The following is a 113,718-nucleotide window of genomic DNA, read 5'->3' as shown; positions in this document are numbered from 1 at the left end:
ACCTTCGAGGCGCAGGAGCTCCTCGGTGGGGGACTCTCGCTCCTGGCGGTGGCGATGGTGACGTGGATGATCTTCTGGATGCAGAAGGCCGGCCGCACGCTCAAGACGGGTCTCGAGGGCGGTGTCGACAGGGCGCTCCGCGGCGGTGTGTGGGCACTCGTCGCCATCGGCTTCGTCTCGGTCGCGCGGGAAGGCGTGGAGACGACGCTCCTGCTGTGGTCGATGGTGCAGTCGTTCGGCGATTCTCCGAGCGCACTGCTCGGCGCGTTGGGGGGCCTAATGACCGCCGTCGTGCTCGGCTGGTTCATCGCGCGCGGCATGCTGCGGCTGAACCTCGGCCGCTTCTTCACCTGGACCGGGGGATTCCTCGTCGTCGTCGCGGCGGGGGTGCTCGCGTACGCCCTGCACGACCTGCAGGAGGCCGGCGCCCTCCCCGGGCCCTTCGGTGCGGGGGCGCCGATCGACCCGACCACGGGTGCGGTCGCGATCGGGTGGGCGGGCTTCCCGTTCGGCTGGGCCTTCGACGTCTCGTCGACCATCGCCCCCGACAGTGCGCTCGCCGCTCTGCTGCAGGCCGGCGTCGGCTTCATGCCCGCGATGACGTGGCTCCAGGTCATCGCGTGGGCCGTCTACATCGCCGTCGTGGTGCTGCTGTTCGTCCGCGGCGTGCGCGCCACTCGTCGACCGCGCGCGGCGCTGCCGGTGGATTCCCCGGCATCCGCGTTCGGAGGGGCGTCGTCGCCCGCGGCCACCACGGCCTCCGCGTCCGGAGCGTCGTCGCCCACGGTCGCCGCATCGACTCCTTCCTCCGCGGGGTCGATCTCTTCTCCTGCCTCGGCTGCCACCGCCCCGGCGGCCCCGCACCCCTCCGGCGCCACGGCCGCCCCGTAGACCCCCGGCTCCCGCGCGCACCCGACGCCGCGGCATCCACCCTCCATCCGAACGGAGCATCATGACACCGACTCGCCTCCTCGCGGCCACGGCCGTGGCCGGCGTCGCCGCCCTCGTCCTCTCGGGATGCGTCGCGAAGACCGACGCCGCAGCCTCGGGAGCCCTTTCCGTCACCTCGACCGCCGACGGGTGCGCCGTCTCGTCGGCGTCGGCGCCGAGCGGCACGCTCGCCTTCGACGTGAGCAACAAGAGCGACCAGACCACGGAGTTCTACCTGCTGGCATCCGATGGTCTGCGCATCGTCGGCGAGGTCGAGAACATCGCCCCCGGCGCGTCGCGCAGCCTCACCGTCGTCGCGCAGCCGGGCGAGTACTACACGCTCTGCAAGCCCGGCATGGTGGGCGACGGTGTCGGCCGCGCGACCTTCTCGGTCACGGGCGAGGCGGTCGCGGTCGACGGTCCGGATGCCGAGCTGAAGCAGCAGGCCGTCGACCTTTACGCGGCGTTCGTGAAAGACCAGGTCGGCCGGCTCATCCCCGCGGTGCAGACCTTCGCCGACGCGTACGAGACCGGGGATGATGCGGCCGCGCGCGAGCAGTTCCCGCGTGCGCGCGCGTACTACGAGCGGATCGAGCCCATCGCCGAGGCGCTCGGCGACCTCGACCCCCGCATCGACTACCGCGAGGTCGACGCCGTCGCCGAGCAGTTGGACTGGACCGGGTTCCACCGCGTCGAGAAAGACCTGTGGGTCCCGGCGCAGGATGCGCTGAACGCCGACGGCGAAACGCCGGCGTGGACCGACTGGGTACCCTCCACGCCCGCCGAGCGGGCGACGTACGGCGACAAGCTCATCGCCGACACGCAGGAGCTGTACGAATACGTGCACTCCGACGCGTTCACCCAGGCGCTGGACGCGCAGGGCGTCGCGGGCATCTCGAACGGGGCGATCGCGCTGCTCGACGAGGTGGCCACCGGCAAGATCAGCGGCGAGGAGGACTGGTGGTCGGGCACCGACCTCTACGACTTCGCCGCCAACGTCGAGGGTTCCAAGATGGCGTTCTCGCTCGTACGCGACTTCGTCGAGTCGAAGGGAGACAAGGGCGCCGAGCTCGTCTCCCGCATCGATGCCGGGTACGCCGATCTCGAGGCCAGTCTCGCCGCCCACGGCTCGGCCGAGGCCGGGTTCGTCCCGTACGCGCAGCTCACCGAGGCCGACAAGCGGCAGTTCACCGACCTGATCAACGCCCTCGCCGAGCCGCTGTCGCAGCTGACGGTCACGATCCTGGAGTGAGCGTGAGCAACGAGAAACAGTCCACCGCTGCCGCCGGACCCTCGGGTTCGGCGGCAGCCGTGGGTTCGGATGCTTCGGGTCCGGACGCCGAACCCGAATCGGGCGTGTCGCGCCGCGGTCTCATCGGCCTCGCGCTCGGAGCAAGTGCGACGAGCCTCGTCGTGGGTGCGGGTGCAGGCGTCATCGGCGGTGCCGCGTACGGCCAAGAGCAGGCGAGGCGTGTCATGGATGCCGTGGCCCCGGCATCCGGAATCCACCAGGTCGGAATCACCACCCCGGTGCAGGAACACCTGCACTTCGCGGCGTACGACATGATGGCGCGGACGACGCGCGACGACCTCGCCGAACTGCTGGCGGACTGGACGTACGCGGCCACACGGATGATGCAGGGCCTCGACGTCAGTGCGACCGGGGCGGTGGGCGGCTCGCCCGAGGCGCCGCCGGACGACACCGGCGAGGCGCTCGGCCTTCCGGCCAGCAACCTCACCATCACGTTCGGGTTCGGTCCGTCGCTGTTCGACGCGCGCTTCGCCTTGGAGGGGCAGCGCCCCGCAGGGCTCGAGCGTCTGCCGTCGTTCCTGGGCGACGACCTCGATCCGCTGCGATCCGACGGAGACCTGTGCATCCAGGCCTGCGCCGACGACCCGCAGGTGGCGGTGCACGCGATCCGCAATCTGAGCCGCATCGCCTTCAGTCGCGCGACGATCCGGTGGTCGCAGCTCGGCTTCGGACGAACGTCGAAGACCACGTCCGCGCAGGCGACGCCCCGCAACCTCTTCGGGTTCAAGGACGGAACGGCCAACATCCTCGCCGACGACACGGCGGCGCTCGACGAGAACGTCTGGGTCTCGGCATCCGAGGGTCCGGCGTGGCTCGCGGGCGGGTCGTACCTCGTCGCGCGGCGCATCGCGATGCTCATCGAGACGTGGGACCGCACGCGCCTCGCCGAGCAGGACCGCGTGGTCGGACGCGACAAGGCGAACGGTGCGCCGCTGTCGGGCGGCGACGAGTTCACGGCGCCGGATTTCGCGGCGGCCGGTTCCGCCGGTGCGCCCGCGATCGACGCGCGCAGTCATGTGCGCCTCGCGCACCCCGACAGCAACGGGGGTATTCGTCTGCTGCGACGCGGGTACAACTTCGTCGACGGCACGACCGACCTCGGGCGGTTGAACGCCGGGCTGTTCTTCCTCTCCTTCCAGAAGAGTCCCGACCGCTTCATCACGGTGCAGCGGTCGTTGTCGTCGGATGCCATGGGCGAATACCTCCGCCATGTGGGGTCGGGGCTGTGGGCCGTGCCTCCCGCGCCCGCGGCGGGCGCGTCGGTGGGCGCGGGACTGCTCGGCGCCTGACGGGTCGCCGAGGCGACGTGCGGTCGTCCTCTCGCTCGCGCCGTGCCGCGCGAGGTCACACGATCCGCGCGAGATCACGTCGTGTCGTGGGTGGCGAACGTGCGATCTCGGACCGATCGTGTGACGTTGGGGGGCGATCCGGCGGGCGGGGAGGGGCGGTGCGGAATAAAGCTCGGCCGCACGCGTTCTCCCATGTATATTCAGATGCATACAAAACGGAGGCGCATCATGATGAGCGAGACGAACACCTGGCCGGGCATGCAGTTCGGCGTCATGACGGTGAGCGACATCACCCAGGATCCGACCACGGGCAAGACCCCCAGCGAAGCGCAGCGCATCGCGGACACGCTCACGATCGCCAAGCACACCGAAGAGGTGGGGCTCGACGTCTTCGCCCTGGGCGAGCACCACAACCCGCCGTTCTGGTCGTCGTCGCCCACGACGACGCTGGCGTACATCGCCGCTCAGACCGAGCGGCTCATCCTCACCACCTCGACCACCCTGATCACCACGAACGACCCGGTGAAGATCGCGGAAGACTTCGCGATGCTGCAGCACGTGTCGGGCGGCCGCGCCGACCTCATGCTCGGCCGTGGCAACACCGGACCGGTCTACCCCTGGTTCGGCAAGGACATCCGCCAGGGCCTGCCCCTGACCATCGAGAACTACGACCTGCTGCACAAGCTGTGGCGGGAAGACGTCGTCGACTGGGAGGGGAAGTTCCGCACCCCGCTGCAGGGCTTCACCTCGACCCCGCGTCCGCTCGACGGGGTTCCCCCGTTCGTCTGGCACGGCTCGATCCGCACTCCCGAGATCGCCGAGCAGGCCGCTTACTACGGCAACGGCTTCTTCGCCAACAACATCTTCTGGCCGAAAGAGCACTACCAGCGCCTCATCACGCTGTACCGCGAGCGCTTCGCCCACTACGGTCACGGCACGCCTCAGCAGGCGATCGTCGGCCTCGGCGGCCAGGTGTTCATGCGCGCCAAGTCCCAGGACGCGGTGCGGGAGTTCCGCCCCTACTTCGACAACGCGCCCGTGTACGGCCACGGTCCCAGCCTCGAGGACTTCAGCGAGATGACCCCGCTGACCGTCGGCTCGCCGCAGCAGGTCATCGACCGCTACGCCGCGATGCGCGAGACGTTCGGCGATTACCAGCGTCAGCTCTTCCTCATCGACCACGCGGGTCTTCCCACCAAGACCGTGCTCGAGCAGCTCGACATCCTGGGCGCCGAGGTGGTGCCGGTGCTGCGCAAGGAGCTGCAGAAGAACCGCCCGGCCGAGGTGCCCGACGCGCCCACGCACGCCAACCAGGTCGAGAAGATCTACGCCGGAGCCGCCCCGCGTCAGGCCGTTCCCGGTGCGAACCGTGGCGACAACCTCACCGCGGGCAGCCCGTACCAGGACGCCTCGCGTGCGGGCAGCGCCTTCGGGTCGGCCGCGACCAAGGTGGGTGCCTGACATGGCCGGCCGCCGTATCGCGGTCATCACCGCGGGGCTGTCGACCCCGTCGTCCACGCGGATGCTCGGCGACCGTCTCGCGCATGCCGTTCTCGCCGAACTGCGTGAGCGCGGGATCGACGCGACCAGCGACGTGTTCGAGCTGCGCGACTATGCGCACGAGATCACCGACAACCTGCTCACCGGCTTCGCGCCGCCCGCTCTCGAGCAGATGATCAACACGGTCGTCTCGGCCGACGGCATCATCGCGGTCACGCCGATCTTCTCCACCAGCTACTCGGGCCTGTTCAAGTCGTTCATCGACGTGCTCGACCCCCAGGCGCTGAACGGAACTCCCGTGCTGATCGGCGCGAACGCGGGCACGGCCCGGCACTCGCTCGCGATCGACTACGCCATCCGCCCGCTCTTCACCTACCTGCACGCCAACCCCGTGCCGACCGGTGTGTTCGCGGCATCCAGTGACTGGGGATCCAACGCCGACGAGGTCGCCCCGCTCGGTGCGCGCGTCGACCGCGGCGCCCGCGAGCTGGCCGACGCCATCGCCGCGCGCGAGCCCGTGCGCGACGCCGACCCGTTCGACCCGTCGTCGTATCTCGGCGAGGGGCGCTCGTTCGGCCACCTGCTGGGCGGTCTGTCGGGGGAGTGACCCCGCCGAAGAGCCCCGTCGCCATTGCAGGGTGGCGGGGCTTCGCCGTGCCGGCCGGGTGCGTGGGCCGACGACGTTCATTCGGGTCGGACCGCCGCAACGCAAGCGGGGCGACGCGACCGTGGCATTCGATTGCGTCGCATCGATGCGGTGCCGGGCGAGGCGACGCCTCTCGCATCGGCGCGGCGCGACGGTTCTAGGGTGGGGGCGACGAGAAGGAGACCGAATGGATGCCGCGCAGTGGGACGAGCGATACCGCGCCTCGGCCGGGGGAGTGTGGGCCGCCGAGCCCCCAGCCGTCGTCCGCGAGATCACCGCGTCGCTGCACCCGGGAACCGCGATCGATGTCGCGACCGGTGACGGACGCACCGCGCTCTGGCTTGCGGCCCGCGGCTGGACGACGACGGGCGTGGACTTCTCCGCAGAGGCGCTCGCGCTCGCCGTTGCGCGCCCGGGCGGGGACGCCGTGACCTGGGTGCGCGGCGATGTGACGACGTGGGAGCCGCCGGCATCCGCTGATCTCGTCGTCTCGTGCTACCTGCACCTGTCCGACAGCGCGGCCGCCGTGGCGCGGATGGCGGAGTGGGTCGCTCCGGGCGGTGTGCTCGTGGTCGTCGGCCACGACGTCGACAACATCGCTGCCGGAGGCCACGGGCCCTCGGATCCCGCGATCCTGTACACGCCGGCGCTGCTGCGCGGCGCAGTGGATGAGCGGTTCCACGTCGCACGCTGCGGGCAGCTCGTGCGTACGAGCGCGGACGCGGAGCTGCGCGGCGGTCATGCCGCGCATGCGGTCGACACGCTGCTGCACGCGGTGCGGGTGCGCTGACCGGAGCCGCGGAGGGCATGCAGCGTCTGCGCGGACATGGTGCGGGCCTGGCGATCAGCCCCCGTGCTCGGGCTGGTGAATCGCTGACGTACGGTGCCCCCGGGGTCCTACGTGCCCCGGGAGGCAACCGTCAGCCGCGCTCGCTTCGACGGAACGGTTTGCGTCGATCGGCGAACACATAGCCGATTCCGACGACGAGCAGCAAGACGAAGACGAACGCGATCGACCCGAGAATCTCAGCGGGGGGCGCTTCGGTCGGGTCGAGGAACGGGTACGGGTAGTTGCTGGGCTTCGGCGCGAAACCGGTGAAGCGCGGGTCGAAGAACGCGCCCCGCACCATCGTGTAGACCAGCCATAGTGCCGGCCAGCCGAGGAAAGCGAGGTCGCGGGGAAGAAAGCCCTGCCGCGGTTCTACGACGAGAAAACCGACCAACGTGAGCAGCGGGGCGGCGTGATGGAACACCTGGTTGTACACCGCCGCGAGGCCGGTCAGGTGCACGGACCGCGAGAGGAACAGCACGTAGACGATGCCCGTGACGGTGATTCCGACCAGCGCCGCCAACCGGAGGATCCTCCACCAGGTCGCCCCCGACGGCCGGGGCCGCAGACAGAGGATAGCGGAGGTGACGAGCACCAACACGTTCGACTGGATCGTGAAGTAGCTGAAGGTGTTGGTCAGGCTGCGCCCCTCGGATGCCGTGAGGATGCACTGCGCGACAAGGGTGACGGTGAGTCCCACCGCCAGGATGCCGTAGAAGGCACGGACCGCCCGCCGTCGACGCACGCTCATCGGCGGCAGGGACACGTCGGCACCGATGAAGCGGCTCACGCCCTCATGCTAGGGCGCGGTCCCCGCGCCGTCACGTGCCTGCGTGTGGCGGACGGCCGGTGCGGCCGCCCGGTGCAGGAAGCCAGGGCGCTCACGAGTGTCGCCGGCATCGCGTGACCGCGCCGGCCGCCCCATGCCGATGGGGCCCGGCCCTTCTCACAGCACGATGTCGTCCGGGCCCTCCAGCTCGCGGGCGACCACCGGACGCAGCCCGCGCCGCACGAAGATGTCAGCGTCCGCGAGCGGACCGACGTCGAGCCCCGCCTCTGCCGCGATGTCGGTGATCGGCACCTGGAACGTGCGGAAGGCACCGAGCGGCGTCACCGTCAGCCCCTGACGCGTGTCGACGAGCTCCGTCTGATCGAGCACGAAGCCGGCCGCCGCGAGTCCCTCGCCGCTGCGCCAGGCGGCGATCTTCCAGAACCGCAAGGGCACGCGGATGCCGCGGTAGGGCGGGTCGGCCTCGTCGAGCACAGGGGCGGTGAACACGGCGATGCGCTGGTCTGTCGTCTCGGCGTAGGCGAGGACGTGGTCTTCGAGCCCGAGCCACAGCTCTTTCGACTGGTTGAACCCGGCCGCCTGGGGAGCGGCGTTCGTATAGAAGAACGTCGCCTCGGTGGCATCGCGAGCCTCGGACGCCGAGCCCCAGCCGGGATCGCGACGACGCACGAGGTGACCGCGGTCGAGGTCGTTGCGACTGTAGACCTCGGGTCCGGCCTGCGCGTCGTCGTCCACCCGGGGGTCGAGGCGCCACTCGCCCGTGCGGGGCTGGTCGCGCAGCGTCGCGCCGTCGATGACGACGCCGGTGACGGCGGCGAATCGGCGCTCCTCGTCCAGCAGCACCGAGAACCGCGGGTAATCGAGCCGCGTGGCGGGTCGAGTGGGCGCGGGAAGGGGGAGGGGGATGCCGAGGAAGTCGGAGTCGTAGCCGTCGCTCATTCCTCCATCGTGCCGGGGACCTCCGACATCGCGACAGACTGGCGAAATGGAACATCACGTGAAGACGAGGTCGGACGCGCCCGCCGGGTTCTTCGCCATCGAGGCCGCGGGCCTGCGGTGGCTGGCGGAAGCCGACGGGGCGCGCGTCGTGAGGGTCGCCGACGTCGCGCACGACCGGATCGTCCTCGAGCGCATCGCCGAGGCGCGTCCGACCGCGGATGCCGCCGCCGCCTTCGGTGCCGCGCTCGCCGCGACCCACGCCGCCGGTGCCGACGCGTTCGGCTCCCCGCCGCCCGGACACCACGGCGACATCTTCATCGGCCGCCGCACGCAGCCCGCTCGGCCCGCCGCGACGTGGGGCGCGTTCTATGCGGCCCAGCGCGTCGAACCGTTCGTGCCGGTCGCGGTGGCGGCGGGGAACCTGTCGGCATCCGGAGCCGAGGTCGTCCGGCGCGCCTGCGGGATCGTCGCGGCCGGTGCGTTCGACGACGACGAGCCGCCCGCGCGCCTCCACGGCGATCTGTGGGCGGGGAACGTGCTGTGGTCGCCCGAGGGAGTGGTGCTGATCGACCCGGCGGCCCACGGCGGCCACCGCGAGACCGATCTGGCGATGCTGACGCTGTTCGGCTGTCCGTTCCTGGAGCAGATTCTCGCGGCCTACGACCGTGCCCGGCCGCTGCGCATCGGGTGGCGCGAGCGAACGCCGCTGCACCAGTTGCACCCTCTCGCCGTGCACGCCGCCGGTCATGGCCCCTCGTACGGCCGGGCGCTCGTCGACGCCGCGGAGCGGACGCTCGCCCTGGTGTGACACGGCGCCGCGTCAGCCCCTCGCCGCTGCCCGCCGCTTCGCCCGCCGCGCGAGTACGAGGTCGATCCCCACGCCGACCCCCACCGCCACCACGATCGAGACAATTACGGCCACCACGGGCCCGCCGGGCACCACGGCCGCGACGACCGCCCCGATGACGGCCTGGTACGCCGCCCATGCCAGAGCGGCCAGCGCCGCCACCGGGAGGTAGCGCACCGGATTCACCCGCGCCGCCCCGGCCGCGAGGTTGACGGCGAGACGGGCGAACGGCACGAAGCGCGCCGTGAAGAGCACGACCGCGGCGTTGCGTTCGAGACGCGCCCGCGCCCACTCGAGCGCGCCGCGCACGCGGGGTCCGCGCATCCACGCCCAGCGCTGCACACCGACCGTGCGTCCGACCACGTAGCAGCAGGTGTCGCCCGCGAAGGCCGCCGCCGCCGCCACGAGGATCACGGATGCCAGGGGAAAGGTCTCGTGCGACACCGCCAGGGCCCCGAAGGCGGTCACCGCCGCCTCGCCGGGGACGACGACCAGGAACGCATCGGCGAAGACGAGCGTCGCCATGCCGACGAGCGCCCAGGGGCTCGCGGCGATCGTCTGCAGCCACGCGTCGACACCGTCCATCCGGTCACTCTCCGCCGCCGATCGAGACGCCCGGCCGACCGGGCGGTGACGCCCCGCGGAGCATCGGGTGAACATCGCGAACGTCGCGCACGGAGCCGGCGTCCGGCCCCCACCCTGGTGTCGTGAGAGTCGCGCTGCTGGCCGAATCCTTCCTCCCGCACATGAACGGGGTCACCGGTTCCGTTCTCCACGTTCTGCGTCACCTCGCCGAGGCAGGACACGAGACGCTGGTCATCGCGCCCCGGTCGGGTGATGTGACCGCCGATCTGCACGGCGCTCGCACGGAGCTGCTGCGCTCCGTGCCGCTGCCGTCGTACCCCGAGGTGCGCGTGGTCTTCGCCCGTGCGGCGCGCCTGGGGGCACTGCTGCGCGACTTCGACCCCGACGTCGTGCACCTGGCATCCCCGTTCGTGCTCGGATGGCAGGGACTCGCCGCCGCCGACGCGTTGAAGATCCCCTCGGTCGCGATCTACCAGACCGACGTCGTCGCCTACGCCCAGAAGTACGGGGTGCCCCACGCCACCGCCCTCGTCGCCGGTCACGTCGCGCGCCTCCACCGTCGTGCGACCCTTACCCTCGCGCCCTCGTCGGCCTCGACCCGCCAGCTATCCGACCTCGGTGTCGACCGCGTCCGCCGCTGGGGCAGGGGAGTGGATGCCGTGCGCTTCGCCCCCGAGCACCGCGATGCGGCATGGCGGGCCGAGGTCGCCCCGCGCGGCGAGCGCGTCGTCGGATACGTCGGACGCCTCGCGCCCGAGAAGCAGGTCGACGATCTGCGGGCCCTCGCCGATCTCCCCGGCACCCGGTTGGTCATCGTGGGCGACGGGCCCTCGCGCCCCGCGCTCGAGCGGGCGATCCCGGATGCCGTCTTCACCGGCCACCTGTCGGGCGACGCCCTCGCGCGGGCCATGGCGAGCTTCGACGTCTTCGTGCACCCGGGCGAGAGCGAGACGTTCGGGCAGACCATCCAGGAAGCCCTCGCCAGCGGAGTCCCCGTCGTTGCGACGGGCGTCGGCGGGCCACTGGACCTCGTGCGATCGAGCGTCGACGGGTGGCTGTACAAGCCGGGCGACCTCGATGATCTGCGCGGCCGCGTCGCCGACCTCGTGGGCGACGAGTCGAAGCGGCGTGCGTTCGGCCGCGCCGCCCGCGAGGCCGTGCAGGGGCGCACGTGGGAGGCCCTGACGCGCGACCTCGTCGGTCATTATGAGGATGCCGTCGCCCTGCGCCGTATCGACGACAGCCTGCTGCTGCGCGGGGGTCCGCGACCTGCCGCCCCCGCGGCATCCCGCACCCGCGGGCGCTGGACGCGCTACGTCGCGCTGGGCGACTCGCTCACCGAAGGGCTGTGCGACACCTCGCGCATGCCGGCGGGGCAGTTCCGCGGATGGGCGGACCGCCTGGCAGAGCTGCTCGCGCACACGAGCGAGGCCGGCCCGTTCCGCTACGCCAATCTCGCCGTGCGCAGCCGCCGGGTACGCCACCTCATCGACGAGCAGGTTCCCGACGCCCTCCTGCTCCAGCCCGATCTGGTGTCGATCCTCATCGGCGCGAACGACCTGCTCTCCCCGGCTCTGGTCATGCCCGCCCTCGTCGCCGAGGTCGACTCCGCCGTGCGCGCCGTCCGGCGCACCGGGGCCGACGTGCTGCTGGTCACGACGTTTCTGCCGCGCCGGCCCGCCGCCCGCCTCTTCGCGCGACGCTTCGCCGCCTACAACGTCGAGCTGCGCCGGATCGCGCAGGAGCAGGGGGCGATCCTGCTCGATCTGGAGGCCGTCGCCGAGCTCGGCGAGCTGCCGCTGTGGGCGGACGACCTCGTGCACCTGCGATCGTCGGGGCACCGCCTGGTCGCCTATCGCGCCGCGGAGGCGCTGGGAGTCCCCGACGCCCGCGCGCTCCTCGACCTCGACGAGGCGCTGCACGCCGACACCGACGACGCGCCGCGCGGCACGTGGCTGACGCGTGACGCGCTGCCCTGGGTGTGGCGCCGCGTGCGCGGTCGCACCGCCGGCGACGGCATCCGGGCGAAGCACGCCGGTTACGTCGAGCTGCCGACGCGCGGCGATCGAGAGCGCGCCGACGCGGTGTGAGGCCGGGGTCTCGGAGCGTGCAGGGGGGTGCGGTGGTCTCTACGGGCTCAGCCATCGTCGGAGGGTGAGCTCCGCTCAGTACCAGCCGTTCCGTTCGGAGTGGTCCCACGCGCCGCAGGGGCTCCCGTACCGCGCGTCGATGTACGACAGGCCCCACGAGATCTGCGTGGCTCCGTTGGTACGCCAGTCGAGTCCGGCGGAGGCCATCTTCTCGCCCGGCAGTGCTTGCGGAATGCCGTAGGCGCCGCTCCACGGGTTCTCGGCCTGCACGCGCCATCCGGACTCACGGTTCCACAGCAGGTTCAGGCACGAGAACTGATCGTCGCCCCAGCCGTAGCCGCCGATCTGCCCGCGAGCGTTCGCGCGGGCCTCGTCGGGGGTCATGATCGAGGTCGAGGGCGGGGGTGTCGACCCGCCGCCCGATCCTCCGCCGGAGCTCGAGCCTCCCCCCGAACTCGAGCCTCCGCCGCCTCCCGACCCGCCGGAGCCCGACCCGCCGGAACCTGAGGACCCGCCGGAGCCCGACCCGCCGGAACCCGAGGACCCGCCGGAGCCCGACCCGCCGGAACCCGAGGACCCGCCGGAGCCAGAGGACCCGCCGGAGCTCGAAGACCCGCCGGAGCTCGAACCTCCACCCGTGGAGACCGCCCCGCCGCCGGTCGCTCCACCGGGTGCCGAGGCGTCCTGCTGCGCTTTCTCGCGCGCCCGGGCGGCCTTCTCGGCCGCAGCGGTCGACGCCCGTAGCGCCGCGAGCTGCGCGTAGAGGTCGTCGAGGCGCGCCTGCGCCGCGGCGACGCTGGCCGACTCGGCGTCCGCCTCGACCTGTGCCGCGTCGGCGGTGGCGCGGGCTTCGTCGGCGAGCCGCGCCGCCTCCGCGCGCGCCTGGTCGGCTTGATCGCTCAGCGACGCGGAGACGTCGGCCGCGCTGCGCGCCTGCCCGGCGATGCGCGCGGTCGCCGTAGCCACCCGGTCCAGGATGCCCAGACGCGCGAGCAGGGAGTCGGGATCGGCGTCGGTCAGCAGCTGTGCGACGAGCGGCCCGCCGCCGACCGTGCGGTACAAACGCGCGGCGGTCGCTCCCGCCTTCTCGCTCTTATCCGACAGGTCCGTCGCGGCCTCGGTGCTGCGGGCGGCGAGGGCGTCGGCCCGCGCCGCCGTGGAGTCGGCCAGAGCCCGCGTGCGCTCCGCGGCGGTCGACGCGTCGAGGGCGCGTCGCGAGGCCTCGACGGCCGTGGCCTCCGCGGCATCCAACTGCTGCTTCACCTGGGCGACGGCCGCTTCGTCGACCGCGGCGAGCGGGGGAGTCGTCCGTGTCGCCAGGGCCGTGGCGCTCGCCGGAGCGGTGAGGAGGGCTCCCGCCAGCACGGCGCACGCGAGCAGCGTGTGACCTCTGCGACGGATGGGACCCATGAGGTCACGGTAGAGCACGCGGACCCTCCGCGCCCAGCTTCGAAGCGCGGTCGCTGGTAGGGTGGACCCGAATGCCGTCTTGGCATCCGCTCAATTGCATATGAGCTCACGGAGCAGGCCGGCAGACGCTGGTCCCCTGTGGTGGACTCCCCGTCGCTTGCCGGGTGGTCGTCTACTGGTGGCCAGTCGCCGGGATTTCCGGGCCGACACGTCGGCGCGCCCTTTCTGCCTGTTCCTGCTCCTTCGCATGTCAGCTCGTCGCCCACACGGGGCGGCGAGCCTAAACAAAGAAGGAGGGACCTCTTGGAAGGTCCAGAAATCACCGCCGCTGAAGCCGTTCTCGACAACGGCCGTTTCGGCACCCGCACCATCCGTTTCGAGACCGGCCGCCTCGCCCAGCAGGCGCAGGGCGCCGTCGCCGCCTACCTCGACGAAGAGACGATGCTCCTGTCGGCCACCAGCGCCGGCAAGCACCCGCGTGAAGGCTTCGACTTCTTCCCGCTGACCGTCGACGTCGAAGAGCGTTCGTACGCCGCCGGCAAGATCCCCGGCTCGTTCTTCCGCCGCGAGGGTCGCCCCTCCACCGAGGCCATCCTCGTGTGCCGCCTCATCGACCGCCCGCTGCGCCCGTCGTTCGTCGACGGCCTGCGCAACGAGGTGCAGATCGTCGTCACGGTGCTGTCGATCGCCCCCGGCGAGTTCTACGACGCCCTCGCGATCAACGCAGCGTCCCTGTCGACCCAGATCTCGGGTCTGCCCTTCTCCGGTCCCATCGCGGGTGTGCGCCTCGCGCTCATCCCCGGTCACGGCGAGACGTCCGACCAGTGGGTCGCGTTCCCCACCGTCACCCAGCTCGAAGACGCCGTCTTCGATCTCATCGTCGCGGGCCGCGTGCTCGACGACGGCGACGTCGCCATCATGATGGTGGAGGCCGAAGCCACCGAGGGCAGCTGGAACATGATCAAGGGCGGTGCGACCAAGCCCAACGAGCAGGTCGTCGCCGAGGGTCTCGAGGCTGCGAAGCCGTTCCTGCGTCAGCTCGTCGACGCACAGAACGAGGTCGCCCGCACGGCGGCCAAGGAGATCCAGTCGTTCCCCGTCTTCCCGGCCTACAGCCAGCAGACCTACGACTTCGTCGCCGGTCGCGCCTACGACCGTCTGGTGCCCGTGTACCAGATCGCCGACAAGCAGGAGCGTCAGAACGCCGACGACGAGGTCAAGACCTCGGTCAAGGAGCAGCTGCTCTCCGCCGTCGAGTCGGGCGAACTGCCCGCGGTCGCGACGCTGGAGTTCAACGCCGCCTACAAGTCGGTCACCAAGACGATCGTCCGCGGTCGCATCCTCGCCGAGGGTGTCCGCATGGACGGCCGTGGGCTCGCCGACATCCGTCCGCTCGACGCCGAGGTGCAGGTCATCCCGCGCGTCCACGGCTCGGCGATCTTCCAGCGCGGCGAGACGCAGATCCTGGGCGTCACCACGCTGAACATGCTCAAGATGGAGCAGCAGATCGACTCGCTCTCGCCCATCACGAGCAAGCGCTACCTGCACCACTACAACTTCCCGCCGTACTCGACCGGTGAGACCGGCCGTGTCGGCAGCCCGAAGCGTCGCGAGATCGGCCACGGCTTCCTGGCCGAGCGCGCGCTCGTGCCGGTGCTGCCCAGCCGCGAGGAGTTCCCCTACGCGATCCGTCAGGTGTCCGAAGCCCTCGGCTCCAACGGGTCCACCTCGATGGGTTCTGTCTGCGCCTCGACCCTGTCGCTGCTGAACGCGGGTGTGCCGCTGCGCGCCCCCGTCGCCGGTATCGCCATGGGCCTGGTCACCGACCAGGTCGACGGACAGACGCGCTACGCCGCCCTGACCGACATCCTCGGCGCCGAAGACGCCCTCGGTGACATGGACTTCAAGGTCGCGGGTACGTCGGAGTTCATCACGGCGATCCAGCTCGACACCAAGCTCGACGGCATCCCGTCGTCGGTGCTGGCTGCCGCTCTCACCCAGGCGAAGGAGGCTCGTCTGACGATCCTCAACGTCCTGAACGCCGCGATCGACGCCCCCGACGAGATGGCGGCCACCGCGCCTCGCGTCATCAGCGTGCAGATCCCGGTCGACAAGATCGGTGAGCTCATCGGACCCAAGGGCAAGACGATCAACTCCATCCAGGACGAGACCGGCGCCCAGATCTCGATCGAAGACGACGGCACCGTGTACATCGGCGCGACCGACGGCCCCTCGGCCGAGGCCGCCCGTGCGCAGGTGAACGCGATCGCCAACCCCACCAACCCCGAGGTCGGCGAGCAGTTCCTGGGCACGGTCGTCAAGATCGCGACCTTCGGCGCGTTCGTCTCGCTGCTGCCCGGCAAGGATGGACTGCTGCACGTCAGCGAGGTCCGCAAGCTCGCCGGCGGAAAGCGCGTCGAGAACGTCGAAGACGTCCTGTCGGTCGGTCGCAAGATCCTCGTGCGCATCACGAAGATCGACGACCGCGGCAAGCTGTCGCTCGAGCCCGTCGTCGACGAGGAGGCCACCACCCCCGAGCCCGCCGACACGCAGGGTTCGGCTGCCGCGAGCGAAGGCCCCGAGGCTCCCGCCGAAGGCTGATCCTCACCTCTTCGGATGCCCGTCCCGCCTCGTGCGGGGCGGGCATCCGTCATGTGACGGATGAGACGGATGGGAACGGTGTGACGACGCCGCGCGCAAGCGTTACGCAATGTTTATCGGCGGGCCGGGCGAAAGGCGAGTGCCTTTCGGGTGAACGCCTAATCTCGAAGTACGTCGGGGGGGCGTGCTGATACGGCGTCGGCCGTACCGTCGCCCGGGCGCTGGGAGGACCCCATGAGCGGCTCGGGCGTCGGAGAGACGGCCACTCCGCGCCTGCGGCGCGATCGTGCACCTCACCCCTCCGCGCCCGTCACGCTCCAGGGGCCGGGTCTCGGTTCGCACGTGCGGGTGCCGCTCGGCGAGACCGGTTTCTCGGTCTTCCCGCTCTTCCTCGGCGGCGGCGAATTCGGCTGGAACGTCGACGCCCGCGAGAGTCACGAGATCCTCGACGCCTACGCCGAGCTCGGCGGTAACGCCCTGCACACGGCCGACAGCTACGCGGCGGGTCGCAGCGAGTTCATCATCGGTGAGTGGCTGCGCACCCGTCGCATGCGCGACGACGTGGTGTTGAACGTCCGCGTCGGCGGGCATCCCGATCATCCGGGCCTCGACTCGGTCAACCTCGTACGCGCTGTCGAAGCCTCGCTCACCCGTTTCGGCACCGACCGCATCGACGTGCTGTCGCTCGATGCCGCGCGCGGCGGGAGGGGGCTGCTCGAAGACACCCTCGCCACCAGCGAGTGGCTGGTCGAGTCGGGCAAGGTCCGCGCGATCGGCGCCCACGGCTACACGGCGGCGCAGCTCGTCGAGGCGCGCATCCTGTCGTCCGCGGGGTACCCGCGCATCACGGTGCTCGACGTGCCGTACAACGTGCTGCACCGGACGGAGTTCGACGGCGACGTGCGACTGATCGCCTCGGCGCAGAACATGGCCGTCACCCCGTCGCACCCCCTCGCGCACGGCTTCCTGGCGGGCGAGACGCGCACGCGCGGCCAGTCGCCGAAGTCGGTACGCGGTACCCAGGTCGCGGCGAACCTGAATCGCCGGGGATCGCGGGTGCTTCGCGCGCTCGACGCCGTCGGCATGGAGCTCGGACTCCCGGATGCCGCGGTGGCGGTGGCGTGGCTCCTCGCCCAGAAGATCGTCACGGCACCGATCGTGAATGCCTTCGCGCCGCGCCACGTCGTGGAATGCATGCGCGCCGTCGGCGTGCGACTGAGCCGGGCTCAGCTGTCGGATATCGCGCGCGCCGCCGAGTGACGGTCTCCTCCTCGGGGGCGTGACGTAGGCTGGGGGGACCGGCCGGGGGACGGCAGATCGACAACGGGGTGGGCTTGACGTGACGCATTACATCTACCTGGTGCGCCATGGCGAGCATCAGGATGCCGAGCACGGGCTCACCGACGGCCCCCTCTCTCCGCGGGGTCACCGTCAGGCCGCCCTGCTCGCCGATCGCCTCTCCGGGCTTCCCCTCGACTCCGTCTGGCACTCGCCGCTCGAGCGTGCGGCCCAGACGGCGCGTGCCGTGGCCGATCGGCTGCCCGCGGTCTCGCCCGTGTCGTCGGCTCTGCTGTTCGACTGCGTGCCCACGGGCATGACCCCCGAGACGCCCGCCGCCTACGAGCCGTTCTTCGGATCGGTCACCGAAGCCGAGATCGACGCCGGGCGTGCCCAGATGGCCGACGCCACCGCGGAATTCCTCGCTCGCAAGGCCGGCGAGGTGCACGAGCTCCTCATCACCCACAACTTCGTCATCTCGTGGTTCGTGCGCGAGGTGCTGCAGGCGCCCGACTGGCGGTGGATGACGATCAACCAGGCCTTCTGCGGTCTCACGGTCATCGCGCAGAAGAAGGGTCGCCCCTGGACGCTGCTCTCGCACAACGACCTCGCGCACCTGCCCGTCGAACTGCGCACGGGGTTGGTCGACCCGCTGCCCGTCTGACCCCGCCGGGTCGTCCGTGCCGAGGCTCAGGGCGGTCGCCGGGGCCGGTCTGGGCGCAGTGTCCGCGGCGAGTCTGTGGACAGAGCCCGGCCACCGCGCGCGGCGCCGCCTAGGCTGGAACGCATGACGACACGCGTGGCCATCGTGGGCGGAACCGGCAAGCTGGGCGGGGTGATCCGCGAGGTCATCGAAGGCGAAGACGGGTACGAGGTCGTCGCGGTGCTGGGCTCGCGGTCCGATCTCGCCGAGCTCGCCGGGGCCGATCTCGTCGTCGATGCGTCGACGCCCGCCGTCTCGATCGACGTCGTGCGCGCCGCGATCGAAGGCGGGATCAACGTGCTGGTCGGCACGTCGGGGTGGTCGAACGAGCGGATCGCGCTCGTGCGGCCCCTGGTCGAAGCGAGCGGCACCGGTGCGGTGTTCATCCCCAACTTCTCTCTCGGGTCCGTCATCGGCAGTGCTCTCGCGGCGGCTGCGGCACCGTTCTTCCCCTCGATCGAGATCATCGAGGCGCACCGCGAGACGAAGGTCGATTCGCCGAGCGGCACGGCCGTCCGAACGGCCGAACTGATCGCTGCGGCCCGCGCCGACGTGGGGCCCGTCGAGTCGCCGCACGTCGACCAGCGCGCGCGGGGCCAGCGCGTGGCATCCGTGCCCATCCACTCCCTGCGACGCCCGGGCGTGGTCGCACGGCAGGAGACGGTCCTCTCCGGCGCGGGGGAGTCGCTGACCCTCGTCCACGACACCGTCGACCCCGCCACGGCGTACGCCCCCGGCATCCGTATCGCCTTGGCCGCCGCCCGTGAGGCGCGAGGCGTCGTGATCGGCCTCGACAGCTTCATCGACATCGGGGTGCGCACGCGTCCCGAGGCACCGGAGGCACCCGTCGCCGACGGAGATGTGTCGGGCCAGGTCGCCGGCGCCACCAGCGCATGAGGGTCCGTGTCGCCGTCGCCCTGATGACGGTGTTGCTGCTGCTGTACGTCGTGCTGGCGGGGCAACGCGCACTCATCCTGGTCACGAGCGGCGAGCCCGTCGCCCTCGCCATGGGAGTCGCCCTCCTTGTGCTGCCGCTGCTCGCGCTGTGGGCGATCGGGCGCGAATTGTGGTTCGGTGTCCGCGCCCAGCAGCTCGGCGAACGATTGGATGCCGAGGGGGGCCTTCCCGACGAAGACCTGCCGGTGCGGCCGAGCGGGCGCATCGAACGCGAAGACGGAGACGCGCTGTTTCCGCGGTACCGCGCCGATGTCGAAGCGAACCCCGACGACTGGCGCGCACGGTATCGCCTCGCGCTGGCCTACGACGCGGCGGGAGACCGTCGGCGAGCACGCTCGGCGGTACGCACGGCGATCCGGCTCGAGAGCGCGGAGCGCCGCGCGGGCTGAGGCCGCCGCGTCACCGCATCGAGACGAGCGTGTGCCCGCGAGACCGAGGCGTCACGCTCGGCGCGAGTCGCCCTCGTCCGCGTCGTGAGCGGGAACCGCGGATGCCACAGCCTCCTCGACCGTGCGGTGCGTGAAGGTGAAGCCGCTGTCTTCCAGCGCCGCCGGACGCACGTCGGCGTCCGAGGTGAGCAGAGCCTGGGTCGCGTCCTTCCCGAGGGCGAGTTCGATGCCCCATACGGGTGCCCTCAGGACATACGGCCGGTTCATGCGCCGTGCGAGCGCGAAGCCGAGGTCGTTCGCCGTCGCCCGAGTGGGACCGGTCAGGTTCACGGGCCCGGTCAGGTCGGAGTCGATGACGTGGCGGATGGCTCGCACCTCGTCGTCGAGGGTGATCCACGGCCATACCTGGGTGCCGCGTCCGATGGGACCGGAGACGCCGAGCTTCGTCAGGAGGAGGAGGGGCTTGAGGACACCCCGTTCATGCACGACGGGAGCGGTGCGCAGCAGGGCGACCCGCGCCCGATCGCCGGCCCCGCGCGCCGCCTCTTCCCAGTCGACGCAGATGTCGACCAGGAAGCCGTCGCCGCGCGGGGAGGTCTCGGTGAGGACCGTACCGGGTTGAGAGCCGTAGAAGCCCGTCGCGCTCGCATTGACGAGCGCGGGCGCGTCCTCGCCGAGCGCACGCACAGCGGCGGCCAGGGTGCGCGTGGGCGTGATGCGCGACCACAACAGGGTGCTCTTGTACGACGGGGTCCACGGGAAGCGCCCGATCGACGCACCGTTGAGGCAGACCACCGCGTCGGCGCCCGCGATCACGTCGGGATCCAGGGGCGTGGCGTCTTGCAGCCACTGCACCTCGTCCGGGCTTCGGGGAGCGTGGCGCACCAGAGACGTGACCTCGACGCCGTCGCCGCGCAGCGAGTCGATGAGGGCGGAGCCGATGAGACCCGACGCGCCGGCGATGACGACGCGTCGGGCGGGGGTCTCAGGCAAGCGTCGCCTCGAGGGTGATGTCGATGCCCGAGAGCGCCTGCGAGACCGGGCAGTTGGCCTTGGCGTCGGCGGCGATCTTCTGGAACGTCTCGTCGTCGAGGCCGGGCACGACCGCGTTGACGTTGAGGTGGCTGCCGGTGATGCCGGTGCCGGGCTTGAAGGTGACGGATGCGGTCGTGTCGACGGACTGCGGCGGTGTGCCGTTGTCGGCGAGGGCATTGGACAACGCCATGCTGAAGCACGCCGAGTGCGCACCGGCGAGCAGTTCTTCGGGCGTCGTGACCGAGCTGGAGCCTTCGCTACGGGCCTTCCAGTTGACGTCGAACGTGCCGATGCCCGACGAGGTGAACGTGACCTCACCCGATCCCTCGAACAGGCTGCCCTTCCAGGCGGTGGCTGCTTCGCTCGTGACGGCCATGGGAACCTCCGTGATGTCTGCGCGGCCGAGGTGACCGCGGCGCGGTGCGCACGGTCTCAGCGACCGTGACGCGGCCAGCCTAGTGAGCGCATACGCCGCCGCCCGGGTCTTGACAGCCCTTCGCACGCGCGCGTTAGGCGATGGCCGAACCGCGTCGCCCCACGAGTCCGATGCGCTGCAGGAGAAGGTAGAGCTGGCATCCGAGGCACAGCCCGAACACCGCGTTGAGGAAAGCGGCGACGAAGGCCATCGCGGCGGCGATCGGCAGCGCCCAGGGAACCCCGGCCAGGTGCAGCAGCAGGCCGACCGCGGTCACGAACAGGCCGACGCCCTGCGCGAAGCGCGGGGGACGCGGGTCTTCGAACTCCGTCGGCGGTGACAGGCGCGGCTGGATCACCCGGCGGTACAGGACGCCCCAGGGCGCGGTGCGGGGTGCGGTGACGCCCCAGACGAAGAGCAGGGCGACGACGAGGAGCAGGAGGAAACCGGGGTCGGTGACACGAACGGTGACGGACGAGGCAGGAAGAGCCCATCCACCGGGGGACACCACCGCGCCGCCCGACGCGGGAAACGCGACAGACCCGCGCTGCGTCGAGATGCCGACGAGGCTGAGCACGGTCGCGACCAGCAGCAGCACGGCGGTGACGGAGGCCGCGAACCGCGGGCCGCGGGCGTCGATGCGCGAGACGTCAGGCATGGGTGTTCTCCTTCAGCAGTCGGTCCAGCTCGAGTTCGATGGCGGCGCGGCCGGGGGTCCCGCCGAATCGCGTGCGGATCGCCCCTTGCCGGTCGAGGACGAGGGTGGTCGGTGTCTGCAGCACGCGGAAGTGCTGCGCGAGGTCAGGACGGTGGGTGAGGTCCACGTCGAGATGGCGGACGCCGCCGCGCGCGTCGGCGATCTCGGAGAGCATGCGATGCACACCCGGGCAGCGCGAGCACATCTCCGTGCTGAACTGCAGCAGGGTCGCCTCCTCGCCGAGCCGGTCGGCACCGAGGCGCCGCGGGTCGACGACCTCGGCCGAATCGACCTGACGGGCGCGGCCCTGCCGGCGGCGCAGGGCGAGGCCGGCGACGGCCGTCAGGGCGACGAGCGCGCCGACCGTGATGAGCGCGAAAGTCAGATCCACGACACGCAACGCTAGTGCGCGTCGACGCGCCGGGGGCCGATGAGTCGCCGCATGACGACGCGCGAGGGGGCCCTCGCAGCGGCGTACCGGCATCCCTCCTCCCCAGCCCTGGTCCGTCCTCCGCGCCGTGCACGCACCCTCCTCCCGGCGCTCGCGCGGGTATCGTGAACCGCGTGACAGCCGACATCCCCACCCCGTACGAAGACCTGCTCCGCGACGTGCTCGCGACGGGTGTGCACAAGTCCGATCGCACGGGCACCGGCACCACCAGCGTCTTCGGGCGGCAGATCCGTTTCGATCTGGCAGGGGGGTTCCCCCTCGTCACCACGAAGCGCGTGCACCTCAAATCGATCGTGTACGAACTGCTGTGGTTCCTCCGCGGCGAGTCCAACGTCGCCTGGCTGCAGCAGAACGGCGTCTCGATCTGGGACGAGTGGGCGGATGCCGACGGAGAGCTCGGCCCCGTCTACGGAGTGCAGTGGCGGTCATGGCCCACCGCCGACGGCGGAACCATCGACCAGATCACGCAGGTCATCGAGCAGATCCGCCGCGACCCCGACTCGCGCCGGCTGATCGTGTCGGCGTGGAATCCCGCCGACATCCCCGACATGGCGCTCGCGCCGTGCCACGCGCTGTTCCAGTTCTACGTCGCCGACGGCAAGCTGTCGTGTCAGCTCTACCAGCGCAGCGCCGACATGTTCCTCGGCGTCCCGTTCAACATCGCCTCGTACGCGTTGCTCACCCTCATGGTCGCCCAGCAGACGGGCTTGGAGCCGGGCGAGTTCGTCTGGACGGGTGGCGACTGCCACGTGTACGACAACCATCGCGAGCAGGTGGCCGAGCAACTCACGCGCGAGCCGTACCCGTATCCCACCCTGCGCTTCGCCCGGACGCCGGAGTCGATCTTCGACTACACCTACGACGACATCGTCACCGAGAACTACCAGCACCACCCCGCCATCCGCGCGGCCGTCGCGGTATGACCGCGCTCGGGCTCGTCTGGGCGCAGGCACACGACGGCGTCATCGGCGCCGACGGGGGGATGCCGTGGCACGTGCCCGAAGACATGGCGCACTTCCGCGCGGTCACGGGATCATCCGACGTCATCATGGGTCGGCGCACGTGGGAGTCGCTCCCCCCGCGGTTCCGGCCGCTCCCGGGTCGCCGCAACATCGTGGTCACCCGTTCCGCGGACTGGGCGGCCGACGGGGCGCAACGCGCCGCTTCGCTCGACGACGCGCTCGCGCTGGCCACGGGCGACGAGGTCTGGGTCATCGGCGGCGGTCGCCTCTATGCCGAGGCCATCCTTCGCGCCGACGTCATCGAACTCACGCGACTCGATCTCGCCGTCGAGGGCGACACCTTCGCCCCGTCGCTCGACGGGTGGAGCACCGTGTCCGGCGACCCTGCCGACGGCTGGCACACGTCGACGAGCGGCATCCGGTACCGTTTCGACACCCTCCGGCCGTCGGGGCGCTGACGTGGCGACCGCGGTGATCACCGGCGCCAGCTCGGGGCTGGGCGCCGAGTTCGCGCGCCAGCTCGCCGCCCGCGGGGCCGACGTCGTGATCGTCGCCCGCGATCGCGTCGCGCTCGAGGCCCTCGCGACCGACCTGCGCGGCCGCCACCGGGTGCGGGTAGAGGTGATCGTCGCCGACCTGCTCGACGACGACGCGCGCGGTGTGGTCGAGACGCGCCTCGCGGACGGCGTCGACGTGCTCGTCAACAACGCCGGATTCGGGCTCGATCTCGCCTTCGCCGACAACCCGGTCGACGACGAGGTGCGGCACCTGCGGCTGCACGTGGAGGCCTCCATGCGCCTCACCCATGCCGCGCTCGGGCCCATGCTCGCGCGGCGGCGCGGCCGCATCGTCAACGTCGCTTCGGTCGCCGGCTTCGTCCCGCGCGGCACCTACGGCGCGGCGAAGGGCTGGCTCATCTCGTTCAGCCGGTGGGCGAATGCGGTCTACCGGCCCCGGGGCGTCACCGTCACCGCGGTATGCCCCGGCTTCGTGCACACGAACTTCCACGAGCGTCTCGGTCTCGCCCCGGGTCACGAGGGGGTCGCGCCCGGTCTGTGGCTCGACGCGACGACCGTCGTGCGGCAGGGACTCCGCGCCGCCGCCCGCGGGCGAGCGGTGAGCGTACCGTCGTGGCGCTACAAGATGCTCGTGGCCGTTTCGCGCCTGCTTCCCGACGGAGTCGTCATCCGAGCGGCCTCTCGCGGACGGTGAACCCACCGCGGCGTTCTGCGCGAAGAGTCCGACGCCGGGGCTCCGGGCCTGAGACGCGTCGCACGGGCGCCGACTTCGCGCCCCGATGCACGGCGACGCCGTCGCGTCGCGACGCCTCGTCCCGACCTTCCGCGGCGAGGCGCGGCGCCGGGGCCGTGTGCGGCTCGTCTAGCGGAACCGTCTCAGCCGGATGCCCGCGAAAGCCAGCGCCGCGATCGTCTCGCCGTCGGTGATCTCCCCGTCGGCGATGAGGCGCAGCGCGTCGGCGAACGGCACCCACCGCACGGCGTCGATTCCCTCTTCGCGCTGCGAGGTCGTCGCATCCGCCATCGTCAACCCCCGCGCGAGGAAGACGTGCTCGGGGGCGTCGGCGATGCCGTTCAGGGCGTTCATGCGTCCGAGGGACTCCCAGTCGGATGCCGTGACGCCGGTCTCCTCGAGCAGTTCGCGCTGGGCCGCCACCAGCGGATCCTCCCCGTCCGAGCCGCCCGCCGGAACCTCGACGGAGCGCCCGGTGGTGTAGCGGTCCAACTCGATCAGGCAGACGCGGTCCGCCTCGTCGAGGGCGATCACGAACACCGCGGGGTGCTGCATCCGGACGACCCCGTAGATGCCGTCGCCGTGCGGTCCGGTCACCTCGTCTTCACGGACGTGGATCCAGCGGTTCTCGTACACGGTTCGCGTCGCGCGGGTGTTCCAGGCCATGGCGCCACCCTAGGCCGCGTCATCGTCGGCGATTGTTCACCCCCGACCGGCACCCTCCGCCGGGGGAGGCGTCCGCCGAACCGATAACCTGGACGTATGACGCACTCCGGCAATCCCTTCGGTCAGGTGCTCGTCGCGCTCATCACCCCGATGACCGCCGACGGCGAAGTCGATTGGCCCGCCACCGAGAAGCACATCGACGACGTCATCACCGCCGGTGCCGACGGCATCGTCGTCACGGGGACGACGGGTGAGACCTCCACGCTCACCGACCCTGAGAAGCTGCGTTTGGTCGAGGTCGGCAAAGACGTCTCGGCCGGGCGCGCCAAGATCATCACCGGTGGCGGATCGAACGAGACCGCGCACGCGATCGAGCTGTACAAGGCCAGCGAGAAGGCCGGCGCCGACGGCATCATGATCGTCACGCCGTACTACAACAAGCCCACGCAGGCCGGCATCCTGACGCACTTCCGCCTCGTCGCCGACGCCACAGACCTTCCGGTCATCCTGTACGACATCCCCGGTCGGACCGGCGTGCCCATCAAATACGAGACGATCCTGCGCCTCGCCAAGCACCCCAACATCCTCGCGATCAAAGACGCCAAGGGCGACTTCAGCGAGGTGAGCCGGGTGCTCAACCAGACCGACCTGATGTACTTCTCGGGCGACGACGCCAACGTGCTCCCGCACCTCTCGATCGGGGCGTCGGGCCTCATCGGGGTCACGGCCAACATCGCCGCGGCTCCGTACCGCACGATCGTCGATGCCGTGAACGCCGGCGACCTGGCATCCGCCACCGCCGCCCACAAGGGCCTCGAGCCGCTCGTGCGTGCGGTCATGACGCACGTGCCGGGGACGGTCGCGGCGAAGTACATCCTGCACGGGCTCGGCCGCATCGGCAGCCCGCGCGTGCGTCTGCCCCTGGTCGGTCCCGAAGAGTGGGAGGCCGCCGTGATCGAAGACGAGCTGGCCCTCGTGAAGAACGTGGCCGGCGCCGACTTCTCCAACTTCCGCCCCGACCGCAATGCGGCCGCCGGCGGTGCCCTGCCGAAGGTGCACGGCACCACGCGATAAGAACATCGGCGTCCGCCGATCCGCGGCCAGGGACGCCACACGAAGGGATGCCACGCGGTGGCATCCGAGGAGGCAATATGCCCACGACCGTCTACGATCCCCCCGTCCTCGCCCCCGGCACGCTGCGCGTCATCCCGCTCGGCGGCCTCGGCGAGGTCGGTCGCAACATGACCGTGTTCGAGTACGAGGGCAAGCTCCTCGTCGTCGACTGCGGTGTGCTGTTCCCCGAGGAGCACCAGCCCGGGGTCGACCTGATCCTGCCCGACTTCGAGCCCATCAAGCACCGCCTCGACGACATCGTCGGCGTCGTGCTCACCCACGGCCACGAAGACCACATCGGCGCTGTTCCCTACCTGCTGAAGCTCAAGGGCGACATCCCCCTCATCGGCTCGGGCCTCACGCTCGCGCTCATCGAGGCGAAGCTGAAAGAGCACCGGATCCGCCCCTACACGCTGACCGTGAAAGAGGGCCAGCGTGAACAGGTCGGTCCGTTCGACCTCGAGTTCATCGCTGTCAACCACTCCATCCCCGATGCGCTCGCCGTCGCCATCCGCACGCCCGCGGGCCTCGTGCTGGCCACCGGCGACTTCAAGATGGATCAGCTGCCGCTCGACGGCCGCATCACCGACCTCCGCGCCTTCGCGCGACTGGGCGAGGAGGGCGTCGACCTGTTCCTGGTGGACTCCACCAACGCCGACGTTCCGGGCTTCACCCCCGCCGAGAAGGCGATCGGACCCGTGCTCGACCAGGTGATCGCGCGCGCTCCGCGCCGCGTCGTCGTGGCGAGCTTCTCCAGCCACGTGCACCGCGTGCAGCAGGTGCTCGACGCCGCGCACGCGAACGGGCGCCGCGTGGCGCTGCTCGGGCGAAGCATGGTGCGCAACATGGGCATCGCCGCCGACCTCGGCTACCTCAACGTCCCCGACGGCGTCCTGATCGACTACAAGAAGGCCCGCGACCTACCCGACGACAAGATCGTCTACATGTCGACCGGGTCGCAGGGCGAGCCGATGGCGGTGCTCAGCCGCATGGCCAACCTCGATCACGCGATCGAGCCGGGTGAGGGCGACACGATCATCCTGGCATCCAGCCAGATCCCCGGGAATGAGAACGCGATCTACCGCGTGATCGACGGGCTCACCAAGCTCGGCGCGACCGTCGTGCACAAGGGCAACGCCAAGGTGCACGTGTCGGGTCACGCCGCCGCGGGCGAGCTGCTGTACTGCTACAACATCCTCAAGCCCAAGAACGTCCTCCCCGTGCACGGCGAGTACCGCCACCTCATGGCGAACGCGAAGCTGGCGCGCGAGACGGGGATCCCGGAAGAGAACACGATCCTCGGCGAGAACGGCACCGTGGTGGATCTCCGCGATGGCGTCGCCCGCGTCGTCGGCCAGGTCGACATCGGATTCGTCTACGTCGACGGTTCGTCGGTGGGCGAGATCACGGATGCCGACCTGAAGGACCGTCGCATCCTGGGCGAGGAGGGCTTCATCTCGGTGATCGTCGTCGTCGACTCGGCGACCGGGAAGATCATCTCGGGTCCCGAGATCCACGCCCGCGGTTTCGCCGAGGACGACAAGGTCTTCGACAGCGTCAAGCCGAAGATCGCCGCCGCCCTGGCCGAGGCGGCGAAGTCGGGTGTGCGCGACAACCACGCGCTCCAGCAGGTCGTGCGCCGCACCATCGGTCGCTGGGTCAACCAGTCGCTTCGTCGTCGACCGATGATCGTCCCGATGGTCATCGAGGCCTGATCATCACGAAGCGCCGCGGGTTCGCCCGCGGCGCTTCGTCGTCTCCGTGGCCGTGGTCGGTGTGGTGACGGCCCCGTTCCGAGCCGGGCGATCCGACGGTACGGCTGCCGTGCGGACCGCGCCGTTGCCTCGGCAGCGCCGCTTGTCGCTATCATGCGGGCATGCCCGCTCTCCCGATCCGCGCGGCGCTCCGGTCCGACGGCGTGTTCCTGGCCGACATGGCCGTCGAGGCCGCCAATTGGCGTGCCGGCGCCGCGCGTCCGCGCCACGAGATCATCAGCAGCCCGGAGTACAGCAGATACATCGCGGGCTGGCTCCGTCCCGGTGACGCCGGGTTCGTGGCCGAGTCGCCCGGTGGTGAGCCGGTGGGTGCCGCGTGGTATCGCATGCTGCCCCGTGACGAGCCCGGTTTCGGGTGGGTGGGCACCGGCGTCCCCGAACTGATCATTGGCGTTCGACCGATGTGGCGGGCCCACGGGATCGGTCGCGCCCTGCTGCGGCGGCTCGCCGACCACGCCCGCAGCGAGGGATACGCGCGCATCAGCCTCAGCGTCGAGCGCGACAACTACGCGGTCTCGCTGTACCGGTCGGAGGGTTTCGCGGTCGTCCGCGGCGGGATGGGACGCGACGCCATGGTCAAGCGGCTGGGCTGAACCCCGCGTCGGTGCGAGCGAATGTCGGAGGTGCCGCCTACCGTGGAGGAATGGCTCGTACCTCGTCCCCGTCCGGCGGCCGCGCCCCCGCGAAAGGGTCAGCGCGGTCCAAGGCCCCCGCTCCCGCGCCCAAGCGCTACGTCGACGAGCCCGAGAAGCCCGCGGTAGCGGTTCGCGCCTGGATGGCGGTCGCCCACGGCGTGGGCGGAATGTTCCGCGCCTTCGGTCCCGAGACCCTCGAGCGCGATCAGCGTCGCGACGGGTTCCCGTTCTTCCTCGTCGTGCTGGCTGTCATCGGCGCCATCGTGGAGTGGTTCTTCATCGGGACGGATGCCGCTGCGCTCATCAGCGCCTACAGCTTCGGGGCCCTCGTCGGTCGCGTCGCATTCGTGCTGCCGGTGCTGCTTCTCCTGCTGGCGGGCTGGCTCTTCCGCCACCCGGCCTCCGTGCACGACAACGGGCGGGTGGGGATCGGCTTCGGCTTGTTCGTCGTGACACTCGCCGGCTTCCTCCACGTCGCGGGCGGTCGTCCCGTCCCCAATCAGGGTGGCCTGCCCGCCCTGAGCCCGGCCGGCGGCATCGCCGGGTGGATCGTCGGCGAGCCCCTCGCGCTCGTCCTCACCGACGTCGGCGCGTACATCGCGCTGTCGTTGCTCGCCGTGCTGAGCGTCCTGATCCTCACGAAGACGCCGCCCAACCGCATCGGTCGTCGTCTGGGCGACCTCTACGCATGGATGTTCGGGGTCGAACGCACCGAGCGGCCCGATCCGGCCACCAAGGCGCTCCCCGTCGACGATGACGATGACGCGCCCGCCGAGAAGTCGCTGCCGTGGTGGCGACGCAACCGTTCCGGTCGCGAAGAAGACACCGACGGCGCCCTCGGATCCGACGACCTCACCACGCTGCTGTCCCCGGGGACGCCGCAGGGCGGCTTCGAGTCGGCCGTCGTCGCACCCGAGCCGGTCGCACCGCGCGTGTCGAAGCCGTCCGTGACGCCCCCGCCGCGGCCCCCGGCTCCCGATGCGGTGACCGAGATCTTCGACCCTCGCGTTCTCCAGGCGGCGGCGTCCGGTCGAGGCCTCCACGACGACTCGCCCGTCGATGACAGCGTCGACGACGACGATCTGCCCGGCATCTCCGGACTCGGCGGAGACAGCGCCGGTGCGCCGCCGGCGGCCAACTACCGCCTCCCTGCCGTCACCGCGCTGGCCACCGGCACGCCGCCGAAGGCGCGATCGGCCGCGAACGACGCGGTCGTCGCGGCGATCGAGAGCGTGATGCAGCAGTTCAAGGTCGACGCGCGCGTCACCGGGTTCTCGCGCGGTCCGACCGTCACGCAGTACGAGATCGAGGTGGGGCACGGCGTCAAGGTCGAGCGCATCACCGCCTTGACGAACAACATCGCGTACGCCGTCGCCTCGAACGAGGTGCGCATCCTCGCCCCCATCCCGGGCAAGAGCGCGATCGGTGTCGAGATCCCCAACGCCGACCGCGAGATCGTCACGCTCGGCGACATCCTGCGATCGGATGCCGCCACGACCTCGACCCACCCCATGACCATCGGCGTCGGCAAAGACGTCGGCGGTGGGTTCGTCGTAGCCAACCTCGCCAAGATGCCCCACCTGCTGGTCGCCGGCTCCACCGGCTCCGGTAAGTCGAGCTTCGTGAACTCGATGATCACGAGCCTGCTCATGCGGGCCAAACCGTCCGACGTGCGCATGGTGCTCATCGACCCCAAGCGCGTCGAGTTGACCTCGTACGCGGGTGTCCCGCACCTCATCACGCCCATCATCACCAACCCGAAGAAGGCCGCCGAGGCGCTGCAGTGGGTCGTGAAAGAGATGGACATGCGCTACGACGACCTCGCGTCATTCGGCTTCCGCCACATCGACGACTTCAACCGGGCCGTCGTCGCCGGTGAGCTGAAGCTGCCGGTGGGCAGTGAGCGCGTGCTCAAGCCCTACCCCTACCTCCTCGTGGTCGTCGACGAGCTCGCCGACCTCATGATGGTCGCTCCACGCGACGTGGAAGACTCCATCGTGCGCATCACGCAGCTCGCCCGCGCCAGCGGCATCCACCTGGTCCTGGCGACGCAGCGACCATCGGTCGACGTCGTGACGGGACTCATCAAAGCCAACGTCCCCTCGCGGCTCGCGTTCGCGGTGACGAGCGTGACGGACTCCCGCGTCATCCTCGACCAGCCGGGCGCCGATCGTCTGATCGGTCAGGGCGACGGGCTGTTCCTCCCGATGGGCGCTTCCAAGGCGCTCCGCGTGCAGGGCGCGTGGGTGAGCGAACAGGAGATCGAGAAGGTCGTCGCGCACGTCACACAGCAGGCGCGGCCCGAATACCGCTCCGATGTGCAGGTCGCCGCAGAGAAGAAAGAGATCGACGCCGACATCGGAGACGACCTCGAGCTGCTCCTCGCTGCCGCCGAGCTCGTCGTGTCGACCCAGTTCGGGTCGACCTCGATGCTGCAGCGCAAGCTGCGCGTCGGCTTCGCGAAGGCCGGACGTCTGATGGACCTCCTGGAGTCGCGCGAGATCGTCGGCCCCTCTGAGGGGTCGAAGGCCCGCGATGTGCTCGTGACCAATGAGCAACTGCCGGCGGTGATGGCCCGCCTGCGCGGCGACGACACGCCGTCCGCCCCCGCGACCCCGCCGTCCGACGACCGCTACGACGACGACCCCATCGAGGCGCAGTTCGAGGGCCTCCCGGTCGTCAACGACGACGATGACGAGGGTTCGGAAGACGCCTGGCAGCTGACGGGACGCGACTGATGGCCGTGCATCCCCAGCTGCCCAACGCGATCACGATCGCCCGCATCCTCTGTGCGCCGATCTTCCTGTGGATGCTGTTGGCCGACGGTGGCGCGGGCGGCGGGTTGCGGTGGGCGGCGGCGGTGCTCTTCATCGTCGCCATCGCCACCGACGGTGTCGACGGTTACATCGCGCGTCGGTACAAGATCGTGAGCGATCTCGGCAAGCTCCTCGATCCCATCGCCGACAAGGTGCTGACGGGTGTCGCCTTCGTCGGCCTCTCGATCCTGGGCGAGCTTCCCTGGTGGGTCACGATCGTCGTGCTCGTGCGCGAGATCGGCATCACCGTCTACCGTTTCATCGTCGTCAGCGATCACGTGCTGGCTGCGGCCTGGATGGGCAAGCTCAAGACCGTCTTCCAGTCCATCGCGCTGTCCCTCGCGCTTCTGCCCCTGGCGAGCCTGTCGGATGCGGCGGTCTGGCAGAGCGCCGTGTGGTGGGCGAGCGTGGTGACGATGACGATCGCGGTGGTCCTCACCATCGCGTCGGGCATCGACTACATCGTGACCGAGGTGCGCGCCTCGCGGAAGCGCGGGAGCCGGTGATCGACGGCATCCCCGACGACTTCGACGAAACCGTTGTGCGAACGCCCCGGGAAAGCGCCGGGCTCCTCCTCGAGCGGCTCGAAGAGCTCGGCTGGACGATCGCGGTCGCCGAGTCCCTCACCGGGGGGCTCGTCGTCTCGTCCCTGGTCGACGTTCCGGGTGCCTCGCGTGCGGTACGCGGGGGAGTGGTCGCGTACGCGACCGACCTGAAGCACGGTGTGTTGGGCGTCGATCAAGCGCTCCTCGACGCCCACGGCGCCGTACACCCCCGCGTCGCCCGACAGATGGCGCGCGGTGTACGCGACGTGCTCGGCCGCGACGGGGTCGCCGCCGATGTCGGAATCGCCACGACCGGTGTCGCGGGCCCCGACGAGCAAGACGGCCAGCCCGTCGGAACCGTGCACATCGCCGTATCCACGCCGCTGGGCACCCGCGTCGACTCGCTCGTCATCGCGGGCGACCGGGACCGCATCCGTCGCGAGACCGCCCATCTGGCGATCCGACGCGCGTTGGCTGCGTTGTGACGCGCTGGCTGCGCGGGGATCGGCGGCCGCTCATATCGGGCCGAGTCGGAACGCGGGAACAAATGATCGCACATCCTCGTTTCGTCCAGCGATTCCCATCCGGTGCACAGCGCGCGGCATTAGGGTGACCACAGACGGTGTTTCACAGTTGTCCACTCGGTCAACGACGGAATCAGCAGTGAGGAGGGCCCCCAAGTGATCCTGGTTCGTCAAGAGATCGGCGAAGTCCTGCGTGACCTCCGCCAGCAGAAGGGGCGCACCCTCCGCCAGGTGGCCAGCCGCGCGAGCGTCGCTCTCGGTTATCTCAGTGAGGTGGAGCGCGGTCAGAAAGAGGCGTCCAGCGAGATCCTGGCCTCCGTGGCCGAGGCCCTCGATGTCCCGATCTCGACCATCATGCGCCAGGTCGGCGACCGCCTCTCCGTGCTCGAAGGCCTGCAGACCTTCCCCGACGTGGTCCCCGACGAGCTCGTGGCGTCCGTCGAGCCCGAGCTGTCGCTGCGCTGATTCTTCTCGCGCATGCGTCGTAGCGAGTTCGATCGCGCCGTGGCCGATGAATTCGGTGCGCGCGGTGGGTCGCTGCTGACCGATCTCGTCCTTTCCGCGGTGGGCGGGCGCACCAGCGTCGACGCTCTGGCTGCGGGCGTCGATCCGCGTGAGGTCTGGCTGGCGCTCTGCGAAGAAACCGACGTGCCCGATGACCGCCGATACGGCGTCGGCAGGTTGGAGCCGCGTCGTTCCTGACGCGCTCCCGCGCCTCATCTCGTTCCGGGGCGCTGCACGCAGTACGGGTGAGCCTGCGGCGCAGGCTCCTGCGGAGGTTCGCCCCCGGGGCTCTCAGTCCGTAGCGGGTGCGAATACGAGCACCTGCCAGGTGCGCCGGTGGCAGAGCCCTGTAGCCGCGGTGTCGTGCCCGTGGGCTGACGCCGCAGCGGGGTGCGTTCCTGGCGCGGGCTCCGCCGTCGGCGCGCGTCGATGCGCATGCCCGTCCAAGTCGGGATGCCGGCGGACGCGGCCGGGCTCGAGACATTCGTACATAGTTCCCGGCGTGTCCTCGAAACTACGTTCGAGCGAGGCGTAGTGTTCTTCACAGCAGGCCAAGTGACGTGTTCCTCCCCGATCGGGCCACGCTCAGACACCAATGTCGGAGCCCCTCCCTAACGTGGGGAAACGTCGAACGACACCTGAACGCCTTGTCGGGCTGACCCACCGTCGGTGGGAGGCGCGACAGCCTATAGGCGACCGGAACGCGAGCAGAAAGAAGATGTCATGCCCTCACCCGCAGAGCGCGAGAAGGCCCTCGAGTCGGCCCTCGCCCAGATCGACCGTCAATTCGGAAAAGGCTCGGTCATGCGACTGGGCAGCGACGATCGGGCCCCGATCGAGACCATCCCGACGGGATCCATCGCCCTCGATGCCGCACTGGGGATCGGTGGACTGCCGCGCGGTCGAATCATCGAGATCTACGGCCCGGAGTCCTCGGGTAAGACCACGCTCACCCTGCACGCGATCGCCAACGCCCAGCGCGCCGGCGGTATCGCCGCCTTCATCGACGCGGAGCACGCGCTCGACCCCGAGTACGCGAAGAAGCTCGGCGTCGACATCGACGCCCTCCTCGTGTCGCAGCCCGATACGGGTGAGCAGGCGCTCGAGATCGCCGACATGCTGATTCGTTCGGGAGCCATCGACCTCGTCGTCATCGACTCCGTGGCCGCCCTCGTTCCCGAGGCCGAGATCAAGGGCGAGATGGGAGACTCCCACGTCGGTCTCCAGGCGCGTCTGATGTCGCAGGCGTTGCGCAAGCTCACCGGCGGCCTCAACACCACCAAGACCACGGCCATCTTCATCAACCAGCTCCGCGAGAAGATCGGCGTGTTCTTCGGCTCGCCCGAGACCACTGCCGGCGGAAAGGCGCTCAAGTTCTACGCGTCGGTGCGTCTCGACATCCGCCGTATCGAGACTCTGAAGGACGGCACCGAGGCAGTGGGCAACCGCACCCGTGTCAAGGTCGTCAAGAACAAGATGGCCCCGCCCTTCAAGCAGGCCGAGTTCGACATCATCTACGGAGTCGGCATCTCCCGAGAAGGCAGCCTGATCGACTTCGGCGTCGAACACGGCATCGTCAAGAAGTCCGGCGCGTGGTACACCTACGACGGCGAGCAGCTCGGCCAGGGCAAAGAGAACGCCCGCAACTTCCTCATCAAGAACCCTGACATCGCCGCCGAGATCGAGACGAAGATCAAGACCAAGCTGGGTATCGGCGTGGCTCCCGTCGCTGCTGTCGAGGCCGCTCCCGCGGACGATGAGCTGGCCGCACGTCGCCCGGCGTGATGACTGACGACGGTAGTGGTTCGGGTCGTCGCCCGTTCGATGGAGTGGGCGACGACCACGGGACCGACGGAGTGCGCGACGACCACGGGATCGACGGAGTGTCGGGTGAGCACCGCCAGGACGAGCGAGTTCTCCATGGACTTCCGCGTACGGCCGAAGATGACGCCCTCGCGCCGGTCATCCCCCTCTTCGGTTCCCGGGGGCGGTCGTCTTCCGCGCACCCGTCGCTCGGGCGGGACGCCGGCGACGCCTCCGTGGACGCGGCAGCCGCCGCAGGCCCCGGTGGGCAGGTCGGGAGGCGTCCCCGCCTGCGGCCCCTCCGAGATCTCGGAGCGGCGGACAGCGAGGTCGGGTCGGATGCTGCTCGGGCAGAGTCACATCCGTCGCACAGTGATCGCGTCCGCGATGACGTCGTAACGGCGGAAGAGATTCGACAGCACGCCGAAGCGGTGCTCCTGCGCAAGCTGCGGTCTCGGTCGTTGTCGCTCTCCGAAGCTCGAGGCGTGGTGCGTGGCACGGAGGGCGCCGACGACGTCCTTGCCGAGGAGATCGTCGACCACTTCGTCGACCTCGGGTATCTCGACGACACGACATTCGCCGAGCAGCTGGCGATGTCGGCCGTTGAGAAGCGGGGTGAGGGTCGCCGCGCCGTGGCCGAGACGCTGCGCAAGCGCGGCATCCCGCGCGACGTGGCCGAGGCGGCGCTCGCGGCGCTGCCCGATGACGACGCCGAGCGCGCGCTCGAGTTCGCCCGGTCGAAGCTGCGCGCCGTCGAGGGCGTGGAGTACGAGGCGGCGCTCCGCCGCCTGGCAGGACAACTCGGGCGTCGGGGCTATCCCTCTTCGGTCGCTCTGACGGCGGCTCGCTCGGCCCTCGCGGAAGCGGGCGTCGGCCGGTCGCGTCCGTTCGCCCGTCCTTCCTCCGGGGTGCGTTTCACTCCCGACGAGTGAGGTGTGTCGCCCCCGGCGGGCGGGGGAGCGACGTCGTCCGCTCGCCCGCGTGGGGCGTGGGCCGCTGGTCGCCGCCGTCGTCCGCCGCGGCTGTCGACCGCGTCGCCGCCCGCCCGCGCTCGGCCCCCGCGGCCACCATGCGCCCCAGTTCCTTGCGGGAGGCGGCCCCGACCTTCGAGCGTGCCTGATAGATGTGAGACTCCACCGTCCGCACCGACAGGAACAGCCGTGTCGCGATCTCGCGGTTCGTGAGCCCCTCGTCAGCCATCAACGCGATCTCGTGCTCGCGCGCGGTGAGTTCTCCCGTCGCGACGCCCAGTGCCGGCGGGCGGGCGAACTCGATCACGGCGTCGGGATTCTCTCGGCGCGCGTCGCTCGTCGACCACAGCGCGTGCAGGCGGAGCTCATCGACGGGGAGTTCCTCTTCGGCGGTCGATCGCGCCGACGCGCGACGAACCGCTTCGACCGCCAGGGGCAGGTCTGTCGTCGCGGCGAGTTGCACCAGCTCGTCGACCTCGTCTTCGCTCGCGGCCCCCAAGGCGGTCAGCCGGAACAGGTCGCGAATGCGCAGGGCCGCCGCGGAGCGTCCGCGCGTCAGTTCGGCCGCACCGCGTGCCGCGACGCGGGCGGCATCGTGGCGTCCCTCCGCCGCGAGGATGGTCGTCTGCACGTACAGGCTGCTCCGACGCAGCAGGGGGATGTCGCGGTCGTCCAGACGGACGAGGATCGCGCGAGCGTCGTCGAACCTGCCGGCCAACGCGAGTTCCTCGGCAACGCTCAATTCGATCATGGTCGTATCGAGATCTGCCACGGCCGACGGCGTGCGCGACATCGCCGACGCCAGCTCGCGGCGTGACTCGACGGCTCGTCCTGCCCCGGCGAAGGCGATCGCGGCCGCCGCCCCCGCCAGGGTCAGCTCCGCCCCGTCGCCCTCACGCGCGATCCTCGCCAGCTCGCGCTCGAGGCGGGCGTGCACGGCGGCCCCATCGGCTCCGGCGACCTGGTGGCCCGCCAACATCGAGATGAGAGCCGTGAGGCGGTCGCGTGCGAGGAGCCCATCGGCGACGTATCGCGCGTCGAGCATGCGCTCAGCGGCGCGATAGCACACCCGTGCCCGGCGCCAGCAGCCGGCCACGGCCTCCGCCGTACCCGCCGCCACGAGAGCGCGGAGGCGTGCCGCCGGTGCCGCTGAGACTTCCGTGACAGCGCGTCCCGCGGCCTCGGCCGCTGCGGCCCACTCCAGTCGCGCTCCTGCGCGTGACGCCTGGGCGAGCAGCTCGTCGACGCGGGAGTCCGCGAGGGCCCGGTCGTGGGTGACTTCTCGACGAGGATCGTGCACGTCGTCGTCGGCGATGTCCCGTGCCATCCGACGGCGTATCTCGACGTCGCCACCGTCGTCGGTCTCGCCCGCGCTGAACGGGGCATGAGCGCGCGCGGCGAGCTCGGCTTCGAGGCGGAGCGCGGGGACGTCCGCCGACCTCAGCCCCCGCGCCGCGTAAGCGGCGGCGTGTGCGGCGTCGCCACGATCGTTGGCCTCGCGTGCGGCATCGAGGGCGATGCGCGCCCGGATCGCCGGGGGATGGGCGGCCTCGCCGGAGAGATCCGGACCGAGACGGTGCCAGCGCTGGGCGACCGTGACGGCGACGGCCGAACTCCACCACTCATCCGACTCGGCGAGCATCCGTCGACCCACCGCATCGACGAGGGAGTCGACGCGCGTGACGCCCAGTCGACGCTGCGCCTCCTGCGCGATCAGGTCGTTCGCGGTGAGGCGGCGCTCGGGCGAAGAGTCCGCGTGCAGGAGTCCACGCGCGATCAGCGCGTGGAGGCTGTCGACCTCGAAGAACCGGGTGGCGACGGCCATCTCGAGATGGGCGAGACGTCGGATGCCGGCGAGGCTCTCGAGATCGTCGGTGGGCATCCCGGACATGTGCCGTTCGAGCGCGACGGCGAGTCGGCTGTGAGGGGCGATCGTGCGGAACGCCTCCAGCGGATCACGACCGGCCCGAGCGTCCGCGATGGCGTGGAGGACGAGTCGTCGCAGGAGTGACCTCGAGCGGTCGGCGCGCCACACGAGCGCCGCGCGCGTGGGGCTGTCGAGGAGTCCCGCGTCGGGGAAGACGTCGATGAGTCGGAACGCATCCTCGTCGGCGAGTTCGGTGAGATCGACGCGTCGCGCCAACCCTTCGGCCCAGAGGTTCCGCAGGCCGCGACGCGCGTCGTCGGCGTCGTCGGGCGGCTCGACATCCCGCGGGCGGGCGGTGCGGTGCGCAAGGACTGCGGTGAGACTCCGGGATGCCACCCCTCGGGCGATCGCCCGCGCCGACTCCGCATCGATGAGTTCGATGTCGTCGATGATGAGCACGCCGTCCATGATCGCGTGGTCGTCCGAGGGGGTCCGCAGCCTCGCGAGCGCGGGCTCGGCGGCGGCGTCGACCGCGCCGAACGGCTGCTGCGACAGAGCTGATGCGGTGTGCAGGACGATGGTCCGACCACCGAGGCGCTCGATCTCGGCGGTGATCCCGCGCAGCAGGTGGCTCCGGCCGCTTCCACGGGGACCTGCCACGACCAGTGAGGCCCCCTCCAGGACGCGCGCCGCCCACGCCGCTGCATCCCGATCCGCGCCGATCGCTTCCACCGAGCGCAGCTTCCTTCGGTCGCTGTCCATGCTTCCCCCCGGCACCCGTCGGTCCACGCTATCTTCGTGAACGCCTGGGGAACGTCCGGTGCACGCAGGCTTATGCCCGGATCGCGCCAGAAGGCGACCGGGCAGGGATCCGGACACCTGCGCGGGCCCGGAGAGGGCCGCTTAGACTTGCACGCATCATGACCACCGCCGCCTCCTCCCCGACGCTGATCGCGCTCTCCTCCGCCGCGCAGGGCGCGCAGGGTCCGCGCACCTACGAAGTCCGCACCTTCGGATGCCAGATGAACGTGCACGATTCCGAGCGTCTCTCCGGCTCGCTGGAGAGTGCGGGATACGTGCCCGCCGATGCCGGCGTCGAGGCCGACGTCGTCGTCATCAACACGTGCGCCGTCCGCGACAACGCGGCGGGCAAGCTGTACGGCACCCTCGGTCACCTCAAGTCGCGTAAGGACGCGCACGCGGGAATGCAGATCGCCGTCGGCGGGTGCCTCGCCCAGATGGACAAGGATGCCGTGCAGAAGAAGGCCCCCTGGGTCGACGTCGTCTTCGGCACGCACAACATGGGGTCGCTGCCCGGAATGCTCGAGCGTGCTCGACACAACGGCGAGGCCGAACTCGAGATCCTCGAGTCTCTGGAGATCTTCCCCTCCACCCTCCCCACCAAGCGCGATTCGATCCACAGCGGCTGGGTCTCGATCTCGGTGGGATGCAACAACACCTGCACCTTCTGCATCGTGCCGAGCCTGCGCGGCAAAGAGAAGGACCGTCGCCCGGGCGACATCCTCAACGAGATCCGGCTGCTCGTCGACGATGGCGCGATCGAGGTCACGCTGCTGGGCCAGAACGTGAACTCGTACGGCGTGGAGTTCGGCGATCGTCTCGCGTTCGGCAAGCTGCTGCGCGCCGCGGGCGAGATCGAGGGCCTCGAGCGCATCCGATTCACGAGCCCCCACCCCGCGGCCTTCACCGATGACGTCATCGCCGCGATGGCCGAGACCCCGGCCGTCATGCCGCAGCTCCACATGCCGCTGCAGTCCGGCTCCGACCGCATCCTCAAGGCGATGCGCCGGTCGTACCGCAGCGAGAGATTCCTCGGCATCCTCGACCGCGTGCGCGAGCGCATCCCGTACGCCGCGATCACGACCGACATCATCGTCGGCTTCCCGGGCGAGACCGAGGAGGACTTCCAGGAGACCCTGCGCGTGGTGGAAGCCTCGCGCTTCTCGAGCGCCTTCACCTTCCAGTACTCCATCCGCGAGGGCACCCCGGCGGCGACGATGGCCGACCAGGTGCCGAAGGCCGTCGTCCAGGAACGTTACGAGCGCCTCACCGCACTGCAGGACCGGATCGCCGCCGAAGAGAACCGGAAGCAGCTCGGTCGCACCCTCGACGTGCTCATCTCCGCTGGCGAGGGCAAGAAGGACGCCGAGACGCACCGCCTCACGGGCCGTGCCGAAGACAACCGACTCGTGCACGTCGAGGTACCCGCCGGCTCGCCGGTGCCGCGACCCGGCGACGTGGTCTCGGCGACCGTCACGCACGCGGCACCCTTCCACCTGCTCGCCGACTCACCCGACGGCGCAGCCCTGCGGATCCGGCGCACGCGCGCGGGGGACGCCTGGGACCGCTCACAGGCCGAGTCGTGCGGCGTTCCCGCGCCGGCGGGCCAGAGCGACGCGCCGCGCGCGGTGTCACTGGGTCTTCCCACTCTCCGCGTCGGCGTGTGACCGCGCCGGTCCTCTGGGCGGTCGTCGGAGCGACGGGGACCGGCAAGACCGGCCTCTCGCTCGACCTCGCCGATGCGCTGGATGCCCGCGGGCGCCGCGCCGAGATCATCAACGCCGATGCGATGCAGCTGTATCGCGGCATGGACATCGGCACCGCCAAGATCCCTCTCGCGGAGCGCCGCGGCATCCCGCACCACCTCTTCGACGCGCTCGCGGTCACCGATGAGGCCGCGGTCGCCTGGTATCAGGATGCCGCCCGCACGGCCATCCGCGGCATCCACGGTCGCGGCGCGGACGCCATCCTCGTCGGGGGGTCGGGTCTGTACGTCTCGAGTGTGCTGTGGGACTTCCGCTTCCCCCCGCGCGATGAGGCTCTGCGTGCGCGGCTGGAGGCGGAGTTGGAGGCCGCGGGGGCGGGTGCGCTGTATGCGCGTCTGCGCGAGGCCGACCCGGTCGCGGCCGGTCGCATCGACCCGCGCAACGGGCGCCGCGTGGTGCGGGCACTGGAGGTCCTGGCGCAGGGCGGCGAGACGCACGGCGGTGCGCTTCCGGACGCGCCGGAGTTCTGGCATCCGCACACGCGCATCGTCGCCACCGCGATAGATCGAGACGAGCTCGTACCGATGCTCGACGCCCGCGTCGAGCGCATGTGGGAGCAGGGGCTGATCGATGAGGTGCGGGCGCTGCGCGCGGACGGCCTCGAGTGGAGCGCGACCGCCGGGCGGGCGATCGGCTACGCGCAGGCTCTCGGGCAGCTGCGCGGCGCGCTCACCCGTGATGAGGCCGTCGGCGAGACGCAGGCGCTCACGCGGCGCTATGCGCGCCGCCAGGTGTCGTGGTTCCGACGCTACGCCGACGCCGTGTGGGTCGACGCGCGCAGCGTGGATGCCGAGAGCCTCACCTCAGACGCGGGGGAGCGTGCGTGACGGGCGAGCGGGTCCGTCGATGGGGGACTCCTGGTCGACCTTCCGGGGGTGCGTGAGCGCCGGAGGGGTGCAGCCCGCTCCCTAGACTGGAGGCATGGCGACTCTCCCGTTCACCAAGGGCCACGGCACCGGCAACGACTTCGTGGTGGTGGCCGATCCCGACGGAGAACTCGACCTCTCCGACGCGCAGGTCGCGGCGTTGTGCGACCGTCACTTCGGCATCGGCGCCGACGGACTGCTGCGCGTCGTGCGCACGACGTCGATCGTCGAAGGCGCGGATGCCGCGGCATCCGGTGCCGAATGGTTCATGGACTACCGCAACGCCGACGGCTCGAAGGCCGAGATGTGCGGTAACGGTACCCGCGTCTTCGCGCGTTATCTCACCGACACCGGTCTCGCATCGATCGACGACGGGCTGCGCATCGGCACCCGCGCGGGGGTCAAGACGCTCACGCGCAGTGACCGCGGCTTCGAGGTGGACCTCGGGGTCTTCGAGGTGGATGCCGACGAAACACTCGTCCGCGCGAAGGGTCTGTCGGTGGCGCGCCCCGGCGTCGGTATCGACGTGGGCAACCCGCACGTGGTCGTCGCCTTGTCGTCCGACGCCGAACTCGACGGTCTCGATCTTGCGTACCAGCCGGTGCTCGATCCCCCTCCGCGGCACGGCGCGAACGTGGAGTTCGTCGTCCCGGCCGATCCGCTCGTGCGCGACGGTGTCGGTGCGATCCGCCTGCGGGTGTTCGAGCGCGGTGTCGGCGAAACGCTGAGCTGCGGCACCGGCGTGGCTGCTGCCGCGCTCGCCGTTCGGCACTGGGCGGGTCCGGCGGCCCCCGACCACTGGGTCGTCGACACCCCGGGCGGTACCCTCGGCGTGCGCGTGTCCGGCGAGCGGGTGTTCCTGTCGGGTCCCGCGTCGCTCGTCTTCACCGGCGAGGTCGCGCTCGCTTGACGGCGTACGGGCGGCTCGCCTGAAGATCTGCGGGCGGCTGGTATCGCGCTCGCCTGACGGCGTACGGGCGGTGCGCGCGGACCCGAACCGTCCGTTTCGACGGCGCAACCCGCGGGGATGCGCGGCTGGGGGCGCGCACGGCGCGCCGGCATCCGGATCAGGCGACGATGTCGATGGGCTCGCTCCGCGGCGAGCCGTGGCGGCGCACGCGGATCACGCGGAACCCGCGACCGGTCGCGGCCCGCTGCACGCTGTAGCCGTCGACGAAGGTGGCGGCGAGCCAGCGCTGCAGGGAGTCCGAACCCAGGTTGCGCTGCACGACGAACCATCCGTCCGAACGCTCCACCATGCGGGGGATCCACTGCTGCAGCATGCCGTGCAACTCGCTCTTGCCCACGCGGATCGGCGGGTTCGAGCGAATGGTGCGGAACGAGACCTCGCCGGGAACATCCTCGGGGCGCACGGCGTTGATGTTCGTGAGGCCGAGCGACTGCGCGTTGCGCCTCACGAGATCGAGAGCACGCTCGTTGACGTCGACCGCCCACACGGTCGCGTGCGGTGAGGCGAGCGCGAGCGACAGCGAGATCGGACCCCACCCGCACCCCAGGTCGAGGAAGTGCCCGCCGGCGGGAGGGGGCGGGGTGTTGGCGAGCAGCACCGAGGTACCGGCATCCACATGATCGGGACTGAAGACCCCGCCGGCTGTGACCACCTCGAGCTCACGACCGGCGAGCGTCACGCGGATGCGGCGGAGCTGCTCGGGACTCGACGGCGACGCGCTGAAGTAGTGCTCGCTCCCCATCACGCCAGGATATCCGACCGGCCCCTCGGGCGTCGGGACGGATAAAGTGCCAGAACACCGAAATTGCCGCCGCGGCAGGGTCCGCGGCCGAAAGGAACACATGACCGAACAGACCACACCCCCGAGCATCGACGCGTCGCCGGTCGACCCGGTGGACCGCGTGCTCTCGCGCGCCGAAGCGCATCGCGGGGTCCGGGTCTTCGGTGCAGCGCAAGCGCTCCAGGATGCCACCACCGCCTACGGCGGCGATGCCGACGGCGACCAGTGGGACCGCGAGGAGCGCGCTGCGCTCCGCCGCGTGGCCGGACTCTCCACCGAGCTCGAAGACGTCACCGAGGTCGAGTACCGCCAGCTGCGCCTCGAGAACGTCGTCCTCGTCGGCGTGCACCCGCAGGGTGAGCAGGCGGATGCCGAGAACTCGCTGCGCGAGCTGTCGGCGCTGGCCGAGACCGCCGGTGCCGTCGTGCTCGACGGCGTGCTGCAGCGCCGCCCGCATCCGGATCCCGCGACCTACGTCGGACGCGGGAAGGCGGCGGAGCTGCGCGACATCGTCGCCGCCGTGGGCGCGGACACCGTCATCGCCGACACCGAACTGGCACCCAGCCAGCGTCGCGCGCTCGAAGACGTCGTGAAGGTGAAGGTGATCGACCGCACGACGGTGATCCTCGACATCTTCAGCCAGCACGCCAAGAGCCGAGAGGGCAAGGCCCAGGTCGAGCTCGCTCAGCTCGAGTACCTCCTCCCGCGCCTGCGCGGCTGGGGTGATTCGATGTCGCGTCAGGCCGGTGGACAGGTCGGCGCGGGCGGCGCGGGTATGGGCTCGCGTGGCCCCGGTGAGACCAAGATCGAGCTGGACCGTCGGCGCATCCGCACCAAGATGGCTCTGTTGCGCAAGCAGTTGCGCGATTTCGCCCCCGCCCGTGAGGCGAAGCGCGCCGAACGCAAGCGTCACACCATCCCCTCGGTCGCGATCGCCGGCTACACCAACGCCGGTAAGTCGAGTCTGCTGAACCGCCTCACCAGCGCCGGTGTCCTGGTCGAGAACGCCCTGTTCGCGACCCTGGATGCCACGGTCCGCCGTTCGGAGACGAGCGACGGCCGCGTCTACACGTTGACCGACACGGTCGGCTTCGTGCGAAACCTTCCGCACCAGCTGGTCGAGGCCTTCCGCTCGACCCTCGAGGAGGTCGGCGACGCCGACGTCATCCTGCACGTCGTCGACGCCTCGCACCCCGACCCGGCCGCGCAGTTGATGACGGTGCGCGACGTGATGGGCGATGTCGATGCGAACTTCGGACAGGAGATCGTCGTCTTCAACAAGGCCGACCTGGTCACGGATGACGACCGGCTCGTGCTGCGCGGGCTCGCGCCGAACGCGAAGTTCGTCTCCTCGCGCACCGGCGAGGGCATCGACGAGCTGCGCGCCGCCATCGAAGAGGCTTTGCCCCTGCCGGCGGTCGAGGTGCAGGCGGTCGTTCCGTACGACCGCGGCGACCTGGTGTCGGCCGTGCACGAGAGCGGACTGATCCTGGCGCAGGAGCACCGCGAGACCGGAACGTTCCTGCACGCCCACGTGGGCGCCCGCCTCGCGGCGGAGCTGGAGCCGTTCGCGGCCTGACGTGAGACGAAAGAGCCCCGCCGAGTCTTGTTCGGCGGGGCTCTTCGCGTCTGGTTCAGCGGTGACCGGCGATTCTGGCCTATTCGGGCTGTGTCATCCCGGACGGTCGCGGTGGATCCCCTCATCCGGCCCGCGGCGCGGTCGGGGGAGATCAGTCGAGGGGGAGAGCGGGTACACCCGGGGTCTCGAAGCCGAAGACCGCACCGAGGAACCCGAGCTCTCGCTGCAGGGAGTCGACGACCGTCTCGGCACGGCGGAAACCGTGACCCTCTCCCTCGTACAGCACGTAGGCGTGGGGGACCCCGTGCGCAGCGAGGGCGTCGCGGATCGCCTCGGCCTGCGATGGCGGAACGACCCGGTCTTCGGCGCCCTGCAGGATCAGCAGCGGCACGCGGAACCGCTCAGGACGACTGAGCGGCGACCGCTCGATGTACACCTGCTCCGCCTCGGGGAGCGGTCCGATGAGACCGTCGAGATATCGTGCCTCGAAGTCGTGGGTGTCTTCGGCCAGGGCGCGGGCGTCGCCGACGCCGTAGCGGGAGATGCCCGCCGAGAAGACGTCGGTGCGGGTGACGGCGGCGAGCACGGTCCATCCACCCGCGGAGCCGCCCGCGATGGCGAGGCGCTCCGGGTCGGCGAGCCCCGCCGCGGCGAGGGCCGACGCCGCCGCGGCGACGTCATCGACGTCGACCACGCCCCACTGGCCCTTCAGCCGGTCGCGGTAGGCGCGCCCGTACCCGGTGGAGCCCCCGTAGTTGACGTCGAGAACGCCGATGCCGCGACTGGTGAAGAACGCCGTCTTCGCGGACGGCGCGGGGCCGACGTGGGAGGTCGGGCCGCCGTGCACGAGCACGACGTAGGGCGGGCGCTCGCCCGCGGGGGCCGTGACCTCGGGATGCGTGGGTGCGTAGGCGAAGGCGTGCACCGGGCCGTGCGGCCCCTCCGTCTCGAGGGCACGCGCCGACGGCATCCACTCGTCACCCCAGGAGCCGGATCCCCCCGTCACGAGGTCGACGACGCCGGAGTCGAGGTCGACCAGCCACAGGCCGGATCGGCCCGCGCTATCGGCTCCGGAGATCAGCACCCGGGCGTCGCGCGCATCGTCGACGGTGGCGCCGGCCACCACGGGGACGTCGAGCGGCCGGACGCCCGACGGGGCGATCTCGACGATCTGGTCGGCACCGTCCGTTCGCACCGCGACGATGCGGCCGTCGCCCGCCGCACCGAACCATCGCGTGCCGAGCACCCACAACCCGCCGCCGGTGTCGGCGTCCGCCGGCGCGACGGGCTGCGCGTCACCGTCGAGGGGACGACGGAAGAGGTTCCACCGGCCGCCCGGGTCGTCGGCGTACAGCAGTTCGTCGTCTGCGAGCCAGACGGGCTGCAGGGGCGCACGGTCGTCGCCACCCGCGAGGTCGTGCACTTCTTCGGATGCGAGGTCGGCGACGCGCAGGATCGTGGCGTCCCAAGGCATGTCGGGGTGGTTCCACGCGATCCACGCGAGCCGACCGCCGTCGGGGCTCAGCGCCGGCTGAGCGAGGAAGTGGCTGCCCTCGGCGAGCACGTCGACGGTTCCGGAATCGTCGGTGGCGACGCGCACGATGGCTCGCACCGGGACGCGCTCGGCGCCGTGCGTCTCGCGGACCGCCAGGAGGGCGCCGTGCTCGAAGCGCAGACCGCCGTGGCGCACGGTGTCGTCGGCCGGGGTGAGGGCGCGCGCTCCACCGCCGGGCCGAAGGGCGTACACCCGCTGGTCGGTCCTCTCGACGTAATAGAGCTCGCCTTCGTCGGAGGCGGTCCAGGCGCCGCCCCCGTACTCGTGGACCGCGGAGCGGGCGTTGGCGGGAGCGGGAAGGACGGTCTCGACGGAGCCGTCGGCGCGACGACGCTTCACTGCGACGCGGCCGGCCTCGGAGGGGACGGATTCGCCCCACCACACCTCGTCGCCGACGATCCGCGCACCGTCGACGCGCGGGGTCGACTGCGCCACCGACTCGGGGGTGATGGGTGAGGGCCAGGAACCGTAGGGGAGGGTGTCTGCCATCCTCCCAGCCTAGGGAGGGCCTGCGACATCCGCCTCGGCACCCGCGGCTCGCCCGCGGTGGAGCGCTGGTCGGCGCATCTCAGACGGCGCGCAGCACCGCCACGATGCGACCCAGCACGACGGCCTCGTCGCCGAGGATGGGCTCGAACGCGCTGTTGCGGGGGAGGAGCCAGGTGTGTCCATCGCGGCGGCGGAACGTCTTCACCGTGGCCTCACCATCGAGCATCGCCGCGACGATCTCGCCGTTCTCGGCGGTGGCCTGCGAGCGGACGACGACCCAGTCGCCGTCGCAGATCGCCGCGTCGATCATCGACTCGCCCGAGACCTTGAGCATGAACAACTCACCCTTGCCGACGAGCTGGCGCGGGAGGGGGAAGATCTCCTCGACCTGCTGGTCGGCGGTGATGGGCACGCCCGCCGCGATCCGGCCCACCAGGGGCACGAGGGCGGCATCGCCCACCGAGGGTGCGGTGTCGGCCGGGTTCTCGGCGGCGGTGCCGGGAAGGTCGATCAGCACCTCCATGGCGCGGGTCTTGCCCGGGTCGCGGCGCAGGTAGCCGCTGAGTTCGAGCTGGTTCAGCTGGTGGGTGACGCTCGAGAGGGACTTCAGGCCGACCGCGTCGCCGATCTCGCGCATGCTCGGCGGGTACCCGTGCCGCGCGATCGATCGCTGGATGACCTCGAGGATCGCGAGCTGCTTGTCGCTGAGGCTCTTCCGCCGACGCGTCTGCGGTCGTTCGCGGCCGGCGGTCGTCGCGTCGGTCATCTGATGCTCCCCTCGCGCCGCGGGAAGGGCGGCGGAAATTCGAATGTCGGAGGTTGATGGTGAGGTCTCCGTGTCGAAACCGTATCCGGTCGACGAGGCGAATCACACGGAACCTGACGCGTGTCGCGTTCGATTCGTCTCCGAGATCCGCCGTCTTGACACCCTCGCAGTATCGAAGATAGATTCGGAATACAGATTCGCACTCCCGCCCTCCCGGCCGAGGGTGGGGTGCGAATCTCTCCCCACTGAGGAGCACACCATGACCAGCATCGCCATCTCCGCCCCCACCACCCGCCTGCGCATCACGCCGCGCGGTCGCCGCGTCGTCACCTTCCTGGTGTCACTGCCGCTCGTCGTGGGTCTCGGTGTCGCGATCGTCGGCGGCGGTGCCGCGCTGGCCTCGAACGACACCGGTGCCCCCGTCGGTTCCTTCGCCGAGGTCACCGTCATGAGCGGCGAGACCCTGTGGTCGATCGCCGAAGAGCTGGCGCCCGCGGCCGATCCCCGCGACGTCGTCGCCCAGATCTCCCGTCTCAACGCCCTGTCCGGTGGCTCGGTGGCGGCCGGTCAGCGCATCGCGATCCCGGCCGAGTACGCCCCCACGAACTGACGTCCGCTCCGCGTCGGCTATGCCGCGTGAGTCGCCACGGCGCCCGCCGCCTACGATGGGTGGGGTGACCGTACGCCTCGACGACCTCCCTCTTCGCGACGATCTGCGGGGGATGACCCCCTATGGGGCACCGCAGGCGCCGCTGCCCGTGGCGCTGAATGTGAACGAGAACACGCATCCCGTTCCGTCGGAGGTCGCGGACGACATCCTGGATGCCGTCGCCCGGGCCCTCCGTGACGTCAACCGCTATCCCGACCGGGAGTTCACCGCGCTGCGGGAGGCGTTCGCTCAGTACGTGGGCCACGGCCTGGGTGCCGAGCAGATCTGGGCGGCCAACGGCTCGAACGAGGTGCTGCAGCACATCCTCCAGGCGTTCGGTGGTCCCGGTCGCACCGCGATGGGTTTCGCACCCACCTACTCGATGTACCCGATTCTCACGCGCGCGACCGGTGCGCGATGGATCGCCGGGCACCGCGAGCACGATTTCTCCTTGACGGCGGAGTCGGCGGCCGCACAGGTCCGTGAGCAGCGACCCGACATCGTCTTCCTCTGCGCCCCCAACAACCCCACGGGTACCCCGCTCCGACGCGACGTCATCGAAGCGGTCTACGACGCGACCGACGGTGTCGTCATCGTCGACGAGGCGTACGAGGAGTTCGCCCCTCGCGACGAGCCCTCTGCCGTGGCGCTCCTTCCCGGCCGTCCTCGGTTGGTCGTCTCGCGCACGATGAGCAAGGCCTTCGCGTTCGCCGGCGCGCGGGTGGGCTATCTCGCAGCCGACCCGGCCTTCGTCGACGCCCTGCGCCTGGTGCGTCTGCCGTACCACCTGAGCGCCTTGACCCAGGCGGCGGCGACCGCCGCGCTGGGCCACGCCGAGACGATGCTGGGGATGGTCGACGAGATCGTCGCCCAGCGTGACCGCATCTCGGCGACGGTGTCGGCCTTGGGCTACACGGCGCACGAGTCGTGGACGAACTTCGTGCTGTTCGGCGGAGTCGATGACCCGGCCGCGACCTGGAAGGCCCTGTACGACCGCGGTGTGCTCATCCGCGACGTCGGCATCCCCCACCACCTGCGCGTCTCGGCCGGAACGGCCGACGAGACCACCGCGTTCCTCGACGCCCTCGCCTCGATAGGATCCCGATCATGACCGGCCCCGCCACGCCCCGCACCGCCTCGATCACGCGCGAAACGAGCGAGTCGCACATCGAGCTCGAGGTGGATCTCGACGGACGCGGTGCGAGCGACATCCAGACGACGGTGCCGTTCTTCGACCACATGCTCACGGCGTTCGCGAAGCACTCGCTCACCGACCTGCGCGTGCGCGCCAGCGGCGACACCCACATCGACGCCCACCACACCGTGGAAGACACCTCGATCGTGCTCGGCCAGGCGATCCGGCAGGCACTCGGCGACAAGTCCGGCATCGCGCGCTACGGCGACGCCCTCGTGCCGCTCGACGAGGCTCTGGCGCAGGCGGTGGTCGACATCAGCGGTCGTCCGTACCTCGTGCACACGGGCGAGCCGGTCGGCTTCGAGCACCACCTCATCGGGGGCCACTTCACCGGCTCGCTCGTACGCCACTCCTTCGAGGCCATCTCGATCCACGCGGGGCTCACCGTGCACGTGCGCGTCCTCGGCGGACGCGATCCGCACCATATCGCCGAGGCGGAGTACAAGGCGCTCGCCCGCGCCTTCCGTCACGCCAAGGCGCTCGATCCCCTCGTCGACGGCATCCCGAGCACCAAGGGTGCGCTGTGACGGCCAAACCCGTCGTCGCGGTCCTCGATTACGGGTCGGGCAACGTCCACTCCGCGGTCAAGGCGCTCGTCGAGGCCGGCGCCGACGCGCGCCTGACCTCCGACCGATCTCTGCTCCTCGACGCCGACGGTCTCCTGGTGCCCGGTGTCGGCGCGTTCCGCGCCGTCATGGAGTCGCTGATTGCCAGTCGCGGGGGCGAGATCATCGACCGCCGCCTCGCCGGTGGGCGACCGGTCCTCGGCATCTGCGTCGGCATGCAGGTCATGTTCGATCGCGGGATCGAGCGTGGCGCCGACACGTCGGGGCTGGGGGAGTGGCCGGGCACGGTCGCCGAGCTCAAGGCCCCCGTACTGCCGCATATGGGCTGGAACACCGTCGCCGCGGGCGAGGGGTCGCGCCTGTTCGAGGGGATAGAGCGCGAGCGGTTCTATTTCGTGCACTCCTACGCCGCGCAAGAGTGGTTGCTGGACGTCACCCCGCCGTTTCCGCAGCCCTCCGTGACCTGGTGCACCTACGGTGCGCCCTTCATCGCGGCGGTCGAGAACGGTCCGCTGGCGGCGACCCAGTTCCACCCCGAGAAGTCGGGCGAGGCCGGCATCCGCCTTCTCGCCAATTGGATCGACGGGCTGCGCGCGACTACTGTGTGACCTCGTGCCCCGGCTCGGCGAGATGCGCCGAAGGGTGCGAGGAGCCATGAACGATTTCGCGTCCACGCCCGAACTTGTGCTGCTTCCGGCGGTCGATGTCGCCGACGGCAAAGCCGTCCGCTTGACCCAGGGTGAGGCCGGCACCGAGACCAGCTACGGCGACCCCGTCGATGCGGCCGCCGACTTCGCCCGCCAGGGCGCGCAGTGGATCCACCTCGTCGACCTCGACGCCGCCTTCGGCCGTGGCAGCAATGCCAACGTCATGCGCAAGGTCATCAAGCAGGTCAAGGGCGTGCAGGTGGAGCTGTCGGGCGGCATCCGCGACGACCGCACGCTCGAGGCGGCGCTCGAGAGCGGCGCGAGCCGCATCAACCTCGGCACCGCGGCGCTCGAGAACCCCGAGTGGGCGGCCGACGTCATCAACCGCTACGGCGAGGCCATCGCGGTCGGTCTCGACGTGCGCGGCACGACCCTCGCCGCGCGCGGCTGGACGCGCGACGGTGGCGACCTGTGGACGGTGCTCGAGCGTCTCGAGGACGCAGGATGCAGCCGCTACGTCGTCACCGACGTCACCAAGGACGGCACGCTCCGTGGCCCGAACATCGAACTGCTGCGCGAGATGACCCAGCGCACCCCCAAGCCGATCGTCGCCTCCGGCGGCGTGTCGAGCCTCGACGACATTGCGGCGCTGCGCGACCTCGTGCCCCTCGGCGTCGAGGGCGCGATCGTCGGCAAGGCGCTCTACGCGGGGCAGTTCACGCTCGCTGAGGCACTGGATGTCGCCGGACACTGACGGTCCGGTCGGAGACGGGTCGCACGGTCACGGCCCACACGGCGCCGGTGCCGACTCGGCGGGCCTCCCCTGGGAGGGCCGCAGTTTTTCGCCCAATCCGCACTCGGGCGATGATGGGTCGGCTGACCCCGCGTTGCTCGCGGCGCTGCTCGCGTTCCAGGCAGCGGAGGGTGATGCGCGTGCGGTGGTCGACGCCTACCGCGAGGCGCGCCTGCTGATCCCGCTCGTCGCCGAGAAGGGCGATCACGGCATCGGCGCGCACGGGCTCGAGGTCGACAAGACGCAGGAGCTCTCGATCGTCACGGTCGCCGCCCCGGACGGGCGCAAGGTCCTCCCGGTTTTCACCTCCGTCGCGGCACTTCAGACATGGGATGCCACGGCGCGCCCCGTCCCCGCCGATGGTCGACGCACCGCGCTGGCCGCGGCGTCCGAGGACACCGAGCTCATCGTGATCGACCCGGGATCCGAGACGGAGTTCGTCATCCGCCGCCCCGCCGTCTGGGCGATCGCCCAGGGCGAGTCGTGGGAGCCCGCCCACACCTCGCCGACGATCTTCACGGGCCTGCAGCAGAGCATCTCGGGTGAACTGGCGGTGCTCGACCTCGCGGTGGAGTCGGGGGACCCCACGGGTCGTCTGCGCGGGCCGGAGCTCGTCGTGCACCTGCAGCTGATGTCGGGGCTGGAGCAGGAGGAGTTGGATGCGGTTCTCGCGCGCATCGCCCGCCGGTGGGCTTCCGACGACCGCATCGCCGTCCTGGTCGACTCGCTCACGGTGAAGCTGCATCGCAGCAACGAATCCTGACCCCGTCCCCGCGCTGCGCGGGAGCGGCACGTGCGATCGCGCCGCGACAGGCGGTCGTTCGAGAACAGGGGGCGGGGCTGCCGGTGCGTCGGCCCGCGGCACAGGGCGCAGGGATGTCCCCTTCCCCAGTCGATCGGCGGAAGGCGGACGCCTCATACCCCTACGGGTGCCACGGAGGAGTCGGCCGCGGAGGGAGAGGGCGCAGGAATGGCCCCTCCCCGGGGCAATCGGGGTAGGGGCCCTGCTCTTGCCCCGGGGAGGGGCTATTCCGGAGCCCGGTACCCCCCGGAACGAACGACCTACGTGACGGGACCCGTCCACTTCTCTCCCGGCCCCTTACCGATCGGGTCCTGGATCGTCGATGCCTCGCGGAACGCCAGCTGAAGCGAGCGCAGCCCGTCGCGCAGCGACCGCGCGTGCATGTCGCTGATCTCGGGGGCGCCGGCGGTGATGAGTCCGGCGAGGGCGTTGATGAGCTTGCGTGCCTCGTCGAGGTCGAGCTGGTGGGTGGGATCGTCGGCGAGCCCCGTCTTGACGGCCGCCGCGCTCATGAGGTGCACGGCCGCGGTGGTGATGACCTCGACGGCGGGGACGTCGGCGATGTCGCGGGTGGCGGAGGATGCCGCACGTTCCTGCTCTTCCCAGCGCGCGAGGCGCTCGTCCTCGCCTCCGTGACGGTGCGCGGAGTGGTCGTCGGCGGGCTGGTCGGAGGGGATCGTGTCCACGTGAATCTCTCTGCTAGACTGTGGCGGGCTTCGGAGCTTTCCGCTCCGTACGAAAGAGGATCACATCCCACCCGCGCTTGCCGCTCCAGGCTACCGGGTTCCCGCACTCCGCTCCGTTTCGCACGGGGTCGCCTGGGTGCAGAAGCCGGTGCTGATAGCACCGTGCCGGGTGGCGTGTTTCTCCTCTTCGCCCGCGATTCGATCGAATCGCGGCGGCCGTCGTCCGCATACAAGAGGAGTTCCGCATCAGCGATCCCCGCACCAACGAGCGCATCCGAGTCCCGGAGGTCCGTCTCGTCGGACCCAACGGCGAGCAGGTCGGCATCGTCCGCATCGAAGCTGCGCTGCGCCTGGCCCAGGAAGCGGACCTCGACCTGGTCGAGGTTGCGCCGAGCTCGAAGCCGCCCGTGGTCAAGATCATGGATTACGGCAAGTTCAAGTACGAGGCCGCACAGAAGGCCAAAGAGACGCGTCGTAACCAGGCGAACACCGTCCTCAAAGAGGTCCGGTTCCGTCTGAAGATCGAGGCCCACGACTACATCACCAAGCTCAAGCGCGCCGAGGGCTTCCTTCAGGCGGGCGACAAGGTGAAGGCCATGATCCTGTTCCGCGGTCGCGAGCAGTCGCGTCCCGAGCAGGGTGTGCGTCTGCTCCGCAAGTTCGCGGAAGACGTCGCCGAGTTCGGCACCGTCGAGTCGAACCCCACGATCGACGGCCGAAACATGGTGATGGTGGTCGCACCTCACAAGAACAAGTCCGAGGTCAAGACCGAGCAGAACGCCCAGCGCGCGGCGAACCGTGAAGCGGCGCGCAGCGCCGCTCGCGGCGACTCGGACTCGGAAGAAACCCCCTCCTCGGCCCCCGCCGAGTAGAGCTCCCCAGACTCCCGCTCCGCCGGGAAGACCAACGAAGGAAGACAGATGCCGAAGCAGAAGACCCACTCGGGCGCCAAGAAGCGCTTCAAGCTCACCGGTAGCGGCAAGCTCATGAAGCAGCAGGCCGGCATGCGCCACAACCTCGAAGGCAAAGCCTCGAAGCGCACCCGCCGCCTGAACCAGGAGCAGGTCCTGGCCAAGGGCGACTCGAAGGTCGCCAAGAAGCTCCTCGGTCTCTGAGCGCCGACGCACGTTAGGAAGAAACAGAAATGGCTAGAGTCAAGCGGGCAGTAAACGCCCACAAGAAGCGTCGCGTCATCCTGGAGCGCGCCTCCGGTTACCGCGGTCAGCGTTCGCGCCTGTACCGCAAGGCCAAGGAGCAGGTCACCCACTCCCTGGTCTACGCGTACCGCGACCGTCGCAAGCGCAAGGGCGACTTCCGTCGTCTGTGGATCCAGCGCATCAACGCGGCATCCCGTCAGAACGGCCTCACGTACAACCGCTTCATCCAGGGCCTCGGCCTCGCGGGTGTGCAGGTCGACCGTCGCATGCTCGCTGAGCTCGCGGTGAACGAGCCCGCCGTGTTCGCCTCGCTCGTGCAGACCGCCAAGGCGGCCCTGCCCAGCGACGTCAACGCGCCGAAGTCCGCGTAACCCGCGTCTTCTTCCCGGAACGGGCGCCCTCCTCGCGAGGGCGCCCGTTCTGCTGTGTGCGCGCCCGGGCGGGTCCGCGTCGCCATCGTGCTGCGCACGGCGCGGCATCCTGGCGCGGCGTCCGCGCGGCACCCGGTGTGCATACCGGGGGAGCCATACACTGAGGGCGTGCTGGAGAACCCCCGTTCGCCGCGGGTACGCGCCGTGGCCAAACTGAGCAAGCGCGCCGCCCGTCAGGAGACCGGACTCTTCCTGCTCGAGGGCCCCCAGGCGGCACGGGAGGCCCTCGCGTGGGCCCCCGAGACGGTCCTCGAGGTGTACGCCACCCCCACGGCCCTCGAGAAGCACGTCGATGTGCGCGACGCCGCCGAGCAGGCCGGTGTCGATCTGCAGTACACGACGGAGGCCGTGCTGGATGCCATGGCCGACACCGTGACGCCGCAGGGCATCGTCGCGGTGGCGCGGCAGGCGCCCACGGCGCTGAAGGACGTGCTCGCGGCAGGCCCGCGGCTCATCGCGATCTGCGAGGAGGTCCGCGACCCGGGCAACCTCGGCACCATCATCCGCGCCGCGGACGCGGCGGGGGCGGATGCCGTCATCCTCACCGGACGCACCGTCGACCCCTACAACCCGAAGGTCGTCCGCTCGACGACGGGGTCGCTGTTCCACCTCCCGGTGGCCGTCGATCTGGAACTCGCCGACGTGGTGGAGCGCGTACACGAGGCGGGTCTTCGCGTCGTCGCCGCCGATGTCGGCGGGGACGACTTCCTCGCGTCGCGCGAGGTGCTCGCCGAGCCGACCGCGTGGTTGTTCGGCAACGAGGCGCGGGGTCTCGATGACGAAGCCCTCGCTCGTGCCGACCTGGCGCTGCGGCTTCCGATCTACGGTCGCGCCGAGTCGCTCAACCTCGCCACGGCAGCCAGCGTGTGCCTCTACGAGACGGCATTCGCCCAGCGGGCGCGCTGACAGCGGCTGTTACAGAACGGTTAAGGCGCGCGTCGGAAGGTGGTCGGCGGCGCGTCGCCCTCATAGTGTGGGGGCATGGCATCCGTTCCCCCGACGACCTCCGAGCCGCTTGTCGTCGTCTCCGACGTCCAGAAGCACTACGGGCAGTTCCAGGCGCTCAAAGACATCGACCTCACCGTCGACCGCGGCGAGGTCGTCGTGGTCATCGGCCCCTCGGGGTCGGGAAAGTCCACTCTCTGCCGCACGATCAACCGTCTCGAGACGATCACGAGCGGCACCATCAGCATCGACGGCAAGGAGCTTCCCAAAGAGGGGAAGGGTCTGGCCGAGCTGCGCGCCGACGTGGGCATGGTCTTCCAGTCGTTCAACCTCTTCGCGCACCTGACGATCCTCGAGAACGTCACCCTCGGCCCCCTCAAGGTCCGCAAGATGAAGAAGGCGGATGCCGAGAAAGAGGCGCGTGCGCTCCTCGATCGCGTGGGCGTCGGGCACCAGGCCGACAAGCTCCCCGCACAGCTCTCGGGTGGGCAGCAGCAGCGCGTCGCGATCGCGCGCGCACTGGCGATGAAGCCGAAGGTCATGCTCTTCGACGAGCCCACCTCGGCCCTCGACCCCGAGATGATCAACGAGGTGCTCGACGTCATGGTCGGTCTCGCCAAGGACGGCATGACGATGATCGTCGTCACGCACGAGATGGGCTTCGCCCGCAAGGCCGCCAATCGCGTCGTGTTCATGGCCGACGGGCAGATCGTCGAGCAAGCCGCGCCCGAGCAGTTCTTCACAAACCCCCAGTCCGACCGGGCCAAAGACTTCCTGTCGAAGCTCATCACGCACTGACGGCACCCATCATGACGGCGACGAACGAGGAGGTTCTTCGCCGAGGCGCGAGCGTCCCCACCCCCGAGGGTTTCGCCGCGCCGTCCCCCGAGACCCATCTATCCGCACAGCACACGTAACTAAGGAGACATCACATGCGTAAGACACGTTTTCTCGCCGGCGCGAGCATCGTCGCCGCCGGCCTGCTGGCCCTGACGGCCTGCAACAGCGGCACCCCCGGCGCGGCTCCCGGCGCCGAAGGCGGCGCCGGCGACGAGCCCGTCTACGGTGCGGTCGCCACCGACGTGACCATCGAGGGCAGCCCCACGTTCGACAAGATCACCTCTGCCGGCAAGGTCGTCGTCGGTGTGAAGGAAGACCAGCCCGGCCTCGGCTACCTTGACCCCGTCACGGGTGAGCGCAAGGGCTTCGACGTCGACGTGGCACGGTGGATCGCCGCCTCGCTCGGATTCGACCCCGCCGACTCCTCGAAGGTGGAGTACAAGGCGATCGCCTCCGCGAACCGCGAGCAGGCCATCATCAACGGCGACATCGACTACTACGTCGGTACGTACTCCATCACCGACAAGCGCAAAGAGCAGATTGCTTTCGCCGGACCCTACTTCCTCACGGGCCAGGGACTTCTCGTCGCCGCCGACAACGACACCATCACGGGCAAGGACTCGCTGACCGCCGAGACGACCGTGTGCTCGGTGACGGGTTCGACTCCTATCCAGCGCATCCGCGAGCAGACTCCCGCGCAGGTCGTCGAGTTCGACACCTACTCGCAGTGCGTCGAGAAGCTGAAGAACGGTGAAGTGGATGCCGTGACCACCGACGAGGCCATCCTGCTCGGATACGCAGCGCAGGACCCCGACAACCTGAAGATCGCAGGTGAGCCCTTCAGTGAGGAGCGCTACGGCGTCGGTATCGCCAAGGGCGACGCTGCGTTCCAGGAGTTCGTGAACACGATGTTCACCGACGGTGGCACCACGTGGCAGGCCATCTTCGAAGCGAACCTCGGCGCCTCGGGCGTCTCCGGCGAACAGCCCACGGTCGACCCCGTCAGCTGATCCCCGGGTGCGGGCGGCGCCTCGCGCGCCGCCCGCACCACCCGCGAAAGACGACGACAGAGAACGGACAGCGTGCGGTGAATCAGATCTTCGACTACCCCGACCTGTGGGCGCAGGCGTTATGGGGGACGGTCGTGCTCTTCTTCGGCGGAGCACTCATCGCCCTGGTGCTCGGCTTCATCGTCGCGGCGATGCGCGTCTCACCGGTGCCGATCGCCCGCGCCGTCGGTGCCGTCTACGTCAACTGGATCCGCAACACCCCGCTGACGCTGGTGCTGTTCTTCTTCGCGTTCTGTGTGCCGCTGCTGATCGACGTGCCGCGCGGAAGCTTCCTGTGGCTGGCCGTCTGCGGTCTCGGCATCTACACGGCGACGTATGTCGCCGAAACGCTGCGCTCTGGGATCAACACCGTCCCCGTCGGTCAGGCGGAGGCTGCCCGAGCCCTCGGTCTCGGCTTCGGCCAAGTCATGACCCTCGTGGTGCTGCCGCAGGCCACGCGCTCGGTGATCCCCCCGATGATGAGCGTCTTCATCGCCCTGTTGAAGAACACGACCGTCGCCGCGGGATTCTCGGTGGTGAACCTCGGCAACATCCGCGCAACGATGAGCGAGAACGGTGAGAATCAGCTCGTGACCATCGTCCTGGTGATGGCGGTCTTCGTCGCTCTCGTGCTGCTGCTGGCGGCACTGCAGAACGCGGCCGAGAAGAAGTGGAAGGTGGCCCGATGAGCTCCTCCGTCCTTTACGACGTCCCCGGCCCCCGCGCCCGGGTGCGCAACCGCATCCTCGGCGCCGCGACGCTCGCCGTCGTGGCGGCGATCATCGGCTTCGTGGTCTGGCGTTTCATCGACACGGGTCAGTTCTCCGCGGCCAAGTGGAACGTATTCAGCTACAGCGCGATCTGGGAGCGTTTCGGTCAGGCGACCCTGGCGACCCTCGCAGCCTTCGCCGTCGCGGCCGTCGGCGCCCTCGTCCTCGGCTTCATCCTGGCCATCGGCCGACTGTCCGACCACCGGTGGGTACGCCTGCCGGTCGGCTGGGCCGTCGAGCTCCTCCGCGCCGTCCCCGTCCTCGTCTTCATGCTGCTGCTGTACTACGGCCTCCCCGTCATCGGCATCAGGATGTCGTCGTACTGGGCTGTCGTGATCGCGCTGGTCCTCTACAACGGGTCGGTGTTGTCCGAGGTCATCCGCGCCGGTGTCGAAGCCCTGCCCCGAGGACAGAGCGAGGCCGGGTACGCCGTAGGTCTGCGGAAGGCCGGTGTGATGCGGCTCATCTTGCTGCCGCAGGCGATCCGCGCGATGCTGCCGGTCATTATCGCCCAGCTCGTCGTGACGCTGAAGGACACCGCGCTCGGCTTCATCATCACCTACCCCGAACTGCTCTACTTCGCACGACTTCTCGGCTCGAACGGCGAGTACGGCTCACCGCTGATCCAGGCCGCGCTGGTCGCGAGCGTCATCTACGTCGCGATGTGCCTCCTCCTGTCGTATCTGGCGCACCGCGTCGAGATCGGCCTGCGCCGCTCGCCCAAGGCCAGCAAGGTCGCTGGCGCCGAGCCTGCCGGGCAGACCGGCACGGACACCGAGCTCATCGTGGCGCAGCGTGGTTTCGGAAAGAACGACCCCGGTTCAGCGTCGTGACCTGACATCGCGCGTCGGTCTCGTCGACGGGCGGGGGAGTGCCCCCGCCCGTCGGTAGACTCTCATCTCGTGTCCGACGCACCCGAGATCACCCCCGAGGCCGTCGCCTCCGCCGTCGATGCCGCCCTCGCGGCCATCGCGGCGGCCGCGACCACGGCCGAGTTGAAAGCCGCCCGCTCCGCGCACACCGGTGAGCAGTCCGCCCTCGCGCGGCTGAACGCTCAGATGCGCCAGGTCGCCCCCGACCAGAAGGCCGCCGTCGGCAAGCTCGTCGGTCAGGCCCGAGGCCGGGTGAATCAGGCGCTCGCGGCCCGCGAGGCCGAGCTGGCCGAGGCCGAGACGGCCGCCCAGCTCGAGGCCGAGCGCGTCGACGTCACGGCGTTGCCGCAGCGCGCGCGTGTGGGCGCGCGGCATCCGATCTCGCTCCTGCAGGAGCAGGTGTCCGACATCTTCGTCGGCATGGGATGGGAGATCGCCGAAGGCCCCGAGCTCGAACACGAGTGGTTCAACTTCGACGCGCTCAACTTCGACGTCGACCACCCCGCCCGCCAGATGCAGGACACCTTCTTCGTCGACCCGGTCGCCCGCCACCTCGTACTGCGCACGCACACGAGCCCCGTGCAGGTGCGGTCGATGCTCGAGCGCGACCTGCCCATCTACGTGCTGTGCCCGGGCCGGGTGTACCGCACCGACGAGTTCGACGCGACGCACCTGCCGGTGTTCACGCAGTTCGAGGGTCTGGTCATCGACAAGAACATCACGATGGCGCACCTCAAGGGCACCCTCGACCACGCCGCGCGCGTGCTGTTCGGACCCGAGGCCAAGACACGCTTCCGTGCCAACTTCTTCCCCTTCACCGAGCCCAGCGCCGAACTCGACCTGTGGCACCCCACCTTCAAGGGCGGGGCGCGTTGGATCGAGTGGGGCGGCTGCGGCATGGTGAACCCCAACGTCTTGCGAGCCGCCGGCATCGACCCCGAGGAGTACTCGGGCTTCGCGTTCGGCATGGGCATCGAGCGCACGCTCATGTTCCGTAGCGACGTGCAAGACATGCGCGACATGGCCGAGGGCGATGTGCGCTTCAGCGAGCAGTTCGGAATGGTGGTCTGATGCGCGTCCCGCTCTCCTGGTTGCGCGAGTACGTCGACGTACCCGCCGAAGCCACGCCCGACGACGTCCTCGCCGCCCTCGTGTCGGTCGGCTTCGAAGAAGAGGACGTGCACCGCTTCGAGCTGTCCGGCCCCATCGTCGTCGGCGAGGTGAAGGAGTTCACCCCCGAGCCGCAGTCCAACGGCAAGACCATCCGTTGGTGCCAGGTCGACGTCGGTGCCGAGAACGGGGGCGTGCGCGGCGTCGTCTGCGGCGCCGGCAACTTCTTCGAGGGCGACAAGGTCGTGGTGACGCTGCCCGGCTCCGTGCTCCCCGGGCCGTTCCCGATCGCCGCCCGCAAGACCTACGGCCACGTGTCCGACGGCATGATCGCCTCGGCGAAAGAGCTCGGGCTCGGCAGCGAGCACTCCGGCATCCTGCGTCTGATCGACCTCGGGATCGACGCGCCGGTGGGAACGGATGCCATCGCGCTGCTGGGCCTCGACGACCTCGCCGTCGAGATCAACGTCACACCCGACCGCGGCTACGCCCTGTCGTTGCGCGGTGTCGCCCGCGAGTACTCGCACGCGACGGGTGCCGCCTTCCGTGATCCCGGCATCGGCCACGACGAGGCCGTCTCGCGCACGCCGTCGGGCTTCTCGATCGCCGTCGCCGACGAGGCTCCCATCCGGGGCCGTGACGGCGCCACGGAGTTCGTCGCCCGCATCGTGCGTGACGTCGATCCGTCGCGCCCGACGCCGCCGTGGATGATCACGCGGCTGTCGCTGGCCGGCATCCGCTCGCTCGGGGTGCTCATCGACATCACCAACTACGTCATGCTCGAGCTCGGGCAGCCCATCCACGGCTACGACCTCGACCGCCTGCAGGGCGGCATCACCGTGCGCCGCGCGGCGCAGGGCGAGAAGCTCGAGACCCTCGACGGTCAGGTCCGCACGCTTCACGCCGAGGATCTTCTGATCACCGACGAGTCCGGCCCGATCGGTCTCGCCGGCGTCATGGGGGGCGGTCCCACCGAGATGGGCGCTGCGACGCGCAACGTGCTCATCGAGGCGGCGACCTTCGACCAGGTGTCGATCGCCCGTACCGCCCGTCGGCACAGGCTTCCGTCGGAGGCCTCGCGCCGCTTCGAGCGCGGCGTCGACCCGCTCGTGCCCTACGTCGCCGCGGAACGCGTCGCGTCGCTGATGGTCGAACTCGCTGGCGGCACGCTCGACACCGAGCTCGGTGGGTCGCTGTCGTCGACCTACCGACGCGAGCCGATCACGCTCCCCACGGGCTTCGTGTCGGGGCTGATCGGCGTCGACTACACCGACGACGAGACCGTTTCGGCGCTGCGCCTCATCGGCTGCTCCGTCGAGCAGCACGACGGAGGCTGGGCCGTGACCGCGCCGTCCTGGCGCCACGACCTGACCGACAAGTGGACACTCGCCGAAGAGGTGGCCCGGATCGAGGGCTACGACCGCATCCCGTCGGTGCTCCCCACCCCGCCCTCCGGCCGCGGCCTGACCGCGGCGCAGCAGGGCCGCCGACGCGTGTCGAACGCCCTCGCCTCGGCCGGGTACGTCGAGACGCCGTCCTTCCCCTTCACCACAGAAGAGCAGAACGCCCTGCACGGCTCGCCCTCGGGTGACACGTTGCCGAGCGTGAAGCTCGCCAACCCGCTCGACGGCTTGTCGCCGTTCCTCCGCCGCTCCCTCGTGCCGGCTCTGCTGCAGGTGGCGCACCGCAACGTCTCGCGCGGCATCGTCGACCTGGCCCTGTTCGAGGTCGGCACGGTGTTCCTGCCCAAGCCCGGCGTGCAGTACGGCACCGCATCGGTGCCTCCGTTGGCGGTGCGTCCGGATGCCGCGACCCTGACCGCACTCGACGCCTCGATCCCGCCGCAGCGCCGCCACGTCGCCGTGCTGCTCACGGGACACACGGTGCCCAAGCAGCCCGGGCAGCCGGCCGTGGCCGCCGACCTCGCCGACGCCGTCGACGCCGTGCGCGTCCTGACCGCCGCAGCCGGGCTCGACATCGGCCTCGTGCAGGCCCAGCGCGCCGCCCTGCACCCGGGCCGGACCGCCCGCGTGCTCGCGGCGGGACACGACATCGGCTACATCGGGGAGCTGCTTCCCACGGTCGCAGCCGGCGCCGACCTGCCCGGCCGGGTGCTGGTCGCCGAGCTCGACCTCGATGCGGTTCTCGACCTCGCGCAGGCCCGCGTGGTCGCCGCCTCGCTGTCGGGCTTCCCCGCGGCGACGCAGGACGTCTCGGTCACCGTGCCGCTCGACGTGGCGGCCGGTGCCGTGCGCGCGGCGCTCATCGAGGGTGGCGCGCCGCTCCTCGAGGGCGCGCGTCTGGTCGACGACTATCGCGGCCCCGGTCTCGCCGAGGGCTCGAAGAGCCTGACGTTCGCGCTGCGGTTCCGCGCCGACGACCGCACGCTCACCGCGGCCGAGGCGACGGATGCCAAGCTCGCCGGCGTCGCCGTGGCCGCCGAGCGTTTCGGCGCCGCCATCCGCGACTGAACGCTCCCTCCGAAGCGCCGCCGGCTTTCGCCGTGCGGCGCTTCGGCGTCGATCGCGTGGGACGCCCCCGCCTCGACCGTCGCACGCTTCCGCGTCCGCGCCGATTTGCCCGTCCGCCCGCGGGGCGGCTACCCTCGCCACATGTCGTCGATCAACGTGCGCCCCGAGGAGCTCTTCGTGAGCACCGGTGGCGAGCGTCGACGTCGGGTCACGCGCCGACTCTCGGCGACCTCGTAAACCCGCCGACGGTCGGGCATGCGGGCGTCGCCGCCCCGGTTCACGCTGATTCAGCACACGTCCCGACTCCTAAGGTAGAAACATGACCCTCTCGGTCGCCGTCTCCGGCGCTTCCGGCTATGCGGGCGGCGAGATCCTGCGCTTGCTCGCGGCCCATCCCGATGTCGAGATCCGTACGGTGACCGCGCACTCCAGCGCCGGCCAGCCGCTCGTCGCGCACCAGCCGCACCTGCGTTCGCTCGCCCACCTCGAACTGCAGGCCACGACACCCGAGGTGCTCGCCGGGCACGACGTGGTGGTCCTCGCCCTTCCGCACGGGCAGTCGGCGCAGTACACCGACGCGCTCGCCGACACGCCCCTGGTCATCGACGCGGGCGCCGACCATCGGCTGACCTCACCCGAGGACTGGGCGACGTTCTACGGGGGAGACCACCCCGAACCGTGGGCGTACGGGGTGCCCGAACTCACCGTCGGCGGTGTCAAGCAGCGTGAGCACCTCCGCGGAGCGACGCGTATCGCCGCCCCCGGGTGCAACGCTTCCACCGTCGCACTCTCGCTCGCCCCGGGCGTCGCCGCCGGAGTGATCGACCCGGGTGACATCGTCTCGGTGCTGGCCGTGGGTCCCAGCGGTGCCGGCAAGGCCGCCAAGACCAACCTGCTAGCCAGTGAGATCCTCGGCTCGGCGAATCCATATGCCGTCGGCGGTACGCATCGTCACATCCCCGAGATCCGCCAGGCGCTCGTCGCCGCGGGGGCCCCGGCTGACGGCATCCGGATCTCGTTCACTCCGGTGCTCGTGCCGATGTCGCGGGGCATTCTCGCCACCTCGACCGCTCCGATCCGGGGCGAGGTGACGGATGCCGAGATCCGCGCCGCGTGGGAGGCCGCATATGCCGACGAGCCCTTCGTCGAGCTGCTGCCGGCGGGGGTGTTCCCGCGGACGGCCGACGTGCTGGGGGCGAACATCGCCTCGCTGGGGCTGGCGATCGACCGCGGAGCGAACCGGGTGATCGTGGTCGCCGCCGTCGACAACCTCGTCAAGGGCACGGCCGGTGCCGCCGTGCAGTCCATGAACATCGCGCTGGGCCTCGACGAGGCCACCGCCCTTCCCCTGAATGGAGTCGCCCCGTGAGCGTGACCGTCGCCACCGGATTCGAAGCGGCCGGGGTCGCTGTGGGACTGAAGTCGACCGGCGCACGCGATGTCGCCCTCGTCGTCAACCGCGGACCGCTCAAGGTGGGAGCGGCGGTGTTCACGTCGAACCGTGCGAAGGCCAACCCCATCCTCTGGTCGGAGCAGGTCGTCAAGGACGGCGTCGTCGAGGCGGTCGTACTCAACTCCGGCGGCGCGAACTGCTTCACCGGCTCGTTCGGGTTCCAGACGACCCACCAGACCGCCGAGCGTGCCGCCGAGCTCCTCGGCGTCGGCGCGGGCGACGTGGTCGTGTGCTCGACGGGGCTCATCGGCACGGGCGACGAGGTGTTCCGCGCCAAAGTGCTCGACGGTGTCGAGCAGGGTGTCGCAGCACTGTCCGCCGAGGGCGGCGAAGACGCTTCTCTCGCGATCATGACGACCGACTCGAAGCCCAAGCGGGCCGTCCACACCGGCGACGGCTGGGCGATCGGCGGCATGGCCAAGGGCGCCGGCATGCTCGCACCGGGCCTCGCGACCATGCTCGTCGTCATCACGACAGACGTCGTGTTGGAGCCGTCCGAAGCGGATGCCGCGCTCCGCGCCGCCACCCGGGTGAGCTTCGACCGGCTGGACTCCGACGGGTGCATGTCGACCAACGACCAGGTGACGCTGATGGCGAGCGGGGCCAGTGGCATCCGTCTCTCCGCCGACGAGTTCACCGCCGCGCTGACCGAGGTGTGCGACGACCTCGCCACCCAGTTGCAGGGCGACGCCGAGGGGGCCAGCCACGACATCACCATCCGGGTGATCGGCGCCGCCACCGAGGAGGACGCGGTCGAGGTGGGCCGCTCGATCGCCCGGAACAACCTCTTCAAGGCCGCGATCTTCGGCAACGATCCCAACTGGGGACGCGTGCTCGCGGCCATCGGCACGACCGACGCGGACTTCGACCCGTACGACGTCGACGTGTGGATGAACGGGGTGCGCGTCTGCACCGCCGGCGGCCCCGACCGCCCCCGCGAAGACGTCGACCTCACCCCTCGCGCGACCGACCTCGTCGTCGACCTGCGCGTCGGCTCGGCTGCGGCCACCATCCGCACCAACGACCTCACGCACGATTACGTCCACGAGAACAGCGCCTACTCCTCATGACCCACGTCGATCTTCAAGACACCGATCCCGCCGAAGCCAGCGAACGGGCGGTCACGCTCGTCGAGTCGTTGCCGTGGGTGCGCAAGTACCGCGACCAGGTGGTGGTGGTGAAGTACGGCGGCAACGCCATGGTCAGCGAAGAACTGCAGGACGCGTTCGCCGCCGACATCGCCTACCTCCGCTACGTCGGAGTGAAGCCCGTCGTCGTGCACGGCGGGGGACCGCAGATCTCGTCGATGCTGAACCGGCTCGACATCCCCAGCGAGTTCCGCGGCGGGTACCGCGTGACCTCGACCGAGGCCATCGGTGTCGTCCGCATGGTGCTCACGGGCCAGATCAACCCGCAGCTGGTGGCCAAGGTCAACGCGCACGGCCCGTTGGCGACGGGCCTCAGCGGCGAGGACGCCGGTCTCTTCGGCGGCCGTCGTCGCGGTGTGGTCGTCGACGGCGTAGAGCACGACCTCGGGCGTGTCGGCGATGTCGTCACCGTCGACCCGCAGACCGTGCTCGACCACCTCGCCGCGGGGCGCGTGCCGATCGTGTCGAGCATCGCGCCCGACCTCGACAACCCGGGCACGTCGTTGAACGTGAACGCGGATGCCGCGGCGGCCGCTCTCGCGACGGCGCTCAACGCGAAGAAGCTCGTCGTGCTGACCGACGTGCCCGGCCTCTACGCCGACTGGCCGAACCGGGACTCGCTCGTGTCGCACCTGACCTCGACGGAGCTGCGCGCCATGCTGCCGAAGCTCGAGTCGGGCATGATCCCGAAGATGCAGGCGTGCCTCGACGCGGTCGAGGGCGGCGTGCCCACGGCCGCCATCATCGACGGACGCGTGCCGCACTCGGTGCTCGTCGAATTGTTTACCAACAAGGGAATCGGAACGGAGGTGGTCGCATGACCACCGCAACCTGGCAGGAGGACGCCGGACGCGACCTCGTCCGCAGCTTCGGCGACCGGATGGCCCTGTTCGTGCGCGGGCAGGGTGCCTACGTCTGGGACAGCGACGACAAGAAGTACCTCGACTTCCTCGCGGGCATCGCCGTCAACGCCCTCGGCCACGCCCACCCGGTGTTCGTGCAGGCTCTGACCGCGCAGGCGTCGACGCTCTCGCACGTCTCGAACTACTTCGCCACGCCCCCGCAGCTGGCGATGGCCGCGCGCCTCAAGCGCCTCGCGGGCACGGGGGAGTCGGGCCGGGTCTACTTCGGCAATTCCGGCGCCGAGGCCAACGAGGCGGCGCTGAAACTCGCGCGCCTGCACGGCCGCGGCACCGACCGCACCCGCATCCTGACCCTGAAGGGCGGCTTCCACGGCCGCACGATGGGCGCGCTCGCGCTGACCGGCAAGCCGGCGCTCCAGGCCGACTTCCTCCCCATGGTGCCCGGCGTCGAGCACATCGACGCGACCATCGAGGCTCTCGACGCCGCGATGGACGAGCGCGTCGCCGCCCTGCTCGTCGAGCCCATCCAGGGCGAGGCCGGGGTGGTCGAGTTGCCCGAGGGCTACCTGCAGGCCGCGCGCGAGATCACCGAGCGGCACGGCGCCCTGCTGATCGTGGACGAGATCCAGACCGGCGCCGGTCGTACCGGTGCCTGGTTCGCCTTCCAGCACGCCGGCATCGTGCCCGACGCCATCACCGTGGCGAAGGGTATCGGTGGCGGATTCCCCATCGGCGCGCTCATCACCTTCGGTGCCGCGAGCGATCTGTTCTTCCCCGGCACCCACGGCTCGACCTTCGGGGGCAACGCCCTGGGCACCGCCGTCGGCGGGGCCGTGCTGGAAGAGATCGAGTCGGAGGGTCTGGTCGAGAAGGCCGCGCGCCGCGAGACGCAGCTGCGCGAGGGCATCGCCGCGCTCGGCTCACCGCTGATCTCCGGCGTCCGCGGTCGGGGCCTTCTGTTGGGCATCGGGCTCACCAGCCCGGTCGCCAAGGCCGTCGTCGCCGCCGCACAGCAGCACGGTCTGATTGTGAACGCCGCGAACGACGACACCATCCGCATCGCCCCGCCGCTGACGATCGGGGATGCCGAGGTGGCCGGGTTCCTCGAGCTGTTCGGCGCCGCTCTCGCCACCGTCTCCGATGCCCTGATCCTCGAAGGAGCCCCCGCGTGACCCGCCACCTGCTGCGCGACGACGACCTGACCCCGGCCGAGCAGGCCGAGATCCTCGACCTCGCCATCGAGCTGAAGAAAGACCGGTGGTCGCAGAAGCCGCTCGAGGGCCCCCAGACCGTCGCGGTGATCTTCGACAAGTCGTCGACCCGCACGCGCGTGTCGTTCGCCGTGGGCATCGCCGACCTGGGCGGCTCACCGCTGATCATCTCCACCGCCAACAGTCAGCTCGGCGGCAAGGAGACACCGTCCGACACCGCCCGGGTGCTCGAACGTCAGGTGGCCGCGATCGTCTGGCGCACCTACGCGCAGGCGGGGCTGGAAGAGATGGCGCGCGGCACCCGTGTGCCTGTCGTGAACGCGTTGAGCGACGACTTCCACCCGTGCCAGCTGCTCGCCGATCTGCTCACGATCCGCGAGCACAAGGGTGATCTGAAGGGGCTGACCCTGTCGTTCTTCGGCGACGGGCGCAGCAACATGGCCCACTCGTACGTTCTCGCCTGCGTCACCGCCGGCATGCACGTGCGCGTCGCCGCACCCGCCGACTACGCGCCCCGAGCCGACGTGATCGCCGATGCCGAGCGCATCGCCGCCGCGACCGGGGGATCGATCACCCTCTCGACCGACCCCGAGGCCGCGGCATCCGGAGCCGACGTCGTCGTCACCGATACGTGGGTGTCGATGGGCAAAGAAGAGGAGAAGATCGCACGCATCCGCGACCTCGGCGGGTTCAAGGTCACGACCGAGCTCATGACGCGGGCCGCCGACGACGCGATCTTCATCCACTGCCTCCCCGCCGACCGCGGCTACGAGGTCGACGCCGAGGTCATCGACGGACCGCAGAGCGTGGTGTGGGACGAGGCCGAGAACCGGCTCCACGCCCAGAAGGCGTTGCTGGTGTGGCTTCTGCGTCAGCAGTGACGACCTCGCCGGTCGGCCGTGCCTGGGCCCGTTTCGACGGGCCGGGCCGGCTGGTCGGCGTGGACCTCGCGCGCGGCCTCGCGGTGCTGGGCATGCTGGCCGCGCATCTGCTCGACACCGAGCGTCGGCTCACCCTCGACCCCGACACCTGGGTCACCCTGGTCAACGGGCGTTCGTCGATCCTGTTCGCGACCCTGGCGGGCGTCTCGATCGCCCTCGTGACCGGCGGGTCGCGTCCGATCGGACCGGAGCGCCGCCCCCGAGCCGGCGCGCGACTGGCGCTACGTGGGGCGATGCTCTGGGTCATCGGCATGCTGCTGGTGGCCACCGGGGTGCCGGTGTACGTCATCCTGCCCGCGTACGCCCTGCTGTTCGTGCTGGCCCTGCCGTTCCTCGGGATGCGCGCGCGGGGGCTCTTCGTCACTGCGGGGGTGCTCGCGCTCGTGATGCCGTGGATCCAGCCGGTGCTCGACGCGGCTCCCATCTGGGCGGGGCGCGCGGGCGCGGAGATCGCCGCGGCGGTCGGGTGGAACTATCCCTTCACGGTGTGGATCGCGTTCCTGCTCGCCGGGATGGGCGTCGGGCGGCTCGACCTGCGTCGACTCGACGTGCAGGCCGCGCTCGTGACGGCCGGCGGGGCCCTTCTGCTCGCGGGCTACGGCGCCGCCCTCGCGACCGCGCCGGCCGTCGCCGGGCGTCCCTACCTGGCGGCCGTGCTGACCGCCGAGGACCACTCCTCGGGTCTGTGGGAGGTCATCGGGTCGGGCGGGTTCGCCCTGGCCACGATCGGTGTCTGCCTGCTGGTGTGCCGCACGCCGCTGCGGTGGGTGGCCGTACCGCTTCGGGCGGTCGGATCCATGCCCCTGACGGCCTACGTGCTGCAGCTGGTGGTGTGGGCCCTCGTCGCCCTCGCCCTGCTCGGCGACACGGGCGATCTGTACGGCATCCGCGAGGCGGGACTCTTCCTGCCCCTCACCCTCGGCCTCGTCGCCGGGTGCACCATATGGGCGCTGACCCTCGGTCGCGGTCCGCTGGAGTGGCTCATCGACCTCGTGGTGAAGCTCGTCGTCGGACGGGATGCCGCCGCACGCCCCGCTTCGCCGGATGGGGCCTCCGGCTCCGGCGGTGTCGGCGGCCCTCGGTAGGCTGGGAGCATGAGTCACGAGAGCGGTCAGACGACGAACGAGGGTGCCCTGTGGGGGGCCCGTTTCTCGGGCGGACCGTCTCCCGAACTGGCGGCGCTGAGCCGCTCGACCCACTTCGACTGGGACCTCGCGCTCTACGACATCGCGGGGTCGCACGCCCACGCGGCCGCCCTCGAGGCGGCGGGGTACCTCACGGCCGACGAGGCGCAGACCATGCACGACGGCCTCGATGAGCTCGCCGCCCGGGTGCGCGACGGCTCGCTCGTCGCGGCTCCCGGCGATGAAGACGTGCACGGGGCGCTCGAGCGCGTGCTCATCGAGACGGTCGGTCCGGCCGTCGGCGGCAAGCTGCGCGCCGGGCGCAGCCGCAACGACCAGATCGCCACCCTCGTGCGGCTCTATCTGCTCGATCACGCCCGCACCATCACGCGCGAGGTGCTGCGCCTCGTCGACGCCCTCGTCGCCCAGGCGGAGGCGCACGAGAGCGCCATCATGCCCGGCCGTACGCACCTGCAGCACGCCCAGCCCGTGCTGCTCGCGCACCACCTGCAGGCCTACGGCTGGGCGTTCACGCGCGGCATCGAACGCCTGCGCGACTGGTCGGTGCGCGCCTCGGTGTCGCCCTACGGCGGCGGCGCGCTCGCCGGCGCCACTCTGGGGCTCGACCCGCAGCTCGTGGCGGACCGTCTGGGGCTCGCGCGTCCCGCCGAGAACTCGCTCGACGGCACCGCCTCGCGCGACGTCGTCGCCGAGTTCGCGTTCATCACCGCGATGATCGGCGTCGACCTGTCGCGGTTGTCCGAAGACATCATCCTGTGGAACACGCGCGAGTTCGGCTTCGTCACCCTCGACGACGCGTACTCGACCGGCTCGAGCATCATGCCGCAGAAGAAGAACCCCGACATCGCCGAGCTCGCTCGCGGCAAGGCCGGACGACTGATCGGCAACCTCTCGGGTCTGCTCGCCACGCTCAAGGGTCTGCCGCTGGCCTACAACCGCGACCTGCAGGAAGACAAAGAGCCGGTCTTCGACTCCGTGCGTACCCTCGAGCTCGTCCTGCCGGCGTTCTCCGGCATGATCGCGACCCTCCGCTTCCACACCGATCGCATGGCCGAACTCGCCCCGCAGGGGTTCTCGCTCGCCACCGACGTCGCCGAGTGGCTCGTGCGTCAGGGCGTCGCGTTCCGCGATGCGCACGAGATCTCCGGCTCCCTCGTGCGGGCGTGCGAGGAGCGCGAGATCGGGCTCGAAGACGCCGACGACGCCCTCCTGGCATCCGTGTCGCCGTCGCTCACCCCCGCGGTGCGCGAGGTGCTCACCATCGAGGGCTCGGTGGCGAGTCGCACGGGCGCGGGCGGCACGGCCCCCGAGCGCGTGCGCGAGCAGCGTGAAGACCTCGTGGCCCGCGCGCAGGCAGCCGCACGCACGCTCATCGACTGAATATCAGCTATTCACTTATCAAAACGAAATGATAAGCGATAGGCTTATGTCATGACCGTGGTCGTGATCGCCGACATCGTCGCCTCTCGGCGGCTCGACGATCGCGCCGCCGCGCAGCGCCGGATCGCCGAGGTGGTCGAGCAGGTCGACGCCGATCTGCCGGTCGCCGTCCAGGCCCTGACCGCGACGGTCGGCGACGAACTGCAGGGCGAGTACGCCCGCCTCGATGACGCTCTCGCGTCGCTGCTGCTGGTGCGCCTGACCCTGCCCGACGACATCGACTGCCGCTTCGGCGTGGGGGTGGGCGAGGTGCGCCCCATCGTGCTCGACGATCGCACCGTGCCCGAGGGGCCCGCGTGGTGGGCCGCGCGAACGGCCGTCGAGACCGTCGAGCGGATGCAGCAACGCACAGCGCCCTTCGCGCGCACCTGGATCGCGGCCTCCGAGCGAGAAGATGCCGCCATGGCCGATACCGTCGCAGTCGCCAACGCCTATGCCCTCGCACGCGACCAGCTCGTCTCGGCGATGAGCGAGCGCACACGTCGCCTCACCGCCGGGCGCTGCCTCGGCCGGTCGCAGCGCGAGCTCGCCGAGGGCGAGGGCATCAGCCAGTCGGCGGTGTCGCAGGCGCTCGCCGCGGCCGGGTCGGCCGCGCTCATCGAGGGCTTCGCCGTGCTCACGCGGGACGGCCGCGCGTGATCGCCGCAGGCCTCCTCCTGCTCGCCGTCGGCGCGGTCGATCTGCTGCGCCAGATGATCCGCGCCCGTCGGTGGATCGCGTACGCGGTCGTCGCGGCACTGCTCATCGTCCTCGCGGCGGGTGTCGACGCCGTGATCGCGGGCGTGCTCGCCGTCGCCGTCGCCGCGATCTGGACCTGGGTCGTCCCCGAGCAGGGCCCGGCCCGCGCGGGACTCTGGCCGGTCGCGCTGCTCGCGCTGGCCGCCGCGTCGTGCGTGGTGCTCGCCCCCGGCCGCGCGCGCCCCGGCATCCTGGGCGAGATGTGGGCGTCGTATCGCTCGACGGATGCCGTCTCGATCGACGTGGTCGTGCTGGTCGTGGGGTGCGTGGTGTTCCTGCTCGAGTCCGGCAACGCCGTGGTGCGCATCGCCCTGCGCTCGGAGATGGGCGCGGGCGAGACGCCCGACGAGACCACCGCGCCGACGCTCAAGGGGGGCCGGCTCATCGGACCGCTGGAGCGCATCCTCGTCTTCGCGCTGACCCTGGCGGGGGCCTACACGCTCATCGCCGCGGTGCTCGCCGCCAAGGGCATCGTGCGCTTCCCCGAGATCTCCCGCGACGGCGACGGCGGCGACCGCGCCGAGTACTTCCTCATCGGCAGCCTCGTGAGCTGGGTGACGGCGCTGGCGGCGGCGTTCCTCGTGGCGTGGGGCATCGCACCGGGCTGAGGGCCGGGTCCACCATCCGGGAGCGGTCCCTTCGACGGCGCAGACCCCGAACCGACCGCAGTGCACGGTCCCGGGCCGAGTCCCGCGACGCGGCGAGCCCGCGGCATCCGGAGTCCGACACCCCCGCTGATACCCTGAACCGGTGTCTGCCTCCATCGATGCGGCGCCCGTGAGCGCCCTCGCACCCGCCAACGACCCGACTTTCGCCAACGTCTGGGACGAGCTGGTGTATCGCGGACTCGTGCAGGTGTCGACGGATGAGGGCGAGCTGCGAGAGCTCCTCTCGGGCGAGCCGATCGTCTACTACTGCGGCTTCGACCCGACCGCGCCGAGCCTTCACCTGGGCAACCTCGTGCAGCTGCTGACGATGCGTCGCCTGCAGCTCGCCGGGCACCGCCCGCTCGGACTCGTCGGCGGCTCGACGGGGCTCGTCGGCGACCCGCGTCCGACGGCCGAGCGCACGCTCAACACGCGCGAGACCGTCGAGGAGTGGGTCGGCAAGCTGCGCGCCCAGGTCGAGCGCTTCCTCAGCTTCGACGGAGAGAACGCCGCCCGCATCGTCAACAACCTCGACTGGACGGCGCCGCTCAGCGCCATCGACTTCCTCCGCGAGATCGGCAAGCACTTCCGCGTCGGCACGATGCTGAAGAAGGACGCCGTCAGTGCACGCCTGAACTCCGAGGCCGGGATCAGCTACACCGAGTTCAGCTACCAGATCCTGCAGGGCCTCGACTACTTGGAGCTGCACCGCCAGTACGGCTGCGTGCTGCAGACCGGCGGCAGCGACCAGTGGGGCAACCTCACCAGCGGTACCGACCTGGTCCGCAAGGTCGAGGGCGTCTCGGTGCACGCCATCGGCACGCCGCTCATCACCAACAGCGACGGCACGAAGTTCGGCAAGAGCGAGGGCAACGCCATCTGGCTGGATGCCGAGATGTGCAGCCCGTGGGTGATGTACCAGTTCTGGCTCAACACCGACGACCGCGACGTGGTCGAACGCCTGAAGGTCTTCACGTTCCTCACGCGTGCCGAGATCGACGACTACGCCCGCCTCGTCGCGGAGGAGCCGTTCCGCCGGACCGCGCAGAAGCGCCTCGCCCGCGAGGTGCTGACCACGGTGCACGGCGCGGAGGCGACCGAGGCCGTGATCGCCGCGACCGAGGCGCTGTTCGGCCAGGGCGACGTGCGGACCCTGGATGCCGCGACCCTGCGCGCAGCCCTCGAGGAATTGCCGCACGCGACCGTCGCCGCAGGCGTCACGGTCGTCGAGGCGCTCACGGCCACGGGCCTGTCGTCGAGCCTCAGCGACGCGCGCCGTGCGATCGCGCAGGGCGGCGTCTCGCTGGACGGCGAGAAAGTGACCGCCGACGACGCGATCGTCGGGGGCTCGCTCCCGGGCGGGGTGTCGGTGCTGCGGCGCGGCAAGAAGACGCTCGCCGGGCTGTTCCTCAGCTGACGTGCCGTTCACGGTCAGCCACGCGGTCGTCGCGCTGCCGTTCCTGCGCACACCGCTCGTGCCGGCGGCCGTCGCCATCGGTGCGATGACGCCCGATCTGCCGTTGTTCCTGCGCGGCGTCGTGCCGTCGTACGCGGTGACGCACGACCTCGCGTGGCTGCCCGCGACGGTGGTCATGGCGTTCGTGCTGCTCCTGGTGTGGCGATGCGTCCTGCGTCCGGCGACGCGGGAGTTGACGCCTCGGATCGTCGCGGATCGCCTTCCGGCGGGGTGGGATGCCGGAGCCCGCGCAGCCGTCCGCGAGACCCTCGGTGGGGGAGTGGTCGGCATCCTGTGGCTCGTGGTGTCGCTTGCGCTCGGGGTGGTCACGCACGTCGCGTGGGACTTCTTCACCCACGAGGGCCGGGCGGGCGAGGCGCTGTTCCCGGCGCTCGAGCAGCAGTGGGGTCCGCTGCTGGGCGTGAAGTGGTTGCAGTACGGCTCGGGGGTGTTGGGGCTCGTCGGACTCGCGATCTTCGGGCTCTGGTGGTTGTCGCGGCGGGAGGCTCGACCGGTGGTGCGGGTGCTTCCGGATGCCGTGCGGCTGGCGTGGTGGGCATCGCTTCCGGTGGCGCTGGTCGTCGCGACCCTCGTCGCGCTCGCGGTCGAGGGGTGGTTCGACGCGGACTACACGCCCACCCACCTGATCTACGGCGTGCTGATGAAGGTCGCCGCCGCGTGGGGTGTGGCGACGCTGGCGCTGGCGGTGGCCGTGCAGGTGCGGCGGATGCGCACGCTCAGCGATCCGCGCGAAGTCAGGTAGGCGTCGCTGCCTCGGGCCGAGGTTGTGCGCATCGCGGAGGGTGTACGCACAGGCGCACGCGCGTCGCGGTCCCGTCGACAGGCGCAGGGACCTGGGCCGGCGTTCGGCGCGTGCACCGGGCGGGGGACCGGGCGGCGGCTAGACTCGACGACGTTATGACGAAGGCGGGAGACTCGGTGTCGGCGAGCACGAAGGGCACGAAAACGGGCGCGGACGAGGTCATCCTCGGACCCACCGGACGCCCCTACCAGGGGTTCCCCACCCCGAAGCCGCTCGACGGACACGGTCCCGCCCGCATCATCGCGTTGTGCAACCAGAAGGGCGGAGTCGGCAAGACGACGACGACCATAAACCTGGCCGCTTCCCTCGCCGGCTACGGGCGTCGTGTCCTCGCGATCGACTTCGACCCGCAGGGCGCCCTGTCGGCGGGTCTCGGCATCCAGACGCACGACGTGCCCACCATCTACGACCTGCTGCTCGACACCAAGCGCGACCCGCGCGAGGTCATCGTGGCCACGCGCGTCGAGGGTCTCGACCTCCTGCCGGCCAACATCGACCTGTCGGCGGCCGAGGTGCACCTCGTCAACGAGGTCGCACGCGAGACGATCCTCGCCCGGGTTCTGCGCAAGGTGGCGGCCGACTACGACGTCATCCTCATCGACTGCCAGCCGTCGCTCGGGCTGCTGACCGTGAACGCCCTCACCGCGGCGCACGGCGTGCTGATCCCGCTCGAGTGCGAGTTCTTCGCCCTGCGCGGTGTGGCCCTGCTGGTCGAGACGATCGACAAGGTGCGCGACCGGCTCAACCCCGCGATCGAGCTCGACGGGGTGCTCGCCACGATGTACGACCCGCGCACGCTCCACTCGCGCGAGGTGCTCGAGCGCGTGGTCGAGGCGTTCGGCGACGACGTGCTCGAGACGGTGATCGGTCGCACGGTGAAGTTCCCGGATGCCTCGGTCTCGGGCATGCCGATCACGGAGTTCGCGCCCGAGCACGCCGCCGCCCAGGCCTACCTGCGGCTGGCGCGGGAGCTGGTCGCCCGTGGCGCCGTCGCCTGACGACACCCTCGCCGACACGTCGGCCCCCCAGCGTGCGACCGGGGTCCCTGCGATGACCGAAGGGACCGATGCGGCGCACGGCTTCCGCGTCACCCTCCCGGTCTTCGACGGTCCTTTCGACCTGCTGCTCACCCTCATCTCGCGCGCGGAGCTCGACATCACCGAGGTCGCCCTCAGCCGCGTGACAGACGAGTTCATCGCGTACCTGCGCGCAATGGGTCCCGAGGGCGATCTCGACGAGGCCTCCGAGTTCCTCGTCGTCGCGGCGACCCTGCTCGACATGAAGATCGCCGGCCTCCTCCCGCAGGGAGAACTGGTGGATGCCGAGTCGGTGGCGCTCCTGGAAGCGCGCGATCTGCTGTTCGCGCGTCTGCTGCAGTACCGCGCCTTCAAAGAGGTGTCGGCGTGGTTCGCCCGCTGCCTGCAGCGCGAGGACAGGCTGCACACCCGCAGCGTCCGTCTCGACGAGAAGTACCGCAGCGCCGTGCCGGAGCTGAAGTGGACCCTGAGCGCCGACGACTTCGCCGCCCTCGCCGTGGTGGCGTTCGCGCCGAAGCAGATCCCGACGGTGGGCTTGGACCATCTGCACGCACCCCTCATCAGCATCCGCGAGCAGGCCGCCATCGTCGTGACCCTCCTCCGCTCTGCGGGCACCCTGAACTTCCGCGACCTCGTCGCGGGCGTCACCGAGACGGGGGTCGTCGTCGCACGGTTCCTGTCGATCCTCGAGTTGTACCGTCACGCCGCGCTGTCGTTCGAGCAGCTCGAACCGCTGGGCGAGCTGACCCTGCGCTGGACCGCCGAACGGTGGTCGGAAGACAACCTCGCCGCCCTCGGAGCCGACTATGACCGCTGACACCACCCTCACCGCAGCCGGGCACGGCGACGACACCGCCCCCGCGGACGGTGCGACCCTCGCTCCACGCCCGAGCGACACGGCATCCGTCGCCCGTCGTCTGGAGGCGATCCTGCTCGTCCTCGACGAACCCCGGAGCGTGGTGAGCCTCGCGGCAGCGGTGGCGGCGCCCGTAACCGCCGTCCGCCAGGCGGTCGAAGCGCTCGTCGCCGACTACGACGGCGAGACCGGCGGCCCGCGCCGGGGCTTCGAGCTGCGCGAGGTCGGGGGCGGATGGCGCCTCTACGTGCGCGAGGAGCACGACGACGTCGTGGCCGAGTTCGTGAACACCCAGGCCCCCTCGCGCCTGTCGCAGGCGGCGCTGGAGACCCTGGCCGTCATCGCGTACAAGCAGCCCGTCACGCGCGGGCAGGTGGCATCCATCCGTGCCGTGAACGTCGACTCGGTCGTTCGGACCCTGCTCTCGCGCGGGCTGATCACCGAGGTGTTCACCGACCCGGATACGGGTGCCATCCACTACGGCACCACCGACCAGCTGCTGGTCAACCTCGGCATCAACTCGCTCGACGAGCTGCCGCACATCTCGCCGTTGCTCGACGACGGCTCAGACGGATTCGACGGAGAGGTCCCGAAATGAGTGACACGACAGACGCAGAGAGCACGGGCTCCGCGAGCGACGACGGCATCCGCCTGCAGAAGGTGCTGGCCAACCGGGGAGTGGCCTCGCGCCGCGTCGCCGAGCAGATGATCGTCGAGGGCCGCGTGCGCGTGAACGGCCTCGTCGTCACCGAGCTCGGTCGCCGCATCCATCCCGAGACCGACCTCGTCGACGTGGACGGCACGGCGATCCAGCTCGACGAGTCCAAGCGCTACGTCATCCTGAACAAGCCCACCGGGGTCGTGAGCTCGATGAGCGACGACCGAGGCCGCCCCGACCTGCGTCAGTTCACGACGGAATGGGACGAGCGCCTGTTCAACGTGGGGCGATTGGATGCCGACACCTCGGGCCTGCTCGTGCTCACCAACGACGGCGACCTCGCGCACGTGCTCGCACACCCGAAGTTCGGGGTGACCAAGGTCTACATCGCCAAGGTCGAGGGGCAGGTGCTCCCGCAGACCATCCAGCGCCTGATCAAGGGCGTCGATCTGGAGGACGGGCGGATCGCGGCCGACAAGGCGCGCCTGCTCGACTCGTCGCGCGGCGAGAGCCTCGTGGAGTTGACGCTGCACTCGGGCAAGAACCGCATCGTCCGGCGGTTGATGGCGGAGGTGGGTCACCCCGTCGTGGAGCTGGTGCGGCGGCAGTTCGGACCCCTGCACCTGGGAACTCTCCCGGTGGGAGCTGCGCGCGAGTTGACTACAGTAGAACGCGGTGCCCTGCTGACGCTGTCTCGTCGAGACGGCGACACTCCCACGGAGTGAGCCTCCCGGGCGCCGTGCGGCGCCTGTGGCACCGCACAGGGCAGCAGGAGACCCGATGAGCGAACCGAACGGAACGTCCGCGCGCGCGGCCGGTCCTTTGGCGACCCGCACGAGCGGCACCGTTCGCGTCGTCGGCTCCGGTCTGCTCGGCGCGAGCATCGGCCACGCCCTCATGGCCCGCGGGGTCGATGTCGTGCTGGTCGACGCGTCTCCGTCGCAGTTGCGCCTCGCGATCGACTACGGCGCGGGCCGCGCCGAGCGTGTCGACGACCGCCCGTCGTTGATCGTGGTGGCCGTGCCGCCCGACGTGACGGCCGACGTCGTGCAGCGCGAGCTCGAGGCGTACCCGGATGCCGTGGTCACCGACGTCGCGAGCGTCAAGCTCGAGCCGCTGCGCACCCTCCGCCGGCGCGGTGTCGACCTGACGCACTACATCGGTTCGCACCCCATGGCCGGACGCGAGCGCGGGGGAGCGATCTCGGCCCGCGCCGACATCTTCATCGGACGCCCGTGGGTGGTGTGCCGCGACGGCGAGACCTCCGCGCACGATCTCTCGCTCGTCGAGGGCCTCGCGCTCGACCTCGGCGCGAGCCTCATCGAGATGACGCCCGAAGAGCACGACGAGTCGGTCGCCCTCATGTCGCACGTGCCGCAACTGGTCGCGAGTCTGCTCGCCGGTCGCTTCGTCGAGGCGCCCGACGGCTCGTTGCGTCTCGGGGGTCAAGGCGTGCGCGACACCACGCGCATCGCGGCATCCGCCCCCGAACTGTGGGTGCAGATCCTCGGGGCGAACGCCGCTCCCGTGGTCGCCGTCCTCGATCAGCTCGCGGCCGACCTCACCGACGTCGCCGAGGCCCTGCGCGACCCGGAGGTGCCTGGCGCCCGGCGCGCGGTGGCGGACACCATCCGCCGCGGCAACGAGGGCGTGGAGCGCCTGCCCGGCAAGCACGGCCAGAACCGCCGTTTCGACACCTTCGTCGTCATGATCGACGACACCTCCGGCCAGCTGGGTCGCCTGTTCAGCGAACTCGGCGATCTCGACGTCAACGTCGAAGACCTGCGCCTCGAGCACTCGCCCGGAGCCCCGTTCGGTCTCGCCGAGATCAGCGTCGTCCCCGACGCGATCCGCCGGGCCGTCGACGGGCTCCAGCAGCGCGGATGGCGGATTGCGAGCACCACCCATGACTGAGTCCACCCCCACCATCTTCCGGTTGGGCGTCGCGACGCCGCTCACGATGCCCGTCGACGGATCAGCGCCCGAGGGCTCGGCATCCGCTCCGGTCGTCATCGCCATCGACGGCCCCGCCGGCAGCGGCAAGTCGAGCGTGTCGCGGGCGGCGGCGGTGCGGCTCGGCTACGGCTTCCTCGACACCGGCGCCGCCTACCGTGCCCTCGCGTGGCATGCGCTCCAGCACGGGGCCGACACCTCCGACGCGACGGCCGTGCTCGACGTGCTCGGCGACTTCGACTACGCCATCTCGCTCGACACGACGCACCGCTGGGTGCGCGTCGGCGACGTCGACGTGACGACGGCGATCCGGGAGCCCCGGGTCACCGACGCCGTCAGCGGCGTGGCGCGCGTCGCCCCGGTGCGCAAAGCGGTGAACGAGCTGTTCCGACGGCTCGTGGCATCCGCCGCTCACGAGGGCGTCGTCGTCGAGGGCCGTGACATCACCACGGTCGTGTTCCCCGACGCACCCGTGCGCATCCTGCTGACCGCGGCCCCCGAGGTGCGCGCCGCCCGGCGCAGCGCCGAGTCGACCGATCAGGATGCCGCCAAGGTCGCCGCAGCTCTCCACCGCCGCGACGCCGCCGATTCCACGGTCGTCGACTTCCTCACCGCCGCCCCCGGCGTCGAGGTCGTCGATTCGACCCACCTGAATTTCGAACAGACCGTCGACGCCGTGCTGAACGTCGTCGAGACCACGATGGGAGCCCGCGATGGGCGTTGAAGACGAGTACGAAGGCGGGCCCGACCAGCTCGCCGAGAAGATGGAGCAGCTCGACGAGGTGCTCGCCGAACAGCGGGCCGAAGCGCTGCGCGCCGGCCTCGAGGACTTTGATCTCGACGAGGAGGACGCCGAGCTCCTCGCCGGCCTCGCCTCGGGTGAGGGGGCGATCGAGTTCCTTCCGGCGTTGCCGGTGGTGGCGATCGTCGGCCGCCCGAACGTCGGCAAGTCGGCGCTGGTGAACCGTATCCTCGGTCGCCGCGAGGCCGTCGTCGAAGACACCCCGGGTGTCACGCGCGACCGTGTCACGTACAAGGCCGAGTGGCTCGACCGCCGCTTCTCGCTGGTCGACACCGGCGGCTGGGAGCCCGACGCGCGCGGCATCGACCGCTCGGTGGCCGCGCAGGCCGAGGTCGCGATCGACCTCGCCGACATCGTCTTGTTCGTCGTGGATGCCACGGTGGGCGCGACCTCGACCGACGAGCACGTCGTGAAGCTGCTGCGCAAGAGCGGCAAGCCGGTGTTCCTCATCGCGAACAAGGTCGACGACGCCCGGCACGAGCCCGAGGCGGCGGCCCTGTGGAACCTCGGCCTCGGTGAGCCGCACCCCGTCTCGGCGATCCACGGACGCGGCGTCGCCGACCTGTTGGATGCGATCATGAAGGTGCTGCCCGAGATCTCGGCGGTCGCGAAGTACGAGATCGGCGGCCCGCGCCGCGTGGCGATCCTCGGTCGCCCCAACGTCGGCAAGTCGTCGCTGCTGAACAAGGCCGCCGGCGAAGAGCGCGTGGTCGTCAACGAACTCGCGGGCACCACGCGCGACCCCGTCGATGAGGTCGTCGAGCTCGGCGGCAAGCTCTGGACCCTGGTCGACACCGCCGGCATCCGCCGTCGCGTGCACCTGTCGCAGGGTGCCGACTTCTACGCCTCCCTCCGCACCTCCACGGCGCTGGAGAAGAGCGAGGTCGCCGTCGTCGTCATCGACGTCTCGCAGCCGATCAGCGTGCAGGACCTGAACATCATCGACCTCGTACTCGAGTCGGGTCGTGCCCTCGTGCTGGCGTTCAACAAGTGGGACCGCCTGAACGACGACGACATGGAGAACCAGGACCGTCGTCGCTACCTCGAGCGCGAGATCGAGCAGGACCTGGCGCACGTCGCGTGGGCCCCGCGCGTGAACATCTCGGCACGCACCGGCCGTCACCTCGACAAGCTCGTGCCGGCTCTCGAAACGGCGCTGGAGTCGTGGGACACCCGCATCCCCACCGGCAAGTTCAACGCGTTCCTGTCGGAGCTCGTCGCCGAGCACCCGCACCCGCTCCGCGGTGGCAAGCAGCCGCGCATCCTGTTCGGCACGCAGGCGGCGACGCGTCCGCCGACATTCGTGCTGTTCACGACCGGGTTCCTCGACCCGGGTTACCGCCGGTTCATCCAGCGGCGTTTGCGCGAGATCTACGGCTTCGACGGCTCGCCCATCGTGCTCAACATGCGCATCCGCGAGAAGCGCCAGCGCTGACCCGCGTCCTGAACGCCCCGGCTCCCTCTCAGGGAGTCGGGGCGTTCGCGCGTGAGCGCAAGGGCACGCGGGGTTCACGCGCGAGCGCAAGGGCACGGGGTGGATGCCGCCGCCTCGGTACAGTCGGGCGACGGAGCCGCCGCGGCCTCCGGGATCCGCATGGGAGACACGTCATGACCCACGTCGCACCACCCCTCGACCAGCCGTACTACGGCGCGCCCCTCGGTGCGGCCGTGCGGCGCTTCTTCGCGAAGTACGCCACGTTCCGCGGCCGCGCCAGTCGCAGCGAGTACTGGTGGTGGGTGCTGGTCGGCACCGTCGTCGGCAGCGTGCTCAACGCGCTGCCGACGCTGACCGACGGCGTGCGCCTCGAGGCCGACGGGTCGCTCACGGTCACCGGTCCCCTCGGCGTCATCCTGACCTTCGTGTGGGTCATCTGGGCCGTGGCGACCTTCATCCCGACCCTTGCCGTGCTGGTACGTCGTCTGCACGACACCGGCCGCAGCGGCTTCTGGGTGTTCCTCGGACTGGTGCCCGTGATCGGCGTCCTCGTGCTCGTCGTGTTCACGGTGCTCGGACCGCGGCCCGAGGGGGCTCGTTTCGACTGACGCGGGGCAGGGCCGGGGCGCGCGTGCGGCCGGGGCGTGCGTATGGGGAATCAAACGGCTCGATCGATCGTCGGCGTGGCGTGATGTGTCATTCGGCTGCGCCGTGCGCGTGAGGGTGTGCGAGGCTGAGAACGATGACCATCGAACCTCCCGCCCCGGACGAACCGCGGCGTCCGCACGGGCCCCGCGATCCCGGCGACGCCTGGGTCGTCGCGCCCAGCGGCGAGAAGTACTGGGGTCGTTTCGGTGCGGCGGGTCTGCTGGCCCTCGACGCCGAGCGGGGAGTGCTGCTGCAGCACCGCGTGTCATGGAGTCACTTCGGCGACACCTGGGCTCTGCCCGGCGGTGCTCGGCACGAGGGTGAGTCGGCTCGCGACGGTGCGCTGCGCGAATCGCATGAAGAGGCCGGTGTGCCCGGGGATGCCATGCAGGCACGTTTCGAGAGCGTGCTCGACCTCGGCATCTGGTCGTATACGACCCTCGTCGCCGATGTCACCGCGCCGTTCGAGCCGGTGATCAGCGACCCCGAGAGCGTCGCGCTGGCGTGGGTGCCGGTCGACGAGGTCGATGCGCTTCCGTTGCATCCGGGATTCGCATCCGCCTGGCCCGCGCTGCGCGCGGCCCTCGACGCGCGACCCGCGATCCTCGTCGACGTGGCCAACGTCGTCGGTTCGGTGCCCGACGGGTGGTGGAAGGATCGCGCGGGTGCCGCCGGCCGTCTACTGACCCGCCTCTCGGCCCTGGCCGAGGGGGGATTGGATGCCACAGAGCTGGGGCTGCCCGCCACGCGGTGGTTCCCCTTCGTCGGCGCCGTGCTCGAGGGGGAGGCGCGCGCGGCGGACGTCGATCACGACGGCGTGGCGGTGTGGCGGGCGACCGGGTCGGGCGACGATCAGATCGTCGCCGTGGCCGAGAAGCTGGTGGGCGTGTGGAACCCGGTGATCGTCGTGACCAGCGACCGCGGCCTCGCGGCGAGGGTCGAGACTCTCGGCGCATCGGTGCGCGGGGCGGGCTGGCTGCGCGACCGGCTCGACTGACGCGGGATGCTGTCGTGACCGGCCGCTGCGACCGGCTCGGCTGAGGGGCCGGAGGTGGCGTATGCCTGTGCGGCGTCGCCCGGGGAACCTCAGGGCGCTTGAGCGAACAGCCCGGTGAGCAGGTCGCGGAAATGCTCCGGCGTGACGGCGATGGGTCCGGAGTACACGTGGTCGAAGCCGGCAATGGAGTAGACCAGGATCGCCAGGAACGTCGAGATCAGCCCGCTCATGAGCAGGTGGATGCGCAGGTCTTTGACCTCGATCAGGGCGAGCAGGACGGCGTTCAGCAGCGCACCCACGCCGATGACGATCCACAGCATCCACGGCAGCGACAGGTGGGTCAGCGAGATGCGCTCGCGCCGGTCGGTGACGAAGGTGTTGAAGGCGCCGATGGCTTGAGACTTCGCGACCACGTCCGAGTCGTTCGCGGGTTGGAATTCGGCGATGGCCCTCTGGATCCCGGTGACGTACTCGTCGGTCGCCTCGGGGGCGATCCGCTGTTCCTGCAGTGGCCAGTCCTCGGTGATGACGGCGTTCGTATAGGCGATGAGCGCACCCTTGAGGTCGGATGCCGCGGGCTCGCTCATGAAGCCCGCGTCGCGGTAGAGGACGGCGACCGCGGACGACTCCTGGACCACGACGCTGTTGACCAGTGCGAAGTTTCCGTACGCCCCGGCTGCGATGAGTCCGAGCGTGACTCCGTAGATGATGCCGTAGGCGCCGACCGCGTAGCTGAGGATCCGGTCCCATTCGCCCCGCCCCGCCGACGCCCTGCGCACCCATCCGCGCAGGAGCAGGACGAGCAGGCTCGACACCCCGACGACGGCGAGGACGAAGAGGGGGAGCCCCACCCAGACCGGCAGATCGAAGAACGACGGCATCGGCTTCCTTCCGAACGATGTACGAAATCATCGCAGATGCCCCCCTCGCGGAGATGCCCTCGGGGTCTCTCGCCGCGGACTCAGTCGCTGTCGCGCCCGCGGAGCTTCTCGATCTCGCGGCGGTCGCGCTTGGTGGGGCGCCCGGCGCCACGGTCGCGGACGGGCACGAACGGCATGCTCTCTTTCGACGGCGGCGGGGGAGTGCGGTCGTCGACCGATTCGGCGACGAGGGCCGCGCCGACGCGCTTCGCGATGGTCTTCTTCACGACGAGGATGCGGTCGAACCCCTGGATACGCACCCGCAGCTCATCGCCCGGTCGGACGGGTTGCGCGGCCTTGGCGCGTTCGCCGTTGACGCGCACGTGCCCGGCGCGGCACGCGGTGGTCGCGGCCGAGCGGGTCTTGTAGACGCGGATGGCCCACAGCCACGCGTCGACGCGCGCGGTGGTACTGGCATCCGTCATGTGGGGTCCCCGTTCGGCGAACCTCCATCGTAAGTCGGCGGGTCAGTCGCGGAGCGTCAGCGCGACGAGCGCGCGGTCGGGTTTGGGCCGGTCGACGACGGTGAATCCCGCCGCTTCGAAGACGGGCAGGACACCGCGGAACAGCTGGTTCGACGACTTCTTCGCCGCGGCGGGGTCGAGCGGGTACCCCTCGACCACGCGGGCGCCGCCATCTCGGGCGACGGCGACCGCGGCGTCGAGGAGCCGGGCCGTCAGCCCTTTCCTGCGGTGCTCGGTGCGCACGACGAAGCACGACACGGCCCAGACGTCGTCGGCATCGAGCGGTTCTTCGGTGGATGCCGTCACGTCGCGGGTGCGCACTAGCCGGGGCTGCGTCGTGCGCGGTCCGACGCGCACCCAGCCGGCGGGCTCGCCGTCGACGTAGGCGATCAGGCCGGGCGGGCGATCGCCGGCGAGTTCGGTGCGGAACATCTCGGTGCGGTCGTCAATGGAGGCGTCTTTCCACGGGCCGTTCGGCAGGAGCCACCACTGGCACTGGCACTCGGGGCCGTCGCCGCTGTCGAGGGCGATCTCGGCGTCGTCGAATCGGTCACCGGTGGCGGGCAGGATCTCGATCGTCATGTGCGAGACCGTAGCGAGGAGCTCCGACATCGGCAATGCGCTGGACTGCCCGCCCGCGTCCGCCCCCCACACGCCCGGGGCGCCGCTGGTTCGCGAGACGCGCGCGGAGCGGCTAAGATAGACGAGTTGCCCGCTCGCGGGTAACGGGATGTGGCGCAGCTTGGTAGCGCACTTGACTGGGGGTCAAGGGGTCGCAGGTTCAAATCCTGTCATCCCGACAAAAAGGGCCGGAAACTCGTAAGAGTCTCCGGCCCTCCGTCGTTGGTCTCGGTGATCGTTCCTGTTCTCGAGGTTCCACCCTTGCGTGCAGAACGGAAAGACGGTCAGGCCGATCGAGCAACGCTCAGGATGCGGGCGCGTCCGTCTTGAGATGCGCGATCTTCACCAGTCCAAGGATCGCAACGAAGACGAGAGAGAAGATGTTGACCGTCATCAATGTCTCGTTCATCGCGGCGACGCTCCAGGTCGTTCCCGCCTGGTCGGTCACGATGCCGTCGGGGATGACCATGAAATTGGAGACCGACGCGAGGCCGAGCGAACCGTAGATCAGCACGGGTTGCACGAAGTGGCTGCGAGGCGTCGCGTGAGCCGAGGTGGGCACGGGGCCGGTGCGTCGGAGAATGAGCGCCATGATCTGGAAGAAGCTGTAGGTCACGAACCACCAGCCGAGGTAGTTGGTGTACGGCACCCCGAAGAATCCACCGCCGTCTTCCCACACCCAGGTGTGGTTGACCGTCGATGCACTCGAGTCGCTTCCGACATCGAACATCGTCATGATCGCACCCGCCAGGAGCGGGAGGGCCACCGTGTTGATGCGGCCCGCGCGTGAGCCCGACGCAAGAGTCTCGTCGGCTCGATCGAGGAGTGCCGACGCGGTGATCCAGGCGATATAGCCCAGTCCGAAATAGATCAGTCCGATGCTGAGCGGCACCTCGAAGAGTTTGAGCGAGCCGGTGTAGTGATAGTTGCCGAACGGGAAGCCGGAGGCGATGCTCAGGTTCTCGAAGAAGTTGCTGACGACGAACGTGATCACGAAGAACGCCGACAGGCGCCGCCATCCGTAGCGGCGGATTCCGTGGATGATCGCGAAGGGGAAGGTCAGAAGCAGCGCGTAGACATACGCCGAATTGTGAGTGACCAGCGGGAGCAGGATTGCCGCGGCCATAGCCAAGCCGGTGAGGGCCCATAAGAGCCCGTTCACGCCTTTGTGTTTCCTCCCTCCCCTCGACATATCCGAGGTGCGGCCGATCGGGGCGCTGGTGGTACTCATGAGTTCTCCTTTGTGCTTTCGGGTGCAGAGGTGGAGGTTGCGGCCGCCATGAGGGCCGGGAGGAACACGGCGTCGACCAGTTCTTCGAGCTCGGTGACATCCATGGGGGGCTCCAGGAGGAGCGCGCGGCTCACGATGAGGCCTCCGGGGATCCGACTGAGGTCGGGCGGAGCGGGATCTGCGCGGAGCTCGCCACGGCTGGTGGCGCGACGGACGATCGAGGTCCAGCCCTCATGGCTCATCCGCCGGAGATGGTCGCGAATGTCGACGATGGGCGCGTTCTCGGGGTCGGCGGCCATGAGGAGCCCGCTGAGAATACGGGTGCGCTGGGGGGTGAGCGACTGGGATATCGCCGTGAGCCACCCCAGCAGGTCTGCCCTGAGGGTGCCCTGGTCGGCCACGTCGCCCGGCAGTCCGTCCATCTCTCGGGTCACTGCCGCCTGGACGAGCTCGGCTTTGTTGGCGAACCGCCGGTACACCGCCGGGGTGGTCGATCCGGCGCGGCGCGCGACCTCGGCGATGCTCAGGCCCTGGAAGCCGACCTCGGACAGCGCGTCGATGGTGCTCGTCAGAATCGCATCATCGATCTCTGGGCTCATGGGGCGTCCCGCATCGCGGGTGCGGCTTGGATTCATACTCATTACGATATCGCACCGTAACGTATGCGGCAAGCGTGAGCGTCGAGTGCGACCGAGCGCGCCTCGAGGTCCTCACCCCCGGGAGTCGATCTCCTGGGGGGCCGGTGTGCGGGCGGTGAGGGCTGTTCCTTCGGTGTCGATGTTCGGGAGGATCCGATCGAGCCAGCGGGGGATCCACCAAGCCCCGCGCCCGAGGATCGTCATGATGGCGGGGACGAGAGTCGCTCGGACGATGAACGCGTCGATGAAGACGCCGACGGCCAGGGCGAACGCGATGGATTTCACAAGGGTGTCTTCGGCGAGCACGAAGCCGGCGAACACGCTGATCATGATGATCGCGGCCGCGACGACGACGCGAGCGCCGGAGAGGAACCCCAGACGTACCGAGCGTCCGGCGTCGCCGTGGTGCACGAATTCTTCGCGCATGCGGGACACGATGAAGACTTCGTAGTCCATGGCGAGTCCGAAGAGGACGCCGGTCAGAGCGAGGGGGAGCAGGCTCACGATGGGGCCGGGCGTGTGTACGCCGAGGAGCTCGGCGCCCCACCCCCACTGGAAGACAGCGACGACGACACCGAAGGTCGCTCCGACGGAGAGAACGAACCCGAGAGCCGCTTTGAGGGGTACGAGGATCGAGCGGAACATGACCAGGAGCAGCAGAAGCGCGAGGGTCACCACGAGCGCGAGGTAGGGGACGAGCGCTTCACTGAACGCGGCCCCGGAGTCGATGTCGATGGCGGTCTGGCCGGTGACCTGCAGGGACTCCGCCCCCGCGTCCGCCGACCATCGTGCGGCGTTGTCGCGGATGTCGCCGACAAGGGACGCGGTGGAAGCGGCGAGCGGTCCCTCTGAGGGCACGACTTGGATGTAGGCGGCATCGTTGGTGGTGTTCGGGACGACAGAACTGACGAACGTGACGTCGTCGAGGTTGCGGAGAATGGTCGCCACCGCATTACCGGCGGCGGTGGCGTCGTGCGAGGTGACGAACACGACCAGGGGCCCGTTGGAGCCGGAGCCGAAGCCGGCATCGATCATCTGGCTGGCCTTGTACTGGGTCGTGTCGGGGGCGGCCATGGAGTTGTCGGGAAAGTTCAACCGCATCGAGAGAGCGGGGATGGAGAGCAGTCCGAGCACGAGGAGCGTTGCGACGACGGTGAGCCAGGGCAGGCGGGTGACGGCGCGCACCCACCTCTCGGCGAGATGCGGGCGGCGGCGAAGTGCGGATGGCCGGGCGACATCGTCTGCGGTGGTGGCGCGGGTAGTCGCTTTCGGTGTGATCTTGTCGCCGGCCAGGGACAGGAGGGCCGGCGTGAGGGTGACCGCGATGAGGATCGACACCGCGACGGTACCGGCCGCGGCGATACCCATCGCTGCGAGCAGCGCCAGTCCGACGGTCGTCAGCAGCGCCAGGGCGATGAGCACGGTGAGTCCGGCGAACACCACGGCGGTACCGGCCGTGCCGACGGCGCGGCCGATCGCGGTCGTGCGGTCGCGGCCGTCGGCGAGTTCGTTCTGATATCGGGAGATGACGAAGAGCGAATAGTCGATACCGACTGCCAAGCCGAGCATCGCCGGCAGCAGCGGCGTCAACTGGTTCACGTCGATCGCGCCACTGGCGATGAACACTCCGCTCACGCCGATGCCGACTCCGACGATGCCGGAAACGAGCGGGATGATCGCCGCGATCATTCCCCCGAGCACGATGATCAGCACGATGAGGGCCACGATCAGGCCACCGCCTTCGTTCAGACCGACCTCGGGCAGCCCCTGGAAGATGCTCCCTCCGAACTCGACGGTCAGACCGGAATCACGAGCCGCCTTCGCGGCATCCTGCAACGCGTCCTTCTGTTCGAGCGTCACGTCGCCCGCGACGGAGTCGAAGCCGATCTGGATCAGCGCGTACTCGGAGTTCTCCGAGACCGCACCGGTATCGAACGGGCTGAGTACCGCCCGCACCCCGTCGATCTCAGACAGTTCCGTCACCAGAGTGCCGATCGCCGCCTTCTGGGTGTTGTCGGTGACCGGCATCCCTTCTCGCGCACGAACCACCGCGGTGGCCGTCCCCTCGTCGAAGTGGGCATCCGGGAACGCGGCATCCATCTCATCGAGCACCTGTGACGCCTGAGTGGGCGGCAGGGTGAAGCCCCCGCTGAAGGTGCCCGGGAAAGCGACGGCCCCACCGACGAGGGTCAGCAACACGACGACCCACGCCAGGACGACCACCTTCGCGTGTCGAGCGCACCGCGTGCCGAGTGTGAACAGGAGTGCAGCCATGGTCAACCCTTCGAAGTGAGATACGGCTATCAGATCCTGCCATAAGTGATAGCCGCGTCTTGCTTATGGTCTGTGAAATGATCGTGAGATGTCTCACACCGGGGTGCGCCGTGACGCGCGTGAGAACCGCGCGAAGTTGGTCAGCGCCGCGCGACAGGCCTACAGCTTCGACGCGGGGGAGCCCTCCCTCGACGAGATCGCCGCACAAGCCGGGGTGGGCATCGCGACCCTGCATCGTCACTTCCCGAAACGCGAAGACCTCGTGACAGCGGTGTTCCAGCACATCGTCGACGACGAGCTCGCACCGCTCGTGGACGACGAGCCTGCGGGGTCGACCAGCCTCGAGGCTTTATACGCGGTGTTCGCCCGCATCCTGTCGATCATCGCGTCGGAGCGGGGACTGCTCACCACCGCAGGCGTCTTCGAGACCGTGACCGACACGATCATCGGGTCGTTCCGACCTCGACTCGGGACGCTCCTGGCCCAGGCGCAGCAAGACGGGCTCGTCCGTGCCGATCTTGTCGAAGATGATCTCGTGTCACTGATCCTGATGCTGATCAGCACCATCGTCGGAACACCGGCAGGCAGCGACGGCTGGCGCCGCTACCTCACCCTCACCCTCGACGCCTTCTCGACGCCCACGCCCTCGCCCCTCCCCGCCGTCGGCGCATCCTCACGCGATCTCATTCGGACGTCCCCGCTTCTCGGGCGCTGACAGCCCGGCCGTCCCGTCGCGCCGCCCGATCCGCGTGACCCAACTCCCGTTCCGGCGCGATACGGTCGCGCACGCGGCGCTTCAGCTCCACGATGTCGGGGAAGCCGCCGTCGCTCTTGCGCGACCACACGCGCTCCCCATCGGCGTAGACCTCGAAGATCCCGCCGGTGCCGGGCTCGAGCGTCGCGCCGCCACCCATGAGCTCGGTCTGGAACGTCGTCAGCAATTCTTGCGCGATCCACGCTGCGCGCAGCATCCACGCGCATTGCGTGCAGTACACGACTCGAATCGTGTGCGTCATGAGACCCTCCTCTCTCCGTGCGCGGTGCTGGTGTGGCCGCGCGACGGGCCATGGGGCGTGACCCCCTCACCCACGACGGGTCGCCGACCTCACGCCAGGGAGATGCTCCCGGCCGCGGGGTGCTCGTGCGGCATCCTGTCGCGGTCGAACGTGATGTCGGTGTACCCGTGGGGCTTCGGGTGACCGTCCTCGTCGACGCTCACGAACACGAGCCGTTCGATGGTGAGGATCCGTTTGCGCGTGATCATGTTGCGCACGACGGCGCGCATGGTGAGCGACGTGCGACCGAAGTGCGTCGCGGTCAGGCCCATCTCGATGAGGTCGCCCTGCAGGGCGGATGCCTCGAAGTTGATCTCCGAGATCAGCTTGGTCACGACGCGGTAGTTGCCGAGCTGGATGATCGCGTAGATCGCCGCTTCCTCGTCGATCCAGCGCAGGAGGCTGCCGCCGAACAGCGTGCCGTTGGCGTTCAGGTCTTCGGGCTTGACCCACTTGCGGGTATGGAAGTTGATGCCGTCCTCGGAGGGATGCCACTGCGGTTCCGTCACCTCTCCCACGCTACTCCGCATGGGTGGTCGCCCCCGGTGTGAGACCGGAAGGCCTGCGAACTTTCCGTACGGCCCCGCTGGGCGGTGGAGGGTGACCGCTACGGCGTGGGCGCGTATTCCGGACACAGGTGGATGCCGGAGATCACGACGACCGCGCTGGCTTCCGGCTGCGTGATCGCACCGCCCGACATCGAGTCGAAGACCTCTTTGGGGGTGAGGCCGTCGTCGAACGCCTTGCAGACGGCCCGGCCGAGGTCGATCCACAGGCCCGCATTGGACAGATCGGTCTGCGGCAGCTGCTTGCGCAGGGCTGTGTAGTAGGCGGTTTCCTGCGCGAGGGCATCCTCGGTCGCCGAACTCGTTTCCGTCGGTGTTGCCGACGCGGATCGAGACGGCGAGACGGGGAGCGAGCCGCACCCCGACAGCATTGCGGCCACCAGGATCGCAGCCGCGAGGGCACCGATCTTTCGCATGCCGCGAGCGTAGGCGAACCCCCGCTCGCAGGCGAGGGGTGTCATCCCCCTGCATCGAGGCGAGAGCCCGGAGGATCATCGGTCCGGGGTGTCCGCGATCCGCGTGCTCTTCCCGCTGGCAGGGGTACCCGACTCGACTGTGCGCACGCCGCGAAACGAGCGCCGAGCCCCGAGCCCCGAGGCCCCCGTCAGCTTCCTGGCCGCAGCGACGCGATGAAGTCGAGCTTGTCGAGCACCGGGTCGGGGATGACGAACGGGTACAGGTCTGCCTTGCCCATCGACCGATTGACCATGTTGAGCGCGGTGGACAGCGGTATCCACGTGTCCGTCACGAAGGCGCGGAAGGAGGGGGAGTCCTGGATGCCGCCCGTGCGCGCCAAACCGTAGATGTGGGCGGTCTCGACCGTGTCGGTCATGTGCAGGAAATGCGCCCACGTCTCGGCGAAATCCTCGTAGGGGTGCATGGTGGCGTAGGTGGAGATGTAGCGTTCCCACCAGTTCGCCGGCGGTCCCTGAGAGTAGTGACGGTCGATCTCCGCCTGGTAGTCGGCGGTCTCATCGCCGAACAGACGGCGCGCCTCTGCGATGCGGTCGGTGCCCTCGACCAGGCGCCATTCCATGTAATGGCCGACTTCGTGACGGAAGTGACCGAGCATGGTGCGATACGGCTCGCCGAGCTGCTCCTGCACGCGCACGCGGTAGGCGTCGTCGCTCTCGGCGAGATCCATCGTGATCACCCCGTCGGCGTGGCCGATCGTGACGTTCTCGGCCACGCTCGACAGCAGGTCGAAGCAGAGGCCGTACGTCGCATCCTCGCCCTTTCCGACGACGGGGAAGCCGAGCCGGTCGAGGTCGACGAGCAGCCAGCGCTTCGCGCGCTCGGCCACCGGGAACTGCGAGAGCCCCTTGGCATCCGCGTCGTTCGGACGCACCCGCGTCAGATCGCACGCCGAGCACTGACCGCCCGGGAATCGCGCGAGCCAGGTGCACCCCGACAGATTGAGGTTCCGGCACACGTGCCAGATGAGCCCCGCGGCATCCACGTACCGTCCGTAGCCGTCGACCGGAACGATGTCCGCCTCGTCTCGCGAGTAGCCGAGACCCGTCCCGCACGACAGGCAGACGGAGTTCTCGAAGTACAGGGCGTTGCCGCACACACGGCACCGGAAAGCTTTCACGCTTCGAGAGTGTCAGACAAGAGCCGAAGTCACCCGGCGGTTGCGTCACGCCATCTCATCCGGGCGGGGCCGCCCGCGGCGGGAGCGGCGCCGCCCCCCTCACGTCGCCGACGACCGCGTTCGGCGCGCGGATACCACCAGCACGACCCCGGCCACGAGCTCCCAGACGGTGACCGCATAGACACTGCCGCGCTCCCACACGCCGTCGGGCAGTGACATGCCGGCGATCGACGGGTGCGTCTGCAGCCCCACAAGAAAGAGCAGTCCGGCGACAGCGATCGTCACGCTGAAGACCCGGAACGCGCGACCGCCGAGCACCCGACCTCCGGCGATCGACGCGAGATTGCCGCAGACGATCGCCAGCGCAGCACCGACGACGTGGATGCCGATCATCCCGGATGCCGCCGCCAGTGGGCCCCCGTGCACCACTGCCACGAGCGTGATCCCCACCGCGTGGAGCGCCGCGAGCGCCACCCACAACACGGGGGAGTGTCGCGTGCGGCGTCGTCCCCGTGCGGCGAGGAGAGTCGCGAGGAAGAACAGCACGCCCTGGACGATGAAGCCTGCGTTCATCACCCCGCTCAGCGGCGAATCGAGGAACCGACCGTCGTGCGGACCGATCTCCGGAACCCCGAGGTCGCTGATGTAGTTGTGCGCGTAGTCGTACCCGGGGAATGCGGCGGCCGACACCGCTTCGGCACCGAGGTAGACGACGGCGGCGCAGATCCACAGGATGCCGGCGGCGTACAGACTCGCGTCCTCGGTGCTGCGTTGAGGGACCGTGCGGGCGGTGAGAGCATCGGCCATGGGGGGCATCCTTTCGCCGAGTCCTCGTCGCCGCCGACGCGACCTCCTCGAGCTTAGGCACGTGCGCGCAGCACGGGGCGGCCGCGAGGCTCAGGCGTGGAACGCGGCACCCTTCCCGATGCGGGCGACGGCGTTGCGGGGCGTTTCTGACGGCTCCCGGCGACGCGGTCTCCTCACCGGGGCGGGGACTCGTTCAGCAGCGACACCTCGCGCACGTCGAACAAGCCGCGACGGGCGCGCACCATCGACACGCCTCTGCGGCGCAGCGCGTCGGCGAGCTCGGCGGTCAACGGGCCTTCGAGCGACTTCTGCCAGCCGGTCTGCAGCGTATAGACGTGCGTCACGGTTCGGGGTCGGGACATGAGCACCTCCGGTCCGAAATCTAGCCAACGGAATGCCTGTCTTCCCCGAATGTTCCTCAAGCGTCATGCGCTGTGCGGTCTCTCGTAACGAGAGAGCCCCGGTCGACGCCGGGCACGGCCCGACCTGCACCTCACGCACCTCGAGCGCTCCGACGTCGCGCGGGTTCCGCCGGATAATGGCGGAATGATCACGGCCCGCATCGTCATCCTCTTCGCGCTCGCCGCCGTCGCCGAGATCGGCGGTGCGTGGTTGATCTGGCAGGCCGTGCGCGAGAACCGCGGGTGGTGGCTGGCACTGCTCGGCATCCTGGCCCTCGGCGCGTACGGGTTCATCGCGGCTCTGCAGCCCGACACGAACTTCGGGCGGGTGCTCGCCGCCTACGGGGGCGTGTTCGTCGCGGGATCGCTGGCGTGGGGGATCGTGGTCGACGGCTTCCGTCCCACGGTGTGGGATTACATCGGGTCGGCGGTCGCCCTCGTGGGCGCGGGGATCATCATGCTCGCCCCGTCAACACCTGGGGCCGAATAAACCGCGAGCGTACGCTGGCGAGCATGACCAACGAGCCCGGAGACGTGAACCGGCTGCGTGCCGTGATCGCGAAGATCGACGCCGACAACCCGCTCAAGGTGCCCTTCAGCTTCAATCAGGGGCACATCAGTCCTCGCCTGGACCGGCTCGAGGCGAAGCTGTCGTACATGGCGGACTACATCGCGTACCTCGAGCAGCGGATCGAAAGCCTAGAGGCTGAAGTAGTTAGCTAGGTGAGTTATTAGGCAGTGTCAAGAGCCCTGCCCTCCCACGATCCCTGCGGGACACTCGGGGAATGCAGAACGAGAATGCGCCCCACGAGGGCATCGCCGACGATTTCGCCGCCATCGAGACCGAGCGTCCCTTCGGGTCGTACCTTTCGGTGATCAACGGGGGAGCGTAATCGCCCCGAACCTCCGTGCGAGGTTCACCACGATAGGGTCGGACGCCGAGAGGCTCCGGCCCTTCGTCGTGCCGGGGAGACCCGTGTGGGAACATGCGTGAGCACGGGCGGGTGCCGTCCTCGACGCCGGCATCGCGCCCGCGGCATCCCGTTCGCCCTCGGACCCGCCGTAGCATGAGAGATCCGCCCGCGCGACGAGATGAGACCCATGCCCGAGCTCAGCAAAGACACCACCCTCTGCATCTCGCTGTCGGGCCGCCCGTCGAACATCGGCACGCGTTTCCATAACTTCCTCTACGCGGAGCTCGGCATCGACTTCGTCTACAAGGCGTTCACCACCACCGACATCGCGGCGGCGATCGGGGGAGTGCGGGCCCTCGGCATCCGGGGCTGCTCGGTGTCGATGCCGTTCAAAGAGGCCGTGATCCCCCTCGTCGATGACATCGAGGCCTCGGCCGCGGCCATCGGCTCCATCAACACGATCGTGAACGACGGCGGAGTGCTCACCGCGTCGAACACCGACTACGAGGCCATCGCGAGCCTGATCGAGAGCCACCGGCTCGACCCGGCGGCATCCGTCCTCGTGCGCGGATCGGGCGGCATGGCCAAGGCTGTCGTGGCCGCGTTCCACGGCGCCGGCTTCACCGACATCACGGTCCTGGCCCGAAACGCCGAGGCCGGGCCCGCGCTCGCCGCGGCGTACGGGGCTCGATGGGTGGCCGACGATCCGGCACCCGGCGCCGCGATCATCGTCAACGTCACCCCGCTCGGCATGGACGGGCCGGATGCCGACACCCTGGCCTTCTCGCCGGAGCACATCGACGCGGCCGACACCGTGTTCGACGTCGTGGCGTTCCCGGCCGAGACGCCTCTCATCCGTGCCGCCCGCGTTGCGGGCACCGGCGTCATCACCGGCGCCGAGGTGATCGCCCTGCAGGCCGCGGGTCAGTTTGCGCGCTACACCGGCGTGACGCCGACCGCGGATCAGGTGCGGCGGGCGTCGGAGCACTCGCGCGTCTGAGCGCGGACCGGCGCCCGGTGACGCGGCCCCGAGTTCGCGTGCGGCGGGACGTCCGCACCGCGGCGCCGCTCCGCACGGAGTCGGACCACGGGCGAACGGGCCCGGGGTCGTGACTCCGGGCCCGTGCCGCGGTCATTCGTACCGCAGCGACTCCACCGGGTCGGCCCGGGCCGCTCGGACGGCGGGGAGGCTGCCCGCCAGGAACGCGATGGCCATGATCGCCACGGTCGTCGTCAGGATCGACACCGGATCGAAGGCGATGAGCTGCAGGCCCGGCAGGTCGCTGAAGAGCGTCTGCCCGAGTTGCGCGCTGACGGCCGTGCCGACGCCGATCGCAACGACCGCGCCGATGACGCTTCCCAGCAGTCCGAGCATCACCGCCTCGAGGCTGAACAGCGAGAACACGCGACCGCTGCCCATGCCCATCGCCTTCATCAGGCCGATCTCGCGCGTGCGCTCCTGCACCGACATGAGCAACGTGTTGACGATGCCGAAGCTCGCCGCCAGCAGCGCGATGACCGCGAAGGCGTTCAGCACGAGGACGATGCCGTCGATCACCGCCTTGAAGGTGCCCAGCTGATCCGAAACGCTCTGGCCGGAGTATCCCGCATCCGTCAGGGCCGCCTTCACGTCGTCGACCTGCTGAGTGGTCGCCGGTGACGCCAGGAACGCGTTCGCGCTGGCGTAGCGGTCGAGCTCGTCGGCCGGGACGCCGGTGTTCTGCGCGGTGAAGAGCGCGTCCTCCAGCGCGGGGTTGGTGGTCAGCGAGGTGGCGGAAGCGAAGGCGCCCTCGGTCACGCCGGTGATCGTGGCATCGACGAGGTGCGGCGTGCGCACCGGGTCGGAGACGGCGACCGTGAGGGTGGCTCCGACGGCGTCGGCCGCGTCGGCGAAGCCGAGTGGTGTCACGAGCGACTCGGGGATCGCGGTCTGCAGCGCGTCGGTGGAGGCGTCGGGCGCCTCTCCGGCTGTCAGCTGCGGGGTCTGTCCACCGATGAGCGATCCGGCACTCGCGACGTAGCGCTCCCCGCCGTCGACCTGAACGTAATCGATGCTCACCGCTTTGGTGGGGGTCACCGACTCGATTCCGGGCAGCGTCGCGATCTCGCGCAGATCGGCATCGGTCAGCGCCGACACGGTCGCGGTCGCACCCGGTCGGCCGGGATTCGTGTTCGCCGACGACACGGCCTCGGGATCGTACTTCTGCGGCTCGCCGGACGCCGCAGCGCCGGTGTCGGTCTTGGTCACGGTGAGGACGTCCGCCGAGCCGATCGACGACACCGTATCGTCGATGAACCGGTTGATCCCCGTGCCGAGGCCGTTGGTCAGGGTGAGGGTGAAGGCGCCCACGAAGATGGCCAGCACCGTGAGGATCGTACGGGTCTTGGAGCGGAACGTGTTCGCGGCCGCGGTGGCGACCAGATCGGTGGTCTTCATGCGGCTCTCCGCTCTTCGGCGACGATGACGCCATCGCGGATGAGCACCCGGCGGTCGCACCGGGCGGCGAGGTCCTCATCGTGGGTCACCACGATGAGGGTGATGCCGTGCTCCCTGTTCAGGCGGAACAGGATGTCCTCCACGACCGCGCCGGTCGCGGAGTCGAGGTTGCCCGTGGGCTCGTCGGCGAAGATCACTCGCGGGTCGTTGACGAGCGCACGAGCGATCACGGCGCGTTGCTTCTGGCCGCCCGAGAGGGCCGTCGCCTTGTTCCTGGCCTTGTCCTGCATGTCGAGTTCCGTCAGCGCCGCGAGTCCGCGGCGGCGACGCTCGCCGGGCCCCACGCCGGCGATCTTCAACGGCAGCACGACGTTCTCCAGCACCGAGGCACTCGGGGTGAGGAAGAACTGCTGGAAGACGAAGCCGAACGTCTTGTTGCGCGTGCGGTTCAGGTGGCGTCCGCGCAGGGTCGCGGCATCCGTCCCCTCCAGACGCACCGTGCCGCTCGAGGGGGCATCCATGAGCGCGAGAAGGTGCATGAGGGTGGATTTGCCCGAGCCGCTCTTGCCGACGATGGCGATGCTCTCGCCGCGGCGGATGTCGAGGCTGACGCCGCGCAGCGCGTCGAAACGCGCGGAACCCCGGCCGTAGGACTTGTGCAGATCGGTGACGGACAGGAGTGGGGGAGGAGGTTCGGATGCCATGACCTCACCCTCGCTCGCGAGGCCGGTGCGCCGCATCGCTCCGACGGGGTGGCGTCCTCCCCCCCGCGGGGGTATCTCGCGGATGCCCCGTGGGGGTGATGCCCGCGGCGCGAGGGCGGTCCAGACTGGGAGGATGCGACCCGACCCGGCCACGGATACCCCGCCGCGCCTGGTCCCGCCGGGGCGAGCCTGGCTGGTCGACGTGGTCATCGCGGTGCTCGTGATCGTGCCGTCGTTCGCTCCGGTGCCCTTTCCGGAGCTGCGCCCGGGGAGCCCGCTCGTTCACACGCTCGTCGTCGTACCGGCGCTCGTGTTGCCGCTGCGTCGCCGGTGGCCGCGCGTGACGCTCGTGGTCTGCATCGCGCTGTACGTCGCAGCCCTCGCCCTCGGCACCCTCGGCCCCGGAGCAGCGCTGGCGGTGGTGATCGCGGCGTACTCGATGGCCGACCGCGTCGGACGCCGAGAGGCCGCGCCCGTCGCGATCGCCGCGGTCACGGGGCTCGTGGGCGCCAGCATCGTGGTGACCCTGACGACGGGGCTGGACACCCGGTTCCTCCAGGTCGGGCTGGCCGTCGCCCTGGCCGGAGCGCTGGGAGACGCCGCCCGCTCCCGCCGCGCGTACGTCGCGGCCGTGCTCGAGCGCGCCCGGCGGGCCGAGCAGACGCGAGACGCGGAAGCCCGGCGTCGTGTGAGCGAGGAACGCCTGCGTATCGCCCGTGACCTGCACGACGCCGTCGCCCACCAGATCTCGGTCATCAGCCTCAACGCCGGCGTGGCGAGCTCCGCGCTCGAGACGCGCCCGGACAAGGCGCGCGAGGCCCTCTCGACCATCCGCACCGCCTCCCGCGACGTTCTCGCCGAGATCGGGTCGATGCTCGCCGTGCTGCGCACCCCCGATGATGTCGACGGTCGCGACCAGCCCGGACTCGCTCGGCTCGCAGACGTCGTGGAGTCGGTGCGCGTGGCCGGGTGGGAGGTGGTCGTGCGCGACGACCGCGACCCCGTCGACGCGCTGCCCCTCGGCGTCGACATCGTCGCGTACCGGGTCGTGCAGGAGGGTCTCACCAACGCCCTCAAGCACGGCACCGCCCGGCGTGTGCACGTGCTGCTGCGCCGCGACGGCGACGATCTCGAGATCGTCGTGACGAACCCGCTCGACCGCACGGCGTCCGGAGCCGTACCCTCGCCCTCGGGTTTCGGGTTGATCGGCCTGCGCGAGCGCGTCGAATCCGCGGGTGGTCGCCTCGACGCGGGCCCCGCCCCCGGCGGCTACCGCCTCGCCGCGCGTCTGCCGGTGCACGCTGCACGATCGGCATCCCGGGCCGGAGGCGCCCCGTGAGCCCGACCCGTGTCCTCATCGTCGACGATCAGGCGCTCATCCGCGCGGCGGTGCGCGACCTGCTGGAAGCCGACGGGATCGAGGTGGTCGGCGACGCCGCCGACGGCGACCAGGCGGTCGCGCTCGCCACGCGCCTCCGCCCCGACGTCGTCGTGTGCGACATCCGGATGCCGGGCATGGACGGGATCGAGGCCACTCGACGCATCTGCGCCGACCCCGCTCTCACGAACACCCGCGTGCTGATCCTCACGACGTTCGAGGAGGACGAATACGTCGTCGCGGCCCTCCGCGCGGGCGCCAGCGGCTTCATCGGCAAAGGTGCCGAACCCGACGAGATCGTGCGCGCGGTGCTCACCGTCGACGAGGGGGGCGCGCTGCTGTCACCCGCGGCGACGCGCGGCGTGATCGAGAAGTACGTGCGGCGCAGCTCTCCCACGTCGGGTGACGCGCCGTCGTTGACGATGCTGACCGACCGAGAACGCGAGGTGCTGCGACACGTCGGACGCGGCCGGTCGAACGATGAGGTCGCGGCATCCCTGTTCATCTCGCCCCACACGGCCAAGACGCACGTCAAGAACATCATGCTCAAACTCGGCGCCCACGACCGTGCGCAGCTCGTGATCGCCGCCTACGAGAGCGGGTTGCTCGTACCGGGGCAGTGAGTCGTCGATGAGGGGGCGACGCGCCTGCTCATACTCTTCGAGAGCGGGACGGATCTCGGCCGGACCCGCTCGCGCCGTGAGATGCGGTCACTCGCTCGACTTCTCGACTCCTCGAGCCCTGATCTCCTCCAGGTCGAGGCCGGCCAGGATCTTCCGAGCGACGAGGTCGTCGATCGTGCCCTCGCGCCGGAGGCGCAGCAGGACCTCGCGCTTGCGTTCGAGGACCGCCAGGCGCAGTCTTCTCGCCTCGTCGTGCCGCAGCAAGGGGGAGCGCTGCGTCACATCGATGTCGTCGCTGACGGCGATCATCTCGAGCCCGCCCGTCGTCGCGGCGCCGTCCGCCCCCGTGGGGCGGCGCCGGGCGTCGCCGTCGGCGTCGGGCGGCACGGGGCCCGTGGTCGACGAGTCGTCGTCGAGCGACGCGTCGAGTTCGGCGAGGTCGCGTTCCTCGGCCGCGCGCTGGCGGGCGACGGCCCGCGCATTCGCCAGCTCGAGGCGCTCGTATCCCTCGCGGCGCGCGCGATCGCGCACCCGGTCGCTCACTCCGTGCTCGACGGCGAGCTCGTCGAGGGCGGCCAGCGCGGCGCCCGAGATGGCGCGCTCGGCCAGCTCGTACTCCTCGATGGCCGCGTCATCGCTCGGCAGTTTGGCCCATCGGATCACCACCGGCAGCAGCGGACCCTGCACCAGCAGTGTGAGCACGATGACGCCCGCGGTGACGAAGACGATGGAATCCCTCCCCGGCACGGGACCGCCGGCGGCCGTCACCGTCGGCACCGAGAGGGCGATCGCGAGCGACACGGCCCCGCGGAAGCCGGAGACGGTGCTCACCACCCGGGAGCGGTGTCGGAGCGAGCGCGACGACGCCGCCGGTGGGCGCGAGAACGGGGAGAACAGCCACTGGAAGAGGTAGCGCACGACGAACAGCACGATCCACGTCGCCACCGTGATGAGGAGCAGGATGCCGATCTCGGACGGCGAGATCTCGTGCAGCACGAGCTGCACCTCCAGCCCGATCAGCACGAAGAGCGCGCCGTTGAGCAGGAACACGCCGAAGGGCCAGGTGGCATCCGCTGCTCTGCGGGAGATCGCGGTCGTGATGCGCGGCGACACCCACGCGACGATGAGTCCGGCGAAGACGACGGCGAGCACCCCCGACGCCTCGATGATCTCGGCGACGAGGAACGCCACGAACGGCACGAGCACGAGGGTGAGGTTGATGGTGAGGGTGGACTGCATGCGGCGCAGCGCGAAGAAGGCCAGGACGGCGACGGCGATGCCGGCGGCAGCGCCACCGAGGTAGGACAGCAGCACCATGCCCGTGATCTGCAGCGGCGTGATCTGATCGCCCAGCAGCAGCGCCACGGCGATGGCGTAGAGCACCAGAGCCGTGCCGTCGTTCGTGAGGCTCTCGGCCTTGAGCTTCATGAAGGTTTTGGCCGGGAGCAGTCGACCGAGGGCGGCGACCGCGGTCGCGTCGGGCGGGGCGACGGCGGCGCCCAGCACCAGGGCGGCTTCCCACGGCACACCCATCCAGGTGGCGACGCCGGCGACGGCGAAGGCGGATGCCACGACCAGCAGCGTGCTCATCGGGATGATGTAGCGAAGGGACCTGCGCACCGAACGCAGCGACGTCGTCCACGCCTCGCGGAACAACATCACCGGGAGGAACAGCAGCAGAACGGTCTCGGGCGGGAGCTCGATCTGTCGCAGCTCGGGGATGAACCCGAGGGCGAGGCCGATGACGAGCAGCACGAGGGGCGTCGCCATCTTGAGCCGCGGCGCCAGCACCGTGCCCACGAGCATGGCGAGGCCCAACAGGACCGTGATCTCGAGTCCCTGCATGCGTGCCGCCTTTCGCCGTGCCCCTGGACCCCAGCGTAGAGAGAGGGGCGGACATTCCCGAGGCTCAGCGGGATCCTCGACGCACCATCGTCAGCGCGAGGAGCCCCGCCGCCAAATAGAGCGCTCCCTGCACCTGCAGCGAGGCCGTGAACGCCGGCCCCGACCCCACGAACCCCCCGAGCAGAGTACCCACCGCCTGCAGTGCCGTCAGCGCCGCGAAGAGCAGGCTCGTCACCCGTCCGCGATGGCTCGCGGGCGTCTCGCGGTCGACGATCGTGAGCATCGCCGTCATCGCGACCAGCCCCGGCGCACCGACCAACGCGAACAGCACGACGTACACCGGAAACCACGTCGTCAGGGCGGGGAGATTCCAGATCGCCAGCGTCAGCACCCCGAATCCGAGGATGGACGCCGCGGCCAGCCGCCACGGCGCGACGCGTCCGACCACGCCCATCAGGCCCAGTCCGGCGATCAGCGCCCCCACGGCCTGGATGCCGCGGAGGATGCCCACCTCGGTGTCGCCACCACCGAGCGAGCGCTGAACGAAGAGCACGAACAGGATCGTGAAGAGACCCTGCGCGAGCGACATGAGCATCGCCACCATCATCAGCCGGCGAAGGACGCGGTCGGCGGCGACGATGGCCAGACCCGATCCGAGTTCTGCGAAGAACGTGGTGCGGGGCGGCGCGCCGGCGGCATCCCTCTCCATCGTGTGCGGGATCGCGAGGTCGGCGGGCGGGGGAGTCGCGGCATCCCGTCGCTTCGGCGCGCGGGTGAAGAGCGCCGCGCATGCCACGGCATAGGCCGCGACGGTCGCCACGACCAGCGCGTCCACGCCACCGAGCCCGAGCACCAGGCCGCCGATGGGTGCGCCGACGAGACGGGCGAGGCCCGATCCGACGCCGAGCAGCTGATTCACCGGAGCGACGTGCGCGGGGGGTACGAGGGCAGCGGCCACGCTCGGGCGGGCCGGCTCGATGATCGCGCCGAGAACGGACTGCACGATCGCGACGAGGTAGACGATCCACAGGTCGTCGACGGTGTCGACGAAGATCAGGGGCAGCACCGCGACGGCCTGCGCGGCGGCCGTGCCGCCCATGAGATGCCAGGGGTCGGCGTGGTCGATGAGCAGGCCTGCCAGGGGAGCGGCGGCGACGGAGAGCACCGCCTGCAGCACGAACACGATCGAGGTGATGAGGGGAGAGCCCGTGACGCCCAGCACGAACAGCGGAAGCGCGACCAGCAGCATCCAGTCCGCCGTCTCGGCGACGGCTCCGCCCGAGACGAGACGGACCACGCCGGGATAGCGCCAGGTCCCGGCCGTCATGTCGCGCCGTCGATGAATCGGGGATCCACGATGCCGCGGATCGAGACCGACGCGACCGCGCCGCCCTCCGGCGTCTCAGCCCGTATCGCGCGGATGTAGGGCCGGATGATCTCGTCGATGCGGGTGCCGATCGCGGTGAGCTCGTCGGCGGTGACCAGCACGGCGTAATCGTTGATGACGGCCGCCTCACGCCAGGCGGTGGGGAGCGTGCTCTCGTGCCGCAGGAAGTCGGCGAAGCGGGCGTCGGTGTCGGCGAACCACGCCGAACGCACGGCGGCGCGCGCGAGGTCGTCGCCGGGGCCGCCGCCGGCGTCGAGGTCGATCCCGGTGATCGTCGCCCGCCACGGACGCTTGCGGGCATCGCCGTCGTCGTCGGCGGCCCGTTCGACGAGCCCGAACCTCGACAGCTCCCGCAGGTGCCAGGAGCAGTTGGATGCCGTGAGCCCGACGGCATCCGCGCACAGCGTGGCCGTCTGCGCGCCGACCGATAGCAGGTGGGAGAGGATCGCGAGGCGAGACGGCACGGCGAGGGCGGCGAGCACCTCGGAGGTGGGGATGACGCGGCGCTCGGGAATATCTGAAGTCACCGCTTCATAATAGCGGGGCCCCCTTCTGCCCGTCGTAGCCCGCCCAGGCCCGGCTCAGTCGCTCCATCCCCGCCTCGAGCACCCGCGGGGCCGAGGTGACCGGGATCCTGATGTGGTCATCGGCGTCCACGTCGGAGGCGAACTGGGCGGAGCCCGCGACCGACACCCCGAAGCCCGCCGCGTGCCGCGCGAACGCCGCCGCCGACCCCGACGGCAGCTGGGCCCAGATGCACAGGCCTCCGCGGGGCGGACTCCATCGCCAATCGGGCAGGTGCGCGCGCAGCAGTCGTCCGGCAGCTACGGCGGCGTCTCGGTGGACGGTGGCGGCCTCACGGCGCAGCTCGGGCGCTTCGGTGAACAGGTCCAGCGCGAGCAGTTGCGAGGGGACGCTGGTGGAGAGATCCGTGGTCTGCCGGAGTCCGCGCAGGCGCCGCACGAGCACCGGATCCGCGCGCAACCAGCCCACCCGCAGACCCTCCCACGCCCACTTCGACAGCGACTCGACGACGACGATCGGCGCGTCGGGGCGGAGGGCCGCGAACGAGGGCGGGGTGACCCCGTCGAACGACACGTGCGCGAGCACGCGATCCTCCACCACCGTGATGCCGTGCTCGGCGGACAGGTCCGCGATGCGCTGGCGCACCGAGAGGCTGGTCTGCATCCCGGTCGGGTTGTGGTTGTGCGGGTTCAGGGCGATCAGCACGGGGCGGCGGACGACGATCGCCGTCTCGAGCGCGTCGACGTCGATCCCGGACGGGGTCAGGCGGATGCCGTGCACCTGGCCACCACGTCGGCGCACGGCATCCGTGAGTCCTGGCCAGGCGACCTCTTCGGTCAGCACGGTGTCGCCGGGTCCGACGAGTTCGTCGACGAGCAGGCTGAGGGCTTGCTGCCCGCCGTGGGTGACGAGGGTCTGCGCCGACGTGGTGGGAGTGCCGTCGGCCGTCATCGTCTCGGCGATGACCGCGCGGAGGTTCGGCAGGCCTGCCGGGTCGGCCTCGGCGGTGGTCGCGTCGAGCACGGGTCGGTGACGTTCCACGATGGCGACCGCGCGGGGAGAGATCGCGGGCACCGCGCGCAGCAGGTCCAGGCTCGAGGGAGGGAGGGCGTACAGGGCCTCGCCGCGCCCGGCGGCCTGGCGTGCGGCGGCGGGAGCGGTCCCTGCGATGCGGGTGCCGCTCCCCTGACGGCGATCCAGGATGCCGTCGTCGTACAGCCTCGCGTAGGCGCTGACGACCGTGCCGCGCGAGACGGCGACGGTGGTGGCGAGTGTGCGTTCCGAGGGGAGCCGGTCGCCGCCGCGCAGCTCGCCCTCGCGCACCAGGCGGGCGATGCCGTCGGCGAGACTCGCTGAGAGGGTGGTTTCGGTCGTGGCCCAGCGGCCGCGTCGGAGCGCGAGCTGCGCGGCCGAGACGACAGCCGTTCGCTGGTCCACCAGGGCGGAAGTGGCTCTGTCGACGAGGGTCATAGCCCCTGATTCTGGTCCGATGAACCGTTCCCTCTCGCTCGAATCCTCGTTCTTCGGTCCAATGAGCCCCGATTGGACTGTCGCCGACCTGCTCGCGTGGATCGGTGCCGACGATGCGCGGTGCCACGATGAGCGGCTAGTGAGGATCCTGGATGCCGTGTGCCGGGCGCTCGATCCCGGCACCACGCCCGCGACGGGACGCGTGGTGGGACTCGTGCGCGCGGTCGCGATGCGGGTTGCAGCACAGCCCGGATCCGGGGAGCGCTTGGTGGGTGAGGTGGTCGGCGTGCCGTCGGCGGCGGCGCTGGCTCCCTCCGACTTAACGACCGTATGACCGACGACGTCGTGTCGACTCCCCGTCGCGCGCCGGCACTTCTCGTGATCGCACCCGTCAGCGCGGGTCGTCCCGGCTCAACACCGGCCCGCGGAGAGGCCGTGACCATGCCGCCTCGCGGGCGAGCTGTCCGGTCTCTCGAAACAACTGCACCTGATGGGTGTCCGCCAGGGCGGTCGCGAGCTCCTCACGGTCAACGGGGACGAATCCGAGGCGCTACCAAAACGGTCCCGAACGGCGGCTGAACAGCCATGCGGTGGTCGCACCCTCCTCGGCCGCGTACTTCAATGCATGGACCGCCAAGGCGTTGCCGCGCCCACGGGAACGATGCCCTGGGCCGACGGCCACGCTCCGGATCAACGCGTGGGCGCCATCGACGCTGAGTTCGTAACCCGTGCTGCCAACGATCGTGTCCGTCTCGTCTCGCTCGATCCATAGGCGCACGGTAGGCGCTTCCAGGCCGCTCAGCGTGAGATCGACCGCCCGAAGAAAGGCGGTCAGTTCGGCGATGTCGCTCGCACGGCAACGTTTAACCCGCACGTGCCCAGTCAACCACTCGCGGCTCGGGGCGGCGTGATGTGGCGCTGCGGTGGCCCGCAGCGTCCTCTTCGCGGGGACGGAGTGGTGCCCGTCCCCCGGGGACGGAGCCGCACTTCACGGTCGGGAAGGGGAAGGCGCTCTTCTCGTGGGAGGGGGCCCTTCGCGGCAGGGAACGGAGTCCGGGACCGATGTCGGACCCCCTCGCTAGCGTGGGAGCATGCACATCACGGCACCTCCGATCGACCGGCAACAGTCGGTATGCACGGCGTGGGGCGTGCCGTGGCCGAGCGACGACGACCTGCGAGCCGACGCCGACACGGCATGGGCAGTGGAAGTGGGACTCGTCGATCCCGGAGGAGGCGAAGCGGGGGCTTTCGACGACGAGTGCGTGGCGTTCGCGGACGCCGTGGCCGGCACGGTCGACCTTTCTTCACGCACCACGGATTCGGTGGGGGCCGACCCTGAGGTGTGGCTGCGAGAACTGCAACACCAGGTGCGCGCGCGCCAACGCGCCACCGCCGAGGAGTATCGGCTGATCAGGCTCGTCGTCGAGCGGGCCGCGACAGACACCGTGCCATGGGTCGGCCCCGATCCGACGCTCGACCTCGCGTGGAACGACTCGCGCGGCCGCACGATCGCCGCGGTGCGTCGCGATCGCCGCGACATGGCGGAACGCGCGGCGGTGGCCGAGATCGCCACGCAGCTGCGACTCTCGGAGCAGACGGTGCGCACCCGTGCCGCGCACGCCGAGACTCTGCAGATACGGTGTCCCGAGCTGTGGAAGGCCTTCGCCGAGGGCAGCGTCTCCGAGCGGCACGCGGTCGAAGCGGCTCGACTGGCGACGTCGCTCCCCGAAGAGTCAGAGTCCATGGCGGCCCCGGCCGCACCGGAGGGGCCCGGTGCGGCCGGCGATCCGGTGGAGCCGTTCGTCGATGGTCGCGACGAGACCCTCGACGGCACCGCGGTTCCCACGCACCAGCCGGCGGCAACTCTCGACGAGGCGCCATCGGTATCCGAAGCGCGCGCGTCCTGGCGGGCGTTCGACGAAGGCTCCCTCGATCGAGCCCTCCGTCTTCCCCCCGCGCGCTTCACCGTCGCCGCTCGGGCGCTGCGCGAGCGGGTGCACCGCGAGTCGATCGACATCCGGCACCGTCGCGCGGCTCGCGACCGCGGGGTCTGGCTGACTCCCGAGCTCGATGGTATGGCCACGCTCACAGCTCTCCTCCCCGCGGACCGGGCGTTCGACGCGCTCAGCCGCGTCGACCGCATCGCCCGCCAGCTGCGGGTCGGCCCCGATGAGGCGCGGACGCTCGCCCAGCTGCGGGCCGACGCCGTCGCCGATCTTCTGACGCGACCCGAGGACGCCGCCGAGTCGCAGGTGCTCGCTCACGGCACGGCCCCGAATTCTCCCCCGCAGACGTCACACGCCGCGCGTTCGGGCCGCCCGGCCTCGATCGTCGTCACCGTTCCCGCCCTGACACTCCTCGGAGCCGGCAACGAGCCCGCCACCCTCGACGGTTACGGTCCGATCGACCTCGACACGGCTCGGCGGCTCGCGGGGGAGGCGACGTCATGGGTGCGCATTCTGACGAACCCGCTCACGGGCGCCGCCTTGGCTCTCGATCGCTCGACCTACCGTGTCCCCACCGCGTTGCGCCGCTGGCTCGGCGTCACCTCGCCGGTCTGCGTCTTCCCGGGATGCGGGCGTCCGGCGCGTGACTGCGACCTCGACCATCTGATCGCGTGGAGCGAGGGCGGTGTCACGGATGACGACAACCTCGCCCCCGAGTGCCGACATCACCATCGTCTGCGACACGAGACACGGTGGCATCCGTCGCGCGCCCCCGACACCGGCGAGGTGCGCTGGATGTCTCCGCTCGGGGCGGAGATAGAGGAAGACCCGCCCCCGTTCTAGACGGTGGGGTCTGCCGGAGAGCACCCTGGAGGCTTTCGGCGGGACCGGCGTTCTTTCCGCGATGAGACGTGGACGTTTGGCCACGCGATCAATAACCGTGACCGCACGACCGCACCGCCCCGCGGATCCGTGCCGTCAGCGCCCGCATGTGCGCGACGCATCCCCATCTAAGCGGTAGGACCGACGATGTCGCCCTCGCCGGCAGAGCGGGGGAGAACTCACCCCTCCGCGGCCACCCCGACTTTCGCCTTCGCCCACGAGCGCCCCCGCGTGTCCTTCAAGATGTCGTACTCGACGTCCACGTGCGGCTCGATCGCGCTGTACTTGTCGTTCGGTGCGCCGATGACGAGCTGGAATCCGAGCCCCCGCCACGCGCCGATCGCGCGCTTGGTGAAGTGCGCGTCGGCCTTGATGAGCGCCTCGTCGAGGAACACCGGCGCGTACCGCGGGCGTTCGGCTCCGGCATCCCCGAGCTGATAGCGCAGAGCCGCACCGACGATGAACGCGATGAGCTCCTGCGATTCCCCACCCGACTTCTCGCCGATGTGGTCGTACAGGGCGACGTGCTCGCCGGTCTCGGCGCGGAAGCGCTCGGCGCTCACCCGCACGTGATTGCGCACGTCGACGAGGTCGGCGAAGTCCGGCGCCGTCGGGCGGATGCGACCGATGAGCCGGGCCATCCGTCCGTACACGGCCTCGCGCTCCTCGTCCGACCCGGCCGCGTCGATCGCGGCGCGCACATCGCGCAGCTCCCGCCGGAACCGGCGACGCACCTCGGACTGACTCTCGCGCGGCACGATCTGCAGACGGTGCGCGTCGTCGTAGAACGGCAGGTCCTGCATGATGTCGTTGATCGGGGCGATGCGCTCGCGGATCTCCCGCAGGGCCCGCGTCAGCGCCGAGTCGAGGTTCGTCAGATCGTTGCCCGACAGGCGCAGCAGGGAATCCCTCCACTCGGCCTCGAGTTCGTGCAGGCCGCTGGCCTCGAGGTCGGCGAGGATGCGCTCGAAGTCGCCGAGGGACTCGTCGGGATCGGCGAGCAGGTTCGGACTCGGCCACCGGTCGATGAACGCCGTCAACGTCCGTCGCAGGCTCTCGCGCTGGTCGGCCCAGGTCTCCTGCGCCGCCCGTTGCTCCTCGAGCAGGCGCTTCGACGCGGATTCGAGGGCCGCGTCGAACCGCGCCAGGAGCTGAGACGGCGTGGCGTCGGAGGCGCCCGGCGCCACGAAGAGGCTGTCGAGATACTCCAGCTCGTCGGCCGAGAGGGCGACTCCCGCGTCGTCCGCACGTTCGAGCAGGATCTGCGCGGCATCCACGTCGTCGGTGATCTCTGCCCACCGCGCGGCGAGCGCCTGCTGCTCGGTCTTGGCTCCGCCGATCTCCTCGCGCAGTCGTGCGGCGCGAGCGCGGGTTCCCGAGATCTGCTCCTGCAACTCCGCGATGCGGGGGTTGCCGGCCGTGATCTCGACGATCGTCTCGTTCCAGCGGTCCAGATCGCGCTGCACGGATGCCACATCGACCTGGTCCCACGAGAGGTCGGCGATCTTCTCGAAGGCGCTGCGCCGTTCGTCGAACGCATCGAGGGCTGCGGCGGCCGTGTCGACCGCGGCCTTCGCCGTGGTGAGGTCGCGGCGTACCGTGACGATCTGCTCGCCGAGCTCGGTCAGCCGCACGCGCGAGGAGAAGCCGAGCACGCTCTGGCGGGGAGAGCCACCGTGCGCGCCGCGCGAGCCCTGGCTCGTCTGGCCGGACACGGTCAGCGCCAGACGGTGGGCGGCCAGCTCAGCGGAGGAGTCCACGCACACGAACGCGAACTGCTGCTCGAGCCGGTCCTGCAGCCACCCGGTGAAGGGGGACCGGCGGTACTCCAGGCGTCCGGGCAGCGTCGCGGGGTCGAGGCCGGTGCGCTCGGGGAGTCCCGTCGACACCCCCTCGAATCGGAGACGCTCCGACAGGCGCACGCCGTCGATCGCGGACCGGAAGGATGCCAGGTGCGCGGCATCCACCAGCAGCGTCGTCGCGAAGCCGCCGAGGGCCAGCGTGAACGCCCCGCGCCACGGTTCGTACTCGGTGCGGACGTCGACGAGCTCGGCGACGAAGGGCAGTTCGGCGGCGGTGAGTCCGGCGGCCGCGGCGAGTGCCTCGCGCGCCTCGTGCAGGCGCTGCGGGATGTTGTCGTCACGCGTCTGCGTGCGGCGGTGCTCGGCTTCGAGCGCGGCGAGCGTTTGGCGCAGCTCGGTGTGGGTGCTGCTGGCCGTGACGAAGGCGTCGCGGACCGCCGTCTTGCCGTCGGCGTCCGCGAGGGTGCGGCGTGCGTCGTCGACGAGGGCGGCGAACTGGTCGGCCGACGAGACCTCGACCGACAGCACCGTCAGCGCCGCCTCGAACCGCTCACGATCGCGCTGCATGCCCGCCAGGCGCCGCTCGAGCCCGCGGAGCTCCCGCTGGGCGGCGTCGAGCCGGTCGCCGCCGGCCGCGCGCAGCACGTCGCCGAGTCCCTCGCGCTCGGCCTCAGCCGCATCCGCGAGCCCCTGCCGTTCGCGCACGAGCGCGTCGGTGGCGTGCGTGCGTTCGCGCAGCTCCGCCTCGACGGCGCCGAGCAGGTCGACCCGCCGCTGCGCGCGCCAGAGCGACGCGCGTGACGCGGGGTCGCCGAAGCGCCCGAGCGCATCGATCAGGCGGAGGCGCTCCGCGGCCTCGTCGATGCGCGTCCGCATCACGCGGATGGGCTGCAGCGCCCGCACCTGCTGCCGCGCCTCGAGCATGCGCGTGCGCGTGGACTCGAGCCCGTCGAAATGCGACACGACGGCGTCGGCGACCGCGAGGGTCTCGGGTTCTTCGAGCACCATGCGCTTGTAAAGGTCGTCGACCGTCGTGATCTGCTGCCCGGCCTGGATACGCGCGAGAAGGCTCATCGCCTTCGCGCCCGACCCCGCCGCGCCGATGCCGAGCACCGCGTGCAGCCGCGCCGAGAACTCGCGGTCGGTCGCGAGGGTGTCCAGGCCCGTCGCCCGCACCGCCGCATCCGACAGGTGGGTGCGCGCGGCCGGCTCCAGCGCGCGCAGGTCGAACCCGCCGTGCACGCTCGCCCGCACCTTGACGGCGTCGTCGAGGGTTCGCGCGGCGGCCGGGATGTACCAGGCCCGCACCGCCGTGAACCGGGCGCCGTCGTGGTCGGCCCAGGTCATCGCGATCGCCGTCCACGTGTCGACGCCGTCGCCGCGCAGCACCCGCACCTTCGTGCCCTCGTCGGTGCGCGACTCGTCGAGCTTGCCGCGGCCGTACGAGAGGATGTTTCGCTGCTCCTGCCCGCGCGGGCGCCCCACGACCGCACCGTTCGACGCGCCGTTGAAGGGGGTGGTGTGCGGCATCATGAGCGCGACGTACGCGTCCATGAGCGTGGATTTGCCCGATCCCGACCCTCCGCACAGCAGCGTCGCGGTGGGCGCGAAGCGCACGCGGTGCGTGCCGTCGTAGCCGCCCCAGTTGACCAGCTGCAGGTCTTCGGCCACCCACTGCTGCCCGCGGGACGCGGCGGGGATCAGCCCGAAGAGCGTGTCGAGCATGGTCATGAGAGGCCTCCCTCGGAGATGTCGGATGCCGAGACCTCGGGCGCACGCGAAGCCCCCGCCCCGGCATCCTGGGGGTGCGTGTCCGGGGGCGTGGGCGCGGGTGCTTCGGTCTCGCGCGGCGCCGAGGAGCCGGCATCCTGCGTCTGCTCGTCGAGCCATCGCTGGAGCTCGCGGAGCGTTTCGGCGCTCAGCACGACTTCGATGAGGGGGCCGATGCGGTAGCGACCCTCGGACTCCTCTTCGACGATGCCCTCGCGGTCCAGGCGTGCGATCGCCGTGCGCACGGCACGTTGCTGGCTGGCGCGCGTGCCGTCGCTCTCGGCGAAGTAGGTCAGCACGGTCTGCTCGACCTCTTCGACGTCGACGCGGGCCGAGGCGCTGCCGGCCGTGGTCTCGCGCTGGAACACCGTGCGCAGGTACACGAGCACGAGCGTCTCGGCGCGCGAATACGCCTCGTCTTTCAACAGGATCGGCACGTCGAGCTCGTCGCTGCGCACCTGCTCCTTGTACGCCACGCCCCGGGAGTGATCGACCACCAGCCGCACGAACAGGTCGTTCAGACGCGACTCGATCATCTGCTGGTGTTCGATCAGCAGCTTCCACTCGGCGGGAGAGCTCTCGGCGAGCAGGAATCGGCGCTGCAGAATGCGCACGAGCACGCGCCGCACCTCGGCGTCGAGGATGCCGCGGTCGCCCGCGAACAGGGCGTCGGGGTCGTTCTCCATCGCGACGGGGGCGATGAAGGCGGGGGTGTCGGTGTCGTCCGGACGGGCGAGGGCGTCGACGTCAGTCATCGGTGTCGCTTTCTCTCGTGCCCCCGGCTGTGACCGCCGCGAAGGCGAACCGGCGGATGGTGCCGTCGGGGCGTACGGCCTCGACGATCGAGACGTCATCGGTCTCGGTCAGGCCGCCGCGGTGCACGATCTCGAGCAGGCCCACGAGGTCGACCGGGCGGCGGGTGCCGGCGTCGGCGCCGGCGAAGGCGGTGGCCAGGTCGAAGCCCTGGCCGAGAGTGGCGACGTAGGCCTCGAGTTCGGCGTAGTGCGGTCCGCCCCAGGCGCGCGTGTCGACGCCGGCGAATTCCACGTCGGGAGCTTCGGATGCCAGGGGCTCGGGCGTACCGCTCGGACGCACGTCGCTGAGCGACTGCCGGAGATGCCCGATGTCGGCCAGCGGCAGCGTGCGCACGGGCTCCACTCGTCCCGGGGCGCGGGTCTGGCTCCACCGGTGGAGGCCGGCCATGACACCGCGGAGCAGGTCGTCGACCTGGCGATCGCGGATGGGGTCGTGCGTGCGCACTTGCGCGGTGATGACGTGCGACGCGCGGCGCTGGGCGGTGAGCACCTCCTGCACACCGGCCTCGACGCGGCGGGCGATGGCATCCAACTCCCCTCGCTGTTCGGCGGTCATGAGACGCGAGAACGGCTGGGTGAGCACGGCATGCAGCTGGTCTGTCAGGTCGTCGATGTGCTCGGGATCGCCGATCAGGCGCAGCGCGCCTTGGAAGGCCCGGCCCTCGGGGGTGGCCCGCATCACCTGGCGGCCGCGTTCGAGGTACTCGCGCAGCACCTCGCCGGTGGGGCGTACGTCGCGGCGGAGCTCCGCGACGACATCCCGCTGCATCGCGGCGATGGACTCCGCGACGCGGGAGAAGTCGGCCGGCAGCTCGCGGGCGAGATGGATGACGTTCTCGGCCTCTTCGAGCAGGTGCTCGTCGTCGAGCGGCTCGACGACGCCCTGCTCGAGCGCCGCGAGTTCGGCATCGATGGCTTCCCGCTCCGCGAGCAGCACCTCGCGACGACGGTCGGGGTCGCTCTCGGCGTCGCGGGCGAGCCGCTCGACCGCGTCGAGCAGCGTGCGCACACGCGAGCGCGACACGCGGGCCCGACCGCCGCCCGCGCGACCGGCGATCTCGAGCGCACCCACCGCGTGCGCCGACAGGCGGTACACCTCGACGTCGTCTTCGATCTGCAGGCTCAGCCACCCCACGCGCACCCATCCGCGGCAGATCTCCCGTGCGGAACCGGCGGGGATGCGGCGGTCGTCGTCGGTGTCGAGGCCCGCGGCGCGCAGTTCGTCGATGGCCTCGGCGACCTCGACGTGCGCGTCGGCGACGGCCACAGCGGATCTATCGGGTGAGAACACCACCGACAGCACGGCCACGACGAAGGGGGCGAACCGGCCGTGCAGCAGATCGAGCGTGGGGTTCTTGAACGCCGTGACCGATCGCAGGTAGGCGGCTTCGGCGCGGGTGCGGGTCACTGGCTGCAGTCTACCGGCGGGCTGAGGCGGGTCGTGATTACGTCTCGTGCGGGTGAGGCGGCGGGCGCGTTCACGGCATCCCCGCGGTCGCCCCGGACCGTCCGCCCCACGGTGTGCACGGCGGCCGTCGCCGGCACGTCGGGCGGGACTGATCCCCTCCCTTCGCACGCGCCGCGGCCGCGGCATCCCTCCCGGAAGAAGGAGAGGATGCCGCGGCCCGGTGGCTCAGGTCACGCGTCCGAGCGCGGGCCCGGCACCGTCTTGTTGAAGCCCGTCACCGGCTGGTTCTCATCGAACGAGGCGATCGGGCGACGGAAGCCCTTCGTGAGGATGACGAGGTACACCACGCCGAGGCTGGTCCAGATGAGACCGCCGATGAGCGCGTGCGCGTCGAGGTTGACCCACAGCAGTCCCGTGAGGAGCACACCGATCCCCGGCATCACGATGTAGCGGAAGATGTCTCCGGGCGTCTTGCGCAGCCCCTTGCGGATGGCGAACCATGCGATCACCGAGACGTTCACGAAGGTGAAGGCCACGAGCGCGCCGTAGTTGATGTACGCCGCGATCTGCTCGAGGGTAAACGAGATCGCCAGCAGGCTGACGAGGCCGACGATGATGATCGAGATCGTCGGGGTGTGCGTCTTGGGGTTGACGAAGCCGAAGATGCGGCGGGGCAGCACGTTGTTGCGCCCCATCACCATCAGCATCCGCGAGACCGACGCGTGCGAGGCGAGCCACGACGCGAGGGTCGCGGCGAACCCGGCCGCGGTGAGCACGGCCTGGAACACCGGTCCGCCCACCTGCACACCGATCTCGGGCAGGGTGCTGTTCTCGATCGCCTCGGGCGGGAACGCCGACGCGTCGGGGAAGCGCAGCTGCGTGACGTACGCCGCGATGAGGAAGATGACCCCGCCCGCGACGAGGGTAAGAAGGATCGCGCGGGGCATGATCTTGGGCGACTTGGCCTCCTCGGAGTACATCGACACCGCGTCAAAGCCGATGAAGGAGAAGCACACGATCGTGGCGCCCGCCAGGACGGCGCCGAACTGCACGTCGTCGTGGACGAAGGGCGCGAGCGAGACGGCCGTCCCCGCGCCCGCTCCGCCGACGAGCTGCACCACCACCATCACGACGAACACCGTCATGACGAGGATCGAGAACACCAGCAGGATCATGTTGATGTTCGAGGTCCCGCGCATCGTCAGGTAGATGACGCCGGTGACGCCCGCGGTGAAGACGACGACCCAGAGCCAGCCGGGGACGTCGGGGAACAGCGCCTCCATGTAGCTGCGCAGGATGAGCGCGTTGA

111 protein-coding genes and 1 tRNA gene (2 of these 112 cut by a window edge) are annotated in these 113,718 nt (G+C 70.4%); 75 read left to right on the top strand and 37 right to left on the bottom strand.

Annotation, left to right across the window (positions count from 1 at the left end):
- The 6 genes from efeU to FHS07_RS01100 form a co-directional block, all read left to right on the top strand.
- Positions 1-891: the 3' portion of an iron uptake transporter permease EfeU gene (efeU, locus tag FHS07_RS01125; protein WP_183418081.1), read on the top strand. 201 nt of this gene lie to the left of the window's left edge; 891 of the gene's 1,092 nt are visible here — the last part of the coding sequence; the start codon falls outside the window, past its left edge; it ends in the stop codon at positions 889-891.
- Between the two features lie 61 nt (positions 892-952).
- Positions 953-2,182, top strand: coding sequence for an iron uptake system protein EfeO (efeO, locus tag FHS07_RS01120; protein ID WP_183418080.1), 1,230 nt, complete (start codon positions 953-955; stop codon positions 2,180-2,182).
- Positions 2,183-2,241: 59 nt separating this feature from the next.
- The gene (efeB, locus tag FHS07_RS01115) at positions 2,242-3,531 is read left to right on the top strand and encodes an iron uptake transporter deferrochelatase/peroxidase subunit (RefSeq protein WP_343054652.1); all 1,290 of its coding nucleotides are present in this window, start codon (positions 2,242-2,244) and stop codon (positions 3,529-3,531) included.
- Between the two features lie 231 nt (positions 3,532-3,762).
- Complete coding sequence (locus FHS07_RS01110) at positions 3,763-4,992, top strand: LLM class flavin-dependent oxidoreductase (protein ID WP_183418079.1); 1,230 nt, start codon at positions 3,763-3,765, stop codon at positions 4,990-4,992.
- A 1-nt stretch (position 4,993) separates the two neighbouring features.
- The gene (locus tag FHS07_RS01105) at positions 4,994-5,638 is read left to right on the top strand and encodes an FMN reductase (RefSeq protein ID WP_183419357.1); all 645 of its coding nucleotides are present in this window, start codon (positions 4,994-4,996) and stop codon (positions 5,636-5,638) included.
- A 226-nt stretch (positions 5,639-5,864) separates the two neighbouring features.
- A complete protein-coding gene (locus tag FHS07_RS01100) occupies positions 5,865-6,467 on the top strand; it encodes a class I SAM-dependent methyltransferase (protein WP_183418078.1) in 603 nt (200 codons plus the stop codon).
- A gap of 130 nt (positions 6,468-6,597) precedes the next feature.
- Here FHS07_RS01100 and FHS07_RS01095 read toward each other — a convergent pair whose 3' ends face one another.
- Together FHS07_RS01095 and FHS07_RS01090 are read right to left on the bottom strand one after the other, a co-directional pair.
- A complete protein-coding gene (locus tag FHS07_RS01095; protein ID WP_183418077.1) occupies positions 6,598-7,296 on the bottom strand; it encodes a Pr6Pr family membrane protein in 699 nt (232 codons plus the stop codon).
- Positions 7,297-7,452: 156 nt separating this feature from the next.
- The gene (locus tag FHS07_RS01090) at positions 7,453-8,235 is read right to left on the bottom strand and encodes a DNA/RNA non-specific endonuclease (RefSeq protein WP_183418076.1); all 783 of its coding nucleotides are present in this window, start codon (positions 8,233-8,235) and stop codon (positions 7,453-7,455) included.
- A 46-nt stretch (positions 8,236-8,281) separates the two neighbouring features.
- On the opposite strand from FHS07_RS01090, the gene FHS07_RS01085 reads away from it, so the two are divergent.
- Positions 8,282-9,043, top strand: coding sequence for a fructosamine kinase family protein (locus tag FHS07_RS01085; RefSeq protein ID WP_183418075.1), 762 nt, complete (start codon positions 8,282-8,284; stop codon positions 9,041-9,043).
- A gap of 12 nt (positions 9,044-9,055) precedes the next feature.
- Here FHS07_RS01085 and FHS07_RS01080 read toward each other — a convergent pair whose 3' ends face one another.
- A complete protein-coding gene (locus FHS07_RS01080; protein ID WP_183418074.1) occupies positions 9,056-9,667 on the bottom strand; it encodes a DedA family protein in 612 nt (203 codons plus the stop codon).
- A 122-nt stretch (positions 9,668-9,789) separates the two neighbouring features.
- Here FHS07_RS01080 and FHS07_RS16590 point away from each other — a divergent pair, with 122 nt between their 5' ends.
- Positions 9,790-11,757: a glycosyltransferase gene (locus FHS07_RS16590; protein WP_343054573.1), complete on the top strand. Its 1,968-nt coding sequence runs from the start codon at positions 9,790-9,792 to the stop codon at positions 11,755-11,757.
- Positions 11,758-11,832: 75 nt separating this feature from the next.
- On the opposite strand, the gene FHS07_RS01070 is transcribed toward FHS07_RS16590, so the two are convergent.
- Positions 11,833-13,167: a coiled-coil domain-containing protein gene (locus FHS07_RS01070; protein WP_183418073.1), complete on the bottom strand. Its 1,335-nt coding sequence runs from the start codon at positions 13,165-13,167 to the stop codon at positions 11,833-11,835.
- Between the two features lie 303 nt (positions 13,168-13,470).
- Between FHS07_RS01070 and FHS07_RS01065 the strand changes: the two genes are divergently transcribed.
- The 5 genes from FHS07_RS01065 to FHS07_RS01045 all read left to right on the top strand — a co-directional run bounded on the left by FHS07_RS01065 (position 13,471) and on the right by FHS07_RS01045 (position 19,095).
- The gene (locus tag FHS07_RS01065; RefSeq protein ID WP_183418072.1) at positions 13,471-15,768 is read left to right on the top strand and encodes a polyribonucleotide nucleotidyltransferase; all 2,298 of its coding nucleotides are present in this window, start codon (positions 13,471-13,473) and stop codon (positions 15,766-15,768) included.
- Positions 15,769-16,002: 234 nt separating this feature from the next.
- Complete coding sequence (locus tag FHS07_RS01060) at positions 16,003-17,028, top strand: aldo/keto reductase (RefSeq protein WP_183418071.1); 1,026 nt, start codon at positions 16,003-16,005, stop codon at positions 17,026-17,028.
- Positions 17,029-17,107: 79 nt separating this feature from the next.
- Positions 17,108-17,710: a histidine phosphatase family protein gene (locus tag FHS07_RS01055; RefSeq protein ID WP_183418070.1), complete on the top strand. Its 603-nt coding sequence runs from the start codon at positions 17,108-17,110 to the stop codon at positions 17,708-17,710.
- A 123-nt stretch (positions 17,711-17,833) separates the two neighbouring features.
- Positions 17,834-18,646, top strand: coding sequence for a 4-hydroxy-tetrahydrodipicolinate reductase (dapB, locus tag FHS07_RS01050; RefSeq protein WP_183418069.1), 813 nt, complete (start codon positions 17,834-17,836; stop codon positions 18,644-18,646).
- Positions 18,643-19,095: a hypothetical protein gene (locus tag FHS07_RS01045; RefSeq protein ID WP_183418068.1), complete on the top strand. Its 453-nt coding sequence runs from the start codon at positions 18,643-18,645 to the stop codon at positions 19,093-19,095. The genes dapB and FHS07_RS01045 overlap by 4 nt, the downstream gene beginning before the upstream one ends.
- A gap of 51 nt (positions 19,096-19,146) precedes the next feature.
- Here FHS07_RS01045 and FHS07_RS01040 read toward each other — a convergent pair whose 3' ends face one another.
- The 4 genes from FHS07_RS01040 to FHS07_RS01025 all read right to left on the bottom strand — a co-directional run bounded on the left by FHS07_RS01040 (position 19,147) and on the right by FHS07_RS01025 (position 21,633).
- Positions 19,147-20,088, bottom strand: coding sequence for a TIGR01777 family oxidoreductase (locus FHS07_RS01040; RefSeq protein ID WP_183418067.1), 942 nt, complete (start codon positions 20,086-20,088; stop codon positions 19,147-19,149).
- Complete coding sequence (locus FHS07_RS01035; RefSeq protein ID WP_183418066.1) at positions 20,081-20,506, bottom strand: OsmC family peroxiredoxin; 426 nt, start codon at positions 20,504-20,506, stop codon at positions 20,081-20,083. Before FHS07_RS01035 ends, FHS07_RS01040 begins: the two co-directional genes overlap by 8 nt.
- A gap of 133 nt (positions 20,507-20,639) precedes the next feature.
- The gene (locus FHS07_RS01030; protein ID WP_183418065.1) at positions 20,640-21,203 is read right to left on the bottom strand and encodes a DUF4395 domain-containing protein; all 564 of its coding nucleotides are present in this window, start codon (positions 21,201-21,203) and stop codon (positions 20,640-20,642) included.
- Positions 21,196-21,633, bottom strand: coding sequence for a thioredoxin domain-containing protein (locus FHS07_RS01025; protein ID WP_183418064.1), 438 nt, complete (start codon positions 21,631-21,633; stop codon positions 21,196-21,198). Before FHS07_RS01025 ends, FHS07_RS01030 begins: the two co-directional genes overlap by 8 nt.
- Before the next feature lie 173 nt (positions 21,634-21,806).
- On the opposite strand from FHS07_RS01025, the gene FHS07_RS01020 reads away from it, so the two are divergent.
- From FHS07_RS01020 to FHS07_RS01010, 3 genes are read left to right on the top strand one after another with little or no spacing between them, the layout of a single operon-like run.
- Positions 21,807-22,616 (top strand): thymidylate synthase, encoded by an 810-nt coding sequence (locus FHS07_RS01020; protein WP_183418063.1) that lies wholly within the window; start codon positions 21,807-21,809, stop codon positions 22,614-22,616.
- Positions 22,613-23,113 carry a dihydrofolate reductase gene (locus FHS07_RS01015; protein WP_183418062.1) on the top strand — a complete coding sequence of 167 codons (501 nt, stop codon included), beginning with the start codon at positions 22,613-22,615 and terminating at the stop codon, positions 23,111-23,113. Before FHS07_RS01020 ends, FHS07_RS01015 begins: the two co-directional genes overlap by 4 nt.
- Before the next feature lies 1 nt (position 23,114).
- On the top strand, positions 23,115-23,867 hold the full coding sequence (locus tag FHS07_RS01010; RefSeq protein WP_183418061.1) for an SDR family NAD(P)-dependent oxidoreductase: 753 nt from the start codon (positions 23,115-23,117) through the stop codon (positions 23,865-23,867).
- Between the two features lie 168 nt (positions 23,868-24,035).
- Here FHS07_RS01010 and FHS07_RS01005 read toward each other — a convergent pair whose 3' ends face one another.
- A complete protein-coding gene (locus FHS07_RS01005) occupies positions 24,036-24,572 on the bottom strand; it encodes an NUDIX domain-containing protein (protein WP_183418060.1) in 537 nt (178 codons plus the stop codon).
- 96 nt (positions 24,573-24,668) lie between these two features.
- Between FHS07_RS01005 and dapA the strand changes: the two genes are divergently transcribed.
- From dapA to FHS07_RS16750, 10 genes are all read left to right on the top strand, one after another.
- Positions 24,669-25,646 carry a 4-hydroxy-tetrahydrodipicolinate synthase gene (gene dapA, locus FHS07_RS01000; RefSeq protein WP_183418059.1) on the top strand — a complete coding sequence of 326 codons (978 nt, stop codon included), beginning with the start codon at positions 24,669-24,671 and terminating at the stop codon, positions 25,644-25,646.
- Between the two features lie 77 nt (positions 25,647-25,723).
- Positions 25,724-27,400 carry a ribonuclease J gene (locus tag FHS07_RS00995; RefSeq protein ID WP_183418058.1) on the top strand — a complete coding sequence of 559 codons (1,677 nt, stop codon included), beginning with the start codon at positions 25,724-25,726 and terminating at the stop codon, positions 27,398-27,400.
- Between the two features lie 161 nt (positions 27,401-27,561).
- Entirely contained in the window at positions 27,562-28,053 is a 492-nt protein-coding gene (locus FHS07_RS00990) for a GNAT family N-acetyltransferase (protein WP_183418057.1), read from the top strand.
- A gap of 50 nt (positions 28,054-28,103) precedes the next feature.
- A complete protein-coding gene (locus FHS07_RS00985) occupies positions 28,104-30,833 on the top strand; it encodes a DNA translocase FtsK (protein ID WP_183418056.1) in 2,730 nt (909 codons plus the stop codon).
- Positions 30,833-31,417: a CDP-diacylglycerol--glycerol-3-phosphate 3-phosphatidyltransferase gene (pgsA, locus tag FHS07_RS00980; protein ID WP_183418055.1), complete on the top strand. Its 585-nt coding sequence runs from the start codon at positions 30,833-30,835 to the stop codon at positions 31,415-31,417. Before FHS07_RS00985 ends, pgsA begins: the two co-directional genes overlap by 1 nt.
- On the top strand, positions 31,414-31,941 hold the full coding sequence (locus tag FHS07_RS00975; RefSeq protein ID WP_183418054.1) for a CinA family protein: 528 nt from the start codon (positions 31,414-31,416) through the stop codon (positions 31,939-31,941). The genes pgsA and FHS07_RS00975 overlap by 4 nt, the downstream gene beginning before the upstream one ends.
- 195 nt (positions 31,942-32,136) lie before the next feature.
- Entirely contained in the window at positions 32,137-32,445 is a 309-nt protein-coding gene (locus FHS07_RS00970) for a helix-turn-helix domain-containing protein (protein WP_055957830.1), read from the top strand.
- A gap of 12 nt (positions 32,446-32,457) precedes the next feature.
- Positions 32,458-32,682 (top strand): DUF3046 domain-containing protein, encoded by a 225-nt coding sequence (locus FHS07_RS00965; RefSeq protein ID WP_183418053.1) that lies wholly within the window; start codon positions 32,458-32,460, stop codon positions 32,680-32,682.
- 525 nt (positions 32,683-33,207) lie between these two features.
- Positions 33,208-34,269 (top strand): recombinase RecA, encoded by a 1,062-nt coding sequence (recA, locus tag FHS07_RS00960; protein ID WP_183418052.1) that lies wholly within the window; start codon positions 33,208-33,210, stop codon positions 34,267-34,269.
- 503 nt (positions 34,270-34,772) lie between these two features.
- On the top strand, positions 34,773-35,219 hold the full coding sequence (locus tag FHS07_RS16750) for a regulatory protein RecX (protein WP_343054572.1): 447 nt from the start codon (positions 34,773-34,775) through the stop codon (positions 35,217-35,219).
- On the opposite strand, the gene FHS07_RS00950 is transcribed toward FHS07_RS16750, so the two are convergent.
- On the bottom strand, positions 35,203-37,887 hold the full coding sequence (locus FHS07_RS00950; RefSeq protein WP_183418050.1) for a LuxR C-terminal-related transcriptional regulator: 2,685 nt from the start codon (positions 37,885-37,887) through the stop codon (positions 35,203-35,205). The genes FHS07_RS16750 and FHS07_RS00950 overlap by 17 nt on opposite strands.
- 158 nt (positions 37,888-38,045) lie before the next feature.
- Between FHS07_RS00950 and miaB the strand changes: the two genes are divergently transcribed.
- The 3 genes from miaB to dapF all read left to right on the top strand — a co-directional run bounded on the left by miaB (position 38,046) and on the right by dapF (position 41,468).
- The gene (gene miaB, locus FHS07_RS00945) at positions 38,046-39,593 is read left to right on the top strand and encodes a tRNA (N6-isopentenyl adenosine(37)-C2)-methylthiotransferase MiaB (RefSeq protein WP_183418049.1); all 1,548 of its coding nucleotides are present in this window, start codon (positions 38,046-38,048) and stop codon (positions 39,591-39,593) included.
- On the top strand, positions 39,590-40,519 hold the full coding sequence (gene miaA, locus FHS07_RS00940) for a tRNA (adenosine(37)-N6)-dimethylallyltransferase MiaA (RefSeq protein ID WP_183418048.1): 930 nt from the start codon (positions 39,590-39,592) through the stop codon (positions 40,517-40,519). The genes miaB and miaA overlap by 4 nt, the downstream gene beginning before the upstream one ends.
- Positions 40,520-40,613: 94 nt before the next feature.
- Positions 40,614-41,468, top strand: a complete 855-nt coding sequence (gene dapF / locus FHS07_RS00935; protein ID WP_183418047.1) for a diaminopimelate epimerase — start codon at positions 40,614-40,616, stop codon at positions 41,466-41,468.
- A gap of 157 nt (positions 41,469-41,625) precedes the next feature.
- Here the strand turns inward: dapF and FHS07_RS00930 are convergent, their stop codons facing one another.
- Complete coding sequence (locus tag FHS07_RS00930) at positions 41,626-42,270, bottom strand: class I SAM-dependent methyltransferase (RefSeq protein ID WP_183418046.1); 645 nt, start codon at positions 42,268-42,270, stop codon at positions 41,626-41,628.
- A 100-nt stretch (positions 42,271-42,370) separates the two neighbouring features.
- Between FHS07_RS00930 and hflX the strand changes: the two genes are divergently transcribed.
- Positions 42,371-43,888, top strand: a complete 1,518-nt coding sequence (gene hflX, locus FHS07_RS00925) for a GTPase HflX (RefSeq protein WP_183418045.1) — start codon at positions 42,371-42,373, stop codon at positions 43,886-43,888.
- A gap of 151 nt (positions 43,889-44,039) precedes the next feature.
- Here the strand turns inward: hflX and FHS07_RS00920 are convergent, their stop codons facing one another.
- A complete protein-coding gene (locus FHS07_RS00920) occupies positions 44,040-45,932 on the bottom strand; it encodes a S9 family peptidase (protein ID WP_183418044.1) in 1,893 nt (630 codons plus the stop codon).
- A 79-nt stretch (positions 45,933-46,011) separates the two neighbouring features.
- Positions 46,012-46,698, bottom strand: a complete 687-nt coding sequence (lexA, locus tag FHS07_RS00915; protein WP_183418043.1) for a transcriptional repressor LexA — start codon at positions 46,696-46,698, stop codon at positions 46,012-46,014.
- A 259-nt stretch (positions 46,699-46,957) separates the two neighbouring features.
- Here lexA and FHS07_RS00910 point away from each other — a divergent pair, with 259 nt between their 5' ends.
- The 6 genes from FHS07_RS00910 (at position 46,958) to FHS07_RS00885 (ending at position 51,311) form a co-directional block, all read left to right on the top strand.
- Positions 46,958-47,308, top strand: a complete 351-nt coding sequence (locus FHS07_RS00910; protein ID WP_183418042.1) for a LysM peptidoglycan-binding domain-containing protein — start codon at positions 46,958-46,960, stop codon at positions 47,306-47,308.
- Between the two features lie 64 nt (positions 47,309-47,372).
- Positions 47,373-48,458 (top strand): histidinol-phosphate transaminase, encoded by a 1,086-nt coding sequence (locus tag FHS07_RS00905; RefSeq protein WP_425488133.1) that lies wholly within the window; start codon positions 47,373-47,375, stop codon positions 48,456-48,458.
- Positions 48,455-49,069 (top strand): imidazoleglycerol-phosphate dehydratase HisB, encoded by a 615-nt coding sequence (gene hisB, locus FHS07_RS00900; RefSeq protein WP_183418040.1) that lies wholly within the window; start codon positions 48,455-48,457, stop codon positions 49,067-49,069. Before FHS07_RS00905 ends, hisB begins: the two co-directional genes overlap by 4 nt.
- Positions 49,066-49,716 (top strand): imidazole glycerol phosphate synthase subunit HisH, encoded by a 651-nt coding sequence (hisH, locus tag FHS07_RS00895; RefSeq protein WP_183418039.1) that lies wholly within the window; start codon positions 49,066-49,068, stop codon positions 49,714-49,716. The genes hisB and hisH overlap by 4 nt, the downstream gene beginning before the upstream one ends.
- 46 nt (positions 49,717-49,762) lie before the next feature.
- Positions 49,763-50,509 carry a bifunctional 1-(5-phosphoribosyl)-5-((5-phosphoribosylamino)methylideneamino)imidazole-4-carboxamide isomerase/phosphoribosylanthranilate isomerase PriA gene (gene priA / locus FHS07_RS00890; RefSeq protein WP_058232307.1) on the top strand — a complete coding sequence of 249 codons (747 nt, stop codon included), beginning with the start codon at positions 49,763-49,765 and terminating at the stop codon, positions 50,507-50,509.
- Complete coding sequence (locus tag FHS07_RS00885) at positions 50,493-51,311, top strand: SseB family protein (protein ID WP_183418038.1); 819 nt, start codon at positions 50,493-50,495, stop codon at positions 51,309-51,311. The genes priA and FHS07_RS00885 overlap by 17 nt, the downstream gene beginning before the upstream one ends.
- Positions 51,312-51,610: 299 nt before the next feature.
- Here the strand turns inward: FHS07_RS00885 and FHS07_RS00880 are convergent, their stop codons facing one another.
- Complete coding sequence (locus FHS07_RS00880; protein WP_425488132.1) at positions 51,611-52,036, bottom strand: DUF1844 domain-containing protein; 426 nt, start codon at positions 52,034-52,036, stop codon at positions 51,611-51,613.
- Positions 52,037-52,263: 227 nt separating this feature from the next.
- On the opposite strand from FHS07_RS00880, the gene infC reads away from it, so the two are divergent.
- The 30 genes from infC (at position 52,264) to FHS07_RS00730 (ending at position 81,932) form a co-directional block, all read left to right on the top strand.
- A complete protein-coding gene (infC, locus tag FHS07_RS00875; protein ID WP_343054650.1) occupies positions 52,264-52,908 on the top strand; it encodes a translation initiation factor IF-3 in 645 nt (214 codons plus the stop codon).
- A gap of 48 nt (positions 52,909-52,956) precedes the next feature.
- Positions 52,957-53,151: a 50S ribosomal protein L35 gene (gene rpmI, locus FHS07_RS00870; RefSeq protein ID WP_013583375.1), complete on the top strand. Its 195-nt coding sequence runs from the start codon at positions 52,957-52,959 to the stop codon at positions 53,149-53,151.
- Between the two features lie 29 nt (positions 53,152-53,180).
- Positions 53,181-53,564, top strand: coding sequence for a 50S ribosomal protein L20 (gene rplT, locus FHS07_RS00865; RefSeq protein WP_058232312.1), 384 nt, complete (start codon positions 53,181-53,183; stop codon positions 53,562-53,564).
- Positions 53,565-53,732: 168 nt separating this feature from the next.
- A complete protein-coding gene (locus FHS07_RS00860; protein WP_183418037.1) occupies positions 53,733-54,530 on the top strand; it encodes a TrmH family RNA methyltransferase in 798 nt (265 codons plus the stop codon).
- A 75-nt stretch (positions 54,531-54,605) separates the two neighbouring features.
- Positions 54,606-55,367, top strand: coding sequence for an amino acid ABC transporter ATP-binding protein (locus tag FHS07_RS00855; protein ID WP_183418036.1), 762 nt, complete (start codon positions 54,606-54,608; stop codon positions 55,365-55,367).
- 134 nt (positions 55,368-55,501) lie between these two features.
- Positions 55,502-56,419: a glutamate ABC transporter substrate-binding protein gene (locus FHS07_RS00850; RefSeq protein ID WP_183418035.1), complete on the top strand. Its 918-nt coding sequence runs from the start codon at positions 55,502-55,504 to the stop codon at positions 56,417-56,419.
- Between the two features lie 77 nt (positions 56,420-56,496).
- Positions 56,497-57,147, top strand: coding sequence for an ABC transporter permease subunit (locus FHS07_RS00845; protein WP_183418034.1), 651 nt, complete (start codon positions 56,497-56,499; stop codon positions 57,145-57,147).
- Positions 57,144-58,061, top strand: coding sequence for an amino acid ABC transporter permease (locus tag FHS07_RS00840; RefSeq protein ID WP_183418033.1), 918 nt, complete (start codon positions 57,144-57,146; stop codon positions 58,059-58,061). Before FHS07_RS00845 ends, FHS07_RS00840 begins: the two co-directional genes overlap by 4 nt.
- A gap of 69 nt (positions 58,062-58,130) precedes the next feature.
- On the top strand, positions 58,131-59,171 hold the full coding sequence (gene pheS, locus FHS07_RS00835; RefSeq protein WP_183418032.1) for a phenylalanine--tRNA ligase subunit alpha: 1,041 nt from the start codon (positions 58,131-58,133) through the stop codon (positions 59,169-59,171).
- Positions 59,171-61,681, top strand: a complete 2,511-nt coding sequence (gene pheT / locus FHS07_RS00830; RefSeq protein ID WP_183418031.1) for a phenylalanine--tRNA ligase subunit beta — start codon at positions 59,171-59,173, stop codon at positions 61,679-61,681. The genes pheS and pheT overlap by 1 nt, the downstream gene beginning before the upstream one ends.
- A gap of 319 nt (positions 61,682-62,000) precedes the next feature.
- The gene (gene argC / locus FHS07_RS00825; RefSeq protein WP_183418030.1) at positions 62,001-63,050 is read left to right on the top strand and encodes an N-acetyl-gamma-glutamyl-phosphate reductase; all 1,050 of its coding nucleotides are present in this window, start codon (positions 62,001-62,003) and stop codon (positions 63,048-63,050) included.
- A complete protein-coding gene (argJ, locus tag FHS07_RS00820) occupies positions 63,047-64,204 on the top strand; it encodes a bifunctional glutamate N-acetyltransferase/amino-acid acetyltransferase ArgJ (RefSeq protein WP_183418029.1) in 1,158 nt (385 codons plus the stop codon). Before argC ends, argJ begins: the two co-directional genes overlap by 4 nt.
- Positions 64,201-65,103 (top strand): acetylglutamate kinase, encoded by a 903-nt coding sequence (gene argB, locus FHS07_RS00815; RefSeq protein ID WP_055957747.1) that lies wholly within the window; start codon positions 64,201-64,203, stop codon positions 65,101-65,103. The genes argJ and argB overlap by 4 nt, the downstream gene beginning before the upstream one ends.
- Entirely contained in the window at positions 65,100-66,317 is a 1,218-nt protein-coding gene (locus FHS07_RS00810; protein WP_183418028.1) for an acetylornithine transaminase, read from the top strand. The genes argB and FHS07_RS00810 overlap by 4 nt, the downstream gene beginning before the upstream one ends.
- Complete coding sequence (argF, locus tag FHS07_RS00805; protein ID WP_183418027.1) at positions 66,314-67,237, top strand: ornithine carbamoyltransferase; 924 nt, start codon at positions 66,314-66,316, stop codon at positions 67,235-67,237. Before FHS07_RS00810 ends, argF begins: the two co-directional genes overlap by 4 nt.
- Positions 67,216-68,382, top strand: coding sequence for a heparan-alpha-glucosaminide N-acetyltransferase domain-containing protein (locus tag FHS07_RS00800; protein WP_183418026.1), 1,167 nt, complete (start codon positions 67,216-67,218; stop codon positions 68,380-68,382). The genes argF and FHS07_RS00800 overlap by 22 nt, the downstream gene beginning before the upstream one ends.
- Before the next feature lie 9 nt (positions 68,383-68,391).
- Positions 68,392-69,822, top strand: coding sequence for an argininosuccinate lyase (gene argH, locus FHS07_RS00795; RefSeq protein ID WP_183418025.1), 1,431 nt, complete (start codon positions 68,392-68,394; stop codon positions 69,820-69,822).
- 51 nt (positions 69,823-69,873) lie between these two features.
- Positions 69,874-70,521, top strand: coding sequence for a SatD family protein (locus tag FHS07_RS00790; protein ID WP_183418024.1), 648 nt, complete (start codon positions 69,874-69,876; stop codon positions 70,519-70,521).
- Positions 70,518-71,228 (top strand): hypothetical protein, encoded by a 711-nt coding sequence (locus FHS07_RS00785; protein WP_183418023.1) that lies wholly within the window; start codon positions 70,518-70,520, stop codon positions 71,226-71,228. Before FHS07_RS00790 ends, FHS07_RS00785 begins: the two co-directional genes overlap by 4 nt.
- A gap of 142 nt (positions 71,229-71,370) precedes the next feature.
- The gene (gene tyrS, locus FHS07_RS00780; RefSeq protein WP_183418022.1) at positions 71,371-72,684 is read left to right on the top strand and encodes a tyrosine--tRNA ligase; all 1,314 of its coding nucleotides are present in this window, start codon (positions 71,371-71,373) and stop codon (positions 72,682-72,684) included.
- Between the two features lies 1 nt (position 72,685).
- Complete coding sequence (locus FHS07_RS00775; protein WP_183418021.1) at positions 72,686-73,486, top strand: DUF4184 family protein; 801 nt, start codon at positions 72,686-72,688, stop codon at positions 73,484-73,486.
- A gap of 155 nt (positions 73,487-73,641) precedes the next feature.
- On the top strand, positions 73,642-74,544 hold the full coding sequence (locus FHS07_RS00770) for a ParA family protein (RefSeq protein ID WP_221189099.1): 903 nt from the start codon (positions 73,642-73,644) through the stop codon (positions 74,542-74,544).
- Entirely contained in the window at positions 74,528-75,400 is an 873-nt protein-coding gene (locus FHS07_RS00765; protein ID WP_183418020.1) for a segregation and condensation protein A, read from the top strand. Before FHS07_RS00770 ends, FHS07_RS00765 begins: the two co-directional genes overlap by 17 nt.
- Positions 75,390-76,037, top strand: a complete 648-nt coding sequence (gene scpB, locus FHS07_RS00760; protein ID WP_246383064.1) for an SMC-Scp complex subunit ScpB — start codon at positions 75,390-75,392, stop codon at positions 76,035-76,037. The genes FHS07_RS00765 and scpB overlap by 11 nt, the downstream gene beginning before the upstream one ends.
- Positions 76,034-76,822: a pseudouridine synthase gene (locus FHS07_RS00755; protein ID WP_183418019.1), complete on the top strand. Its 789-nt coding sequence runs from the start codon at positions 76,034-76,036 to the stop codon at positions 76,820-76,822. The genes scpB and FHS07_RS00755 overlap by 4 nt, the downstream gene beginning before the upstream one ends.
- A gap of 55 nt (positions 76,823-76,877) precedes the next feature.
- Entirely contained in the window at positions 76,878-78,011 is a 1,134-nt protein-coding gene (locus FHS07_RS00750) for a prephenate dehydrogenase (protein WP_183418018.1), read from the top strand.
- A 46-nt stretch (positions 78,012-78,057) separates the two neighbouring features.
- Positions 78,058-78,774 (top strand): (d)CMP kinase, encoded by a 717-nt coding sequence (gene cmk / locus FHS07_RS00745; RefSeq protein WP_246383176.1) that lies wholly within the window; start codon positions 78,058-78,060, stop codon positions 78,772-78,774.
- A complete protein-coding gene (gene der, locus FHS07_RS00740) occupies positions 78,764-80,287 on the top strand; it encodes a ribosome biogenesis GTPase Der (protein WP_183418016.1) in 1,524 nt (507 codons plus the stop codon). Before cmk ends, der begins: the two co-directional genes overlap by 11 nt.
- A gap of 173 nt (positions 80,288-80,460) precedes the next feature.
- Positions 80,461-80,895: a DUF805 domain-containing protein gene (locus FHS07_RS00735; protein ID WP_183418015.1), complete on the top strand. Its 435-nt coding sequence runs from the start codon at positions 80,461-80,463 to the stop codon at positions 80,893-80,895.
- A 134-nt stretch (positions 80,896-81,029) separates the two neighbouring features.
- Positions 81,030-81,932 carry an NUDIX hydrolase gene (locus FHS07_RS00730; protein WP_183418014.1) on the top strand — a complete coding sequence of 301 codons (903 nt, stop codon included), beginning with the start codon at positions 81,030-81,032 and terminating at the stop codon, positions 81,930-81,932.
- Between the two features lie 89 nt (positions 81,933-82,021).
- Here the strand turns inward: FHS07_RS00730 and FHS07_RS00725 are convergent, their stop codons facing one another.
- From FHS07_RS00725 to FHS07_RS00715, 3 genes are all read right to left on the bottom strand, one after another.
- Entirely contained in the window at positions 82,022-82,813 is a 792-nt protein-coding gene (locus FHS07_RS00725; RefSeq protein ID WP_183418013.1) for a bestrophin-like domain, read from the bottom strand.
- Between the two features lie 80 nt (positions 82,814-82,893).
- The gene (locus FHS07_RS00720) at positions 82,894-83,277 is read right to left on the bottom strand and encodes an RNA-binding S4 domain-containing protein (RefSeq protein WP_183418012.1); all 384 of its coding nucleotides are present in this window, start codon (positions 83,275-83,277) and stop codon (positions 82,894-82,896) included.
- Positions 83,278-83,319: 42 nt separating this feature from the next.
- Positions 83,320-83,898 carry a GNAT family N-acetyltransferase gene (locus tag FHS07_RS00715; RefSeq protein ID WP_183418011.1) on the bottom strand — a complete coding sequence of 193 codons (579 nt, stop codon included), beginning with the start codon at positions 83,896-83,898 and terminating at the stop codon, positions 83,320-83,322.
- A 144-nt stretch (positions 83,899-84,042) separates the two neighbouring features.
- On the opposite strand from FHS07_RS00715, the gene FHS07_RS00710 reads away from it, so the two are divergent.
- Positions 84,043-84,116: transfer RNA gene (locus FHS07_RS00710), tRNA-Pro, on the top strand.
- 125 nt (positions 84,117-84,241) lie between these two features.
- Here FHS07_RS00710 and FHS07_RS00705 read toward each other — a convergent pair.
- The 3 genes from FHS07_RS00705 to FHS07_RS00695 form a co-directional block, all read right to left on the bottom strand.
- On the bottom strand, positions 84,242-85,168 hold the full coding sequence (locus FHS07_RS00705; protein ID WP_183418010.1) for a carotenoid biosynthesis protein: 927 nt from the start codon (positions 85,166-85,168) through the stop codon (positions 84,242-84,244).
- Positions 85,165-85,767 carry a TetR/AcrR family transcriptional regulator gene (locus FHS07_RS00700; RefSeq protein ID WP_183418009.1) on the bottom strand — a complete coding sequence of 201 codons (603 nt, stop codon included), beginning with the start codon at positions 85,765-85,767 and terminating at the stop codon, positions 85,165-85,167. Before FHS07_RS00700 ends, FHS07_RS00705 begins: the two co-directional genes overlap by 4 nt.
- A gap of 111 nt (positions 85,768-85,878) precedes the next feature.
- Positions 85,879-88,080 carry an MMPL family transporter gene (locus tag FHS07_RS00695; protein WP_183418008.1) on the bottom strand — a complete coding sequence of 734 codons (2,202 nt, stop codon included), beginning with the start codon at positions 88,078-88,080 and terminating at the stop codon, positions 85,879-85,881.
- A gap of 88 nt (positions 88,081-88,168) precedes the next feature.
- Here FHS07_RS00695 and FHS07_RS00690 point away from each other — a divergent pair, with 88 nt between their 5' ends.
- Positions 88,169-88,795 (top strand): TetR/AcrR family transcriptional regulator, encoded by a 627-nt coding sequence (locus FHS07_RS00690; protein ID WP_183418007.1) that lies wholly within the window; start codon positions 88,169-88,171, stop codon positions 88,793-88,795.
- Here FHS07_RS00690 and FHS07_RS00685 read toward each other — a convergent pair.
- The 6 genes from FHS07_RS00685 to FHS07_RS00660 all read right to left on the bottom strand — a co-directional run bounded on the left by FHS07_RS00685 (position 88,764) and on the right by FHS07_RS00660 (position 92,464).
- On the bottom strand, positions 88,764-89,096 hold the full coding sequence (locus FHS07_RS00685; RefSeq protein ID WP_183418006.1) for an Rdx family protein: 333 nt from the start codon (positions 89,094-89,096) through the stop codon (positions 88,764-88,766). The genes FHS07_RS00690 and FHS07_RS00685 overlap by 32 nt on opposite strands.
- A gap of 89 nt (positions 89,097-89,185) precedes the next feature.
- Entirely contained in the window at positions 89,186-89,644 is a 459-nt protein-coding gene (locus tag FHS07_RS00680) for an acyl-CoA thioesterase (RefSeq protein ID WP_343054571.1), read from the bottom strand.
- A gap of 98 nt (positions 89,645-89,742) precedes the next feature.
- Positions 89,743-90,117: a DUF732 domain-containing protein gene (locus FHS07_RS00675; RefSeq protein WP_183418004.1), complete on the bottom strand. Its 375-nt coding sequence runs from the start codon at positions 90,115-90,117 to the stop codon at positions 89,743-89,745.
- A 188-nt stretch (positions 90,118-90,305) separates the two neighbouring features.
- The gene (locus tag FHS07_RS00670; protein WP_183418003.1) at positions 90,306-91,295 is read right to left on the bottom strand and encodes a putative zinc-binding metallopeptidase; all 990 of its coding nucleotides are present in this window, start codon (positions 91,293-91,295) and stop codon (positions 90,306-90,308) included.
- Between the two features lie 99 nt (positions 91,296-91,394).
- The gene (locus FHS07_RS00665; protein WP_183418002.1) at positions 91,395-92,102 is read right to left on the bottom strand and encodes a DUF998 domain-containing protein; all 708 of its coding nucleotides are present in this window, start codon (positions 92,100-92,102) and stop codon (positions 91,395-91,397) included.
- Between the two features lie 173 nt (positions 92,103-92,275).
- Positions 92,276-92,464: an alternative tryptophan synthase beta-subunit gene (locus FHS07_RS00660; RefSeq protein ID WP_183418001.1), complete on the bottom strand. Its 189-nt coding sequence runs from the start codon at positions 92,462-92,464 to the stop codon at positions 92,276-92,278.
- A gap of 187 nt (positions 92,465-92,651) precedes the next feature.
- On the opposite strand from FHS07_RS00660, the gene FHS07_RS00655 reads away from it, so the two are divergent.
- The 3 genes from FHS07_RS00655 to FHS07_RS00645 all read left to right on the top strand — a co-directional run bounded on the left by FHS07_RS00655 (position 92,652) and on the right by FHS07_RS00645 (position 94,417).
- Positions 92,652-92,993, top strand: coding sequence for a YnfA family protein (locus tag FHS07_RS00655; RefSeq protein ID WP_183419351.1), 342 nt, complete (start codon positions 92,652-92,654; stop codon positions 92,991-92,993).
- A 23-nt stretch (positions 92,994-93,016) separates the two neighbouring features.
- A complete protein-coding gene (locus tag FHS07_RS00650) occupies positions 93,017-93,226 on the top strand; it encodes a hypothetical protein (RefSeq protein WP_183418000.1) in 210 nt (69 codons plus the stop codon).
- Between the two features lie 378 nt (positions 93,227-93,604).
- On the top strand, positions 93,605-94,417 hold the full coding sequence (locus FHS07_RS00645; RefSeq protein WP_183417999.1) for a shikimate 5-dehydrogenase: 813 nt from the start codon (positions 93,605-93,607) through the stop codon (positions 94,415-94,417).
- A gap of 132 nt (positions 94,418-94,549) precedes the next feature.
- Here the strand turns inward: FHS07_RS00645 and FHS07_RS00640 are convergent, their stop codons facing one another.
- The gene (locus tag FHS07_RS00640; protein ID WP_183417998.1) at positions 94,550-95,854 is read right to left on the bottom strand and encodes an ABC transporter permease; all 1,305 of its coding nucleotides are present in this window, start codon (positions 95,852-95,854) and stop codon (positions 94,550-94,552) included.
- Complete coding sequence (locus tag FHS07_RS00635; protein ID WP_183417997.1) at positions 95,851-96,558, bottom strand: ABC transporter ATP-binding protein; 708 nt, start codon at positions 96,556-96,558, stop codon at positions 95,851-95,853. The genes FHS07_RS00640 and FHS07_RS00635 overlap by 4 nt, the downstream gene beginning before the upstream one ends.
- 133 nt (positions 96,559-96,691) lie before the next feature.
- On the opposite strand from FHS07_RS00635, the gene FHS07_RS00630 reads away from it, so the two are divergent.
- Positions 96,692-97,897, top strand: coding sequence for a sensor histidine kinase (locus FHS07_RS00630; protein WP_183417996.1), 1,206 nt, complete (start codon positions 96,692-96,694; stop codon positions 97,895-97,897).
- Complete coding sequence (locus FHS07_RS00625; RefSeq protein WP_343054570.1) at positions 97,894-98,559, top strand: response regulator transcription factor; 666 nt, start codon at positions 97,894-97,896, stop codon at positions 98,557-98,559. Before FHS07_RS00630 ends, FHS07_RS00625 begins: the two co-directional genes overlap by 4 nt.
- 87 nt (positions 98,560-98,646) lie before the next feature.
- On the opposite strand, the gene FHS07_RS00620 is transcribed toward FHS07_RS00625, so the two are convergent.
- From FHS07_RS00620 to FHS07_RS00605, 4 genes are all read right to left on the bottom strand, one after another.
- The gene (locus FHS07_RS00620) at positions 98,647-100,404 is read right to left on the bottom strand and encodes a Na+/H+ antiporter (RefSeq protein ID WP_183417995.1); all 1,758 of its coding nucleotides are present in this window, start codon (positions 100,402-100,404) and stop codon (positions 98,647-98,649) included.
- A gap of 64 nt (positions 100,405-100,468) precedes the next feature.
- Complete coding sequence (locus tag FHS07_RS00615; protein ID WP_183417994.1) at positions 100,469-101,731, bottom strand: MFS transporter; 1,263 nt, start codon at positions 101,729-101,731, stop codon at positions 100,469-100,471.
- Entirely contained in the window at positions 101,728-102,318 is a 591-nt protein-coding gene (locus tag FHS07_RS00610; RefSeq protein WP_183417993.1) for a helix-turn-helix domain-containing protein, read from the bottom strand. The genes FHS07_RS00615 and FHS07_RS00610 overlap by 4 nt, the downstream gene beginning before the upstream one ends.
- A 4-nt stretch (positions 102,319-102,322) precedes the next feature.
- Positions 102,323-103,786, bottom strand: coding sequence for an aminotransferase-like domain-containing protein (locus FHS07_RS00605; RefSeq protein WP_183417992.1), 1,464 nt, complete (start codon positions 103,784-103,786; stop codon positions 102,323-102,325).
- Between the two features lie 19 nt (positions 103,787-103,805).
- On the opposite strand from FHS07_RS00605, the gene FHS07_RS00600 reads away from it, so the two are divergent.
- A complete protein-coding gene (locus FHS07_RS00600) occupies positions 103,806-104,120 on the top strand; it encodes a hypothetical protein (RefSeq protein ID WP_183417991.1) in 315 nt (104 codons plus the stop codon).
- Between the two features lie 216 nt (positions 104,121-104,336).
- Here FHS07_RS00600 and FHS07_RS16310 read toward each other — a convergent pair whose 3' ends face one another.
- Complete coding sequence (locus tag FHS07_RS16310) at positions 104,337-104,660, bottom strand: GNAT family N-acetyltransferase (RefSeq protein ID WP_343054569.1); 324 nt, start codon at positions 104,658-104,660, stop codon at positions 104,337-104,339.
- A gap of 217 nt (positions 104,661-104,877) precedes the next feature.
- On the opposite strand from FHS07_RS16310, the gene FHS07_RS00590 reads away from it, so the two are divergent.
- Complete coding sequence (locus FHS07_RS00590) at positions 104,878-106,575, top strand: DUF222 domain-containing protein (RefSeq protein ID WP_183417990.1); 1,698 nt, start codon at positions 104,878-104,880, stop codon at positions 106,573-106,575.
- A gap of 218 nt (positions 106,576-106,793) precedes the next feature.
- Here the strand turns inward: FHS07_RS00590 and FHS07_RS00585 are convergent, their stop codons facing one another.
- The 4 genes from FHS07_RS00585 to FHS07_RS00570 all read right to left on the bottom strand — a co-directional run.
- Positions 106,794-110,147: an ATP-binding protein gene (locus FHS07_RS00585; RefSeq protein WP_183417989.1), complete on the bottom strand. Its 3,354-nt coding sequence runs from the start codon at positions 110,145-110,147 to the stop codon at positions 106,794-106,796.
- Positions 110,144-110,941 (bottom strand): DUF4194 domain-containing protein, encoded by a 798-nt coding sequence (locus FHS07_RS00580; protein WP_246383062.1) that lies wholly within the window; start codon positions 110,939-110,941, stop codon positions 110,144-110,146. Before FHS07_RS00580 ends, FHS07_RS00585 begins: the two co-directional genes overlap by 4 nt.
- Positions 110,934-112,409 (bottom strand): DUF3375 family protein, encoded by a 1,476-nt coding sequence (locus FHS07_RS00575; RefSeq protein ID WP_183417988.1) that lies wholly within the window; start codon positions 112,407-112,409, stop codon positions 110,934-110,936. The genes FHS07_RS00580 and FHS07_RS00575 overlap by 8 nt, the downstream gene beginning before the upstream one ends.
- Positions 112,410-112,639: 230 nt before the next feature.
- Positions 112,640-113,718, bottom strand: partial view of an amino acid permease gene (locus FHS07_RS00570; protein WP_183419349.1) — the 3' portion only. The gene runs 334 nt beyond the window's last position; 1,079 of the gene's 1,413 nt are visible here — the last part of the coding sequence; its start codon lies beyond the right edge, outside the window; it ends in the stop codon at positions 112,640-112,642.

Origin of the sequence: Microbacterium proteolyticum (assembly GCF_014192415.1) — a bacterium.
GTDB classification, from domain to species: domain Bacteria; phylum Actinomycetota; class Actinomycetes; order Actinomycetales; family Microbacteriaceae; genus Microbacterium; species Microbacterium proteolyticum.
This window is presented reverse-complemented; position numbering and strand designations above follow the sequence as displayed.

Excerpts from the sequence above, each read along its gene's own strand:
- efeO (WP_183418080.1), top strand. The coding sequence starts at position 953 with ATGACACCGACTCGCCTCCTCGCGGCCACGGCCGTGGCCGGCGTCGCC.
- FHS07_RS01110 (WP_183418079.1), top strand. The coding sequence starts at position 3,763 with ATGAGCGAGACGAACACCTGGCCGGGCATGCAGTTCGGCGTCATGACG.
- FHS07_RS01105 (WP_183419357.1), top strand. The coding sequence starts at position 4,994 with ATGGCCGGCCGCCGTATCGCGGTCATCACCGCGGGGCTGTCGACCCCG.
- FHS07_RS01100 (WP_183418078.1), top strand. The coding sequence starts at position 5,865 with ATGGATGCCGCGCAGTGGGACGAGCGATACCGCGCCTCGGCCGGGGGA.
- FHS07_RS01090 (WP_183418076.1), bottom strand. The coding sequence starts at position 8,235 with ATGAGCGACGGCTACGACTCCGACTTCCTCGGCATCCCCCTCCCCCTT.
- FHS07_RS01085 (WP_183418075.1), top strand. The coding sequence starts at position 8,282 with ATGGAACATCACGTGAAGACGAGGTCGGACGCGCCCGCCGGGTTCTTC.
- FHS07_RS01080 (WP_183418074.1), bottom strand. The coding sequence starts at position 9,667 with ATGGACGGTGTCGACGCGTGGCTGCAGACGATCGCCGCGAGCCCCTGG.
- FHS07_RS01070 (WP_183418073.1), bottom strand. The coding sequence starts at position 13,167 with ATGGGTCCCATCCGTCGCAGAGGTCACACGCTGCTCGCGTGCGCCGTG.
- FHS07_RS01060 (WP_183418071.1), top strand. The coding sequence starts at position 16,003 with ATGAGCGGCTCGGGCGTCGGAGAGACGGCCACTCCGCGCCTGCGGCGC.
- dapB (WP_183418069.1), top strand. The coding sequence starts at position 17,834 with ATGACGACACGCGTGGCCATCGTGGGCGGAACCGGCAAGCTGGGCGGG.
- FHS07_RS01045 (WP_183418068.1), top strand. The coding sequence starts at position 18,643 with ATGAGGGTCCGTGTCGCCGTCGCCCTGATGACGGTGTTGCTGCTGCTG.
- FHS07_RS01035 (WP_183418066.1), bottom strand. The coding sequence starts at position 20,506 with ATGGCCGTCACGAGCGAAGCAGCCACCGCCTGGAAGGGCAGCCTGTTC.
- FHS07_RS01030 (WP_183418065.1), bottom strand. The coding sequence starts at position 21,203 with ATGCCTGACGTCTCGCGCATCGACGCCCGCGGCCCGCGGTTCGCGGCC.
- FHS07_RS01015 (WP_183418062.1), top strand. The coding sequence starts at position 22,613 with ATGACCGCGCTCGGGCTCGTCTGGGCGCAGGCACACGACGGCGTCATC.
- FHS07_RS01005 (WP_183418060.1), bottom strand. The coding sequence starts at position 24,572 with ATGGCCTGGAACACCCGCGCGACGCGAACCGTGTACGAGAACCGCTGG.
- dapA (WP_183418059.1), top strand. The coding sequence starts at position 24,669 with ATGACGCACTCCGGCAATCCCTTCGGTCAGGTGCTCGTCGCGCTCATC.
- FHS07_RS00995 (WP_183418058.1), top strand. The coding sequence starts at position 25,724 with ATGCCCACGACCGTCTACGATCCCCCCGTCCTCGCCCCCGGCACGCTG.
- FHS07_RS00990 (WP_183418057.1), top strand. The coding sequence starts at position 27,562 with ATGCCCGCTCTCCCGATCCGCGCGGCGCTCCGGTCCGACGGCGTGTTC.
- FHS07_RS00985 (WP_183418056.1), top strand. The coding sequence starts at position 28,104 with ATGGCTCGTACCTCGTCCCCGTCCGGCGGCCGCGCCCCCGCGAAAGGG.
- pgsA (WP_183418055.1), top strand. The coding sequence starts at position 30,833 with ATGGCCGTGCATCCCCAGCTGCCCAACGCGATCACGATCGCCCGCATC.
- FHS07_RS00965 (WP_183418053.1), top strand. The coding sequence starts at position 32,458 with ATGCGTCGTAGCGAGTTCGATCGCGCCGTGGCCGATGAATTCGGTGCG.
- recA (WP_183418052.1), top strand. The coding sequence starts at position 33,208 with ATGCCCTCACCCGCAGAGCGCGAGAAGGCCCTCGAGTCGGCCCTCGCC.
- FHS07_RS00950 (WP_183418050.1), bottom strand. The coding sequence starts at position 37,887 with ATGGACAGCGACCGAAGGAAGCTGCGCTCGGTGGAAGCGATCGGCGCG.
- miaB (WP_183418049.1), top strand. The coding sequence starts at position 38,046 with ATGACCACCGCCGCCTCCTCCCCGACGCTGATCGCGCTCTCCTCCGCC.
- dapF (WP_183418047.1), top strand. The coding sequence starts at position 40,614 with ATGGCGACTCTCCCGTTCACCAAGGGCCACGGCACCGGCAACGACTTC.
- FHS07_RS00930 (WP_183418046.1), bottom strand. The coding sequence starts at position 42,270 with ATGGGGAGCGAGCACTACTTCAGCGCGTCGCCGTCGAGTCCCGAGCAG.
- hflX (WP_183418045.1), top strand. The coding sequence starts at position 42,371 with ATGACCGAACAGACCACACCCCCGAGCATCGACGCGTCGCCGGTCGAC.
- FHS07_RS00920 (WP_183418044.1), bottom strand. The coding sequence starts at position 45,932 with ATGGCAGACACCCTCCCCTACGGTTCCTGGCCCTCACCCATCACCCCC.
- lexA (WP_183418043.1), bottom strand. The coding sequence starts at position 46,698 with ATGACCGACGCGACGACCGCCGGCCGCGAACGACCGCAGACGCGTCGG.
- FHS07_RS00910 (WP_183418042.1), top strand. The coding sequence starts at position 46,958 with ATGACCAGCATCGCCATCTCCGCCCCCACCACCCGCCTGCGCATCACG.
- hisB (WP_183418040.1), top strand. The coding sequence starts at position 48,455 with ATGACCGGCCCCGCCACGCCCCGCACCGCCTCGATCACGCGCGAAACG.
- priA (WP_058232307.1), top strand. The coding sequence starts at position 49,763 with ATGAACGATTTCGCGTCCACGCCCGAACTTGTGCTGCTTCCGGCGGTC.
- FHS07_RS00885 (WP_183418038.1), top strand. The coding sequence starts at position 50,493 with ATGTCGCCGGACACTGACGGTCCGGTCGGAGACGGGTCGCACGGTCAC.
- rpmI (WP_013583375.1), top strand. The coding sequence starts at position 52,957 with ATGCCGAAGCAGAAGACCCACTCGGGCGCCAAGAAGCGCTTCAAGCTC.
- rplT (WP_058232312.1), top strand. The coding sequence starts at position 53,181 with ATGGCTAGAGTCAAGCGGGCAGTAAACGCCCACAAGAAGCGTCGCGTC.
- FHS07_RS00855 (WP_183418036.1), top strand. The coding sequence starts at position 54,606 with ATGGCATCCGTTCCCCCGACGACCTCCGAGCCGCTTGTCGTCGTCTCC.
- FHS07_RS00850 (WP_183418035.1), top strand. The coding sequence starts at position 55,502 with ATGCGTAAGACACGTTTTCTCGCCGGCGCGAGCATCGTCGCCGCCGGC.
- FHS07_RS00840 (WP_183418033.1), top strand. The coding sequence starts at position 57,144 with ATGAGCTCCTCCGTCCTTTACGACGTCCCCGGCCCCCGCGCCCGGGTG.
- pheT (WP_183418031.1), top strand. The coding sequence starts at position 59,171 with ATGCGCGTCCCGCTCTCCTGGTTGCGCGAGTACGTCGACGTACCCGCC.
- argC (WP_183418030.1), top strand. The coding sequence starts at position 62,001 with ATGACCCTCTCGGTCGCCGTCTCCGGCGCTTCCGGCTATGCGGGCGGC.
- argB (WP_055957747.1), top strand. The coding sequence starts at position 64,201 with ATGACCCACGTCGATCTTCAAGACACCGATCCCGCCGAAGCCAGCGAA.
- FHS07_RS00810 (WP_183418028.1), top strand. The coding sequence starts at position 65,100 with ATGACCACCGCAACCTGGCAGGAGGACGCCGGACGCGACCTCGTCCGC.
- argH (WP_183418025.1), top strand. The coding sequence starts at position 68,392 with ATGAGTCACGAGAGCGGTCAGACGACGAACGAGGGTGCCCTGTGGGGG.
- FHS07_RS00790 (WP_183418024.1), top strand. The coding sequence starts at position 69,874 with ATGACCGTGGTCGTGATCGCCGACATCGTCGCCTCTCGGCGGCTCGAC.
- FHS07_RS00770 (WP_221189099.1), top strand. The coding sequence starts at position 73,642 with ATGACGAAGGCGGGAGACTCGGTGTCGGCGAGCACGAAGGGCACGAAA.
- scpB (WP_246383064.1), top strand. The coding sequence starts at position 75,390 with ATGACCGCTGACACCACCCTCACCGCAGCCGGGCACGGCGACGACACC.
- FHS07_RS00755 (WP_183418019.1), top strand. The coding sequence starts at position 76,034 with ATGAGTGACACGACAGACGCAGAGAGCACGGGCTCCGCGAGCGACGAC.
- FHS07_RS00750 (WP_183418018.1), top strand. The coding sequence starts at position 76,878 with ATGAGCGAACCGAACGGAACGTCCGCGCGCGCGGCCGGTCCTTTGGCG.
- cmk (WP_246383176.1), top strand. The coding sequence starts at position 78,058 with ATGCCCGTCGACGGATCAGCGCCCGAGGGCTCGGCATCCGCTCCGGTC.
- der (WP_183418016.1), top strand. The coding sequence starts at position 78,764 with ATGGGCGTTGAAGACGAGTACGAAGGCGGGCCCGACCAGCTCGCCGAG.
- FHS07_RS00735 (WP_183418015.1), top strand. The coding sequence starts at position 80,461 with ATGACCCACGTCGCACCACCCCTCGACCAGCCGTACTACGGCGCGCCC.
- FHS07_RS00730 (WP_183418014.1), top strand. The coding sequence starts at position 81,030 with ATGACCATCGAACCTCCCGCCCCGGACGAACCGCGGCGTCCGCACGGG.
- FHS07_RS00725 (WP_183418013.1), bottom strand. The coding sequence starts at position 82,813 with ATGCCGTCGTTCTTCGATCTGCCGGTCTGGGTGGGGCTCCCCCTCTTC.
- FHS07_RS00720 (WP_183418012.1), bottom strand. The coding sequence starts at position 83,277 with ATGACGGATGCCAGTACCACCGCGCGCGTCGACGCGTGGCTGTGGGCC.
- FHS07_RS00715 (WP_183418011.1), bottom strand. The coding sequence starts at position 83,898 with ATGACGATCGAGATCCTGCCCGCCACCGGTGACCGATTCGACGACGCC.
- FHS07_RS00705 (WP_183418010.1), bottom strand. The coding sequence starts at position 85,168 with ATGAGTACCACCAGCGCCCCGATCGGCCGCACCTCGGATATGTCGAGG.
- FHS07_RS00700 (WP_183418009.1), bottom strand. The coding sequence starts at position 85,767 with ATGAGCCCAGAGATCGATGATGCGATTCTGACGAGCACCATCGACGCG.
- FHS07_RS00695 (WP_183418008.1), bottom strand. The coding sequence starts at position 88,080 with ATGGCTGCACTCCTGTTCACACTCGGCACGCGGTGCGCTCGACACGCG.
- FHS07_RS00690 (WP_183418007.1), top strand. The coding sequence starts at position 88,169 with ATGTCTCACACCGGGGTGCGCCGTGACGCGCGTGAGAACCGCGCGAAG.
- FHS07_RS00685 (WP_183418006.1), bottom strand. The coding sequence starts at position 89,096 with ATGACGCACACGATTCGAGTCGTGTACTGCACGCAATGCGCGTGGATG.
- FHS07_RS00675 (WP_183418004.1), bottom strand. The coding sequence starts at position 90,117 with ATGCGAAAGATCGGTGCCCTCGCGGCTGCGATCCTGGTGGCCGCAATG.
- FHS07_RS00665 (WP_183418002.1), bottom strand. The coding sequence starts at position 92,102 with ATGGCCGATGCTCTCACCGCCCGCACGGTCCCTCAACGCAGCACCGAG.
- FHS07_RS00660 (WP_183418001.1), bottom strand. The coding sequence starts at position 92,464 with ATGTCCCGACCCCGAACCGTGACGCACGTCTATACGCTGCAGACCGGC.
- FHS07_RS00650 (WP_183418000.1), top strand. The coding sequence starts at position 93,017 with ATGACCAACGAGCCCGGAGACGTGAACCGGCTGCGTGCCGTGATCGCG.
- FHS07_RS00645 (WP_183417999.1), top strand. The coding sequence starts at position 93,605 with ATGCCCGAGCTCAGCAAAGACACCACCCTCTGCATCTCGCTGTCGGGC.
- FHS07_RS00640 (WP_183417998.1), bottom strand. The coding sequence starts at position 95,854 with ATGAAGACCACCGATCTGGTCGCCACCGCGGCCGCGAACACGTTCCGC.
- FHS07_RS00635 (WP_183417997.1), bottom strand. The coding sequence starts at position 96,558 with ATGGCATCCGAACCTCCTCCCCCACTCCTGTCCGTCACCGATCTGCAC.
- FHS07_RS00630 (WP_183417996.1), top strand. The coding sequence starts at position 96,692 with ATGCGACCCGACCCGGCCACGGATACCCCGCCGCGCCTGGTCCCGCCG.
- FHS07_RS00620 (WP_183417995.1), bottom strand. The coding sequence starts at position 100,404 with ATGCAGGGACTCGAGATCACGGTCCTGTTGGGCCTCGCCATGCTCGTG.
- FHS07_RS00615 (WP_183417994.1), bottom strand. The coding sequence starts at position 101,731 with ATGACGGCCGGGACCTGGCGCTATCCCGGCGTGGTCCGTCTCGTCTCG.
- FHS07_RS00605 (WP_183417992.1), bottom strand. The coding sequence starts at position 103,786 with ATGACCCTCGTCGACAGAGCCACTTCCGCCCTGGTGGACCAGCGAACG.
- FHS07_RS00600 (WP_183417991.1), top strand. The coding sequence starts at position 103,806 with ATGAACCGTTCCCTCTCGCTCGAATCCTCGTTCTTCGGTCCAATGAGC.
- FHS07_RS00590 (WP_183417990.1), top strand. The coding sequence starts at position 104,878 with ATGCACATCACGGCACCTCCGATCGACCGGCAACAGTCGGTATGCACG.
- FHS07_RS00585 (WP_183417989.1), bottom strand. The coding sequence starts at position 110,147 with ATGACCATGCTCGACACGCTCTTCGGGCTGATCCCCGCCGCGTCCCGC.
- FHS07_RS00580 (WP_246383062.1), bottom strand. The coding sequence starts at position 110,941 with ATGACTGACGTCGACGCCCTCGCCCGTCCGGACGACACCGACACCCCC.